91 protein-coding genes, 2 pseudogenes and 2 riboswitches are annotated in these 90,609 nt (G+C 72.8%); of the genes and pseudogenes, 50 read left to right on the forward strand and 43 right to left on the reverse strand.

Annotation, left to right across the window (positions count from 1 at the left end; all coding sequences use genetic code 11):
• The first annotated feature begins 148 nt into the window (after positions 1-148).
• From DFQ13_RS30935 to DFQ13_RS30950, 4 genes are read left to right on the forward strand one after another with little or no spacing between them, the layout of a single operon-like run.
• On the forward strand, positions 149-583 hold the full coding sequence (locus DFQ13_RS30935) for a helix-turn-helix domain-containing protein (RefSeq protein ID WP_035286345.1): 435 nt from the start codon (positions 149-151) through the stop codon (positions 581-583).
• A gap of 34 nt (positions 584-617) precedes the next feature.
• On the forward strand, positions 618-1,040 hold the full coding sequence (locus DFQ13_RS30940) for a VOC family protein (RefSeq protein ID WP_035286347.1): 423 nt from the start codon (positions 618-620) through the stop codon (positions 1,038-1,040).
• 31 nt (positions 1,041-1,071) lie between these two features.
• Positions 1,072-1,698 (forward strand): 5,6-dimethylbenzimidazole synthase, encoded by a 627-nt coding sequence (gene bluB / locus DFQ13_RS30945; RefSeq protein ID WP_110082374.1) that lies wholly within the window; start codon positions 1,072-1,074, stop codon positions 1,696-1,698.
• A gap of 51 nt (positions 1,699-1,749) precedes the next feature.
• The gene (locus DFQ13_RS30950; RefSeq protein ID WP_035286352.1) at positions 1,750-2,262 is read left to right on the forward strand and encodes a Rossmann-fold NAD(P)-binding domain-containing protein; all 513 of its coding nucleotides are present in this window, start codon (positions 1,750-1,752) and stop codon (positions 2,260-2,262) included.
• Here DFQ13_RS30950 and DFQ13_RS30955 read toward each other — a convergent pair.
• Positions 2,180-2,533: a hypothetical protein gene (locus tag DFQ13_RS30955; RefSeq protein ID WP_233438666.1), complete on the reverse strand. Its 354-nt coding sequence runs from the start codon at positions 2,531-2,533 to the stop codon at positions 2,180-2,182. The genes DFQ13_RS30950 and DFQ13_RS30955 overlap by 83 nt on opposite strands.
• Before the next feature lie 338 nt (positions 2,534-2,871).
• Entirely contained in the window at positions 2,872-3,465 is a 594-nt protein-coding gene (locus DFQ13_RS30965) for a TetR/AcrR family transcriptional regulator (protein ID WP_110082375.1), read from the reverse strand.
• A 100-nt stretch (positions 3,466-3,565) separates the two neighbouring features.
• Here DFQ13_RS30965 and DFQ13_RS30970 point away from each other — a divergent pair, with 100 nt between their 5' ends.
• Positions 3,566-4,315 (forward strand): SDR family NAD(P)-dependent oxidoreductase, encoded by a 750-nt coding sequence (locus DFQ13_RS30970; protein WP_035286357.1) that lies wholly within the window; start codon positions 3,566-3,568, stop codon positions 4,313-4,315.
• Positions 4,316-4,339: 24 nt separating this feature from the next.
• Here DFQ13_RS30970 and DFQ13_RS30975 read toward each other — a convergent pair whose 3' ends face one another.
• The 5 genes from DFQ13_RS30975 to DFQ13_RS30995 form a co-directional block, all read right to left on the reverse strand.
• Positions 4,340-4,933, reverse strand: coding sequence for a TetR/AcrR family transcriptional regulator (locus DFQ13_RS30975; RefSeq protein ID WP_035286360.1), 594 nt, complete (start codon positions 4,931-4,933; stop codon positions 4,340-4,342).
• The gene (locus DFQ13_RS30980; RefSeq protein WP_110082376.1) at positions 4,930-6,909 is read right to left on the reverse strand and encodes a YhgE/Pip domain-containing protein; all 1,980 of its coding nucleotides are present in this window, start codon (positions 6,907-6,909) and stop codon (positions 4,930-4,932) included. The genes DFQ13_RS30975 and DFQ13_RS30980 overlap by 4 nt, the downstream gene beginning before the upstream one ends.
• A complete protein-coding gene (locus DFQ13_RS30985) occupies positions 6,906-7,550 on the reverse strand; it encodes a hypothetical protein (RefSeq protein ID WP_110082377.1) in 645 nt (214 codons plus the stop codon). The genes DFQ13_RS30980 and DFQ13_RS30985 overlap by 4 nt, the downstream gene beginning before the upstream one ends.
• A 505-nt stretch (positions 7,551-8,055) precedes the next feature.
• A complete protein-coding gene (locus tag DFQ13_RS30990) occupies positions 8,056-8,973 on the reverse strand; it encodes a GNAT family N-acetyltransferase (RefSeq protein ID WP_110082378.1) in 918 nt (305 codons plus the stop codon).
• A complete protein-coding gene (locus DFQ13_RS30995; protein WP_110082379.1) occupies positions 8,970-9,794 on the reverse strand; it encodes a class I SAM-dependent methyltransferase in 825 nt (274 codons plus the stop codon). Before DFQ13_RS30995 ends, DFQ13_RS30990 begins: the two co-directional genes overlap by 4 nt.
• Before the next feature lie 289 nt (positions 9,795-10,083).
• Between DFQ13_RS30995 and rpsA the strand changes: the two genes are divergently transcribed.
• Positions 10,084-11,592, forward strand: a complete 1,509-nt coding sequence (rpsA, locus tag DFQ13_RS31000; RefSeq protein ID WP_035286368.1) for a 30S ribosomal protein S1 — start codon at positions 10,084-10,086, stop codon at positions 11,590-11,592.
• 116 nt (positions 11,593-11,708) lie between these two features.
• On the forward strand, positions 11,709-12,893 hold the full coding sequence (gene coaE, locus DFQ13_RS31005; RefSeq protein WP_035286370.1) for a dephospho-CoA kinase: 1,185 nt from the start codon (positions 11,709-11,711) through the stop codon (positions 12,891-12,893).
• Here the strand turns inward: coaE and DFQ13_RS31010 are convergent, their stop codons facing one another.
• Positions 12,894-13,583 (reverse strand): hypothetical protein, encoded by a 690-nt coding sequence (locus tag DFQ13_RS31010; protein ID WP_035286372.1) that lies wholly within the window; start codon positions 13,581-13,583, stop codon positions 12,894-12,896. It lies immediately after the preceding gene.
• A gap of 47 nt (positions 13,584-13,630) precedes the next feature.
• On the opposite strand from DFQ13_RS31010, the gene DFQ13_RS31015 reads away from it, so the two are divergent.
• Complete coding sequence (locus DFQ13_RS31015) at positions 13,631-14,434, forward strand: siderophore-interacting protein (RefSeq protein ID WP_181400234.1); 804 nt, start codon at positions 13,631-13,633, stop codon at positions 14,432-14,434.
• A 20-nt stretch (positions 14,435-14,454) separates the two neighbouring features.
• On the opposite strand, the gene DFQ13_RS31020 is transcribed toward DFQ13_RS31015, so the two are convergent.
• Positions 14,455-14,973, reverse strand: a complete 519-nt coding sequence (locus DFQ13_RS31020; RefSeq protein WP_035286377.1) for a DUF402 domain-containing protein — start codon at positions 14,971-14,973, stop codon at positions 14,455-14,457.
• Positions 14,974-15,116: 143 nt separating this feature from the next.
• Positions 15,117-15,692 carry a DUF402 domain-containing protein gene (locus DFQ13_RS31025; protein ID WP_035286380.1) on the reverse strand — a complete coding sequence of 192 codons (576 nt, stop codon included), beginning with the start codon at positions 15,690-15,692 and terminating at the stop codon, positions 15,117-15,119.
• A gap of 125 nt (positions 15,693-15,817) precedes the next feature.
• Between DFQ13_RS31025 and DFQ13_RS31030 the strand changes: the two genes are divergently transcribed.
• Positions 15,818-17,026 carry a DUF5685 family protein gene (locus DFQ13_RS31030; protein ID WP_110082380.1) on the forward strand — a complete coding sequence of 403 codons (1,209 nt, stop codon included), beginning with the start codon at positions 15,818-15,820 and terminating at the stop codon, positions 17,024-17,026.
• Between the two features lie 42 nt (positions 17,027-17,068).
• Entirely contained in the window at positions 17,069-19,231 is a 2,163-nt protein-coding gene (gene uvrB / locus DFQ13_RS31035) for an excinuclease ABC subunit UvrB (RefSeq protein ID WP_035286384.1), read from the forward strand.
• Between the two features lie 115 nt (positions 19,232-19,346).
• Here uvrB and DFQ13_RS31040 read toward each other — a convergent pair whose 3' ends face one another.
• From DFQ13_RS31040 to DFQ13_RS33385, 3 genes are all read right to left on the reverse strand, one after another.
• Entirely contained in the window at positions 19,347-20,573 is a 1,227-nt protein-coding gene (locus DFQ13_RS31040) for an MFS transporter (protein WP_110082382.1), read from the reverse strand.
• A 62-nt stretch (positions 20,574-20,635) separates the two neighbouring features.
• Positions 20,636-21,472 carry an alpha/beta fold hydrolase gene (locus DFQ13_RS31045; RefSeq protein ID WP_110082383.1) on the reverse strand — a complete coding sequence of 279 codons (837 nt, stop codon included), beginning with the start codon at positions 21,470-21,472 and terminating at the stop codon, positions 20,636-20,638.
• 45 nt (positions 21,473-21,517) lie between these two features.
• Positions 21,518-21,703 carry a hypothetical protein gene (locus DFQ13_RS33385; protein ID WP_146241419.1) on the reverse strand — a complete coding sequence of 62 codons (186 nt, stop codon included), beginning with the start codon at positions 21,701-21,703 and terminating at the stop codon, positions 21,518-21,520.
• A gap of 130 nt (positions 21,704-21,833) precedes the next feature.
• On the opposite strand from DFQ13_RS33385, the gene DFQ13_RS31050 reads away from it, so the two are divergent.
• From DFQ13_RS31050 to DFQ13_RS31095, 10 genes are all read left to right on the forward strand, one after another.
• Positions 21,834-22,658 (forward strand): crotonase/enoyl-CoA hydratase family protein, encoded by an 825-nt coding sequence (locus tag DFQ13_RS31050; RefSeq protein WP_181400235.1) that lies wholly within the window; start codon positions 21,834-21,836, stop codon positions 22,656-22,658.
• A gap of 75 nt (positions 22,659-22,733) precedes the next feature.
• Positions 22,734-24,443, forward strand: coding sequence for an AMP-binding protein (locus DFQ13_RS31055; protein WP_110082385.1), 1,710 nt, complete (start codon positions 22,734-22,736; stop codon positions 24,441-24,443).
• Positions 24,444-24,499: 56 nt separating this feature from the next.
• Positions 24,500-25,066 (forward strand): type 1 glutamine amidotransferase domain-containing protein, encoded by a 567-nt coding sequence (locus DFQ13_RS31060; protein WP_219994716.1) that lies wholly within the window; start codon positions 24,500-24,502, stop codon positions 25,064-25,066.
• 121 nt (positions 25,067-25,187) lie between these two features.
• Positions 25,188-25,430: a hypothetical protein gene (locus DFQ13_RS31065; protein ID WP_233438667.1), complete on the forward strand. Its 243-nt coding sequence runs from the start codon at positions 25,188-25,190 to the stop codon at positions 25,428-25,430.
• A gap of 54 nt (positions 25,431-25,484) precedes the next feature.
• On the forward strand, positions 25,485-26,105 hold the full coding sequence (locus DFQ13_RS31070; RefSeq protein WP_035286397.1) for a CDP-alcohol phosphatidyltransferase family protein: 621 nt from the start codon (positions 25,485-25,487) through the stop codon (positions 26,103-26,105).
• Between the two features lie 49 nt (positions 26,106-26,154).
• Positions 26,155-26,535 carry a glycine cleavage system protein GcvH gene (gene gcvH, locus DFQ13_RS31075; RefSeq protein ID WP_035286399.1) on the forward strand — a complete coding sequence of 127 codons (381 nt, stop codon included), beginning with the start codon at positions 26,155-26,157 and terminating at the stop codon, positions 26,533-26,535.
• A gap of 203 nt (positions 26,536-26,738) precedes the next feature.
• Positions 26,739-27,194, forward strand: coding sequence for a glycogen accumulation regulator GarA (gene garA, locus DFQ13_RS31080; protein ID WP_110082387.1), 456 nt, complete (start codon positions 26,739-26,741; stop codon positions 27,192-27,194).
• 10 nt (positions 27,195-27,204) lie between these two features.
• A complete protein-coding gene (gene ftsR / locus DFQ13_RS31085; RefSeq protein ID WP_110082388.1) occupies positions 27,205-27,888 on the forward strand; it encodes a transcriptional regulator FtsR in 684 nt (227 codons plus the stop codon).
• A 153-nt stretch (positions 27,889-28,041) separates the two neighbouring features.
• Positions 28,042-28,515, forward strand: coding sequence for a bifunctional nuclease family protein (locus tag DFQ13_RS31090; RefSeq protein ID WP_035286403.1), 474 nt, complete (start codon positions 28,042-28,044; stop codon positions 28,513-28,515).
• Between the two features lie 169 nt (positions 28,516-28,684).
• The gene (locus DFQ13_RS31095; protein ID WP_052021668.1) at positions 28,685-29,266 is read left to right on the forward strand and encodes a MerR family transcriptional regulator; all 582 of its coding nucleotides are present in this window, start codon (positions 28,685-28,687) and stop codon (positions 29,264-29,266) included.
• 28 nt (positions 29,267-29,294) lie between these two features.
• Here DFQ13_RS31095 and DFQ13_RS31100 read toward each other — a convergent pair whose 3' ends face one another.
• Positions 29,295-30,071 carry a GNAT family N-acetyltransferase gene (locus DFQ13_RS31100; protein WP_110082389.1) on the reverse strand — a complete coding sequence of 259 codons (777 nt, stop codon included), beginning with the start codon at positions 30,069-30,071 and terminating at the stop codon, positions 29,295-29,297.
• Positions 30,072-30,147: 76 nt separating this feature from the next.
• A riboswitch (glycine riboswitch) is annotated at positions 30,148-30,248 on the forward strand.
• Between the two features lie 178 nt (positions 30,249-30,426).
• Between DFQ13_RS31100 and gcvP the strand changes: the two genes are divergently transcribed.
• A complete protein-coding gene (gene gcvP, locus DFQ13_RS31105; RefSeq protein WP_110082390.1) occupies positions 30,427-33,300 on the forward strand; it encodes an aminomethyl-transferring glycine dehydrogenase in 2,874 nt (957 codons plus the stop codon).
• Between the two features lie 172 nt (positions 33,301-33,472).
• Here the strand turns inward: gcvP and DFQ13_RS31110 are convergent, their stop codons facing one another.
• The gene (locus tag DFQ13_RS31110) at positions 33,473-33,670 is read right to left on the reverse strand and encodes a hypothetical protein (protein WP_110082391.1); all 198 of its coding nucleotides are present in this window, start codon (positions 33,668-33,670) and stop codon (positions 33,473-33,475) included.
• A 230-nt stretch (positions 33,671-33,900) separates the two neighbouring features.
• Here DFQ13_RS31110 and DFQ13_RS31115 point away from each other — a divergent pair, with 230 nt between their 5' ends.
• Positions 33,901-34,728: an aldo/keto reductase gene (locus DFQ13_RS31115; protein WP_035286410.1), complete on the forward strand. Its 828-nt coding sequence runs from the start codon at positions 33,901-33,903 to the stop codon at positions 34,726-34,728.
• A gap of 913 nt (positions 34,729-35,641) precedes the next feature.
• Here DFQ13_RS31115 and rnhA read toward each other — a convergent pair.
• The 7 genes and pseudogenes from rnhA to DFQ13_RS31150 all read right to left on the reverse strand — a co-directional run.
• Positions 35,642-36,103, reverse strand: a pseudogene (gene rnhA, locus DFQ13_RS35415) (ribonuclease HI); the annotation flags it as partial.
• Between the two features lie 52 nt (positions 36,104-36,155).
• On the reverse strand, positions 36,156-37,019 hold the full coding sequence (locus DFQ13_RS31125; protein WP_110082392.1) for a 3-methyladenine DNA glycosylase: 864 nt from the start codon (positions 37,017-37,019) through the stop codon (positions 36,156-36,158).
• 1 nt (position 37,020) lies between these two features.
• On the reverse strand, positions 37,021-38,070 hold the full coding sequence (locus DFQ13_RS31130; RefSeq protein ID WP_110082393.1) for a hemolysin family protein: 1,050 nt from the start codon (positions 38,068-38,070) through the stop codon (positions 37,021-37,023).
• A 157-nt stretch (positions 38,071-38,227) separates the two neighbouring features.
• Positions 38,228-39,556 carry a hemolysin family protein gene (locus DFQ13_RS31135; RefSeq protein ID WP_052021005.1) on the reverse strand — a complete coding sequence of 443 codons (1,329 nt, stop codon included), beginning with the start codon at positions 39,554-39,556 and terminating at the stop codon, positions 38,228-38,230.
• A 199-nt stretch (positions 39,557-39,755) separates the two neighbouring features.
• A complete protein-coding gene (locus DFQ13_RS31140; RefSeq protein WP_110082394.1) occupies positions 39,756-40,310 on the reverse strand; it encodes a TIGR03086 family metal-binding protein in 555 nt (184 codons plus the stop codon).
• A gap of 4 nt (positions 40,311-40,314) precedes the next feature.
• Complete coding sequence (locus DFQ13_RS31145; protein ID WP_110082395.1) at positions 40,315-41,517, reverse strand: MFS transporter; 1,203 nt, start codon at positions 41,515-41,517, stop codon at positions 40,315-40,317.
• Positions 41,518-41,543: 26 nt separating this feature from the next.
• On the reverse strand, positions 41,544-42,137 hold the full coding sequence (locus DFQ13_RS31150; RefSeq protein ID WP_035281372.1) for a TetR/AcrR family transcriptional regulator: 594 nt from the start codon (positions 42,135-42,137) through the stop codon (positions 41,544-41,546).
• Positions 42,138-42,318: 181 nt separating this feature from the next.
• On the opposite strand from DFQ13_RS31150, the gene DFQ13_RS31155 reads away from it, so the two are divergent.
• From DFQ13_RS31155 to DFQ13_RS31185, 7 genes are all read left to right on the forward strand, one after another.
• Positions 42,319-43,539, forward strand: coding sequence for a glutamate-cysteine ligase family protein (locus DFQ13_RS31155; protein WP_233438668.1), 1,221 nt, complete (start codon positions 42,319-42,321; stop codon positions 43,537-43,539).
• Between the two features lie 4 nt (positions 43,540-43,543).
• Entirely contained in the window at positions 43,544-44,875 is a 1,332-nt protein-coding gene (egtB, locus tag DFQ13_RS31160) for an ergothioneine biosynthesis protein EgtB (RefSeq protein WP_110082396.1), read from the forward strand.
• A gap of 3 nt (positions 44,876-44,878) precedes the next feature.
• Positions 44,879-45,631: an ergothioneine biosynthesis protein EgtC gene (gene egtC / locus DFQ13_RS31165; protein WP_110082397.1), complete on the forward strand. Its 753-nt coding sequence runs from the start codon at positions 44,879-44,881 to the stop codon at positions 45,629-45,631.
• Between the two features lie 12 nt (positions 45,632-45,643).
• Positions 45,644-46,615: an L-histidine N(alpha)-methyltransferase gene (egtD, locus tag DFQ13_RS31170; RefSeq protein WP_110082398.1), complete on the forward strand. Its 972-nt coding sequence runs from the start codon at positions 45,644-45,646 to the stop codon at positions 46,613-46,615.
• 59 nt (positions 46,616-46,674) lie between these two features.
• Positions 46,675-47,319 carry a hypothetical protein gene (locus tag DFQ13_RS31175; protein ID WP_110082399.1) on the forward strand — a complete coding sequence of 215 codons (645 nt, stop codon included), beginning with the start codon at positions 46,675-46,677 and terminating at the stop codon, positions 47,317-47,319.
• 374 nt (positions 47,320-47,693) lie between these two features.
• Positions 47,694-48,566, forward strand: coding sequence for an aminoglycoside phosphotransferase family protein (locus tag DFQ13_RS31180; RefSeq protein WP_110082400.1), 873 nt, complete (start codon positions 47,694-47,696; stop codon positions 48,564-48,566).
• Positions 48,567-48,687: 121 nt separating this feature from the next.
• A riboswitch (guanidine-III (ykkC-III) riboswitch) is annotated at positions 48,688-48,756 on the forward strand.
• Positions 48,757-48,767: 11 nt separating this feature from the next.
• Positions 48,768-49,082: a DMT family transporter gene (locus DFQ13_RS31185; RefSeq protein WP_035281437.1), complete on the forward strand. Its 315-nt coding sequence runs from the start codon at positions 48,768-48,770 to the stop codon at positions 49,080-49,082.
• Between the two features lie 9 nt (positions 49,083-49,091).
• Here DFQ13_RS31185 and DFQ13_RS31190 read toward each other — a convergent pair whose 3' ends face one another.
• Together DFQ13_RS31190 and DFQ13_RS31195 are read right to left on the reverse strand one after the other, a co-directional pair.
• Positions 49,092-50,447 (reverse strand): VWA domain-containing protein, encoded by a 1,356-nt coding sequence (locus tag DFQ13_RS31190; RefSeq protein ID WP_110082401.1) that lies wholly within the window; start codon positions 50,445-50,447, stop codon positions 49,092-49,094.
• Complete coding sequence (locus DFQ13_RS31195) at positions 50,444-51,331, reverse strand: AAA family ATPase (RefSeq protein WP_110082421.1); 888 nt, start codon at positions 51,329-51,331, stop codon at positions 50,444-50,446. Before DFQ13_RS31195 ends, DFQ13_RS31190 begins: the two co-directional genes overlap by 4 nt.
• 80 nt (positions 51,332-51,411) lie before the next feature.
• Here DFQ13_RS31195 and DFQ13_RS31200 point away from each other — a divergent pair, with 80 nt between their 5' ends.
• Entirely contained in the window at positions 51,412-52,587 is a 1,176-nt protein-coding gene (locus DFQ13_RS31200) for a metallophosphoesterase (protein WP_110082402.1), read from the forward strand.
• Between the two features lie 46 nt (positions 52,588-52,633).
• On the opposite strand, the gene DFQ13_RS31205 is transcribed toward DFQ13_RS31200, so the two are convergent.
• The gene (locus DFQ13_RS31205; protein ID WP_110082403.1) at positions 52,634-53,440 is read right to left on the reverse strand and encodes a 3-keto-5-aminohexanoate cleavage protein; all 807 of its coding nucleotides are present in this window, start codon (positions 53,438-53,440) and stop codon (positions 52,634-52,636) included.
• A gap of 218 nt (positions 53,441-53,658) precedes the next feature.
• Here DFQ13_RS31205 and DFQ13_RS31210 point away from each other — a divergent pair, with 218 nt between their 5' ends.
• Positions 53,659-55,206, forward strand: coding sequence for an alpha/beta hydrolase (locus DFQ13_RS31210; protein ID WP_110082404.1), 1,548 nt, complete (start codon positions 53,659-53,661; stop codon positions 55,204-55,206).
• A gap of 36 nt (positions 55,207-55,242) precedes the next feature.
• On the opposite strand, the gene DFQ13_RS31215 is transcribed toward DFQ13_RS31210, so the two are convergent.
• Entirely contained in the window at positions 55,243-55,890 is a 648-nt protein-coding gene (locus DFQ13_RS31215) for a response regulator transcription factor (protein ID WP_407643237.1), read from the reverse strand.
• The gene (locus tag DFQ13_RS31220) at positions 55,887-57,014 is read right to left on the reverse strand and encodes a sensor histidine kinase (protein WP_233438669.1); all 1,128 of its coding nucleotides are present in this window, start codon (positions 57,012-57,014) and stop codon (positions 55,887-55,889) included. The genes DFQ13_RS31215 and DFQ13_RS31220 overlap by 4 nt, the downstream gene beginning before the upstream one ends.
• A gap of 411 nt (positions 57,015-57,425) precedes the next feature.
• On the opposite strand from DFQ13_RS31220, the gene DFQ13_RS31225 reads away from it, so the two are divergent.
• Positions 57,426-57,839, forward strand: a complete 414-nt coding sequence (locus DFQ13_RS31225; RefSeq protein ID WP_110082422.1) for an ArsR/SmtB family transcription factor — start codon at positions 57,426-57,428, stop codon at positions 57,837-57,839.
• Positions 57,836-58,480 (forward strand): SRPBCC family protein, encoded by a 645-nt coding sequence (locus DFQ13_RS31230; protein ID WP_181400236.1) that lies wholly within the window; start codon positions 57,836-57,838, stop codon positions 58,478-58,480. The genes DFQ13_RS31225 and DFQ13_RS31230 overlap by 4 nt, the downstream gene beginning before the upstream one ends.
• Positions 58,481-58,537: 57 nt before the next feature.
• Here the strand turns inward: DFQ13_RS31230 and DFQ13_RS31235 are convergent, their stop codons facing one another.
• The 8 genes from DFQ13_RS31235 to DFQ13_RS31270 all read right to left on the reverse strand — a co-directional run bounded on the left by DFQ13_RS31235 (position 58,538) and on the right by DFQ13_RS31270 (position 68,168).
• Positions 58,538-60,934 carry an ATP-binding protein gene (locus tag DFQ13_RS31235; protein ID WP_110082406.1) on the reverse strand — a complete coding sequence of 799 codons (2,397 nt, stop codon included), beginning with the start codon at positions 60,932-60,934 and terminating at the stop codon, positions 58,538-58,540.
• Positions 60,935-60,938: 4 nt separating this feature from the next.
• Positions 60,939-61,556 carry a DUF6879 family protein gene (locus tag DFQ13_RS33390; RefSeq protein ID WP_146241420.1) on the reverse strand — a complete coding sequence of 206 codons (618 nt, stop codon included), beginning with the start codon at positions 61,554-61,556 and terminating at the stop codon, positions 60,939-60,941.
• Positions 61,549-61,845, reverse strand: a complete 297-nt coding sequence (locus DFQ13_RS31245; RefSeq protein WP_035281400.1) for a hypothetical protein — start codon at positions 61,843-61,845, stop codon at positions 61,549-61,551. The genes DFQ13_RS33390 and DFQ13_RS31245 overlap by 8 nt, the downstream gene beginning before the upstream one ends.
• Positions 61,846-62,046: 201 nt before the next feature.
• Positions 62,047-62,202, reverse strand: coding sequence for a DUF397 domain-containing protein (locus DFQ13_RS31250; RefSeq protein ID WP_110082424.1), 156 nt, complete (start codon positions 62,200-62,202; stop codon positions 62,047-62,049).
• Positions 62,203-62,204: 2 nt separating this feature from the next.
• Positions 62,205-63,035 (reverse strand): helix-turn-helix domain-containing protein, encoded by an 831-nt coding sequence (locus DFQ13_RS31255; protein WP_110082408.1) that lies wholly within the window; start codon positions 63,033-63,035, stop codon positions 62,205-62,207.
• Positions 63,036-63,214: 179 nt separating this feature from the next.
• On the reverse strand, positions 63,215-66,055 hold the full coding sequence (locus DFQ13_RS31260; protein ID WP_110082409.1) for an aconitate hydratase: 2,841 nt from the start codon (positions 66,053-66,055) through the stop codon (positions 63,215-63,217).
• 224 nt (positions 66,056-66,279) lie between these two features.
• Entirely contained in the window at positions 66,280-67,716 is a 1,437-nt protein-coding gene (locus DFQ13_RS31265; protein ID WP_035281403.1) for a hypothetical protein, read from the reverse strand.
• Positions 67,713-68,168, reverse strand: coding sequence for a hypothetical protein (locus tag DFQ13_RS31270; RefSeq protein ID WP_035281405.1), 456 nt, complete (start codon positions 68,166-68,168; stop codon positions 67,713-67,715). Before DFQ13_RS31270 ends, DFQ13_RS31265 begins: the two co-directional genes overlap by 4 nt.
• Before the next feature lie 255 nt (positions 68,169-68,423).
• Between DFQ13_RS31270 and DFQ13_RS31275 the strand changes: the two genes are divergently transcribed.
• Both DFQ13_RS31275 and DFQ13_RS31280 read left to right on the forward strand, forming a co-directional pair.
• Complete coding sequence (locus DFQ13_RS31275) at positions 68,424-69,791, forward strand: NlpC/P60 family protein (protein ID WP_407643238.1); 1,368 nt, start codon at positions 68,424-68,426, stop codon at positions 69,789-69,791.
• A gap of 32 nt (positions 69,792-69,823) precedes the next feature.
• Positions 69,824-70,384 carry a hypothetical protein gene (locus DFQ13_RS31280; RefSeq protein WP_146241421.1) on the forward strand — a complete coding sequence of 187 codons (561 nt, stop codon included), beginning with the start codon at positions 69,824-69,826 and terminating at the stop codon, positions 70,382-70,384.
• Between the two features lie 84 nt (positions 70,385-70,468).
• Here DFQ13_RS31280 and DFQ13_RS31285 read toward each other — a convergent pair whose 3' ends face one another.
• Entirely contained in the window at positions 70,469-70,954 is a 486-nt protein-coding gene (locus DFQ13_RS31285) for a carboxymuconolactone decarboxylase family protein (RefSeq protein ID WP_035281449.1), read from the reverse strand.
• A 176-nt stretch (positions 70,955-71,130) separates the two neighbouring features.
• Between DFQ13_RS31285 and DFQ13_RS31290 the strand changes: the two genes are divergently transcribed.
• Entirely contained in the window at positions 71,131-72,036 is a 906-nt protein-coding gene (locus DFQ13_RS31290; protein ID WP_110082411.1) for an RNA polymerase sigma-70 factor, read from the forward strand.
• A gap of 7 nt (positions 72,037-72,043) precedes the next feature.
• Here DFQ13_RS31290 and DFQ13_RS31295 read toward each other — a convergent pair whose 3' ends face one another.
• Complete coding sequence (locus tag DFQ13_RS31295) at positions 72,044-72,847, reverse strand: alpha/beta fold hydrolase (RefSeq protein ID WP_219994717.1); 804 nt, start codon at positions 72,845-72,847, stop codon at positions 72,044-72,046.
• 98 nt (positions 72,848-72,945) lie between these two features.
• On the opposite strand from DFQ13_RS31295, the pseudogene DFQ13_RS31300 reads away from it, so the two are divergent.
• The 3 genes and pseudogenes from DFQ13_RS31300 to trxA form a co-directional block, all read left to right on the forward strand.
• Positions 72,946-73,293 (forward strand): annotated as a pseudogene (locus DFQ13_RS31300) (winged helix-turn-helix transcriptional regulator); the annotation flags it as partial.
• Between the two features lie 51 nt (positions 73,294-73,344).
• On the forward strand, positions 73,345-73,773 hold the full coding sequence (locus tag DFQ13_RS31305; RefSeq protein ID WP_110082426.1) for a MerR family transcriptional regulator: 429 nt from the start codon (positions 73,345-73,347) through the stop codon (positions 73,771-73,773).
• The gene (gene trxA, locus DFQ13_RS31310; protein WP_110082412.1) at positions 73,770-74,111 is read left to right on the forward strand and encodes a thioredoxin; all 342 of its coding nucleotides are present in this window, start codon (positions 73,770-73,772) and stop codon (positions 74,109-74,111) included. Before DFQ13_RS31305 ends, trxA begins: the two co-directional genes overlap by 4 nt.
• Here the strand turns inward: trxA and DFQ13_RS31315 are convergent.
• Positions 74,104-74,628 (reverse strand): TetR family transcriptional regulator, encoded by a 525-nt coding sequence (locus DFQ13_RS31315; protein ID WP_035281418.1) that lies wholly within the window; start codon positions 74,626-74,628, stop codon positions 74,104-74,106. The genes trxA and DFQ13_RS31315 overlap by 8 nt on opposite strands.
• A 40-nt stretch (positions 74,629-74,668) precedes the next feature.
• On the opposite strand from DFQ13_RS31315, the gene DFQ13_RS31320 reads away from it, so the two are divergent.
• Positions 74,669-75,007: a darcynin family protein gene (locus DFQ13_RS31320; protein WP_035281420.1), complete on the forward strand. Its 339-nt coding sequence runs from the start codon at positions 74,669-74,671 to the stop codon at positions 75,005-75,007.
• Complete coding sequence (locus DFQ13_RS31325) at positions 75,004-75,732, forward strand: SDR family NAD(P)-dependent oxidoreductase (protein WP_035281422.1); 729 nt, start codon at positions 75,004-75,006, stop codon at positions 75,730-75,732. The genes DFQ13_RS31320 and DFQ13_RS31325 overlap by 4 nt, the downstream gene beginning before the upstream one ends.
• A 444-nt stretch (positions 75,733-76,176) precedes the next feature.
• On the opposite strand, the gene DFQ13_RS31330 is transcribed toward DFQ13_RS31325, so the two are convergent.
• From DFQ13_RS31330 to DFQ13_RS31345, 4 genes are read right to left on the reverse strand one after another with little or no spacing between them, the layout of a single operon-like run.
• On the reverse strand, positions 76,177-77,064 hold the full coding sequence (locus DFQ13_RS31330; protein WP_110082413.1) for a CU044_5270 family protein: 888 nt from the start codon (positions 77,062-77,064) through the stop codon (positions 76,177-76,179).
• On the reverse strand, positions 77,057-77,650 hold the full coding sequence (locus DFQ13_RS31335; RefSeq protein WP_035277934.1) for an RNA polymerase sigma factor: 594 nt from the start codon (positions 77,648-77,650) through the stop codon (positions 77,057-77,059). The genes DFQ13_RS31330 and DFQ13_RS31335 overlap by 8 nt, the downstream gene beginning before the upstream one ends.
• A 31-nt stretch (positions 77,651-77,681) precedes the next feature.
• Positions 77,682-78,221 (reverse strand): AAA family ATPase, encoded by a 540-nt coding sequence (locus tag DFQ13_RS31340; RefSeq protein WP_110082414.1) that lies wholly within the window; start codon positions 78,219-78,221, stop codon positions 77,682-77,684.
• Between the two features lie 10 nt (positions 78,222-78,231).
• A complete protein-coding gene (locus tag DFQ13_RS31345; RefSeq protein ID WP_035277937.1) occupies positions 78,232-78,807 on the reverse strand; it encodes a dihydrofolate reductase family protein in 576 nt (191 codons plus the stop codon).
• An 89-nt stretch (positions 78,808-78,896) separates the two neighbouring features.
• On the opposite strand from DFQ13_RS31345, the gene DFQ13_RS31350 reads away from it, so the two are divergent.
• Positions 78,897-79,478, forward strand: a complete 582-nt coding sequence (locus tag DFQ13_RS31350) for a TetR/AcrR family transcriptional regulator (protein ID WP_110082415.1) — start codon at positions 78,897-78,899, stop codon at positions 79,476-79,478.
• A gap of 83 nt (positions 79,479-79,561) precedes the next feature.
• On the opposite strand, the gene DFQ13_RS31355 is transcribed toward DFQ13_RS31350, so the two are convergent.
• Complete coding sequence (locus DFQ13_RS31355) at positions 79,562-80,050, reverse strand: MarR family winged helix-turn-helix transcriptional regulator (RefSeq protein WP_035277940.1); 489 nt, start codon at positions 80,048-80,050, stop codon at positions 79,562-79,564.
• A 156-nt stretch (positions 80,051-80,206) separates the two neighbouring features.
• On the opposite strand from DFQ13_RS31355, the gene DFQ13_RS31360 reads away from it, so the two are divergent.
• The 8 genes from DFQ13_RS31360 to DFQ13_RS31395 all read left to right on the forward strand — a co-directional run bounded on the left by DFQ13_RS31360 (position 80,207) and on the right by DFQ13_RS31395 (position 90,097).
• Positions 80,207-81,289 carry an alkene reductase gene (locus tag DFQ13_RS31360; protein ID WP_110082416.1) on the forward strand — a complete coding sequence of 361 codons (1,083 nt, stop codon included), beginning with the start codon at positions 80,207-80,209 and terminating at the stop codon, positions 81,287-81,289.
• Between the two features lie 19 nt (positions 81,290-81,308).
• Positions 81,309-84,221 carry a PEP/pyruvate-binding domain-containing protein gene (locus tag DFQ13_RS31365; protein ID WP_181400238.1) on the forward strand — a complete coding sequence of 971 codons (2,913 nt, stop codon included), beginning with the start codon at positions 81,309-81,311 and terminating at the stop codon, positions 84,219-84,221.
• Positions 84,222-84,323: 102 nt separating this feature from the next.
• The gene (locus DFQ13_RS31370; protein WP_052020421.1) at positions 84,324-85,385 is read left to right on the forward strand and encodes an AAA family ATPase; all 1,062 of its coding nucleotides are present in this window, start codon (positions 84,324-84,326) and stop codon (positions 85,383-85,385) included.
• Positions 85,386-85,474: 89 nt separating this feature from the next.
• Positions 85,475-86,356 (forward strand): DUF58 domain-containing protein, encoded by an 882-nt coding sequence (locus tag DFQ13_RS31375; RefSeq protein WP_181400239.1) that lies wholly within the window; start codon positions 85,475-85,477, stop codon positions 86,354-86,356.
• A complete protein-coding gene (locus DFQ13_RS31380) occupies positions 86,353-87,336 on the forward strand; it encodes a VWA domain-containing protein (protein ID WP_110082417.1) in 984 nt (327 codons plus the stop codon). The genes DFQ13_RS31375 and DFQ13_RS31380 overlap by 4 nt, the downstream gene beginning before the upstream one ends.
• A gap of 143 nt (positions 87,337-87,479) precedes the next feature.
• Complete coding sequence (fabG, locus tag DFQ13_RS31385) at positions 87,480-88,205, forward strand: 3-oxoacyl-[acyl-carrier-protein] reductase (RefSeq protein ID WP_035277947.1); 726 nt, start codon at positions 87,480-87,482, stop codon at positions 88,203-88,205.
• A 44-nt stretch (positions 88,206-88,249) separates the two neighbouring features.
• Positions 88,250-89,017, forward strand: coding sequence for an enoyl-ACP reductase FabI (gene fabI / locus DFQ13_RS31390; RefSeq protein ID WP_035277948.1), 768 nt, complete (start codon positions 88,250-88,252; stop codon positions 89,015-89,017).
• Positions 89,018-89,032: 15 nt separating this feature from the next.
• On the forward strand, positions 89,033-90,097 hold the full coding sequence (locus DFQ13_RS31395) for a ferrochelatase (RefSeq protein ID WP_110082418.1): 1,065 nt from the start codon (positions 89,033-89,035) through the stop codon (positions 90,095-90,097).
• The last annotated feature ends 512 nt before the right edge of the window (positions 90,098-90,609 follow it).

Genomic DNA, 90,609 nt, shown 5'->3' on the forward strand with positions numbered 1-90,609 from the left:
ACCACCTGCCACTGCTCATCGGTCAACTCATGCCTGCGCACCACGGCACAAGATCAAAGCAGATCAACCCGACCGGCTTTGAGGACAGGCCCTAGGACGCAAGCGGGGAGGGCGAGGCCTTCGCCCTCCCCCTCGGACAGGGAGCCCCATGCCCACGCCCGCCACCGCGGTCCTGGTCCACCTGCGACGGGCCAGGGACCTCATGGACTCCCGCTACGCCGAGCCGCTGGACCTCACCGCCCTGGCGGCGGAAGCGGGTTTCTCCCGGTACCACTTCGCCCGCGAGTTCAAGGCCGCCTACGGCGAACCGCCGGGCACCTACCTCTCCCGCCGCCGGGTGGAGCGGGCGAAGGACCTGCTGGGCGCGGCGAACCTCACCGTCACCGAGATCTGCGCCCTCGTCGGCTTCTCCAGCCTCGGTTCGTTCTCCGCCCGGTTCACCGAACTGGTCGGCTGCCCGCCCACCGAGTACCGCAGGCGGGTCGTGGCCGAGGGCGGTCCGCCCATGGTCCCCGGCTGCTTCGTGATGGCCTGGTCGCGCCCAGCAATCCAGGAGAAGCCGAACCCGCCCCGCACCCCATAGCGTTCTCCTCGAACCCGATCCGAGGAGGAACACCATGGCCGTCAAGCTCTCGCACACCACCGTCTGGGTACTGGACCAGGACGCCGCGAAGGCCTTCTACACGGAAAAGCTCGGTTTCGAGGTCCGCTCCGACATCCGCCTCGGCGGCGAGGACGACACCTCGGGCGTGCGCTGGCTCACCGTCGGCCCGGTCGGGCAGCCGGACGCGGAACTGATCCTGGCCGACACCGGCATGGGCCACGACCCGGAGACCGCCGAGCAGGTCCGGGCGCTGGTCGCCAAGGGCGCGCTGGGCCCCGGTGCCATGTGGACCGACGACTGCCACAAGACCCACCGGGAGTGGTCCGAGCGCGGGGTGGTGTTCATGTCCGAGCCGACCGAGCGCCCCTACGGCATCGAGGCCCCGTTCCGCGACGACTCGGGCAACTGGTTCAGCCTCACCCAGCGCACCCGGTAGGTCCACCGACAGGTGAAATAAGCTCACCCTTGTGGACGTATACGAGGCCATCGGCAGGCGCAGGGACGTGCGCGCGGAGTTCACCGGCGCACCGCTGGACGAGGAGATCCTGCACCGGGTGCTCTCCGCAGCGCACGCCGCGCCCAGCGTCGGGATGACCCAGCCGTGGGACTTCGTGCTGGTGCGCGACCCCGGCACCAGGGCCGAGTTCCACCGGCACGTGCACACCGAGCGGGCCCGGTTCGCCGCCGGGCTCAGCGGGGAGCGCGCCGCGACCTTCGACCGGATCAAGATCGACGGCATCCTGGAGTCGACGCTGTCGGTGGTGGTGGGCTACGACCCGGAGCGCGGCTCACCGGCCGTGCTGGGCAGGCACGCCATCGCCGACGCCGGGCTGTACTCGGTGTGCCTGGCCATCCAGAACCTGTGGCTGGCCGCGACCGCCGAGGGCCTGGGCGTGGGCTGGGTCAGCTTCTACCGCGAGGACTTCCTGCGCGACCTGCTCGGCATGCCCGCGCACGTGCGCCCGGTGGCCTGGCTGTGCCTCGGCCCGGTCGCGGGCCTGCGGGAGGTCCCCGACCTGGAGCGGCACGGCTGGCGCTCACGGATGCCCCTCGCGGAGGTCATCCACGAGGAGAAGTACACCCCGAAGGATTGAGCACGCACCACGCTGGGTAACCCACCTGCACTCAACGTGGAGGAGGCAGTCATGCGGGCATTGGTGATCGGCGGAACCGGGCTGCTCAGCGGTACCGCGGCGGACCTGGCCGACCACGGTTGGCGGGTGGTCCTGGCCAGCCGCCGCACCGACCCGGTCACCACCCGCACCCGCGCGGCCCGGTGGGTACCCGCCGACTGGTCCGACCCGGACCCCCACCTGGGCGACCGCCTCACCACAGCCCTCGACGGCCCCGCCGACCTGCTCGTCGTCTGGGCCCACGGCGGCCTGCACGGGCAGATGGCCGCCACCGTCACCCCGCTGCTGGCCGAGGGTGCCCCGATCGTGGAAATCCACAGCGGCTCCTCCGCGCACACCGAAGACATCCCGGGCCACCCCACCCACCAGGTCCTGCTCGGCGTCGTCGACTACGCGGGCCGCACCCGCTGGCTCACCGCCCCGGAAATCACCGACGCCGTGGTCACCACCGTCGACCGGGCCACCGCGGGCAGGCTCCCGGGTGTCCACCAGGTCGGCCTGCCCCGCCTGCTCGCCGCCTCCTGACCCCGGGTGCTGACAGCAGCCGTTCCAGCTCCGCCCCCGCCTCGTCGCACCCGGCATCCGAGATCCGGTGCAGCTCGAGCAGGTCACCCGCCGCGACCGCGCGCCGGGTGAGCAGGTGCCCGGCGTGCACGCACCCCTCATCCAGCAGTTCGCTCAGCTCGTCGAGGTCCGCGCGGGCCTCGGCGAGGTCGGCCAGCCGATCCAGGGCGGTCTCGTTGCTCTCGTCGGCCAGGGCGCGCAGGGTTTCCCGGTCGAAGTTCGCAGTTGCCATGGCGCCATGCTGCACCCCTGCCCCCGGGGCAAGGTCAAGTGCGAACATGGTCGGGTGCTCACCATCGGACAGCTCGCCGGTCACATCGGGGTGTCGACGAAGACGATCCGCCCCGCATCGACACCCTCGCCCGCCGCATCGCCGACGCCACCCGCGACCGCTACGGAACCGACCTGTCCGCACCCGACTCCGGTTCCGAGATCCCGGTCTTGATCCAGGGAGCCGTCAACGCCTCCTCCCCGGCGTGGCACCGACTCGACACCCTGATCCGAGCGGAACTGGACGCCTGACGCCTGCTCGCAGGCGGTACGCGCCGGCTGAACGCAGGGCTGTCTGCGCTACCGGGGTGGGCGCGGGAGGTGGGCCAGGGCTGTCTCCGTGATGCCGCGCAGGGTGCTCCCGTCGGTCCCGGCCTTGCCGAGGGCTTCGATGCCGCGGTGGACGGTCAGCAGCAGGCCCGCGAGTCGCCGTGCGTCGGCGGCAGGGTCGATGTCGCCGTTGCGCTGGCAGGCTTCGAGGTCGGCGGTGATGGCCTGGTTGATGCTCTCGAAGGTCTTCCGCGCGCGGGCCGAGACCACCTCGTCGTGCTCGGACAGTTCCGCGGTGCCCTTGGCCAGCAGGCAGCCGCGGTGGCTGGGCTCGGCGCAGGCGGTGGCGTGGTCCAGCAGGTAGGCGGTGAGCCGCGCGAACGCCTGCCCGTCGTCACCGCCCAGGCGGTGGTTCGCCGAGTCGATCGCTGCGGTGCAGTGGTCGTTGAACACGCGGTGGAAGAGTTCGCGCTTGCCGCCGAACGCCCCGTACAGGCTGCCCTTGCCCAGGCCGGTGGCCGCCGCGATCGAGTCCATGCTGGTGCCCGCGAAGCCGGTCGTCCAGAACTGGTCGCGTGCCGCGTTGAGCACGCTCTGCTCGTCGAATTCCCTCGGCCTCGGCACCCCCGCAGCCTAGCCGTTCTTGACTGCATCGTCCATAAGTCGCTACGTTGTGGACGATTCATTCCAATATTGGGCTTCGACGAGAGTGGGCGATCGGGCGATGAGTGGACTCCTGGACGACAAGGTGGCCGTGGTCACCGGTGGGACGAGCGGGATCGGGCTGGCCATCGCCCGGCGGTTCATCGCCGAGGGCGCGCTGGTCTACATCACCGGCCGCAGGCAGGCCCAGATCGACGCGGCGGCCGCGGAGCTGGGGCCGCGGGCCGTCGCGGTGCGGTGCGACGTGGGGAACCTGGCCGAGCTCGACGCCCTCTACGAGGTCGTCATGCAGCGGTCGGGTCGGATCGACGTCCTGGTGGCCAACGCGGGTGGCGCGGTGCCCGCTGTCCTGGGGGACATCACCGAGGAGCAGTTCGACAGCATGTTCGCCACGAACGTGAAGGGCGCGGTGTTCGGGGTGCAGAAGGCGATGCCCCTCCTGTCGCGGGGGGCCTCGGTGATCCTCATCGGGTCGAGCACGTCCACGCGCCCCGACCGGGGCATGGAGGTCTACGGCGCGACCAAGGCGGCGCTGCGCAACTTCGCCCGTAGCTGGACGCTCAACGCGCGGGAGAATGGTTTCCGGGTCAACGTGCTGAGCCCGGGGCCGATCCGGACCCCCGGCCTGCTCGGCGTCGTCTCCGAGGACCAGCGGGACGACTTCGTCGCGATGTTCGAGGACGTGCTGCCCGCGGGCAGGCTCGGCGACCCCGACGAGGTCGCGTCAGCGGCCCTGCTCCTGGCCTCGGACACCGCCACCTACGTCAACGGTGCCGAGTGGTTCATCGACGGCGGGTACACGAGCGTCTGAGGGGCGCGGTCACCGGCGCGGCCGTCAGACCCTGCCGCGCAGGCCGCGCACCAGCAGCAACACCGACTCGCGGACCTCGTCGCGGCTCTGGTCGGGTTCGAAGACCTGCCAGTCCAGGGCGACGACCAGGACCGTGCCGAACAGCGATGCCGCCGCCGTGCGGACGCGGACGCCCTCGGGCAGGTCGCCCGCGTCCTCCAGGCGTTGGAGTTGGGCGCGGATGATGCTGGTGACCTCCTCGCGCAGCAGGGCCAGGGTCTGGTGCCACTGGCCGGGGGTGCGCCACAGTTCGCTCACCAGCAGTTGCGCGAACGTCGGGTACTCGGCGAAGAAGGCGAGCATCCCGTCGACGAGGTCGTGGACCGTGTCGAGGGGGCCGACGGCGGTCTCGGCGGTGCGCAGGCGCGCGGCGAGCAGGTCGACGCCGTAGCGGAGCAGGGCGTCGATGAGGCCGTCCTTGCTGCCGAAGTTGTAGTAGACCGTTCCCTTGGCCACGCCCGCCTCGGCCGCGATCTCGTCGACGGTGAGGCCGACCATGCCGCGGCTGCCCGCGAGGTTCAGCGTGGCGTCGAACAACTTCTGCTTGGTGGCGCCGGTCCGCGCCGGTCTCGCGCTCACAGCACCAACTCCGGTCGCAACCTGCCCGCCGTCCACACCCGCTGCCTGCGCGCCGCCACCGTCGTGATCACCAGCCCTCCGATCAGGTACACCGCGAGGACGCCCACGTCGACGCCGAGCCCGGACAGGGGACCACCGTAGAGCAGATGCCGCAGTCCGTCGACGACGTAACCCATCGGGAGCACTTTGTGTAGCGGCAGCAACGTTTCCGGCAGCGCCTGCCACGGAAATGTGCCCCCTGCACTGATGAGCTGGAGAATCAAGACCACGAGCGCCACGAACTTCCCGACCGGTCCGAGGAACGCGTTGAGCGCGTGCACCACCGACACGAACGCGAGCGAGGTCAGCACCAGGAATCCCAGTGTGGCCAACGGGTTCGCCGGGTGGATGCCGATGAGCGTGGTGACCACCGCGTACATCACCACGACCTGCGCCACGCCCAGCGCGGCCGGGGTGAGCCACCCGGCCAGGGCGGTGCGCACGGGGGAGTGGCCCGCGGCGAGGGCGCGCGCGGACAGCGGGCGCACCAACAGGAACAGCACGAACGCGCCGATCCACGTTGCCAGGCCGAGGAAGAACGGGGCCAGGCCCGCGCCGTAGCTGCCCGCGCTGTTCTCGCCCACCGTGCGCACGGAGACCGGGTCGCCGATGGTGCGGGCGGTGCTGTCGCGGGTGTTGTCATCCGGGTGCGGGATTTGGTCCAGACCGGCGGTGAGCCCGTCGCGCAACCGTGTCGCGCCGTCGGCGAGGGAACGCGTGCCCGAGGCCAGTTCCGCGGTGCCGTCGACCGCGGTTTGCTCACCGGAGCGCAGTTTCACCGCACCTTCGTGCAAGGTCGAGGTCCCGGTGGCGAGTTCCCGACTCCCGCTCGCCGCCCGCGCGATCCCGTCGGTGAGCGCGGGGGTGGCGGCGGCGAGCGCGCCCGCCCCGTCGGCGACCTGCTTGGCGCCGTCGGCCAGCGTGCGCAATTCGCCGGTGGCGCTTTGCACTCGGCCGTTCGCCTGGTCGATGGGAGTCCGCAGCCCGCGCAGGGTGGTGATGGTCTGCTGCACCTGCTCCTCGGGCAACCCGGCGGCGCGCAGCCGGGCGGCGATGTCCTGCTCCGCGCCGTCGAGCCGGTCCACCAGGCCCTGGGCGAGGGTGGCGACCTCCTCGCCGGTGGCGGCGACCTTCTCGTTGCCTGCGGCCACCTGCCGGGCGCCGTCGGCCAGTTTTGCTGTCTGCGCGGGCAATTCGCCCGTTTTGTCCTTGAGCGTGCCGAGCCCGTCGGCCAGGGTGCGCGCGCCGTCGGCGGCGGTGCCGGAGCCGTCGGCGAGCTGCTGGGCGCCGCTGAGCAGTTGGCGCTGCCCGGAATCCAGCTTGCCCACGCCGTCCACGGCCTTGGCCGCGCCGTCGCTGAGCTGCCCCGCGCCGTTCGCGGCCTCCAGGGTGCGCTGGTAGACCGTGCCGAAGCCGACCAGGAACTTCTCCGCCGCCTCGGTCCCGACCTCGCTGGCCACCGATTGGCGCACCTCGCTGACCACCCGGTCGGCGATCGTGCCGACCAGGTAGTTGTTGGCGTCGTTGGTGGTCACCGTGATCATCCCCTGCCGCGGGGTCAGCGCGGAGCTGGACGCCAGCGCGGCGGAGAAGTCCGCGGGCAGGGTCATCGAGAACGTGTACCGCCCGTCGCGCACCCCCGCCTCGGCGTCGGCGGCGCCCACCTCGTGCCACTGGAACGCCCCGGAGTCCTTGAGCTTGTCGGCCACCTTCCGGCCCGCGTCGAGCCGGGTGCCGTCGGCGGCGGTGGTACCGGTGTCGGCGACGACCAGGGCCGCCGGGATGTTGTCCAGCCGGTCGTACGGGTCGGCGTTGGCGTAGAGGTACAGCGACCCGTAGAGCAGCGGCACGAGCACCAGCGCCAGCACGGCCAGCCTGGGCAGGGTGCCGGAGGTGATGCGGCGCAGCTCGGTGCGGGCGAGGCGGAAGGTGCTCACGGTGTCGTCTCCAGGGGCGGCGCGGTGTCGAAGGGGGCGGGCTGGTCCGACGAGCCGAGCCGGGCGCAGGGGTGGGGCAGCTCGCGGGCGGTCCCCGCGCCGCAGAGCACGACCACGGCGAGCCCACCCCGTGCCAGGCTCAGCGCGGTCTCCCACCAGGTGCGATGGTCGCTGCTGTGCCGGTCGGGCGTGTCCAGGACCAGCAGCTCGACGCCGGGGCGTTCGGCGGCCAACCCGGCCAGCAGCGCGGTGCGGGCAGCGGGGGCGACGGCCTCGAAGCGGGTGTCGGCGTCCAGCCCGTACCGGCCCAGCACCCCGACCACGTCCGCCCGCCGGTCCCGGCGCCCCGCCAACGCCAACTCCTCGGCCACCACGTCGGCGACCCGCAGAGCCGGTTCCGGTTCACTCACCCCGGGGGCATCGACGAGCGCGGAGTGCGCGCGCAGCCGGGACGCGTCAGGCTCGACCGTGCCCGCCGAGGGGGCGAGCCTGCCGGTCAGCACCAGCCCGAACGCGGTGTGCCCGTCGTTCGGCTCACCCGCCACCACCGCCAACTGCCCCGGCCCGACCTCCAGCGAGGTCGCCGCCACCAGCGGCCCGTGCGCCCCGGTCACGGCCACCCGTTCGGCCCGCACCCGCATGTCGCCTCCATGTGAACTGACTGGTCAGTTCAAATAGTGCGCCGCGCGGCAGCCGGAGGCAAACCACGATGGGGTGATCCGGGATACGTCCGCCCGCGAGGTGCGCCAAGTCCACCCGCGAACCTGCGGTCAGCCACCCCGAACCCCGCTGGCGCAGCGGCCCAATCAGCCACCCCGAAAATCGCCGGCCTGGCTAAGCAGATGCGTGGGTGGGTGGGCGGATGGGTGGGTGGGCGGATGGGTGGATGGGTGGATGCGCTTACTCAGCCGACCACCCCGAGAACCGCCGGCCCGACCAAGCAACTGCCCGGGTGGGTGGATGTGTTTGGCCGGGGGTGGCGATCATGTGACAGCCTGCCTGGGCGGTGGGGCATCTTTTCAGCCCCACCTGACGCACTGGAGCACATGATCGCCATAGGGGCCCCGGCCAAACACATCCACCCAGCCGGGCACCCACGACAAACAACCGGGCTTTGAACAGCGGCACGGCCAAGAGCCGCGCGACCTAGCGCAGCGCCGTCGCGGGTCGCAGCTCCCACACCGTCCACAGCGGCCGGTACCCCTGCCGCGCCCAGAACACCGGCGACAACGGGTTCGGCGGGTTGTAGTACAGGAACATCCCCACCGCACCCCCCGACAGCAGATCGGCGTGCGCCGCGTCCGCCAGCGCCCGCCCGACCCCCGTCCCCCGCGCCGACGGCACCACCGACAGGCAGTTCAGGTACCCCCACCGCCCGTGCCGCACCCGGGTCTCCGCCCAGGACCCGGGCGCGGACACCGTCTGCCAGCCCTCCGCGTGCCCGACCGGTTCGCCGCCGCGCTCGGCCAGCCACACCGGGTCCTCCTGCGCCAGGTGCACCCGCAGCGCCGCCCGCTTGACCGCCCGCGTCCGCGGTCGCAGGACCGCCCCGCCGACCCGGGACGAGTACTCGACCTCCGCCACCGCGGAGTCCACCAGGAAGTCCAGGTCCGCCGCGCTCGCTCGGCGCACGGTGACCGCGGACGGCCGGGCCCCCGGTGCCGGGCCCACGCGCACCGCGAGCACCGACAGCGGCACGAAACCGTGTGCCAGCAACGCTTCCGCCGCCGACACGTCGCGGCTGGGCCAGGTCACCACGCACGAGGAGTCCGGTCCGGGCGCGGCCCGCGCCAGTACCGCCGCCCAGCGGCGCAGCAGCACGTCCAGCGCCGCCCCGGGCGCCGCGCCCAGCAGCGGGTGCAGTTCCCGCACGTCCAGCGCCGACCACAGCGCGGGTGCCGTGCCCGGCCCGTGTTCGGTCCTGGTCAGCACCGCCGCCACCCGCTCGCCGTCGGGCAGCGCCGCGACCAGCGCCTCGCCGTCCGGCGGTGCCACCGCGGCGGGCAGCAGCGGGTCCAGGCCCGCGAACCGGGTCGACTGGGCGGCCAGCAGCGGACCGGTCACCGGCGGCAGCGGAAGATCGCCGTGCCGGGGAAGCGCTCGCCGCGCAGCGGGCTCCACTGGCCCCACTCCTGGGTGTGCCCCTCCGGCCACTCCGGCTCCACCAGGTCGAACAGGGTGAACCCGGCGGCGGTCAGCGCGCGCACGTAGTCGCCGAGGGTGCGGTGGTGCTCGACGTAGGTGGGGGTGCCGTGCTCGTCGACCTCCACGTACGGGGTGCGGTCGAAGTAGGAGCCGGTCGCGGTGAGCCCGCCGGGGCCAGGGTCGTCCGGGAAGATCCACCGCATCGGGTGGGTGACCGCGAACGTCCACGTGCCGCCCGGCCGCAGCACCCTGGCCACCTCGGCGAACGTGCCCGCCACGTCGGCGACGAACGGCACCGCGCCGAACGCTGAGCAGGCCAGGTCGAACGAGCCGGTCCGGAACGGCAGCCGCTCGGCGTTGCCCCTGATCAGCGGAACATCGATGCCGGTGGCCTGGTTCGCTGCCCGGCCGTAGCGCAGCATCCCGGCCGACAGGTCGATGCCGACCACCCTGGCGCCGCGCTCGCGCAGCCAGCGCGCGCAGGGCGCCGAACCGCAGCCGACCTCCAGCACGTCGCGGTCCGCCACGTCGCCGAGGAGGTTCGCGTCCTCCTCGCGCAGCGACTCCGGGCACCACATGAAGTCGGCCACGCCCAGGAACTCGCCGTGCTCGGCGTGGTAGTCGTCGGCGTCGGCGTCCCACCAGGCGATGTTCGCCGCGACGGAGGCGGCGGAGCCCACCGCCACCCTGGCGACGCCGGTGGTGCCCAGGACCGCCTCGGCGCTGGTCTCACTCGTCACCGGGGCATGGTGGCAGCAGGGCGCTGACCACGGCCGTTCGAGGTACCCGGGTTTGCCCGTGCCCCGCCGGGCCGCGTAGGATACATCCACGCAGTGGTATCGCGCTTCCCACCAGGCTCGACCGGTCTTTCTCCAAGCCCGGAATGCACCGGCGGTGGCGTGTGTTGTCCGGAGTATGTCCTGCTCGTGGGGTGTAAGTCGGCGGCCGTGATCCGCTGCGCCACACGAGCTACACGACGAACAGCACCAAGCCCAGCGACCCCCAATCCGTACCGGAGCCACCTACCCAATGTCCACCGACACCACCATTGTCCCCGCCGCCTCCTCGTCGAGGCCGCAGGTCGCCATCAACGACTTCGCGTCCGAGGAGGAGTTCCTCGCCGCGATCGATGCGACGATCAAGTACTTCAACGACGGCGACATCGTTGAGGGCACGATCGTCAAGGTCGACCGGGACGAGGTCCTGCTCGACATCGGCTACAAGACCGAGGGCGTCATCCCCTCGCGCGAGCTGTCGATCAAGCACGATGTCGATCCCGCCGACGTGGTCAGTGTCGGTGACGAGGTCGAGGCCCTCGTTCTCCAGAAGGAGGACAAGGAGGGCCGTCTGATCCTGTCCAAGAAGCGCGCGCAGTACGAGCGCGCCTGGGGCACGATCGAGGCGCTCAAGGAGTCGGACGAGCCGGTCAAGGGCACGGTCATCGAGGTCGTCAAGGGTGGCCTCATCCTCGACATCGGCCTCCGCGGCTTCCTGCCCGCGTCGCTGGTCGAGATGCGCCGCGTGCGCGACCTGCAGCCCTACGTCGGCCGCGAGCTCGAAGCGAAGATCATCGAGCTGGACAAGAACCGCAACAACGTGGTCCTGTCCCGCCGCGCGTGGCTGGAGCAGACCCAGTCCGAGGTCCGCAGCGAGTTCCTCAACCAGCTCCAGAAGGGCCAGGTCCGCAAGGGCGTCGTGTCCTCGATCGTCAACTTCGGTGCCTTCGTGGACCTCGGTGGCGTCGACGGCCTGGTGCACGTCTCGGAGCTGTCCTGGAAGCACATCGACCACCCCTCCGAGGTCGTCGAGGTCGGCCAGGAGGTCACCGTCGAGGTCCTCGACGTCGACATGGAGCGCGAGCGCGTGTCGCTGTCGCTCAAGGCGACGCAGGAAGACCCGTGGCGCCAGTTCGCCCGCACCCACGCGATCGGCCAGATCGTGCCGGGCAAGGTCACCAAGCTCGTCCCGTTCGGCGCGTTCGTCCGGGTGGACGAGGGCATCGAGGGCCTGGTCCACATCTCCGAGCTGGCCGAGCGCCACGTGGAGATCCCGGAGCAGGTCGTGCAGGTCGGCAACGACGTCATGGTCAAGGTCATCGACATCGACCTCGAGCGCCGTCGCATCTCGCTGTCGCTCAAGCAGGCGAACGAGGGCTTCACCGCCGAGACCGAGTTCGACCCCACCCAGTACGGCATGGCCGCCGAGTACGACGCCGAGGGGAACTACATCTACCCCGAGGGCTTCGACCCGGACACCCAGGACTGGCAGGAAGGCTTCGAGAAGCAGCGCGAGGAGTGGGAGCGCCAGTACGCCGAGGCGCACGCCCGCTACGAGCAGCACATGAAGCAGATCGTCAAGGCCGCGGAGGCGGACGCCGCCGCCGAGGCCGAGGGTGTCATCGCCGCTGCCACCGGTGGCAGCGGGGGCGAGCAGAGCTACTCCTCGGCCGGTGCCGAGAAGCCCGCCCAGTCGGGCGGCACCCTCGCCAGTGACGAGCAGCTCGCGGCCCTCCGCGAGAAGCTGTCGGGCGGCGTGTGAGCTAGCTAGGCACTTTCTCTCCCCGGGAGCCCCCGAACCTGTCCAGGTTCGGGGGCTCCCGGCTTTCCTCGCCGTGTGGCGCGAGACCGCCGGACGGCCCCTGACACAATCGGCCCATGCTGCGCGTAGGCCTCACCGGGGGAATCGGTTCCGGCAAGTCCACCGTCGCCACCAGGCTCGCCGAGCACGGCGCCTTCGTGGTCGACGCCGACCGGATCGCCCGCGAGGTCGTCGAACCCGGCACCGACGGCCTGCGCGACCTCGTCGCGGCCTTCGGCGACGGAATCCTCACCGCCGACGGTGCCCTCGACCGGCCCGCGCTGGCCGCCATCGCCTTCACCGACGACGCCTCCCGGGCGAAGCTGAACGCCATCGTGCACCCGCGCGTCGGCGCCCGGACCGCCGAGCTGGTCGCCGCCGCCCCGGACACCGCCGTGGTCGTGCACGACGTGCCGCTGCTGGTGGAGAACCGGATGGGCGCGCTCTACCACCTGGTGATCGTGGTGGACGCCCCGGTCGAGGAGCGGGTGCACCGGCTGGTCCACTCCCGCGGCCTGCCCGAGGCCGACGCCCGCAACCGGATCGCCGCCCAGGCCACCGAGGCCGACCGCCGCGCCGCGGCCGACGTGTGGCTGGACAACTCCGGCCCGCAGGACGTCGTCCTCGCCGCGGTCGACGCGCTGTGGGCCGACCGGCTGGTCCGCTACGAGAGCAACGTCCGCCTGCACCGCCACGACAACCGCGGCGCCCCGCGCATCGTCGAGTACGACCCCACCTGGCCCGCGCAGGCCGAGCGGGTGCTGGCCCGGCTGCGGCTGGCCGCGGGGGAGCGGGCGGTGCGGGTCGATCACATCGGCTCCACCGCGGTCCCCGGCCTCGCCGCCAAGGACATCCTCGACTTCCAGATCACCGTTCCCGACCTCGACGCCGTCGACGGGTTGTCCGAAGCTTTGGCGGGCGCGGGCTTCCCCCTCGCGGAGGGGGTCCTGGAGGACAGTCCGTACGGTGACGACCCCGACCCCGCGCACTGGCGCAAGCGCGTCCACGTCGACACCGACCCCGGCCGCTGGGTCAACATCCACGTCCGGGAGGCGGGGCGGCCGAACCAGCGCTACGCCCTGCTGTTCCCGGCCTGGCTGCGCGCCGACGCGCGGGCGCGGGCCGAGTACGAGGCGCTCAAGCGCGAGCTGGCCGAGGAGGCCACCGAGATCCCGGCCTACGGGGACGCCAAGGTCCCCTGGTTCACCGAGGCGTACGTGCGCGCGGAGGAGTGGGCCGAGCGGACGGGGTGGACCCCCTGATCACCCGGGCAGCACCTCGCTGAGCGGGCGGCCCGGCGGCAGGGTGGCCAGCAGCCCGGCGACTGTCGCGGTCATCAGCAGGTGGAACTGCCGCTCCTCGGACGTGGGCGGAATCCGGGCGTGCGCGGCGGCCAGCACGAGCGAGGACGCCACCGCCGCGAGCGCGGCGTCGACCTCCGCCTCCACCGCTCCCGGGTTCGCCGCGGCCGCCGCCTCCCTGGCCTCCTGCGCGGCGGCGTGGCCGAGCGCGGTGCGGGCGACCGCGCTGCTGAGCACCACCGCCGCCTCGGGTGCGTAACCGCGGGCGCCCAGGGCCGCCACCTCGGCCTCCAGCAGGCGGACCCCGGACGCACCGCGCGGGAAGACCCGCTGGAAGTAGGCCGCCGCCCCGGGGCGGGCCAGGGTGAACGCGCGCAGTTCGGCGGCGAAGGTCACCAGGTGCTCGGCCGCCGACCGGGTCGGGTCGTCGGTGATCACCAGTTCGGCCAGCACCGCCTCACCGACCAGCCGCTCCAGCGCCTGCCTGCTCGGCACCCGCCGGTAGACGGCCGTGCTGGTGACCCCCAGCTCAGCCGCCACCGCCTGCACGGTGAGCCCGGCCAGCCCGACGCGCACGCCCGCGGCGACGATGCCGCCCGGGGAAACCTGCGCCGTGCGGCCGCCGGTCTTGGCGCGTTTCGGCAGTGACATCCAACTCGTCCCTTTCTAAGTTAGGCACCGTACTTTAGAGTCTGCGCATGGCGAGGACCAACATGGCCGCGAATCGGGTCAAGCCCGCGAACGCGGAGCCGCTGACCTTGGGCGTGCTGCGCAGCACCCGGATCTCACCCGGGTTCGTCCGGGTCACCTTCGGCGGCGCCGACCTCGCCCGCTTCACCCCGATGGGCTTCGACCAGTGGTTCCGCCTGTTCATCCCGGTGTCGGACGACTCGCTGTCGAAGGTCCCCGACCGGCTGACCGCCGCGTCGTACGTCCGGCTGCTGACCACCTCGAAGACCTCCCGGCCGATCGTGCGCAACTACACCGTCCGGGCCCACCGCGCCGAGGGGCCCGAACTGGACGTCGACTTCGTCGTGCACGGGGACGGGCCCGCCGGGACGTGGGCCGGGAACTGCGCGGTGGGCGACCGGGTGGCCATCATCGACGAGGGGATCAGCTTCACGCCGCCGCCGTCGACCCGGGAGTTCGTGCTGGTGGCCGACGAGTCCGGGCTGCCCGCGGTGGCGGGTGTCCTGGCGTCGCTGGATGCGGGCGCGACCGGTCGCGCGGTGATCGAGGTCGGGGCGGCCGAGGATCGGCAGGAGGTGACCGCACCCACCGGGGTCGAGGTCACCTGGGTCGTGCGCGCCGACCCGCACGCGGTCCCCGGGCGGGCCGCGCTCGCCGCCGCCGAGGCGCTGCCGGTGCCCACCGGCCGGTTCTACGGGTGGGTGGTGGGGGAATCGGGGCTGGCGACCGGGCTGCGGCGGCACTGGGTGCGGGCGGGCGTGCCGAAGGAGGACATCGTCTTCTGCGGTTACTGGCGCGCGCCCAAGCGCTGACCCGCCGCGCCCAGCCGGGCCTAGTACGGCGGCCAGACCTCGAAGATGTGCTTGTGGGCCAGCCACGACGACAGGTCGTGGCGGACGCGGCTCAGCTCCTCCAGCGTCTTGTGGACGGTGCACATCGCCAGGTCGGCGTCGCCGACGCGGAGGACCTGGCCCCCGACGGCGGCGGCGAACTCCTCCGAGCGGACGATGCGGGCCGTGGTGCCGCCGGGGGCGGCCAGGCCGAGCAGCAGGTCGGTGGTGCGCCAGTAGCGGCCGTCGCGCAGCACGCGGACGGCGGTGAGCACGCTCGGGCCGCCCTTGGCGTGCCGGGAGCGGGGTTTCTGCTGGGTGAGCCGGAGGTTGAGGTCCGGCAGCAGCCAGGTGATCTCGGTGTCGGAGAACGGGTCGTCCGGAGTGGTGTACTCCATCCGCAACCCCCACCGTTCGACCTGGCAGACGCGCAACCCGTGCGCCGTCCCCGACGAGAAGCTGCGTACCGCGGTGGCCGTGTCGACGATGTCGACAAGCTGCGGTGTGATGACCGTGCCCACGGGCCTGAGCGTAGCGGCGCGTTTCCGGGAGGCCATTGCCGGAATCATTTTGTTATGTCACGACTCGTACCCGCGAAGGTCTCTTTCGAGCCAATTTACGCGATTCGACGCCACTCTCTGTTGACTTTAACGGCGCCTGAACACTAACGAGTTCGATCGATCCAGGGAGGCGTGATACCCAGCGTGACCAGCCACGCATCCACATCATAACTCGAATGGGCTATACCGTCGACCGCGCGGTATGTGCGTTCCATTGCTCGTTGAACGGTGGACGAGTCAAGCAGCCCGGTGCGGAATGCGGCCAGCAGTTCATCGGTGTCCTCCACCCGCACATCCCGCCCGGTCCGCACGAGCACGTCCAGATAAAGATCGACAGTGCGCCAGGCCGACCGGTCGTCGACCGAGATGTCCACGACGTCGAGGTAGAAGTCGTGCCCCAGGTCGACCCCCGGCCGCGGTCGCCACTTCGACACCCGCAGGCCGAGTTCCGGCAGCAGCAGCGACTGGAAGTAGGCGATCCGGGGGTGCCCGTCGACCGGGCGGGCCATGAACAGCCCCTCCGGCGTCTCGCGGTAGGCGTCGACCGCCCGCACGAAACCCTTCGGGTCGGTGTTCGTCCGCGCCGCCGGGTCGAACAGCTCGACCTTGGGCGGGTGGACCTCGTGCTGGCGGTCGTCCCGGCGGGCGGCGGGGACGGGGACCGGGCGGGTGCGGGCCATACCGCCATCGTGCCCACGCGGCCAGGTCGAGGCCCAGTCTTTTTGGCTGGTTCCGTGCCGCCGAACGGGTGATCGCCGCTATGCTCCGGCGCCGTTCGGCAGCGACGAGGTGAGGGGTCACCAGCGTGTTCGGAATCCTCAGGCCGTGCAGGCACCGGCTCTCACCGGTGCTGCGCACCTCCTGGATGGCCCACCTGTGCGGGCTGTGCCTGGCGCTGCGCGACGACCACGGGCAACTGGCCCGCACCGTCACCAACTACGACGGCCTGGCGATCTCCGCCCTGGTCGAGGCCCAGTCGGCCGCGGTGGGCGGGCGGCGGGTGGCCGGGCCCTGCCCGCTGCGCGGGATGCGCTCGGCGCCGGTTGCCGAGGGTGCGGGCGCCAAGCTGGCCGCGGCGGTGTCGCTGGTGCTGGCCTCGGCGAAGGTCGACGACCACGTCGCCGACGGCGACGGGCCGTTCCGCCGCCGCCCGGTCGCCGGGGTGGCGCGGAAGGTGGCCGCGCGCTGGGCGCGCCAGGGCGAGCTGACCGGCGAGCGGATCGGCTTCGGCACCGCGGTCCTGCTCGACGCCGTCGGCCGCCAGGGCGAACTGGAGTCGAGCCTGCTGACCGGGTCGTCGGTGCTGCTGGCCACCGAGCCGACCGAGACCGCCACCGCCGCCGCGTTCGCCCACACCGCGGTGCTGACCGGCCGCCCCGGCAACGAGGCGCCGCTGCGCGAGGCGGGCAGGCTGTTCGGCCGGGTCGCGCACCTGCTCGACGCGGTCGAGGACCTCGACGCCGACGCCGCCGCGGGCGCCTGGAACCCGCTCGCCGCCACCGGCACCACCCTCGCCGAGGCCCGGCGGCTGTGCGACGACGCCGTGCTCGGCGTGCGGCTGGCGCTCAAGGAGGCCGAGTTCGATGACGGCAAGCTGGTGCACGCGCTGCTCGTGCACGAGCTGGGCGCCGCCGTGGTGCGCACCTTCGGTCACCTGGAGCTGGACCGGCAGGGGCTTGACCTGCACGGCCAGCCGCCGCCCGGGTGGCAGGCGCCGCAGGCCCCGCCGGGGTGGCAGCCGCCGCGCGACCCGAAGGCGCCCAAGCACGGCGGTGGGCGCAAGCACGGCGGCCACCAGTGGGGCAGGCAGCGCGGCACCCTCGCGGGCTGCGGCGTGGCGCTCGCGCTGTGCTGCACCTGCCAGATGTGCTGCGCGGACCCGTACCACGACCCGTGGACCGGGGAGCCCAAGGAGGGCTTCTGCCACCGCTGCGACTGCGACTGCTGCGATTGCGGCGACTGCGGTTGCGGTGACGGGTGTGACTGCTGCGGCTGCTGCGACTGCTCCTGCTGAGCGCCCCGGTTTCTGTCGGGGGTCCGGCGTAACCTCGTCGGCGTGGCATTCGCGACCGAGCACCCAGTCCTGGCCCACTCCGAGCACCGCCCCGTCGGCGACATCCCCCGCACCGACGGGAAGTTCCGCATGGTCGCCGACTACGCGCCCGCGGGCGACCAGCCCGCGGCCATCGACGCGCTGGAGAAGCGCATCCGGGCGGGCGAGCAGGACACGGTGCTGCTCGGCGCGACCGGCACCGGCAAGTCGGCGACGACGGCCTGGCTGATCGAGCGGGTGCAGCGGCCCACCCTGGTGATGGCGCCGAACAAGACGCTGGCCGCGCAGCTCGCCAACGAGCTGCGCGAGTTCTTCCCGGACAACGCGGTCGAGTACTTCGTCTCGTACTACGACTACTACCAGCCCGAGGCGTACATCGCGCAGACCGACACCTACATCGAGAAGGACTCCTCGGTCAACGACGACGTCGAGCGGCTGCGGCACTCGGCGACGATGAGCCTGCTGTCGCGGCGGGACGTGATCGTGGTGGCGTCGGTGTCGTGCATCTACGGCCTGGGCACCCCGCAGTCGTACCTGGACCGCTCGATCGGGCTGAGCGTCGGCGGCGAGGTGGAGCGCGACACGTTCCTGCGCGCCCTGGTCGACGTGCAGTACACGCGCAACGACATCGCCTTCGCCCGCGGCACCTTCCGGGTGCGCGGCGACACGGTGGAGATCATCCCGGCGTACGAGGAGCTGGCCATCCGGGTCGAGTTCTTCGGCGACGAGGTGGACAAGCTGTACTACCTGCACCCGCTCACCGGCGACATCGTCCGCGAGTGCGACGAGCTGCGCATCTTCCCGGCCACGCACTACGTCGCGGGCCCGGAGCGGATGGAGCGGGCGATCGGGGCGATCGAGGCCGAGCTGGAGGAGCGGCTCAAGGACCTGGAGGGCAAGGGCAAGCTGCTGGAGGCCCAGCGGCTGCGGATGCGCACCAGCTACGACGTGGAGATGATGCGCCAGGTCGGCTTCTGCTCGGGCATCGAGAACTACTCCCGCCACATCGACGGCCGCGCCGCGGGCACCGCCCCGGCCACCCTGATCGACTACTTCCCGGACGACTTCCTGCTGGTCATCGACGAGTCGCACGTGACGGTGCCGCAGATCGGCGGCATGTACGAGGGCGACATGTCCCGCAAGCGCAACCTGGTCGACTTCGGCTTCCGGCTGCCCAGCGCGGTGGACAACCGCCCGCTGACCTGGGAGGAGTTCGCCGAGCGGATCGGCCAGACGGTGTACCTGTCGGCCACCCCGGGCCCGTACGAGATGGGCCAGACCGGCGGCGAGTTCGTCGAGCAGGTCATCCGCCCCACCGGCCTGCTCGACCCGGAGGTCGTCGTCAAGCCCACCGAGGGCCAGATCGACGACCTGGTGCACGAGATCCGCGAGCGCGCCGAGCGCGACGAGCGGGTCCTGGTCACCACCCTGACCAAGAAGATGGCCGAGGACCTCACCGACTACCTGCTGGAGCTGGGCATCCGCGTCCGCTACCTGCACTCCGAGGTCGACACGCTGCGCCGCATCGAACTGCTCCGCCAACTGCGGCTGGGCGACTACGACGTGCTGATCGGCATCAACCTGCTCCGCGAGGGCCTCGACCTGCCCGAGGTCTCCCTGGTGGCGATCCTCGACGCGGACAAGGAGGGCTTCCTGCGCAGCGGCACCTCCCTGGTGCAGACGATCGGCCGCGCCGCCCGCAACGTCTCCGGCCAGGTCCACATGTACGCCGACAAGATCACCGACTCGATGCGCCACGCCATCGACGAGACCAACCGCCGCCGGGCCAAGCAGATCGCCTACAACACCGAGCGCGGCCTGGACCCCCAGCCGCTGCGCAAGAAGATCAACGACATCCTCGACCGAGTGTTCACCGAGGTCGAGGACGCCGACGAGCCGGTCCCGATCGGCGGCTCCGGCCGCAACACCTCCCGGGGCAAGCGCGCCGCGGGCGAGAAGGGCGGCACCCGCAGCGCGGGCATCGTCGGCGAGCGCGACGTCAAGTCCATGCCCAGGGCCGAACTCGCCGACCTCGTCCAGCAGCTCACCGACCAGATGATGGGCGCAGCCCGCGACCTCCAGTTCGAACTCGCGGGCCGCCTCCGCGACGAGATCCACGACCTCAAGCGCGAACTCCGCGGCATGGACGCGGCGGGCATCAAGTGACCCGGGGCGCCTGCCCGGCGGTCACCCGGGCAGGCGCCGAGCCGGGCACGTGGACGACCGGGAACCGGCCCGGCGAAGCCCATCGCGCCGCCGGTGTGCGCGCTGCCGGGCAGCGTCAGGGCACCGGCCGCGCGTCGCCCCGGGTCAGGGCGCGCAGGCTCGGTGAGCACAGGGCGCCGGCCACGGCGAGCACGACCAGGACCGCGAGCCCGCTCAGCGTCAGCGCCGTGCCGAAGCGGTGCGACAGCGGCCCGACCGCGATCTCCCCGATCGGGATGGCGACGAACGACCCCGCCGCGTCGTAGGAGTAGACCCGGGCCAGGTGGTCCTGCGGCACGTTCTCCTGCAGCGCCACGTCCCAGGCGATGCCGAACTGCTCCACGGCGAACCCGCCGACGAAGTTGGCCGCCAGCAGCGGCACCACCTGCGGCGCGTGCGCCAGGGTGAGCAGCGGCAGCGCCATCACCGCCACCAGCGCGGTGCCGAACACCAGCGCCCGCCGCGGCTGCCACCGGCTCGCCAGCACCCCGCCGACCAGCGCGCCGACGGTCTGCGCGCCCAGCACGAATCCCCAGGCGAGCCTGCCGACGGTGGTGTCGGCCACCGAGGGCCCGAGCACCTGCATCCCGCCGATCACCGCCGCGTTGATCACCATCATCGCCGCGACCACCGACCACACCCAGGACCGGGCGGTGAACTCCCGCCACCCGGCGCGCAGGTCCGCCCACGGCCGGGTCGGGGCGTCGTCGTCGATCTCCGGTGCCCGGACCCGCGCGTAGAACAGCGACGCGACCGCGAAGATCCCCGCCGCCACCGCCATCGCCCAGCCCGGCGAGGCCAGCGCCGCGAGCATCCCGCCCAGCGACGCCCCGGTGACCACGGCGGTGTTGATGCCCATCCGCACCAGCGCGTTCGCCTGCCGCACCAGCCCCGGCGGCACGGTCTGCGGGGTCAGCGCCGACGCGGCGGGCAGCGACGCCGCCGACACCGCGCCGTTGACCACGCTCAGCACCACCAGCAGCGGCACCGACGCGAACCCGAGCAGCACCGCCGCCGCGGTCAGCGCCTGCGACACCGCCGCGGCCGTGCTCGCGCCCTGCAGGATCACCGACCGGGGCAGCCGGTCGGCCAGCACCCCGCCGAGCAGCAGCAGCGCCACGTTGGCGATCGACCGCGCCCCCACCACGATCCCCAGCGCCACCACCGACCCGGTCAGGTCCAGCACGGCGAACGCCAGCGCCACCGGCGCGATCGCGTTGCCGACGAACGTGGTGACCCGGCCGATGGCCAGCCTGCGGAACATCCCCTCGCGCAGCGGCGCGAAGAACCCGTTTCCCCCCATGCGCGGAGTCTGGTGCAGCACCGGGGGGAGGTGTCAAATCCCGACCAACCGGATTCCCGGCCTCATTCCGCCCTGGCGGTGGCGGCGCCGGTCGCGGCGAAGCACTCGTCGAGGAACCCGGTGATCGCCGTGGTCAGCCGGTTCGGGGTGAACCGCAGCTCGACCGGGCTGCTCGCCTCGATGAACCGCGCGTCCGGCAGCTCGCCTGCCAGCATGTGCGCGTCGCCGAAGGGGTGGATCGGGTCGCGCTTGTGCCCGATCACCAGTGCGGGGACCGCGATCGCGGCGCGCAGCGTGGTGGGCGGGGCGATCCGCCCGAAGAAGATGCCGTGCACCGCCGCCGCCATCGCGGCGGGCTCCTGGCGCAGGGTCTCGGTCACGGTGTCCACCCACTGGTGCCCGCGCGGCACCCGGTCGGCCAGCCAGGCCACCGCGCGCACGGCGGGCGGCAGGAACCGGGCGGTGAACAGCAGCGGGGTGAAGGCCAGCAGCCCGGCCACGATCGCGTTGTCCAGCACCGGCATCTCCACGACCACGCCGAGCAGCCGCTCCGGCGCGGCCACCGCCACCTCCAGGGTGACGTTGGCGCCCAGCGAGGTGCCGCCGACGACCGCGCGCTCGACCCCCAGGTGGTCGAGCAGGCCGACGACCTGGGTGGCCCAGGTGCTCATGGAGTAGCGCCACGACTCGGTCGGGCGGTCGGACTCGCCGTGCCCCAGCAGGTCCAGGGTGACCACCCGGTACCCGGCGGCGGCCAGTGACCTGGCCAGCGGGGCGTGCATGGTCCTGGTCATGAGCTGGCCGTGGGTCAGCACGACCAGCCGGTCCCCGCTGCCGAACTCGGTGTAGCGCAGGGTGTGCCCGGTGAAGGTGAACGAGTGCGCGCGCTCCACGGTCATCCCCTCAGGTTACCCGCCGGTAGGGCTTCGTGGGACCGGTGGCGCTCAGTCCGAGTCGCGCCTGCGCCGACCGCCGGGCTGGGCCTGCGGCTGCGGCGGTTGCGCGGCGGGCCGGGGGGCGGCGGCGGTCTCCCCCTCGGGCTGCTCGGCCGCGTCCTCGGTGCCGCCCGCGCGCATCTCGCGCAGCAGTTCGTCGAAGATCGGCGTGGACATCACGCTCTGGCTTGCCATCCGGGCTCCCCTCGTTCTGGCTCGCGTGCGCAACTTACCGGCCGGGCCCGACGACCCACGGCCATTCGGGTCACTCGATCGGGTGCAAGGGGGGTTGGTCTGGATGTTACCGATGGGTAATACTGGTTCCATGACGGAGAACCTGGTCTCGCTCAAGGTCGACGTGGCCGACCACATCGCCGAAGTCACCCTGCTCGGCCCCGGCAAGGGCAACGCCATGGGCCCCGACTTCTGGCGGGAGCTGCCGCTGGTGTTCGGCGAACTCGACGCCGACCCGGAGGTCCGCGCGGTCGTGCTGACCGGCAGCGGCCCGCACTTCTCCTACGGCCTCGACCTGCCCGCGATGATGTCCTCCTGGGGCGGCCTGCTCGGCGCCGACTCGCTGGCGGGCCCGCGCACCGACTTCCTCACCCAGATCCGCGGCCTGCAGGACTCGGTCACCTCCATCGCCGCCTGCCGCAAGCCGGTGATCGCCGCGGTCAGCGGCTGGTGCATCGGCGGCGGGGTCGACGTCATCGCCGCCGCCGACATCCGCATCGCCAGCGCCGACGCCAAGTTCAGCGTCCGCGAGGTCAAGGTCGCCATCGTCGCCGACCTGGGCAGCCTGCAACGCCTCTCCGGCATCATCGGCGAGGGCCACCTGCGCGAACTCGCGCTCACCGGCAAGAACATCGACGCCGCCCGCGCCCAGCGCATCGGCCTGGTCAACGACGTCCACGACGACCAGGCCGCGGTCCTCGCCGCCGCCCGTGAACTCGCCGCCGAGATCGCCGCCAACCCGCCGCTGGTCGTGCAGGGCACCAAGGACGTCCTCGGCCAGGAGCGCGACCGCCGCGTCGCCGACGGGCTGCGCTACGTCGCCGCCTGGAACGCCGCCTTCCTCCCCAGCAAGGACCTCGGCGAAGCGGTGCAGGCCTTCCTGGAGCGCAGGCCGCCGGAGTTCAGGGGCGCCTGACGCCGGGGGAGTGGCGGGTGGCACGCCGGTAGGGCAGGCTCGATCGCGGTTGTCGAGTCAACGAGGAGCAGAACCGTGCGCCAGGCCACCGACGAGTTCCGTGCCGCCCGCGACTTCCTGCTGGAGCACGGCGACGACTACGACCGCGCTTACGCCGGGTTCGAGTGGCCCCGACCGTCGAGCTTCAACTGGGCGCTGGACTGGTTCGACGTCGTGGCCGCCGAGGAGCCCACCGCGAGCAGGCCCGCGCTGTGGATCGTCGAGGAGGACGGCACCGAGGGGAAGTGGACCTACGCGGAGCTGTCGCGCCGCTCGGACCAGGTGGCCAACTGGTTGCGCGGGCTCGGCGTGCGGCGGGGCGACCGGCTGGTGCTGATGCTGGGCAACCAGGGCGAGCTGTGGGAGGTCATCCTGGCCTCGATCAAGCTCGGGGCGGTGATCATCCCGGCCACCACCCTGCTCGCCGCCGCCGACCTGCGCGACCGGGTGGACCGCGGGCTGGCCAAGCACGTGGTGGTCCGGTCCGCCGACACCGCGAAGTTCGACGACGTGCCCGGCCACTACACCCGCATCGCCGTGGGGGAGCCGGTCGACGGGTGGGAGTCCTACGCCGATTCGACCGAGACCCCCGCGCGGTTCACCCCGGACGGGCCGACCGGGGCGGACGACACGCTGCTGCTCTACTTCACCTCCGGCACCACCGCCCGGCCCAAGCTGGTCGAGCACACGCACGTGTCCTACCCGGTGGGCCACCTGTCCACCATGTACTGGATCGGCCTGCGCCCCGGCGACGTGCACCTCAACATCTCCTCGCCCGGCTGGGCCAAGCACGCCTGGAGCAACGTCTTCGCGCCGTGGAACGCCGAGGCCACCGTGTTCATCCACAACTACAGCCGGTTCGACGCGACCGCGCTGATGTCGCAGATGGACCGGTGCGGGGTCACCAGCTTCTGCGCCCCGCCCACCGTCTGGCGGATGCTCATCCAGGCCGACCTCAGCCAGTTGCGGACCCCGCCGCAGAAGGTGGTCGGGGCCGGGGAGCCGCTCAACCCCGAGGTGATCGAGCAGGTGTCGAGGGCGTGGGGGGTGACCATCCGCGACGGGTTCGGCCAGACCGAGACCAGCGTGCAGGTCGCCAACACCCCCGGCCAGCCGGTGAAGGCGGGCTCGATGGGCCGCCCGCTGCCCGGGTTCCGCATCGCCCTGGTCGACCCGGCCACCGGCGACCTCGCCGACGAGGGCGAGATCTGCGTGGAGCTGGCCTCCCGGCCGGTCGGGCTGATGGTGGGCTACGCCGACGACAACGAGCGCACCGCCGAGTCCATGCGCGACGGCCACTACCACACCGGTGACGTCGGTTCCCGCGACGCGGACGGCTACATCACCTACGTCGGCCGCGCCGACGACGTGTTCAAGGCCTCCGACTACCGAATCTCCCCGTTCGAGCTGGAGAGCGCCCTGATCGAGCACCCCGCCGTGGCCGAGGCCGCCGTGGTGCCGTCCCCGGACCCGATCCGGCTGTCGGTGCCCAAGGCGTACGTGGTGCTGGCGGCCGGGTACGAGCCCGACGCCGACACCGCCCGGTCCATCCTGGCCTTCGCCCGCGAGCAGTTGGCCCCCTACAAGCGCATCCGCAGGCTGGAGTTCGGCGAGCTGCCCAAGACCATCTCCGGCAAGATCCGCCGCGTCGAGCTGCGCGGGCGCGAGCGCGACGCCCACTCGGGGACCGGCGCTCGGGTCGCGGGCGAGTTCACCGAGGACGACTTCCCCGACCTACGCGGATGATTGAGCGTCCCCCGGTCGGGAAACCCCTCTGGGACAACCCGACCGGAAGGAGCACCATGTCGCCCCTCACCGACTGCAAGGTCGCGTTCCTCGTGGCCCCCGAGGGCATCGAGCAGGTCGAGCTGACCGAGCCGTGGAAGGCGGTCGAGAACGCCGGGGGCACCCCCGTGCTGGTCTCCACCGACAGCGGCACCGTGCAGGCGTTCAACCACCTGGACAAGGCCGACACGTTCCCGGTGGACAAGACGACCGCCGACGCCGACCCGGCCGACTACGCCGCGCTCGTGCTGCCCGGCGGGGTGGCGAACCCGGACTTCCTGCGCACCGACCCCGGCGCGGTCCGCTTCACCAAGACGTTCTTCGACACCGGCAAGCCGGTCGCGGCGATCTGCCACGCGCCGTGGACGCTGATCGAGGCCGACGTCGTGCGCGGGCGCCGGGTCACCTCGTGGCCGAGCCTGCAAACCGACCTGCGCAACGCGGGCGCGGAGTGGGTGGACCAGGAGGTCGTCGTGGACACCTCCGACGGCTCCACCCTGGTGACCAGCCGCAAGCCCGACGACCTGCCCCGGTTCTGCGAAACCCTCCTGGAAGTCCTGGCGCAGGAGAAGGTTTCGCATTAACACCCCACACCCGGGACCTTAACAAGCGGTAACGCCTTTTGTGCGGACCGTTGCTAACACGGGGTGCTTGGCTTCCGACATGCCGGTCGGAAGCCGGCCCCCGTGGCAGTGAGGACACGTGATGAGCAAGACGACGCAGATCGACGCACCGACCGACGCACCCCCCGCGATACCCGGCGGCCCGCCCGCACCCGGCACCGCGCGGTCCCTGCCGACCGCCCCGTGCAGCGTGGTGTGGAGCAACGGCCGCGCCTTCGTCCTCGAACCGCCCGTCTGGGTGGGCCTCGACGGGTACGGCAGGCCCGCCCGCCTGACCCCCGCCGCGCTGGACCGGCAGGGTTGGACCCACCACCGGGCCTGCTGACCCGGACGAGCGACCACCCGCCGGGGCGGGGCCCCGCCCGAATACGCTGCGGTCATGTCCGACGCGGCCCCCGGCCCTCCCGACGACCCGGGGGAGCGACTCCCCGACCGGGTGCTCACCATCCCCAACGCACTCAGCGTGCTGCGGTTGGCGGGCGTGCCGGTCTTCCTGTACCTGCTGCTGGGTCCGCGGGCCGACGGGTGGGCGATCGCGCTGCTGATGTTCAGCGGCCTGTCGGACTACCTCGACGGCAAGATCGCCCGCTGGCTCGACCAGACCAGCAGGCTCGGCGCGCTGCTCGACCCCGCCGCCGACCGGCTCTACACCCTGGCCACGATCGTCGCCTTCGTCCTGCGCGACATCGTGCCGTGGTGGGTGGCGGCCGTGCTGGTGGCCAGGGACCTGCTGGTGGCGGGCTGCATCGGCCTCCTCCGGCGGGGCGGCTTCGCCCCGCCGGAGGTGACCTACATCGGCAAGGCGGCCACGTTCAACCTGATGTACGCCTTCCCGCTGCTGCTGCTCGCCCAGGGGGCCTCCACCGCCGCCACGATCGCCCGGCCGATCGCGTACGCGCTGGCCATCTGGGGCGCGGGCCTGTTCCTGTACTCAGGATTGCTCTACGTGGTGCAGACGCGCACGGCACTGCGCCACCACCCCGGACCGGTCTGCATCTAAGCTCTCCGGCACCCGGCCTGCGAGGCTCGTCGTGAGAGGGCGACCGAAGGTGATTCCCGAAGAACTGCGCTACACCGAAGAACACGAGTGGGTGGCGACCAAGACCGAGGTGCTGGTCCGGGTCGGCATCACCGAATACGCCCAGCAGCAGCTCGGCGACGTGGTGTTCGTCCAGCTGCCCGAGGTCGGCGACCGGGTCGAGCAGGGCTCCCCGATCGGCGAGGTCGAGTCGACCAAGAGCGTCTCCGAGCTGTACGCCCCGCTCACCGGCGAGGTCACGGCGGTCAACGACGAGGCGGTCGAGGCGCCCGACCTGCTCAACTCCGACCCCTACGGCGAGGGCTGGCTGGTGGAGATCACCATCGACGACCCCGACGCCGTCGAGGCCCTCCTCGACGCCGAGGGCTACCAGCCGCTGACCCGCGACTAGGCAGGCCCGGGACCGCCCTGATCAGGGGCCGGTTTCCCGGAACCCGGTCCGGCGCCGCGCCGCGTCCGGTGCCGCCCGCGGCGCCGCGGGCGTGAGACGATCTTCACCCTTTCCCCCGGCAGCGGGGGACCACCGTCCGGCCGGTTGATCGCGCACGGTACGTTGGCACTGTTCAGCGAAGTACCAGCAGGAGGAGAGCTCAGGTGAGCACGAACGACGGGCCCGGCGTCCCGCCGGAGCAGTCTCCGGAACGGACTTCGGTCTTCCGGGCCGACTTCCTCGCCGACCCCGAGGCCCGCACCGAGGCCCCCGCCCCCGAGCCCGCCGTCGCGGGCGTGGACGCCCTGCCCGCCGGGTCCGCCCTGCTGGTGGTCAAGCGCGGCCCGAACGCGGGCTCGCGCTTCCTGCTCGACCGCGACACCACCAGCGCGGGACGGCACCCCGACAGCGACATCTTCCTCGACGACGTCACCGTCTCCCGGCGGCACGCGGAGTTCCGCCGCGAGGGCGGCGAGTTCGTGGTGATCGACGTGGGCAGCCTCAACGGCACCTACGTCAACCGCGAGCCCGTCGACCAGGCCGTGCTGGCCGGTGGCGACGAGGTGCAGATCGGCAAGTTCCGCCTGGTGTTCCTCACCGGTCCGGGCGCGGGAGCCTAGGGGTCGCCGAGTGGCGGGCGCGGCGGCGCGGCCGGAACGGGACGGGGCGAGCATCGGCGCGGTGCTCGAGCGCCTGCGCCCCGAGTTCCCGGACGTGACCATCTCCAAGATCCGGTTCCTGGAATCGGAGGGGCTGGTCAGCCCGGAGCGCACGCCATCGGGGTACCGGCGGTTCACCGAGGCTGATGTGGCCAGGCTGCGCTTCGTGCTCGCCGCCCAGCGCGACCAGTACTTACCGCTGCGGGTCATCCGCGAGCAGCTCGACAACGGCCGCCCGCCCGTGCGGGCGGCCGAACCCGAGCCGGTGGACCCGCTGCCGGAGGGCGCCCGGTTGCCGCGCGCCGAGGTGCTGGCCAGGGCCGGGGTCGGCGACGACCTGCTCAGCGCCCTGGAGGAGTACGGCCTGCTGACCGCTGACCGCGACGGCCACTACGACGGCGGCGCGGTCTCCATCGCCCGCACGGCGGCCTCGCTCGCGGCCTACGGCATCGAGCCCAGGCACCTGCGCGCCTTCCGCGCCGCGGCCGAGCGCGAGGTGGGGCTGGTCGAGCAGGTGGTCGCCCCGCTGTACCGGCAGCGCGACCCGGCGGCCCGCGGTCGGGCCGACGAGGTGGCCCGCGACCTGGCCGACCTGTCGGTCGACCTGCACGCCCTGCTGGTCCGCGCGGGTCTGCGCAGGCTGACCGGGACCTGAGTTCACCGCCCCGGCCCTTCCCGGTGTGACCAGATCAGAAGTGGAATGGTTGCGCACAGGGTCCGGATGGCGGGTAGCGTCGAGGCCGGGGATCGGCGATCCTCAAGGGATACGGGACGCCGATGCCCCATCGAGCGGAGGGAGGCGAGCCCGATGAGCGAGATGCGCGTCGTGGGCGTCCGGGTGGAGTTGCCCCAGAACCAGCCCATCCTGTTGCTGCGCGAGGCCGAGGGGGAGCGGTACCTCCCGATCTGGATCGGGTCGGTCGAGGCCACCGCGATCGCCCTGGAGCAGCAGGGGGTGCGACCTGCCCGGCCGCTGACCCACGACCTGCTCAAGGACGTGATCGGGGCGCTCGGGCGCGAGCTGGAGCAGGTCCGGATCACCGACCTGAAGGAGGGCACCTTCTTCGCGGAGCTGGTCTTCGACGGCGACATCCGGGTCTCGGCCCGCCCCAGCGACTCGGTGGCCCTCGCCCTGCGGGTGGGGGTGCCCATCCACGCGGAGGACTCCGTCCTGCAGGAGGCCGGGCTGATCATCCCGGACGAGCAGGAGGACGAGGTGGAGAAGTTCCGCGAGTTCCTCGACTCGGTCTCGCCCGAGGACTTCCGCGGCGCCGACACCTGAGTCGCGCCGCGCCCCGCGCGTCGCGTTGACCTCCCCGCGCGCCCGATTTACCGTCAGGAACTGAGCGTCGTCTCCGGTGGGTGGGGCTCGACCGTGCGCCCCCCACCGCCGACGTGCTCGGCCGACGGTTCCCCACAGCGGAACGGGCGGTCTCGTTCGCCGGCCGCCGATGGCCGGACGAGGGGAGGCAGGCGTGTTCGAGCAGGGTACGGACTCCGGGGAACAGGGTGAGCTGTTCCCGGACGCCTCGCTGCCGGACGAGCTGGTCGGCTACCGCGGTCCCGCCGCGTGCCAGATCGCGGGCATCACCTACCGGCAGCTCGACTACTGGGCCCGGACCGGGCTGGTGGTCCCCACCGTCCGCAGCGCCGCCGGGTCCGGTTCGCAGCGGTTGTACTCGTTCAAGGACGTCCTGGTCCTCAAAGTGGTCAAGCGCCTCCTGGACACCGGTGTCTCGTTGCAGAACATCCGAGTGGCTGTGGAGCACCTGCGCAAGCGGGGAGTCCGGGATCTGGCCAGAATCACCCTGTTCAGCGACGGCACGACGGTGTACGAGTGCACCTCGCCGGAAGAGGTCGTCGACCTGCTCCAGGGCGGGCAGGGCGTGTTCGGCATCGCCGTCTCGGGGGCGATCCGCGAGATCAGCGGCACGATCCACGAGTTCCCGGCCGAGCGCGCCGACGGCCTGGAGTTGGACCAGCCCAACCAGGACGAGCTGACCCGCCGCCGCAACGCCCGCAACGCGGGCTGAGACCCGCACGCCCGTCGAGGGCGGGCCGTCACTCCGGCAGCGTGTACGGCGTGGTCGAGGTCAGCTCCACGAAGCCCAACCGCTCCAGGATCGGCCTGCTCGTCGGCAGCGCGTCCACGTGCAGGTACCGCACCCCCCGCGCCCGCGCCAGCTCCGCCCGGTGCGACACCAGCGCCCGGTAGACCCCGCGGCGGCGCCACCCGGGCAACGTCCCGCCGCCCCACAGGCCCGCGAACGCCGTCCCCGGGTAGTACTCGGTCCGCGCGGCGCTCACCGGCACCCCGTCGGCCACGGCGAGGAGCACGTCCAGCCGGGACGGTGACTCCACCAACTGCTCCAGCAGCCGCTCCCCGAGCCACCCGAACGGCGCCCCGAACGCCGCCTCGTGCACCCGCACCACCGCCTCGACCCCCGCCGCGTCGCGCACCGGCACCAGCGACACCCCGGCGGGCGGGGCCACCCCGGGCACGGCCGCGGCCTCCGCCACCATCACCGCCTCCACCTGCCCCGGCCGCAGCCCGGCCGCCACCAGGTGCACCGGCAGCGTCCGGAACCGGTCGTGGTGGTAGTGCTTCCACTCGCAGTCGCCCGGCAGCACCCGGAACCGGGCGACCTCCTCGGCGACCACCGCGTCCGCCGTCGTGGCGTCCAGGTCGGACCACACCACCCCGGACCAGCCGCGGGGGCGCTCGTCCACGTGCCGGGTGACGTGCGGGGTGCGCTCGACCACCGCGTGGTCGTCCAGGGCGGGCAGGTCGCGGCGCAGGTCGTGGTCCAGGGCGGCGAGGGCGGCGGATGTGTCCATCCCCGCATCCGACCACGTCCCGGGCGGCGACGCGAGGTTTCGGCGCGTCCGCGGGTTAGACTCGTCGGGACGTCGACGAACCCGCGCGGGAGAGTCCGGACGGCCCACCGGCCGCACCGGCGCCGAAGGAGCAAATCCTCCCCGGAACCTCTCAGGCAAACGGACCGCGTGGGTGAGGCGCCTCTGGAAAGCGGGTCGCCCGGGCATCGCCGGGTGACCCCGCCGAAGGTGCAAGTCCGCCCACTGGCCGGACGAAGCTCTCAGGCGCCCGGGTGATCGGGCACGGACAGAGGGGGAGGGCCCAGGGCAGCGCAGCCCGCCCCGGCCCGACCCCGAAACCCGGAGGTAGCCCCGCATGACCAGTGACCGCATCCCCCTCGCCGCCCTGGAGCACGGGACCCCGTTCGCCGACCGGCACGTCGGGCCGCGCCCGGCGGAACTGGCCCGCATCCTCGACGTCATCGGCGTCGGGTCGCTGGAGGAGCTGGCGCACCGCGCGGTCCCCGAGTCGATCCGCGAGGGCGACCTGACCCTGTCGCTGCCCGAGCCCGCCACCGAGCACGGGGCGCTGGCCGAGCTGCGCGCGCTCGCCGCCCGCAACACCACGCTGACCCAGATGATCGGCCTGGGCTACCACGGCACCCAGACCCCGCCGGTGATCCGGCGCAACGTGCTGGAGAGCCCCGCCTGGTACACCGCCTACACCCCGTACCAGCCGGAGATCTCCCAGGGCAGGTTGGAAGCGCTGCTGAACTTCCAGACCATGGTCGCCGACCTGGCCGGGCTGCCCACCGCGAACGCCTCGATGCTCGACGAGTCGACCGCCGCGGCCGAGGCGATGACCCTGCTGCGCCGCGGCGGCCGGTCGAAGTCCCCCCGGTTCGTCGTCGACGCCGACACCTACCCGCAGACCATCGCGGTGATCGAGACCAGGGCCGAGCCGCTGGGCATCGACCTGGTCGTCGCCGACCTGGCCGACGGGCTGCCCGAGGGCGAGTTCTACGGCGTCCTGCTGTCCTACCCGGGCGCGTCCGGCGCCGTCCGCGACCACGCCGCGCTGATCGCCGAGGCGCACGAGCGCGGCGCCAAGGTCGCCGTCGCCGCCGACCTGCTGGCGCTGACCCTGCTGCGCCCGCCGGGGGAGATCGGCGCGGACGTCGTCGTGGGCACCACCCAGCGCTTCGGCGTGCCGATGGGCTTCGGCGGCCCGCACGCCGGGTACATGGCCGTCGCCAAGGGCCTGGAGCGCCAGTTGCCCGGGCGGTTGGTCGGGGTGAGCACCGACGCCGACGGCGCGCTGGCCTACCGGCTGGCGTTGCAGACCCGCGAGCAGCACATCCGCCGGGAGAAGGCCACCTCCAACATCTGCACCGCGCAGGTGCTGCTCGCCGTGGTCGCCTCGATGTACGCGGTCTACCACGGCCCCGACGGGCTGCGCGCGATCGCCACCCGCACCCACCGGATGGCCGCCGTCCTGGCCGAGGGCCTGCGCGCGGGCGGCGTCGAGGTCGTGGCCGACGGGTTCTTCGACACCGTGACCCTGCGGGTCCCCGGCCGCGCCGCCGACGTGGTGGTCGCCGCCCGCGACCTGGGCGTCAACCTGCGGCTGACCGACGCCGACCACGTGGGCGTCACCACCGACGAGACCACCACCCGCGCCCACTTGGAGCTGGTTTGGCGGGCCTTCGGCGTGTCCGGCGACGTGGACGCCCTGGACCTGCGGACCGCCGACGCGCTGCCCGCCGCGCTGCTGCGCGAGTCGGCGTACCTGACGCACCCGGTGTTCTCCGCGCACCGCTCCGAGACCGCCCTGCTGCGCTACCTGCGCGCGCTGTCGGACAAGGACGTGGCGCTGGACCGGAGCATGATCCCGCTGGGGTCGTGCACGATGAAGCTCAACGCCACCGCGGAGATGGAGCCGATCACCTGGCCCGCCTTCGCCGACCTGCACCCGTTCGCCCCCGCCGACCAAGCCGAGGGCATCCTGCGGGTGGTGGCGGACCTGGAGCGCTGGCTGGCCGAGCTGACCGGCTACGACGCGGTGAGCCTGCAGCCGAACGCGGGCAGCCAGGGCGAGTTCGCGGGCCTGCTGGCCATCCGCGCCTACCACCGCTCCCAGGGCCACGGGGAGCGCGACGTCTGCCTGATCCCGTCGAGCGCGCACGGCACCAACGCCGCCAGCGCGGTCATGGCCGGGATGCGCGTCGCCGTGGTCAAGTGCGACGACTCCGGCAACGTCGACCTGGACCACTTGCGGCTGATGGTCGAGGAGCACAAGGCGGACCTCGCCGCCATCATGATCACCTACCCGTCCACGCACGGGGTGTACGAGGACACCGTCCGCGAGGTGTGCGGGCTGGTGCACGACGCGGGCGGCCAGGTCTACGTCGACGGCGCCAACCTCAACGCGCTGATCGGCCTCGCCCGCTACGGCAAGTTCGGCTCCGACGTGTCGCACCTGAACCTGCACAAGACCTTCTGCATCCCGCACGGCGGCGGCGGCCCCGGCGTCGGCCCGATCGGCGTCCGGGAGCACCTGGCGCCGTTCCTGCCCAACCACCCCCTCCAGCCCACCGCGGGCCCGGAGACCGGTGTCGGCCCGATCAGCGCCGCCCCCTGGGGTTCGGCGTCGATCCTGCCGATCTCCTGGGCCTACGTCCGCATGATGGGCGCCGACGGCCTGCGCCGCGCCACCCTGACCGCGGTCGCCGCGGCCAACTACGTCGCCAGGGTCCTCGACGAGCACTACCCGGTCCTCTACACCGGCGAGGGCGGCCACGTCGCCCACGAGTGCATCCTCGACCTGCGCCCCATCACCAAGGCCACGGGCATCACGGTCGACGACGTCGCCAAGCGCCTCGCCGACTACGGCCTGCACGCCCCCACGATGTCGTTCCCGGTCGCGGGCACCCTCATGGTCGAGCCGACGGAGAGCGAGGACCTCGCCGAGATCGACCGCTTCTGCGACGCCATGATCGCCATCCGCCGCGAGATCGACCAGGTCGCGGCGGGCGACTGGCCCCGCGACGACAACCCGCTGGTCAACGCCCCGCACACGGCGGCGTCGGTCACCGGCAAGTGGGACCACCCGTACAGCCGCGAGGAAGCGGTCTTCCCCGCGGGCACGGCCGCCCCCAAGGTCTGGCCCCCCGTCCGCCGCATCGACGGCGCCAAGGGCGACCGCAACCTGGTCTGCTCCTGCCCGCCGATCGAGGCGTTCAGCGGCTGAGGACGCGGCTCGGGTCCGCGGTGCGCACCGCGGACCCGAGCCGACCCCCGGAGTTCTCGTGTGGAACCGACCCGCGGCGGCGCCTGCCGCGGGCCGCCCTCAGCGCGCGCACCGGTTGATCAGGCGGTGCGCGCGGTCAGTGCTGCTCAGTGCTGCTCGGTGCTGGTTGCTGCTACGCCCTGGCCAGGCTGTAGCGCTGCTTGACGGGGTCCGAGTGCAGGACCCGGACGTCGAGGGTCGTGCCGACCTCGACGGTCTCGCCGTACAGCAGGCCGTGGGTGCCGTCCGGGTGCTCGACGAACGAACCGAACGGCGCCACGTCCACAACCGTGCCGGTGAAGGTCTCGTCGACCTGGGGGAACATGCGCATCTCACCTCCTCTCCCGCGCGAGTCCACTCAGGACTTTCAACGCGGGGGGAGGGCCCCGGATCACGTCAGTGCCGGGCGACCGTTCTGTGTGCGGCGCGAGGCCGACCCGGCAGTCATGCCACCACCCTATCGGGGGACATCTCACAAGGGGAAGCCCACGGGGAAGTTTCGGTCGCGGGCCGTCGTTGGCAACCCGCAGAGACCAACGCGATCCGGAGGTTGCACACTCGATGTCCACAGTCCCCAACGTCACGCTCAACGACGGCACCACCATCCCGCAGCTCGGCTACGGCGTGTGGCAGGTCCCCAAGGACGAGGTGACCGCCGCGGTGACCACTGCCCTGGAGGCCGGCTACCGCGGCATCGACACCGCGGCGATCTACGGCAACGAGGAGGGCACCGGCGCCGCCATCGCCGCCTCGGGCATCCCCCGCGAGGACCTGCACGTCACCACCAAGCTGTGGAACTCCGAACAGGGCTACGACTCCACCCTCCGCGCCTTCGACGAGAGCATGGCCAAGCTCGGCCTGGACTACCTCGACCTGTACCTGATCCACTGGGCCGCCCCCCGGCAGGACAAGTACGTCGACACCTTCAAGGCCTTCGAGAAGCTGCGCGCCGACGGCCGGGTCCGCTCCATCGGCGTCTCCAACTTCCACGTCCCACACCTGGAGCGCCTGCTCGCCGAGACGGACGTGGTCCCCTCGGTCAACCAGATCGAACTGCACCCCAACCTCCAGCAGGCCGAACTGCGCGCCTTCCACGAGAAGCACGGCATCGCCACCGAGGCCTGGAGCCCCTTGGCCTCCGGCCAGCTCCTCAAGGACAAGACCATCGCCGCGATCGGCGAGAAGCACGGCAAGTCCACCGCCCAGGTGATCCTGCGCTGGCACCTCGACCTGGGCAACATCGTCATCCCCAAGTCGGTCACCCCCGCCCGAATCCAAGCCAACATCGACGTCTTCGACTTCACCCTCGACGACGACGACCGCAAGACCCTGGCGGCCCTGGACAACGGCACCCGCACCGGCCCCAACCCGGACACCTTCGAGGGCTGACCAAATCCCACCGCGCCGGGCAGGCCACCAGCCTGCCCGGCGCGGCGCGCTCAACCGCCGCCCGGCCACCAGCCACCCGAAACCCCACCGGGCGCAGCTACCAGCCACCCCCGAAACCGTCAGCCCGGCCAAGCAGAGGCCGGGTGGGTGGAGGTGTCTGGCCAGCCGACCATCCCGAAAACCGGCGGCCCGGCCAAGCAAATGCCCGTGTGGGTGGACGTGTTTGGTCAGCCGACCACCCCGAAAACCACCAGCCCGGCGAGCCAACCGCCCGGGTGGGTGGATGTGCTGCTTGGTCAGCCGACCACCCCGAGAACCACCAGCCCGGTGACCGACTGCCCAGGTGGGTGGAGGTCCGAACGCAGGCCGACCACCCCGAGAACCGCCGCCCCGGCTACGCAGAGGCCCGGGTGGGTGGATGTGTTTGGCCGGGGGTGGCGATCATGTGACAGCCTGCCTGGGCGGTGGGGCATCTTTTCAGCCCCACCTGACGCACTGGAGCACATGATCGCCATAGGGGCCCCGGCCAAACACATCCACCCAGCCGGGCACCACCAACCAACAACCGGGCTTTAAACAGGGCACACCCACCAAACGACCGGGCTCTAAACAGGGCACCACCAAACCCCGGGACTCCGAGGCCCGATGGACGCTCAAAAGCGGCCCCAGCGCGAATCCCCACGACTCAACGGTGGTAATCACACCTCCCGCCCCCGGTGGCGATCGCACACGGCTCCCCATTCCGCTTGGTCACTCCACACTGGACCGCCGGATCATGCACGTGGCACAACCCGGAAGGCCGAGGCGTGACCGGGCACGGCGTCCCCTTCTTCGTCACCGCCCGACAGGCCCCCTCCCCGATCGGCCCGGGCTCCCGCTTCTTCCGCTCCACAGCGGCAGGCCGCTCCTCCGCCACCGGCAGCCCAGCCGCCCGCATGGCACCCTGCAACCCCTTGAGCGCCAACCGGTCCGCGCGCTCGTTCTCCGGGTGTCCACTGTGCCCCTTCACCCAGTGCCACTCGACCTCGTGCTCGCCCACCAGTTCGTCCAGCCGCTGCCACAGGTCGACGTTCTTCACCGGTGTGTTGGTCGAGGTCATCCACCCGCGCTTGCGCCACCCCGCCACCCACTGCGTGATCCCGTTCCGCACGTAGGTGCTGTCGGTGTAGATGGCCACCGGGACCTTCCGGGTCAGGCTCTCCAGCGCCCGGATCGGCGCGGTCAGCTCCATCCGGTTGTTGGTGGTCGTCGTCGCCTCGCCCCCGCACAGTTCCCGTTCGTGCCCGCCGAAGCGCAGCACGGCGCCCCACCCGCCCGGTCCGGGGTTCGGGATGCACGCGCCGTCGGTGTAGATCTCCACGTTGCTCTCAACCACACCGGCACCGTACCGGCAGCCCGGGACGCCCGGGGGAAATCCATCCACAGGCTCAGCCGAGCAGCCTGTCGCAGACCTCGATGAGGCGGGTGCGCAGCGGCGCCGCGCGGCGGGCGAAGCCGGCCTGGAGGGCGGCGTAGTCCTTGCGGCCCTCGGCGGTCTCGATGCGCACGGGGGAGTAGCCCAGCTCGGACAGGTCGTACGGGCTGGCCCGCATGTCCAGCGCCCGCACCTCCAGCGCCAGTTCGAAGCAGTCCGCCACCAGTTCCGACGGCGTGTACGGGTCCAACTTGTAGGCCCACTTGAACAAATCCATGGTCGCGTGCAGGCAACCGGGCTGCTCCATCGCCAGTTGGCCCTCCCGCGACGGCGACAGGGTGTTCAGCGGCCGGGCCGGCTCGGTGAAGAACCGGAAGGCGTCGTAGTGCCCGCAGACGACCTTCTGGGACTCCACCACCGCGTCCGTGCCCTGTGGGCCCAGCCGCAGCGGCCAGCCCACGTGCCGAACCTGCTCCTCGGGCTGGCGGTAGACCATGGCCCACTCGTGCAGGCCGAAGCAGGCCAACCGGGGCGGTCGGGACGCCGTGGCCCGCAGCAGGCCGCGGACGAACTCGGCGGTGCGCACCCGCGACTCCGGCAGTTCGGTGCTGACCGCGACCCCCTGCGGTGTGCGCCGGTAGGCCTTCCACCGCAGGTACTCCTCGGCGCGTGGCCCGGCCAACGCGACGCCGACGCCCGGGTGCCAGCGCTCCAGGTGGGCGGGCCGGTGCGAGTAGTAGGTGAAGAGAAAATCCAGCACCGGGTGCTTCTCGCCGAGCGCGCGGCGGCGCACGTGCGGTTCGGTCCACCGCCGGACCCGCCGCTCGTGCGCCGCCCTGTGCTCCAGCCAGTCGGCTTCCGCCAGCACCTCGGGCACCTCAGGTGCCGTTGCTGATGTGCGTCCCGTCCCGTACGACACCCACGTACTCCTCGAGCAGGTCCTCCAGTGCCACGACACCGAGCACCGTACGGTCCGCCGACACGGCCTTCGCCAGGTGGCTCTGCGCCCGGCGCAGGGCGGCCAGCGCCTCGTCGAGGTGGGAGTCGGTGGGCAGCTCGGGCAGGCCGCGGACCCGGGCCCAGGGCAGGCGGGTGTCCGGGGCGGCGTCGACCAGGTCCAGCAGGTCCTTGACGTGCACGTAGCCGTTGAGCGTGCCGTCGGGCATCCGCACCGGGAACCGGGAGAAACCGGTCTCGGCCACCGCCGCCTCCACCTCGCCGACGGTGGGCGGGTGCGGGACCGTCTTGATCTCGTCCATCGGCACCAGCACCTCGGCCACCGTGCGCTCGGCCGAGTTCAGGGTGTTGGTCAGCCTGCGGTGCTCGGAGTCGTCGAGCAGGCCCTCGGCGCGCGACTCGGCGATGAGGGTGGCCAGTTCGTCGGAGGTGTAGGCGTTCTCCAGCTCGTCCCTGGGAACCACCTTGAACAGCCGCAGCACCGCCGTGGACGCCTTGGTGAACAGCGACAGCAGCGGGCGGACCAGCTTGCAGAAGGCGAAGTGGACCGGCACCAGGGCCATCGCCGCCCGCTCCGGTCCGGCGATGGCCAGGTTCTTCGGCACCATCTCGCCGAGCACGGTGTGCAGGGTGACCACCACGCCCAGGGCGATCGCGAACGACACCCCGTGCACCACCGCCTCCGGCAGCCCGAGGGCGCCGAACGGGCCCTCCAGCAGGCTGGCGATGGTCGGCTCGGCGAGCGCGCCCAACCCCAGCGAGCACACGGTGATGCCCAGTTGCGCCCCGGCGATGAGCAGCGGCAGCTCCCGGCTGGCCTCGACGGCGACCCCGGCGCGGGTGGCGCCCTCGCGGGCCAGCGCTTCCAGCCGGTCGCGGCGCGCGGTGATGATGGCGAATTCGGCACCGACGAAGAACGCGTTGCCCAGCAGCAACACGAGGGTGGCGAAGAGGGCGAGGAAGTCGCTCATGCCTGGGCCTCCACCCGGTCGAGGCGCGCGGTGATGATGGCGGCTGTGACACAGCCGACGAAGAACGCGTTGCCCAACAGGACGGACAGGGCGGGGAAGTCGCTCATGCGCGGGCCTCCACCCGGTCGCGGTGCGCGGTCGGGGAGGGGCGCGGCGGTCACGCGGTCACCCCCTGGCGGGGGAGCCGGGCCACGCGCAGCTCGGCGATCCGGTGCCGGTCCATCCGCATGACCGTGATCCGCCAGCCGTCCAGCCGGATCTCGTCGTTGACCTCGGGGATGCGGCCCAGCCTGCTCAGCACCAGGCCCGCGACCGTCTCGTACTCGCCCTCGGGCATCCGGAACCCGGTGGCGTCGGCCAGCTCGTCGTCGCGCAGCAGGCCCGAGACCATCCAGCTCTCCCGGCCCAGCGGGCGCACCGGGTTGACCTCGCCGCGGTCGTGCTCGTCGCGGACGTCGCCGATGATCTCCTCGACCAGGTCCTCCAGGGTGACCAGGCCCGCGGTGCCGCCGTACTCGTCGACGACCACCGCCACCTGCAGGCCCGACCCGCGCAGCCGCTCCAGCAGCACGTCGCCGTCGAGGGTTTCCGGGACGGTCGGCACCGGCCGGGCCAGCGACGCCACCCGGGTGGTCGCGCGCACCGCGGACGGCACGTTGAACACCTGCTTGACGTGCACGACGCCGCGGATCTCGTCCAGGTCGCCGCCGTGCACCGGGAAGCGGGAGTGCCCGGTCGCCCTGGCCAGCTCGACCAGGTCGAGCACGGTGGCGTCCGCGCGCAGCGCCTGCACCTGCACGCGCGGGGTCATCAGCTCATCGGCGGTGCGGTCGCCGAAGCGCAGCGACCGGCTCAGCAGCGTCGCCGTGCCGGTGTCGATGGTGCCGGAGGCGGCGCTGGAGCGGACCAGGCCGCCCAGCTCCTGCGCCGAGCGGGCCGAGCGCAGCTCCTCCTGCGGCTCCACGCCGAGCCTGCGCACGACCCAGTTCGCCGACCCGTTCAGGCCGTTGATCAGCCAGCGGAACACCGAGGAGAACACCGCCTGCATCCCGGCCACGGCGCGCGCGGTGGGCAGCGGCCTGGCGATGGCCAGGTTCTTCGGCACCAGCTCGCCGAAGACCATCGACAGCGCGGTGGCCACCAGCAGCGCGATGACGATCGCGACCGCCTCGACCGCGCCCTCCGGCAGGCCGGTCCACGCCAGCGGCGGTTCGATCAGGTTGGCGATGGCGGGTTCGGCGACGTACCCGGTGACCAGGGTGGTGATGGTGATGCCCAGTTGGGCGCCGGAGAGCTGGAACGACAGCGTCCGGTGCGCCTTGGCGATGGCCACCGCGCGCCGGTCGCCGACCTGCTCGACGTGGGAGTCGACCTGGCTGCGCTCGAGGGTGGTCAGGGAGAACTCGGCGGCGACGAACAGCGCGGTGCCGAGGGTGAGGGCGACGACGGCCAGCAGGCCGAGGACGCTGATCAGGAAGCCGATCACCGAGCACCCCGCTCGGTTCCCGGGTCGGTATGGTCGCCGGGCCCGTCGCCCGGCCCGCTACTGCGACCGGGTGATGCGGACTCGCGTGCGGACGACTTGCGCACGGAAGAGGTGCTCCTCGTGTCGGGTTGTTCTGAACCCACCCAGTCTACGGCCAATTTGTGAAGATCCGTTCACCACAGCGGCCCGCCCGGGGGGCTCATCGGCGCCACCCCGGGTCGCGGCCGAGCAGGGCGACCAGGTGATCGGCGGGCGGGGCGCCGTCGGCAACGTCGACCTCGGTGTCGAAGATCTGCCCCCGCCACTGCTCGACCTGCCCGCTGAACTCCTCGACCAGCGCCTCGGCCAGCCCGTCGTCGACCCCGGGGTCGACACCGGCCGCGCGGGCCAGGTCCCAGCCGTGCACGGCCAGGTCCAGGGTCATCTGCCAGCGGTACTCGGCGGCGGGGGAGTCGCCGGAGGACAGGTGCACGGTCCGGTCGTCCGGGACGCCCCGCCAGGCCCGCGCCGCTCCCGCGTTCGCCCGCTCCCAGGTCGCGACCGGGTCGGCGCCCAAGACGTCGCCGTCGTAGCGGTCGCCGACGTCGTCGACGGTTTCGCCGCGCAGCAGGTGCGGCACCCAAAGCTGTTCGGCGGTCAGGTGGTTGAGCAGTTCCCGGGTCGTCCAGTCCGCGCAGGGCGTCGGGGCGTCCCAGTCCACCACCTGGTGGACGGCGCGGTCGGCGATCTCCCTGGCGGTGTCGAGGTGGGTCACCCCCTCAGTCCAGCGCAGCGCGACTCCGCCCGCCACTCCGCCCAGGCCCCTGCCCGCGGGTCCGCGCGGCCAGGACGCCCGCGCCCGCCGCCGCGAGCTGACCGGCGGCGACCAGCGCGATGGCCGTGCCCGCGCCGGTCGCGGGCACCAGCCCGCCGCCCACCGCCGCACCCACCGCGAAGCAGGCGATCTTGGCGCTGGCGCCGGTGACCGACACCTGGGCCAGCAGCCCGGCGGGGGTGTGCCGCTGCCGGGTCGCCATGATCGCCGGGAGGCCGACGCCGGTCGCCACGCCCGCGAGGGCGACCACCGCGAGCGTGGCCACCAGGTTCGGCGCCAGCGGGACGGCGAGCATGACCAGGCCGTAGCAGGCCGCGGTGCCGAAGACGACGCGCTCGGGCCGGTCGCCCGCGAGCAGCCTGCGGGCCAGCAGCGCCACCGCCAGCAGCGAGCCGACCTCCAGCGCCGTCCACAGGTACCCGCCCGCCGCCTCGCCCGCGCCGATCTCGGCGGCGCGCAGCGGGAACGCGGTGCTGAGCACCCCCGCCGCCACCGAAGCCAGTGCGGTGGTCAGCGTCGCCCCGCGCAGCGGTGGGGTGGTGGCCAGGTGGACCAGGCCGTCGCGGACCGCGCGGAGCAGGTGCGGCCGGTCCTCGGCGGCGCGGGCGACCCGGGGCAGCGCCAGCGTCACCGCCGCGCCGACCGCGGCCAGCACCGCGACCCCGTACATCGCCTCGGTCGGGCCGAGGGTGGCCGCGATCGTGCCCGCGAGTGCGGGGCCGAGCAGGGCGGCGCCGCCGAAGGACGCCGCGTCCCACGAGTTCGCCCTGGCCAGCCCGTCGGCGGGGACCAGCAGCGGCACCAGGCTGGAGTAGCCGCCGCTGGTCAGCGGCAGCGCCACCCCGGTGATCGCGGCTAACCCGAGCGGCAGCGCGTCCGGCGCCCGGCCCAGCGCCGCGGTGATCCCCAGGCAGGTCACCGCCAGCAGGACCCCGTTGCCCGCCAGCACGATGGTGCGCCGAGGCGACCGGTCGAGCAGCGCGCCCAGCACCGGTCCGGAGGCGACGGAGGGGAACGCGTACGCGGTGACCATCAGCCCGGCCAGCACCGGGTCGCCGGTCCGGGCCAGGGCCAGCAGCACCAGCGCGACGCCGACCATCTCGTCGGCCACCCTGGCGGCCGTCGCCGCGAGCACGTACCGGCTCATCCCCACGCGGTGGTCCTGCCGGGGCGCTACAGGCCGCGGTGGCGGCGGACGGTCTCCTCGACCACGTCGAGAACCGGGTCCATGTCGTCCGCGGGCAGGCCCATGGCCAGGTGCGACACCAGGCCCTCCAGCACCAGCTCCAGGAACGACGTCAGCACCGACACGTCGACGTCGTCGCGCAGGTTTCCCGCCTCGCGCTGGCGCAGCAGCCGCTCGCGGGTGGCGACGGTGAGCTGGGAGGAGCGCTCGGCCCAGCGGGCGCGGAACTCGGGGTCGGTGCGCAGCCGCCGCGACACCTCCAACCGGGTGCCCAGCCAGTCCGCCGGGCGTTCGCCCGCGGCGGTGCTGCCGGGGGGCGCGATCAGCTCGCGCATCACCTGCACCAAACCCTGTTCGGCGACGACGTCGGTCATCCGCAGCACGTCGTCCTCGGCCAGCGCGAGGAACAGCGACTCCTTGTCCCGGAAGTGGTGGAAGATCGCCCCCCGGGAAAGTCCGGTAGCCTCCTCCAACCTGCGCACGGTCGCGCCCTCGTAGCCGAAGCGCGCGAAGCACGAGCGCGCGCCGTCGAGGATCTGGCGCCTGCGCGCGTCGAGATGGTCCTGGCTCACCCGGGGCACCCGACGATCGTGACATTTCCCCCGGGCCCAAGCAATCCGTACGTACGTTTTGCGATCGAGGCCACCCGGTCGGCCCAGTCGGACCACTGCGGCTGTCGGTGCCCGCGTGTAGCGTCGATCGCGCCGGTCCCCGACCGGGGGGCCGCACCGGAACCCGTGCGGTGAAAGGGGATGATCGTTCTTGACCACCACCCAGGAAGCGGGTGTCGTGGAGCCGGACCGCCGTCGGCTGCGCGCCCGCGTGGAGGCCGAGGCCTACGTCGCCTCGGTCTGCTTCAAGCACGGGCCGCCGAGACTGCTCGGCGTCGAGCTCGAGTGGACCGTCCACGACCGCGACGATCCCGGGCGCAGGCTCGACCCCGACCGCCTCGCCGCCGCCCTCGGCCCGCACGCGCCGCGCACGCTGCGCGCCGACAGCCCCCAGTTCCCCCTCCCGGCCGGTTCACCGCTCACCATCGAGCCCGGCGGCCAAGTGGAGATCTCCTCCCTCCCCGCACCCTCCCTCGGGCTCCTGCTCGAAGCGGTCAACGCGGACACTTCCCACCTCACCTCCCTCCTCGCCGACGTCGGCCTGGTCCTGGGCACCCGGGGCCTGGACCGGCACCGGTCACCGCGCCGCGTCCTGGACACCCCGAGGTACGCGGCCATGGAGCGGGCCTTCGACCCGATCGGCCCGGACGGGCTCACGATGATGTGCGCCACCGCGGGCCTCCAGGTCTGCGTGGACGTCGGTGAGCAGTCCGCGGTGGCCGCCCGGTTCGCCGCGGTCAGCTCGCTCGGCCCGGTGTGCGTGGCCCTGTTCGGCAACTCGCCCGCCCCGGGGTGGCACTCGGCGCGCACCCGCACCGTCCTCGGCGTGGACCCGTGCCGGTCACTGCCCCTGCCGGTCAGCGACGACCCGGCCGCGGACTGGGCCCGGCACGTGCTGGACACCGAGCTGCTGTTCCTCCGCAGACCGGGCTCGGACTGGGGCGCCCCACCGGGCGTCACGTTCGCCGACTGGATCGCGGGCGCCCTGCCCGAACCGCCCACCCGGGACGACCTGGACTACCACCTGTCCAGCCTGTTCCCGCCGGTCCGCCCGCACGGGTACCTCGAGGTGCGCTACCTCGACGCCCAGGACGGCGCGGACTGGGTCGCGCCCGCGGCGCTGCTCACCGCGCTGCTGGCCGACCCCGGCACCGTCGACGCGGTCGTCGACGCCTGCGCGCCCGCCGCCGACCGGTGGCTGCCCGCCGCCCGGCTCGGCCTCGCCGACCGGCCGACCGCCGCCGCCGCGCGCCGGGTGCTGGAACTGGGCCTGCCCGCGCTCGACCGGCTCGACCTGGGCCCGGCCGACCACGCGGACGTGGTCGCCCGGCTGAGCGGGCTCCTCGACCGCACAGCCACGAACGGGAGGTAGAGACGTGACCACCACCGAGAACCTGACCGCCGAGCAGGTCCGCGAGCGCGTCGCCGAGCAGCTCCGCCGCTCGCGTGCGCGCAGCACGGCCCTGACCGACGCCGTGGACGAGGACGACCTCGTCCGCCAGCACTCCAGGCTGATGTCCCCGCTGGTGTGGGACCTGGCCCACATCGGCAACCAGGAAGAACTCTGGCTCGTCCGCGACGTCGGCGGCCGCGACCCGGTGCGCAGCGACATCGACGAGCTCTACGACGCGTTCCAGCACGCCCGCGCCGACCGCCCCGCGCTGCCGCTGCTCAAGCCGCGCGAGGCCCGCACCTACGTCCGCGAGGTGCGGGAGAAGGTGTTCGACGTGCTGGAGCGCACCCCGCTGGAGGGGCGCAAGCTGGTCCAGGACGGGTTCGCCTTCGGCATGATCGTGCAGCACGAGCAGCAGCACGACGAGACCATGCTCGCCACCCACCAGTTGCGCACCGGAACCCCGGTGCTGCACGCGGAGGACCCGCCCCGGGCGGCCGAACCGCTGCCCGCGCGCGAGGTCCTGGTGCCCGGCGGGGAGTTCACCATGGGCACCTCCACCGAGCCGTGGGCGCTGGACAACGAGCGGCCCGCGCACGCCGCGCACGTCGACGCGTTCTTCATCGACACCGTGCCGGTGAGCAATGGCGAGTACCTGGCGTTCATCGACGCGGGCGGCTACGACGACCCGCGCTGGTGGAGCGAGGTCGGCTGGGTGCACCGGCAGAAGGCGAACCTGGTGGCGCCGCGCTTCTGGGAGCGCGGTCCGGCGGGCTGGCACCGAACCCGATTCGGTGTGGTGGAACAGGTCCCGCTCGACGAGCCGGTGGTGCACGTGTGCTTCCACGAGGCGCAGGCGTACGCGAACTGGGCGGGCAAGCGGCTGCCGACCGAGGTGGAGTGGGAGAAGGCGGCCCGCTTCGACCCGGCCACCGGCCGCTCCCGCCGGTGGCCGTGGGGCGACGAGGACCCCGGCCCCGAGCACGCCAACCTCGGGCAGCGCCACCTGCGCCCGGCCCCGGTCGGCTCGTACCCGGCGGGCGCCTCCGCGCTGGGGGTGCGCCAGCTCATGGGTGACGTGTGGGAGTGGTGCGACTCGGACCTGCGGCCGTACCCGGGCTTCGCCGCGTTCCCGTACCGGGAGTACTCCGAGGTGTTCTTCGGCGGGGACTACAAGATGCTGCGCGGCGGCTCCTTCGGCACGGACGCCTCGGCGGTGCGCGGCACGTTCCGCAACTGGGACCACCCCATCCGGCGGCAGATCTTCGCCGGGTTCCGGCTCGCCCGCGACGCGCGACCGGACGAGGTCCGCTGAGCGATGTGCCGCCACCTGGGGTACCTGGGCCCCGCCGTGCCCGTTTCCAGCCTGCTGGGCGGCCCGCGCGGGCTGCTCACGCAAACCTGGGCCCCCGCCGACATGCGCGGCGGGGGCGCGGTGAACGCCGACGGCTTCGGCGTCGGCTGGTACACCGGGTCCGGTGACCCGGTGCGCTACCGGCGGGCTGTTCCGATGTGGACGGACACCTCGTTCGCCGCGCTGGCCGCCTCGGTCAGCAGCGGGGCGGTCCTGGCCGCCGCCCGCTCGGCGACGGTGGGCATGCCGGTCGTGGAGACCGCGTGCGCGCCGTTCGCCGAGGGGCGCTGGCTGTTCAGCCACAACGGGGTGGTGCGCGGCTGGCCGGGCAGCGTCGCCGACCTCGCCGCCACCCTGCCCACCACCGACCTGATGACCCTCGACGCGCCGACCGACAGCGCCGTGCTGTGGGCCCTGGTGCGCAACCGCTTGCGTGCGGGCGCCCCACCGGGGGACGCCCTCGCCGAGGTGGTGCTCGCGGTCGCCGACCGCGCCCCCGACTCCCGCCTCAACCTGCTGCTCACCGACGGCACGACGCTCGCCGCCACCACCTGGTGGCACTCGCTGTCGGTGCACACGACCGCGGACCACGTCGTCCTGGCCTCCGAGCCGTGGGACGACGACCCCCGGTGGACCCCGGTCGACGACCGGCAGCTCGTCCTCGCCGACCTCGGTCCCACCCCCCGCGTGCGGGTCAGCGCGCTGGGCACCCGATAAGGAGACCCACCCATGCCACAGCCGTCCTTCGACGTCCACCTCCCCGAGGACCACGCCGCCCGCTCCCTGGCCGCCGACGCCCGCGCGGGCCTCACCGCGAACCCGAAGACCCTGCCCCCCAAGTGGTTCTACGACGCGCGCGGCAGCGAACTGTTCGAGGAGATCACCCGCCTGCCCGAGTACTACCCGACCAGGGCCGAGCGCGCCATCCTCGCCGAGCGCGCCGCCGACATCGCCGGGGTGACCGGCGCCAACACCCTCGTCGAACTGGGCTCCGGCTCCTCGGAGAAGACCCGCCTCCTCCTCGACGCCCTGCGCGACGGGGGTTCCCTGGGCCAGATCGTCACCCTCGACGTCTCCGAGACCGCCCTGCGCGAGGCCGCCGCCGACCTGGCCACCGAGTACCCCGACACCCCCGTCCACGGCGTCGTCGGCGACTTCACCGAACACCTGTCACTGCTCCCCGGCGACCCCACCCGCCTGGTCGCGTTCCTCGGCGGCACCATCGGCAACTTCCTGCCCGCCGAACGCGCCCACTTCCTGACCGCCGTGCGCGACACCCTCAAACCGGGCGAGTGGCTGCTGCTGGGCACCGACCTGGTGAAGGACCGCGAAACCCTGGAGGCCGCCTACGACGACGCCCAGGGCGTCACAGCGGAGTTCAACCGCAACGTCCTGCACGTGCTCAACCGCGAACTGGGCGCGGACTTCGACGTGACCGCCTTCGACCACCTCTCCCGGTGGAACGCCGAGGACGAGTGGATCGAGATGCGCCTGCGGGCCCGCACCGCCCAGTCGGTGGCGATCCCGGCCCTGGACCTGACCGTCGAGTTCACCGAGGGGGAGGAGGTCCGCACGGAGATCTCCGCCAAGTTCCGCCGCGAAGGCGTCGCCACCGAACTCGGCGCGGCCGGTTTCGCCCTCGCCGAGTGGTGGACCGACCCCGAAGCCCGCTTCGCGCTCTCCCTCGCCCAAGCCGACTGACCCCTCCCGCCCCGCCGTCCCCGGTGCCCCTATCCTGGGCACCGGGGACGGGGGAATCCATGGAATTCGACAGCAGGCGCGCGTGGTCGCGCATGCCCGGCATCAACGCCACCAACCGCGCCAGGGCCGAACTGGCCCGAGCCCACGGCTGGCAGTTCGCCGACCGGGCCCCGTGGCTCCTCGACCGCTGGCCCGTCCTCCCCTTCACCCAGCGCGGCGACATGCGCCTGGCGTACGGGTCGGTGGCCGGCGCCTTCCACGGCATCCCGTTCACGGCCTTCGAGTTCTTCCGCCGCAGCACGGTCCTGGAGAAGCAGGCCCTCGGCATCACCCTCAACGAACACGACCGCTTCGCCACCGACACGGTGTGGGTGCTGACCCTGCCCGCCCCCATGCCCTTCTTCCACATCACCTCCCGGGACCAGGTCTACTTCGACACCGGCCAATACCCACACCCCGTCACCGCCGACCGCAAGTTCAACCGGCGGCACCGGTTGGTGGCGACTGATCCCCGGGTGGCGGGGTACGTGCTGACGCCGCAGGTGGTGTCGTTGGTGCGGGAGGCGCGGTTGGGCACGTGGGCGTTGGTGGGGAGGGATCTGGTGCACGCGGAGAACGCTTACCTGGGGGGTGCGAACTCGCAGAAGGTGTTGGAGGTGCTGAGGTCCTTGGCCACGCTCATCTCCTGCCTGCCTCGGGGGTAGGGGATATTGGCTTGAAGGCCCGGGATTTTGTCACTGGGGCGCCTGGCTGGATGCGCTTGGCCGTGTGCTTCGAGGGTTTTGTCGTTGGTGCCCGGCTGGGTGGATGTGTTTGGTCGGGGCCCCTACGGCGATCATGTGGCCCAGCGTGACAGGGTGGGGCTGAAGGGATGCCCACCGCCCAGACAGGCTTGCACATGATCGCCACCCCCGACCAAACACATCCACCCACCCGGGCAGTTGGGTTGCCGGGCCGGCGGTTGGCGGGGTGGTCGGCGGCTGCGCCGGTGGGGTTCGGGGTGGGCGGTGGTCGTCGTGCGGGGCTGGGTGGGCGGAATTCGCGGGACGGGTGCGGTGGGTCCGGATAGCGTTCGGGCATGACTGACGCGATCACCGCCAAGTTGGTGCGGCGGTTCGGGCCCGGTGCCGCCGAGTGGGTGGCCGCATTGCCCGCGCTGGTGGCGGACTGCGCGCGGCGGTGGCGGCTGGAGGTCGGTGAGCCGTTCGACAGCGGGGCCTCCTCGGTCGCGATCCGCGCCACCGTGGGCGGTCGGGCCGCTGTGCTCAAGCTCAGTCCCGATGGGCCTTTCCTTGCGGCGCAAGCAGAGATGTTGCGGCTGTTCGAGCCCAGTGGCCGGATGCCCGTCCTGTTGGCGGAGGCGCCGGGGGCGTTGCTGCTGGAGGCCGTGCGGCCGGGGACCGAGGTCGCGGACCTGCGGCGGCAGCCCGCGCCGGAGGAGTACGCCGCGCTGCTGCTCGACCTGCACGCCGTTGAGCCGCCGGATGGGGTTCCGGATGACGTGCGCCTGCGGACGGAGCAGTTCCTGCGGCACGGCATCGGCCGGCTCGGGGAACCGGCGCTCGCCGCGTCGGGGTTGCGGCGGGAGGACTTCGAGCGGGCGCTGGACGGGCTGGACGACCTGTTCGCCCCGCCGTGGCCTTCGGCGCTGCTGCACGGCGATCTGCACCTGGGCAACGTGCTCGACGGTGGTCCGCGCGGCCTGGTGGCCATCGACCCGAAGGTGTGCGTCGGCGATCGGTGCTGGGACGCGGTCGACTACGTGTTGGGTGGGGCGGGCAGGAGTGACGGCATCGAGTACCGCCTGCACGCGCTCTCCACCGCCGCCCGGATCGACGTCGACCGGCTGTACACCTGGTGCAGGCTGGTCGCGGCGGCGACCGCCGTTTCCGTGCTGCTCCGGGGCGGATCGGGGCGGGCGGTGGACGAACTGCTCGCGCTGGCTCGCTGACCGCCCCGGGCGGGGGCACCGTCCTGACAGGTGTTGGTGCGGAGCCGGGCCGGTTGTCGATCGATCCGGTGAGCTTCGTCAAGCGGTGGGCTGCCGGTGTTCGCGGTGTGCCACGATGGGGGTGGTACCCCGTCGACGGGGTCCCCGGACGAGTGGGTGCCGTACCCGGTCAGCGACAAGACGGCGCTCGGGGAGCGGATCGTGTCCTGGCTTGTTCTAGTTGTGTCCGGTGTCCTGGAAGCCGTGTGGGCCACGGCGTTGGGCAAGTCCGAGGGGTTCACCCGGCTGACGCCCTCGCTGGTGTTCGGGGTGGCGATCGTGGCGAGCATGGGCGGGTTGGCCTTCGCCATGCGGGAGTTGCCGGTGGGGACCGCCTACGCGGTGTGGGTGGGCATCGGGGCGTCGCTCACCGTCGCCTACGGGATGTGGTCGGGGTCGGAGGCCGTGTCACTGGCCAAGGTCCTCCTGCTGGTGGGGATCGTGGGCTGTGTCATCGGGTTGAAGGTGCTGCACTGAGCCCCGGGGTCAGGTGGGGAGGAGGCGGCCGACCAGGGTGGTGAGTTGGCGGGTGTTGCGGCACTCGTGCATGGGGACCACCTCCGCGTACCGGTCCGCCTCCGAGTCGCCGCCCGCCCAGAGGGCTCGGCGTTCCGGGTTGAGCCAGTGGGCGTGGCGGGCGGGGGAGACCATGGCGCGCAGGGCTTCCAGGTTCGGGTCGCCGCCGTTGGTGCGGCCGTCACCCAGGATGAGCAGGGAGGTCTTGGCGGTGATGGCTTCCGCGTGGCGTTCGGTGAAGTGGCGGAAGGCCCGGCCGTAGTCGCTGTGGCCGTCCCAGGTGGACAGGGTGGCCTCGGCGTGGATGCGGGCGCTGAGGCCCTCCGGGTCGGCGGCTCCGGTGTGGACCAGGTGGGTGATCTCGTCCACCGTGTCGATGAAGCCGAACACGCGGACCCTGCTGAACTGGTCGCGCAGGGCCTGGACCAGGAGCATGGTGAAGTCGGCGAAGCCCGCCACCGAGCCGGACATGTCGCACACGAGCACGATCTCCGGGCGGCCCGGCCTGCGCCGCCGGTACGCCGGGCGCAGGGGGACGCCGCCGGTGGACAGGGAGCGGCGCAGCGTGCGGCGGATGTCGATGTGGCCCCGGTTGGCGCGGCGCCTGCGGGCGGCGAGGCGGGTGGCCAGCCTGCGCGAGAGCGGGCGGATGGTGCGGCGCAGCTCGGCGAGCTGTTCGCGGTTGGCGACCAGGAAGTCCACCCCGTCCGCCGACGGGGCCACGGCGTGCTCCAGCACCCGCTGCCTGCCGCGCGCCTCCGCCGTGCGCCGCCGGGCCTCGGTGCGGACCGCCGTGCGGAACGCCTCGATCCGGCGGCGCACCTCGTCGCGTTCGAGGCGGTCGGTGAAGTCGCCGTGCCCGCCGCCGGTTTCGGCGAGGACGCGCACCAGCAGGGTCTGCGGGCGGACCTTCTCCAGGGCCTCGTAGGCGGAGAAGCCGCCGCCCGAGCCGCTGCCGTACCGGCCGAACGCCTCGACCGCGATGCCCGCGAGCCTGGCCAGGCCGCCCGCGTCCTCGGCGGCGAGGGCGGCGACGAGTTCGGCGCGCAGGTCGTCGAGGTCCCGGTCCCGGTCGCGGGCGCCCTCCGGCACGCCGACGCCCAGGGGGAAGCACACGTCGAACACCGCGTCGAAGACCGGGCGCTGCCCGGCGCGGCGCAGCAGGGCCGCCGCCAGGCCCTCGCGCAGGCGTTCCCGGTCGGCCAGGCCCAGGACCTCGGCGACCGCCGCCGCGTCGACGGTCTCGCTGGGGCCCGCCGTGACGCCGTGCCCGCGCAAGGCGGTGACCAGCTCCACCAGCCGCTCCGGCAGGCCCGCGCCGGTCATGACGCCGCGCCGTCCAGGGCCTCGTCCAGGCGGAGGCGGTCGCGGACGCGGGTGATGTCGTCCTGGTGCTTGACGATCACCCCGAGGCTGGCCCGCACCACCTCCTCGTCGAGGGTGTCGGCGCCCAGGGCGAGCAGGGTGCGGGCCCAGTCGACCGCTTCGGCGACCGAGGGGGCCTTGCGCAGGTCCATCGCCCGCAGCGCGCCGACCACGGCCACCACCGACGCGGTCAGCGCCTCGTCGATGCCGGGCACCTTGGCCCGCACGATCCGCCGTTCCAGCTCGGGCTCGGGGAAGTCGATGTGCAGGAACAGGCAGCGCCGCCGCAGCGCGTCGGACAGGTCGCGGGTGGCGTTGGAGGTCAGCACGGTGAACGGGCGGCGCTTGGCCACGATGGTGCCCAGTTCCGGGACCGTCACCTGGAAGTCGCCCAGCACCTCCAGCAGCAGGCCCTCGATCTCCACGTCGGCCTTGTCCACCTCGTCCACCAGCAGCACCGTGGGCTCGTCGCCGGAGATGGCGGTCAGCAGGGGGCGGGAGAGCAGGTACTCCTCGGTGAAGATGTCCGCCCGCGCCCGGTCCCAGCCCTCGTCGCGGCCCGCGGTGATGCGCAGCAGTTGCTTGGCGTGGTTCCACTCGTACAGGGCCCGCGACTCGTCGACGCCCTCGTAGCACTGGAGGCGGACCAGCCGCGAGCCCGTCGCCGCCGACACCGCCCTGGCCAGCTCGGTCTTGCCGACGCCCGCCGGGCCCTCGACCAGCAGCGGTCGCCCCAGCCGGTCGGCGAGGAACACCGTGGTGGCGACCGGGGCCGAGGCCAGGTAGCCCTGCTCGGCCAGCCGCTCGACCACCTCGTCGACCGAGGCGAAGTATCCGGTTCCGATCACCCGGTCACGGTACTGCGCCGACGGCGGGCGCGGTGCGGGCGCGGGTATCGTTCCGGGGTCAGGAGAGGAGCGGCCCGATGTCGCAGACCGAACAGCGCGAGCAGGCCGTCCGGGCCCGGCGCCGCCTGCGGTTCCTGGTGGTCGCGCTGGTCGTGGCCGCCCTGTTGTTCGGCGTGCCGTGGTGGGTGCTGGTCGCCGGTGGCCAGGACTGGCCGGGGTGGGTCGTGGCGCTCGGCTCGGCCGTCTTCCTCGCCGGTGCCGTCGCCCTGCCGTACTCGATGACCAAGGGCCGCCGCAGCGACCGCGCCGCGGTGGTCGGCGACGTGCTGTTGGGTGTCACCTGGGTGCTGTTCGTGTGGAGCATCCTCGGTGCGCTCGCCGAGCTGGTCCTGGTGCTGGCCGGGGTGGACGACCCCACCCGCTCCCGCGTCGTCGCGGCGGCGGTCGTGGTGGTCGCCGCGGTGCTGCTGGCCCACGGCCACCACGAGGCGATGCGCGTGCCCCGGGTCCGCCGCACCGAGGTGCACCTGCCGCGCCTGGGCCCCGGCCTCGACGGCGTGAAGCTGGTCCTGCTCGCCGACACCCACTACGGCCCGATCGACCGATCCCGCTGGTCGGCCCGCACCACGGCCGCGGTCAACGCCCTCGACCCCGACATCGTCGCCCACGCGGGCGACATCGCCGACGGCACGCCCGCGCAGCGGCTCACCCAGTCCGCCCCGCTCGGCGACGTGCGCGCCACCCTCGCCCGGGTCTACGTCACCGGCAACCACGAGTACTTCAACGAGGCCCAGGGCTGGCTCGACCGCATGTCCGAACTGGGCTGGGAGGCCCTGCACAACCGCCACGTCGTCGTCGAGCGCGGCGGCTCCCGGCTGGTCGTGGCGGGCATCGACGACCGCACCGCCCCGTCGTCGGGCCTGCCCGGCCACCAGCCCGACATCGCCACCGCCCTGGCGGGCACCGACCCGGACCTGCCGGTGCTGCTGCTGGCCCACCAGCCCAAGCAGATCACCACCGCCGTGGAGGCGGGTGTGGACCTCCAGGTGTCCGGTCACACCCACGGCGGCCAGATCTGGCCGTTCCACCTGCTGGTGCGGCTGGACCAGCCGTGGTTGCAGGGGTTGACCAGGCTGAACGAGCGCACGCACCTGTACACGAGCCGGGGCGCGGGCTTCTGGGGTCCGCCGTTCCGGGTGTTCGCGCCGAGCGAGATCAGCCTGCTGGTCCTGCGCTCGACCCCGGTGGGCTGACGGGCGGTCCCACGCCGGTCGACCCCCGTTCGACCCGTGCGGGTGATCACCCCGGTGGCCCCGCCCCGGCGGGGCCACCGGCCCACACGCCCAGGGCCAGCCGCACCAGTTCGGCGTTGCCGCTGACGGGTTCGCCGCCCGGACCGAGCAGCGTGTCCTCCAGACCGATCCGGGTCGGCAGGCCCAGTCGTCCGGCGTGGGCGACGAGCGGCCAGCACGCGGCACCCTCGCCGTGCAGCAACCGCGGGCCCCGGACGCCGAGCCCGGCCAGCCTGGCGAGGACCGCGTCGGCCTGGCCCACCGGGTCCGCGCCGCCCGTGATCTCCACCAGGACCCGGGTGAACGGTCCGCGCCCGACGACCTCGGCGTCCCGGACCGACCACACCCCGGCCTCCACGCCGATCCCGGCGTCGCGCAGCACCCCCACCAGGTCGGCGAACCCGGGTTCGGCGGCGTTGACCGAGGCGAAGTCCGGCCGCTGCTCCGCCGCCAGGTCCGCCCACCCGCGCACCGCCGCCCGCCGCCGCGCGACGTCGCCGCCGGTGATCCACAACCCGGTGGACACCCCGACCGCGACCCCGGCGCCGCGGGCCGCGCGCACGCCCGCGCCGACGTCCTCGGCCGCGAGCGATTCCACCCCACCCGCGTCGCGCGGGTGGACGTGCACGGCCTCGGCCCCGGCCGCCACCGCCTCGACCGCGGCGGCCCCGACCTCGGCGGCCGTGACCGGTACGGCGGGGTGCTCGTCCCGCCGCCGCTCGCCGTTGAGGCACACCTTGAGCCGCTTCACCCCGGTGTCCAACGCTTCCTCCCCGCTGTCCGCGCCGTTGCCTGCTCCGCAGGTGGCGCCCATCAGTCTGCCGTCACCCGCGTCCCCGCCACCGCGCCTGGCCGGAGCCGGTCGACCGGCCCGGGCCCGGATCGGCGTGGTGCACGGCGGCATCGCCTCCAACCGGCCCCGGACGGCGGACGAAGTCGGAGCGGGCGCGGTTTCACCCGGTGTCACGGTGACGGCCGGGCGCGATCGTGCCAGGGTGTGGGGCGGATCGGGGGGGATCGACGGAGGGTTCGATGCGAGTGGGACGGCTGGTCGCCGTGGCGCTGCTGGTGGTCGGGGCGGTGGCGGGGGTGGCGCCGCGGGCCCTCGCGGTGCCGGACGTGCTCTGGCACGAGTGCGCGGAACCGGGTGGCGTGCCCGAGGCGGACCGGGGGCGGTTCGACTGCGCCGAGTACGCGGTGCCGCTGGACCACGACCACCCGGGGGCGGAGACCATCACCATCGCGATGATGCGCCGGGCCGCCGACGACCGGGACGCCAGGATCGGGTCGTTGTTCCTCAACCCCGGCGGACCGGGTGCCAGCGGGTACCTGATGGCGGCCGCCGCGCCGGTGTTCCTGGAACCGGAGGTGCTGCGGCGGTTCGACGTGATCGGCTTCGACCCGCGCGGGGTGGGCCGCAGCACGCCGCTGCGGTGCTTCACCACCCAGGAGGAAGCCGACGGGGTGTTCGCCAACGTGGTGTCGGTTCCGGTCACCCCGGAGCAGGTGCGCGAGGCGATCACCGCGAACCGCACCTACGAGCGGTCCTGCGGGCGCAACGGCGGCACGCTCCTCGACCACATGTCGACGGCGGACGTGGCCCGCGACCTCGACCTGCTGCGCGCCGCGGTGGGGGACCCGGCGCTGAACTACCTGGGCTTCTCCTACGGCACGCTGCTCGGCGCCACCTACGCGGCCATGTTCCCCGACCGCACCCGCGCGGTCGTCCTGGACGGCAACGTCGACCCGGCCCTGCGCACCACCGACGGCCTCGAACACGACCGCCGCCGCACCGCGGGCTTCGAGCTGGCCCTGGACGCCTACCTGCGCACCTGCGACGAGGTCGGCTGCCCGCTGGCCCCCGACTCCCGGGCCAAGTTCGACGCCACCCGCGACGCTCTGGAGCAGTCCGGCCCGGTCACCCTGCCCAGCGGTTACATCATCAGCCGCGACGACCTGGTGACCACCACGGCGGGCGCGCTGTACCGGCCCGCGCTGTTCACCAAGCTGGCCATCTTCTTCGCCGCCACCTACGCCGCCGCCCACCCCGAACGCTCCACCCCCGCGCCGCTCACCGCCGACACCATGCGCGACCTCACCGCCGCCCGCATCGACCCCCGCCGCGACAGCCCCTACACCGACGACGACGCCTACGCCGCGGTCAACTGCGCCGACAAGCCCTTCCCGGTGCCCCTGTCGCTGGTCCCGCGCATCGCCGAGTGGTGGGACGCGGAGATGCCCACGTTCGGCCGCGGCCTGAGCTGGGGGGACCCGGCCACCTGCGCCGACTGGCCCGGCCGCAGCACCGACCGGTTCACCGGCCCGTGGACCGCCCGCACGCCCAACCCGGCCCTGGTCGTCGGCAACCGCCACGACCCGGCCACCCGCCACCTGTTCGCCGAGGCGATGACCGCTGAACTCGGCAACGCGCACCTGCTGACGGTCGACGCCTTCGGCCACTGCATCCTCGGCTCCAGCGCCTGCGTCGACCGCGCGGTGGCCGAGTACCTGGTCGACCTCCGGCTGCCGGAACCGGGCCGGGTGTGCGAACCGGACGTGGCGCCGTTCGCGGTGGGCTGAGCGTGGTCGGAGGGCGTCCACAGCGGACGGGTCCGCTCAGGGCAGGTCCGCGTCGTGGACCAGCAGGGCGATCTGGGTGCGGTTGCCCAGGGCGAGCTTGCCCAGGACACGGGTGAGGTGGGCCTTCACCGTGGCCGTGCTGACGCCCAGCTCCGCGGCGATCTCCGCGTTCGACAGGCCCCGCCCCACGCCGACCGCCACCTCGTGCTCGCGGGCGGTCAGGGTGGACAGCGCCGCGCGGGCGCGGTCGAGGGCGCCCGCCTCCACCGCCACCCGGTCCATCAGGCGCCGGGTGATCCTGGGGGAGAGCACCGGTTCCCCCTCCGCCACCCGGTGCACGGCGGCGACGATGTCGGCGGGCGGCGCGTCCTTGAGCAGGAAGCCGCTGGCCCCGGCGCGCAGGGCGCGGAGCACGTTCTCGTCGGCGTCGAAGGTGGTCAGGACGACGACCTCGGGCGGGCCGGGGCGGGCGCGGACCCGGCGGGTGGCCTCGATGCCGTTGACCCGGGGCATCCGGATGTCCATCAGCACCACGTCGACCGGGTGGGCGTCCAGCGCGGCGGGCACCTCGGCGCCGTCGCCCGCCTCGGCGACCACCGCGATGCCCTCGGCGCCGTCGAGCATCGTGGTCAGCCCGGCGCGGACCAGCGGGTCGTCGTCGACGACCAGGACCCGGACGCTCACGCGGGCCACGGCAGCCACGCCCGCAGCCGGAACTCCCCGCCCGCGCGCTCGTGGTCGAGTTCGCCGCCCGCCAGCCGCACCCGCTCGGTGAGCCCGACCAGGCCGCTGCCGGTGCCGGGGACCCCGCTGCCGCGCGGGGACAGCGGGTTCGTCACCGCGATGAGCAGCCGGTCACCGCTGCTGCCCGCCAGGTCCACCCGGACCGGGGCGCCGGGGGCGTGCTTGCGGGCGTTGGTCAGCGCCTCCTGCACCACCCGGTAGGCGCAGCGGCCGGTGGTGCCGGGCAGCGCGGCCGGGTCGGCGACGGTGTCGCGCACCCGGACCGGCGTCCCGCCCGCCCGGGTCTCCTCGACCAGCGCGGGCACGTCGGCCAGGGCGGGCTGCGGGCGCTCGGCGTCGTCGCCGTCCTCGTCGCGGAGCAGGGTGATGACCTCGCGCAACTCCTCCAGGGCCTGGTGGGCGGTGGCGCGGATGACCGCCGCCCCCTGCGCCAGCCGCTCCGGCGGGGCGTCCGGGCGGTACTCCAGGGCACCCGCGTAGGTGGTCAGCAGCGACAGCCGGTGTGCCAGCACGTCGTGCATCTCCCTGGCGATCGCGGTCCGCTCGGCCACCCTGGCCTCGGCGACCAGCCTGCCCTGCTCGGCCTCCGCCCGCCGCGCCCGCTCCCGCAGCGAGCCGATCACCAGTGCCCGCGCCTTGGCCAGCGCCCCCCACCCGAGCAGCCCGGCGTGCACGATCACCGTCAGCACCAGGTACCACCCGAACGACAGACCCGGCACCGGCCACCACAGCCCGCGCACCGCGTGCCCGCAGACCTGCACCAGCGCCACCAGCCCCGCCAGCGGCATCGGCCGGGTGCGCGCGACCTGCACCAGCGCCACGTTCGCGGGCAGCGTGACCGGCGACGTCAGCGCGGCCAGGCACCCCAGCACCACCGCCACGGGCACCGGCCTGCGCAGCATCACCGGCACCGCGGCGACGCCCACCAGGCCCACCGCCAGGTTGAACAGCAGCAGGCCGGTCTCCACCCCGGAGACGTATTCGCCGTAGGTGGCGGCGAACACGCCCACCGCGACCAGCGGCAGCGCGATCCGCCGCGCCCGACACCGCTCCCCGTCGTCCACGGTGCCCAGCGTATGGCGGGTCAGTGGGGTCGGACAGCGACCAAAGTCGACCCCGCCCCCTCCGGTGGGCGGGTGCCCGGTGACCGTCCGGCCGATGTGCGCGCGGGCCGCGCCCGGGAGGCTGATCGCCATGACGGCCATCCTCCCGGCCCCGCCCGGTCCGCCGCGCGCCGGAACCGGAAACCGGTGGCTGTCTGCTCGACCCCGTGCCGCCGCACCGCTGTGCGCCGTCGAGGGCCCTGGGGGGTGTCCTCGCCGATCCGCACCGCGTGCTGCGGCCGGGCGGGTGGTGCGCGTCCGTCGGGCAACCGGCGCCGCCCGCGCGGCGGCGCCGGTTCGGCGGGCCGAGCCGACGCGGCGCCCAAGGGGCAGGATTGACTTATATAAGCAGAGGCCGGTATGGTCTCCGTCATGCACGCGTTCGACATCCTCGGCGATCCCGTGCGCAGGCGCATCCTGGAACTGCTGGCCGATGGTGAGCAGACCTCCGGTGCGATCACGGATGTCATCCGGGCCGAGTTCGCGATCTCCCAACCGGCCGTCTCCCAGCACCTGCGAGTGCTGCGCGACAGCGGGTTCACGTCGGTGCGGGCTCAGGGCACCCGCCGGTTCTACGCCATCGAACCCGCGCCGCTGAGCGAGGTCGACGCGTGGCTGGACCGGTTCCGCCTGCTCTGGGAACAACGCCTCGACGCCCTGGGAACCGAACTGGCCCGGGGCAGGCGTGCCCGCAGGACCCCGACCGGTGCGGCGCCCACCCGACCGACCGGGTCCGGCACCGATGCGGGCGAGACCGATCCACCACCGAAGGGGCAGGACAGATGAAAGACGTGTTGGAGGAGCTGGCCGCCGCGCACCGGGCGATGGGCAAGGGCAACCTGCCCGCGGGCGAGGCGTACACCGTGGAGCTGCGGCGACGGTACGACGCGCAGATCGACGACGTCTGGGACGCCATCACCAGCCCCGAGCGGCTGCACCGCTGGTTGAAACCGGTCACCGGCGACCTGCGCCTCGGCGGGAAGTTCGAGTTGGACGGTGGCGAGCACGGCGAAATCCTCCGGTGCGAGCCGCCGCGCCTGCTCAGGGTGTCCTGGCTCTACGGACCGGACGCCGACGCCTGGCCCGGCACGAGCGAGGTGGAAGTGCGCCTGACCCCGGGCCCGACCGGCGACACCGAGTTCGAGCTGATCCACGCGGCAGCCGTCGGGGAGCCCTCCTTCCCGACCTACGGCCCCGGCGCGGGCGGCGTCGGCTGGGACCTGGGGCTGCTCGCCCTGGGCCGGTTCCTGGCCGGTGGCGAGATCGCAGGCCACGAGGCGTTCGAGAAGTCGCCCGAGGGGCGCGAGTTCAGCAGGCGCAGCGCCGCGGCCTGGGGCCAAGCCCACCTGGCAGCCGGTGGCGAACCGGAGCACGTCGCGGCCGCAGTCGAAGCCACCACCAAGTTCTACGCACCCGACCCGACCTGACACCCCTGCCGCGGTGACCCAACCGCAGATCGCGAGCTTGCCCCCGCACGGATCTCGCTACTCGTCCGCGAGATTGGCCAGGTTCGAGGTGACCCGGTCTCGCACCCGCACCGCCTGCGGGTCGTCGAACGTCGACAGGATCGACAACGCCGCGACCCACTGGGGCCGTGCCTGTTCGGGCTGGTCGGATTCGCGCAGGGCGGTCGCCAGCCGGTCGAGTGCGAGGGCGAACTGCCACTGGTCGCCGAGATCGCGGTGGGTGGAGACGGCAATGCGGTGGAACGGGATGGCCTCGTCCGGCCTGCCGAGCCGCTGGTAGGCCATCCCCGCGCTGTCCAGGGCTATCGCCTCACGGCTCCGGTCTCCCAGCCTCCGCTGCATGGATGCCGCGTGCTGGAACAACGGCAGCGCCTCCGCCGGATCGCCCTCGGCGAGGCGGAGGTACCCCGATTCCAGCAGGCTGACCGCCTCGCAGACGGGGTAGCTGTCGGCCAGGGCGATTTCCAGAGCGGCCCGCAGGGCCGAGTCGGCGTCCCGGAGGTGCCCGGATCGCCGGTGCGCGATGGCCAGGCAGATCAACGCGTTGCTCTCGGCGAGCCGGTCGCCGACCTCGCGGCTGATGGACAGCGATTCCCGGATGGTCTCGATGCCCGCCGCGTGCTGGTCCAGATCGCTCTGGAGCACACCCAGGTTGCTCAGCAGGTAGGCCTCGTTGGCCCGGTCACCCACTTCCCGGAAGGCCGCCAGTGCCTGCTCGAAGTGGGTTCGAGCCGCGAACAGGCGGTGCCGTCGGTTGGCCAGCAGGCCGAGGTCGTTGGTCGACTGGGCGATGCCGCTGCTGTCGTTGAGGTCCTCGCGGACCGCCAAGGCCGCCAAGTGGAACTCCTCGGCTTTTTCCAACTGGTGAGATTGCAGGTGGGCCATCCCCAGGCTGGCCAGCAACTGCGCTTCGCCGAACCGGTCCCGGATCGCCCTGGCCGAAGCCAATCCGGTGGTCGTGGTGAGAACCCAGTCCTCGATGGGGTTCTGGATGGCGTAGACGCTCCACAGCACCGCGGGCAACTGCCACGCAAGCCGGTGCAGACCCGCATCGGCCGCTGCCCGGGTGGCCCCGACGAAGTTCGCCTGCTCTTCCTCATACCAGCGGAAAGCGGCGTCGTACCCGTCGAACGCCAGCGCGGTGACCTCTGCCTCGGGCGCGTCCAACAGGACGTCCGGGTCCAGCGGGCAGAGAATGGAGACGGCGGATCGCGCGGACAGCACGTACCAGGCGACCACCCGTTCCACCGCTGCCCGGCGATCCTCCTCTGCTTCCTGCGTGACCACTTGGTCGATGGCGTAGGCCCGCAGCAGGTCGTGGAATTCGTAGCGCGCAGGCGACCGCTGTTCGAGCACGTGGCAGCCGACGAGTACGTCCAGCAGCGACCGGGCCCGGGCGGTGCCCGCCCCGATCAGCGCCGCGGCCGCTTGGGCGCTGAACTCCGGCCCGGGGTGCAGGCCCAGGAGCCGGAACGCCCTGGCGGCGTCGGCGGGCAGAGCCCGGTAGGACCAGGCGAACACCGTTCGCACGGCGTCGGACTCCTCCTCGTCGGATGTCAGCGCGTCCCACAACCCCGACTCGTCGCGCAACTCGCTGATCAGTTCGTGCAGCAGCATCAGCGGCCTGCTCGACGCGCGCTCGGCCGCGATCCGCAAGGCGAGCGGCAACCGCGCGCACAGCGCCGCCAGCTCGACCAGGTCAGCCGGGTCGTCCGGGTTCCGGTAGGCCGCGGTGACCGTCTTGAGCAACTCGACCGCTTCCGCCTCGGACAGCGTGTCCAGCACCAATCGGCGAGCGCCATCCCTGACCACCAGCCCGGAGAGGCGGTTGCGACTGGTCACGACGACGAGGCAGTCCGCGTTGCCGGGCAGCAGGGGTCTGACCTGCCCGACGCTCGCGGCGTTGTCCAGCACGACGAGCACCCGCTGCTCGGCGAGGATGGTGCGGTAGAGCGCCGACTTGTCCTCCAATTCCACCGGGATGCCGTCCGGCGGCACGCCCAGTGAGCGCAGGAAGCGGTCGAGGGCCTGCTCAGGCGTCACCGGCAGCCCCGGGTCGTGGCCGCGCAGGTTCACGTACAGCTGACCGTCGGGGAAGTTGTGCCGAGCGGCGTGCGCCCAGTGCAGCGCCAGGGCGGTCTTCCCGACTCCGGCGGTGCCGGTGAGGACGTAGATCCCGACGACCAGGGGTTCGTGCCGCTCGGTGAGGGCGGTGCTGAGCGCGGTCAACTCCTTCGACCGGTTGACGAACCCGCTCACATCGCCCGGCAACTGGCGTGGAACCCGCCGGGTCGGGCTGTTCGCCTGACCGTGGATGTGAACGCCGCCGTGGACCGTTCCCGCCTGGACGACGTCGGAGGCCGAGCCGCCGATCTCGGCGCTGTTCTCCCGCGCGGGGTGGTCGTCCTGCCGCATCGGGTCACTGGCCTCGCGGCGGTTCCAGGTGGGCGACCTCGCGCTGGTAGAAGCTCTCGAAGTCCTCGCCCATCTCGTGCAGGTCCGCCATGAGTCGACGACAGCGGGCGACCGTCGACCGGTCCTCGGTGCGAATGGCGCCGGTGTGCTCACCGTTGTCGGTGTACAGGACCTCGTACATGACATCGGTGCCCAGGGTGACCACCTCGGGCAGGGGTGCGTCGCGCTCGAACCGCGCCACCTTCTCCGCCTCCACCACCCGCATGTCCTCACCGGATTGAGCCCGCACCCGCAGCGGGTGGAACGCCCACTGGATGAACGGGGTCATCGGCAGCTCCACGACCTTCGTCCACCGCGTGCGGATGCCCCGGGCGGCATCCTCGCGGTACTCCTGTTCGAGGTCGGGTCGTAATTCTTCGGCAAGTCGAAGGGCCTCTTCCCAGTCGCCGCTGAGGTAGGCGTGCCAACTGGGCATCCCCGGCTCCTGGAAGAGTTGTCTTCGTTCCAGTTTCCAGAACTCGCCGCCGTGTCGGCCGAGCTTCTCGTAGTCTTCGGTGAACTTCTTGTCATAGGCTTCGGGTTCGAGTGGTTCGCCGTTGGCCCGCAGTGACAGTTCATGCATCCGGGATGTCTTTCTTCGCCGCTCTGAGCATCGGCCCGGGGATGACGACCAGTCGTTCACCGTCGCCGACGCTCATGTCGTCGGGCAACTGGGGCCGGTAGACGTCCGTCAGGTCCCGGCCTATCACCGCGATGTCCCCATTGGACAGTTCCCAGATGTCCGGGCAGGTCTTCTTGGTGGTGGTGCTGGCGGCGTCGTCATCGCCCCCACTGCCTGGTTCCCTCGGCGAGATCCCCAGTCGTCTGCTCAAAGTTGCCGACGGGTCCGGTTGCCAGCTTTTCGTGGCCATGGCTGCTTCCCCTCGCGCATTCAGCCCGAATGGTGAAGCGTACCAGCGGAATGGCAGTTTCAACCCGTGCGCCAAATGTGCGATCGGGTGATAGGGGTTTTCGGAATCGGTCAAGCCTTGCGATCGGTGGGGTTGAGCTGACGAGCCGGTCCGGGGGGTGGGCAGGGGTGTGCCCGGCCCACCCCCCGGCTTGTGGTCTCGTCAGCGGCCGAGCTTGGTGATCAGCTCTCGGATGGCGGTGCGGGTCACCGGAAGGGTGACGCCGGGTCGCTTGCTGTCGCGCACGGCCGTGAGGTCCTGCCGCAGCTCAACACAGTTGCTGGTGCTGGTCGAGCGGGACGACTTGCGCCACTCCATGATCACAACCTTTCTCGTAGTCGCTCGATCATACTGCGGCTTTCCGCACTGGAAAGGGCCAAGCGATCGAGGATCAAGCGCATGTTCTCATAGCCGTGCACCTCGGAGTCATGCAGATAGATGCTGCTTCCGTGCAGCTCGACATGGAGCACAGGGGCGGCTTCTGGGAAGTCCAACAGCATCCATGAATGCATCAGCACGCGGTGTGGCACGGGCTCTCGAACGATGCGAACGCTGTAGCCCCGAGAGACGGCATCCATCAGGTGGCCCAGTTGCTCCCTGAGGGCATCGGCGCCACCGAATGCCCTTCGGAGCGCGCTCTCGTGGATGAACGCCACGTACTCGACCTTGGGCAACACCTGTTGCCGACGTAGGCGCGCGATCCAGAGCATCTCGATGCTCTCCGGCGCAGCGCCGTCGTCCACCATGATGCCCTTGGCGTATCGCTCGGTTTGCAGCAGTCCGGGAACGATGGTGAGCGACCAGTCGGTGATCGCTCTGGCCGATGCTTCGTAGCTGGCCAGGGTGCCCACGTCGGGCAGCACTCCTGGGAGGGGGCGGGACCACCAGCCCGCCTGGGTGCCCACGCGGGCGCTCTCGATCAGCTCCTCGCGCTGGGCGATCGGCACGCCGTAGATGGCGAGGACCGTGGCCACGTCCTCGCTGGTGATGTGGCGCTTGCCGTTCTCCGTGCGGCTGAGCGTGGCCGTCGACCAGCCGATCGCCTTGGCGGCGGCCTCCAGGTTCAGCGACGTCTGTTCCACCCGGACGGCCTTGAGTTGGGCGCCGATCGTCCGGTCGCGCGCCTGCGGGTTCTTCCGTTGTCCTGACACGGTTTCCTTTCCACCCCTGCAAGGACACGCGCCGTCCGGTGCGGGGAATCTACAGTCTGGGGCACCCCTGCCGCGCTGTAGATGTCGAGCGTATCGCGAGTTGCGACCGGAACGGCCGAGGGGCGGGTCTCGTCCACTGTGGACGAGACCCGCCCCTCGGCGGGTGGAGAGGACAGAGCCTAGCTGTTGACCATCTTGCGCAGCACGTACTGCATGATGCCGCCGTTGCGGTAGTAGTCCGCCTCGCCGGGGGTGTCGATGCGGACGTCGGCGTCGAAGGTGACCTCCGTGCCGTCCTCCTTGGCCGCCGTCACCTTGACCGTGCGGGGGGTGGTGCCGTCGTTCAGCTCCGTGACGCCCTCGAACGCGTAGGTCTCGGTGCCGTCGAGGCCCAGGGACTCCGCCGTCTTGCCCTGCGGGAACTGGAGCGGGAGGACGCCCATGCCGATCAGGTTGGAGCGGTGGATGCGCTCGAAGCTCTCGGCGATGACCGCGCGGACGCCCAGCAGCGACGTGCCCTTCGCCGCCCAGTCGCGCGACGAGCCGGAGCCGTACTCCTTGCCCGCCAGGATGACCAGGGGGGTGCCCGCCTCGGCGTAGTTCTGCGCGGCGTCGTAGATGAACGCCTGCTCGCCGCCCTTGGTGAAGTCGCGGGTGTAGCCGCCCTGGACGCCCTGGCCGCCGTTCTCGTCCGCCAGCAGGAGGTTGCGCAGGCGGATGTTGGCGAAGGTGCCCCGGATCATGACCTCGTGGTTGCCGCGCCGCGAGCCGTAGGAGTTGAAGTCCCGCCGCTCGACGCCGTGCTCGGTGAGGTACTTGCCCGCCGGGGTGTCGGCCTTGATCGCACCCGCGGGGGAGATGTGGTCGGTGGTGACCGAATCGCCCAGCAGGGCCAGCACGCGGGCACCGGAGATGTCGGTGACCGGGGCGGGCCGCATCTCCATGCCCTCGAAGTACGGGGGCTTGCGGACGTAGGTGGACTCGCCGTCCCACTCGAACGTCTTGCCGGTGGGCGTGGGCAGCGACTTCCAGCGCTCGTCGCCCGCGAACACGTCCTTGTAGCTGCTGGAGAAGCTCTCCGCCGACAGCGCCGAGGCGATGACGTCGTTGATCTCCTGCGGCGACGGCCAGATGTCGGCCAGGTGCACCGGCTGCCCGTCGGACCCGGTGCCCAGCGGCTCGGTGGTGATGTCGATGTCCATCGACCCGGCCAGCGCGTAGGCCACCACCAGCGGCGGGGAGGCCAGGTAGTTCATCTTGATGTCCGGGTTGATCCGGCCCTCGAAGTTGCGGTTGCCCGACAGCACCGACACCACCGCCAGGTCGGCCTCCTGCACCCCGGCGGAGATCTCCTCCTGGAGCGGGCCGGAGTTGCCGATGCAGGTGGTGCAGCCGTACCCGACCAGGTTGAAGCCCAGCTTGTCCAGGTACGGGGTCAGGCCCGCGCGGTCGAAGTAGTCCGAGACGACCTTCGAGCCCGGCGCCAGGGTGGTCTTCACCCAGGGCTTGCGCTCCAGGCCGCGCTCGACGGCCTTCTTCGCCAGCAGCGCCGCGCCGATCATCACCGACGGGTTCGAGGTGTTGGTGCACGAGGTGATCGCGGCGATCGCGACCGCGCCGTGGTCGATCTCGAAGGTGTTGCCGTCCAGGGTGATCGTGGTCGGCTTGCTGGTGCGGCCGGTGGCGTTGACGGCCGCGGAGTGCGTGACCTGCGGCGGGACCTCGTCACCGGCGGGCGGGGTGGGGGAGTCGCTGGCCGGGAAGCTCTCCTCGACCGCCTCGTCCACCGCCGTCTTGGGCTCGTCGACGGCGTAGCTGCCCAGCGCGTCGCGGAAGGACTGCTTCGCCGCCGCCAGCTCGATGCGGTCCTGCGGGCGCTTCGGGCCCGCGATGGACGGCACGACGCTGGCCAGGTCCAGCTCCAGCACCTCGGAGAACACCGGCTCGACCGACGGGTCGTGCCAGAGGCCCTGCTCCTTGGCGTAGGCCTCGACCAGCGCCACCTGCTCGGCGGAGCGGCCGGTGAACCTCAGGTACTCGATGGTCTCGGCGTCGACCGGGAACATCGCCGCGGTCGAGCCGAACTCCGGGCTCATGTTGCCGATGGTGGCGCGGTTGGCCAGCGGCACCGCGGACACGCCCGAGCCGTAGAACTCGACGAACTTGCCGACGACGCCCTGCTTGCGCAGCATCTCGGTGATGGTCAGCACCAGGTCGGTGGCGGTGGCGCCCGCGGGCAGCTCGCCGTGCAGCTTGAAGCCGACGACCTTCGGGATCAGCATCGACACCGGCTGGCCCAGCATCGCGGCCTCGGCCTCGATGCCGCCCACGCCCCAGCCCAGCACGCCCAGGCCGTTGACCATGGTGGTGTGCGAGTCGGTGCCGACCAGGGTGTCGGGGTACGCCTGCCCGTTGCGGACCATGACCACGCGGGCCAGGTGCTCGATGTTGACCTGGTGGACGATGCCGGTGCCCGGGGGGACGACCTTGAACTCGTCGAACGCGGTCTGGCCCCAGCGCAGGAACTGGTAGCGCTCCTTGTTGCGCTCGTACTCCAGGTCCACGTTGCGCTCGAAGGCGTCCGGGCGGCCGAAGACGTCGGCGATGACCGAGTGGTCGATGACCATCTCGGCCGGGGCCAGCGGGTTCACCTTCGCCGGGTCGCCGCCCAAGGCGGTGACCGCCTCGCGCATGGTGGCCAGGTCGACGATGCAGGGCACGCCGGTGAAGTCCTGCATGACCACGCGGCCCGGCGTGAACTGGATCTCCGTCGACGGCTCGGCCTTCGGGTCCCAGGCGGCGAGGGCGCGCACGTGGTCGGCGGTGATGTTCGCACCGTCCTCGGTGCGCAGCAGGTTCTCCAGCAGGATCTTGAGGCTGTAGGGCAGGCGCTCGGACCCCTCGACCGCGTCCAATCGGAACACCTCGTAAGAGGCGTCGCCGACGGTCAGCGTGGCTCGGGCGCCGAAGCTGTCGAGGTTGCCCTCGGTGCCTTCGGGTGCGGAACTCGGTGTGGTCACGTCCAACTCCAGTGGCGGCGCATGTCAGTTCGGCTGTGAGTCTGTCGCACCCGGGGCGGGTGTGCGCGACTGCCTCACGGTTCAAACAGTACGCTTGTCCTGTATTTCGGTTCAAGGGGTGGCGTCCGACCCGTGGGATGTGATCCATCACGCCCGGGCCCCGGCAGCGGCGGACCCCCGGTGCCTGGAGAGGCGCCGGGGGTCCGGTGGAGTGCTGCTCCGGGTCAGTCCGCGAGCCGGAGCAGGGCCTTGATGTCCTCCGGCTGGAGGCTCTTGAGGGCCGTGACCTGCACGTCGGTCAGCGAGCGCAAGGGGCTGACGTACCACTTGCCGTCGACCTCGGTGGTGACCACGCCGGTGTTGGCCATCATGCCCTTGACCAGGTTGGTCAGCGCCTGCTTGGCCTCGGGGGCCATCCGCTTGCCGCCGATGCGGGTGGCCAGGTCGTCGGCGCAGGCCTGGTCGGACTCGCCCTCGGCCTCGACGGCGTAGCACTCGCCGTCCTTGCTCACGCGCAGCCGCTCGCCGTCCTCGTTCTCCAGGACGACCTCCTTGAGCAGGACCTTCGTCGCGCCCTCGACGGCCTGGGTCTCGGTGGACAGGTCCACCAGCCGGACGCCGGACTCGGTCTTGCCCGCGCCCTCGACGATCGCCGGGCCCACGTCGTGCAGGACGGCCATCTCGTCCGGCGGGAGGAGTTCGATCGCCCTGGTCAGGTTGCCCGCCAGGCCCGCCTCGGCCAGGCCGCGCACCGCGTCCTCGGGGGAGGAGCCGCCGTTGGCCGCGATCGACTGCTTCGGCCAGGACATCTTCTCCTCGGCCAGCGCGTAGTCGGCGATCGTGTAGAACAGGCTCGGGTACCACTCGCCGTCGACCTGCACGGTCGCGATGCGGATGGGCTCGCCGCGGTTCTCCTTCGCGACCACCTCCGCCACGTCGACGGTCTCGGTCTCCTTGCCGCCGGGCAGGCCCTCCGGGAACGCGGCGTCGATGAACTCCTTGGTCAGCGGGAGCCGACTGGCGTCGGAGGAGACGGTGATCTTGCCGCCGACCAGCTTGGTGATCGTCAGGTGGTCGTTGACCCGCTCGGCGCCCGCCTCGTCGAACTGCAGGTTCTCGCTGGTCAGCTCGAAGCCCTGGACCTTGTTCGGGTCGACGTCGGACTTGTAGACCTCCAGCCGCTGCAACTCCTTGGTCGTCTCGGAGTTCAGCGTGGTCATCAGGTCCCGCTCGGCCGGGGCGAGGCCGGTCAGCAGACCAGCCACGTCACCCTGGCCGATGGCGTTGACCAGGCTGGTCGCCGCCGCCGTCGGCGACTCCGCGCCCGCCTGCGCCTCGCCGCGGTTGAGCGCCCACACGGTCACCCCCGCGCCCGCGGCGACCGCGACCACCGCCGCGACCACGCCGATGACCAGGCCCTTGCGGCCCTTGCGCGCGGGCTGCTCCGGCGGCAGCGGGTAGCCGAAGCCACCGCCGTACTGCTGCTGCGGGTAGCCGCCCTGCTGGGCGGGCTGCTGGAAGCCGCCCGACTGCGGGTGGCCGCCCTGCGGCTGCCCCTGCTGGGGGTAACCGCCCTGCCCCTGCTGGCCGTAGCCCTGCGGCTGCCCCTGGTACGGGTCGTTCTGCGGCCACTGGCCGCCCTGCCCCGGCGGATACGTCACTGTTCCCCTCCTGCTTCCCGGCGAGCGCTCCTGCGCTCGCCCACGAGGACGCCCACGGCGCCCACCACCGCGATCACCGCACCGACCGCGGTGGTCGTCGGCCCGGTCCCCGCGATGCCCAGCGAGCTGTCCCCGCTGCCCTGTCCGACGGCCGCACCCCCCGCGACGGTTCCACTGAGAATCGTCACGACCAGGCAAAGCGTTGCCGACGTGCGCCGGAGACCGAGCGCGTACGCCGCGACGCAGAGCGTCACCACCGGCACCAGGGAGAACCACGCCGTCGGCAGCCAGGCCCACCCGGTGCCGCGCAGGAACCCCAGGGTGCGGATCACCCCGACCGACTCGAAGCTGTCGCGCAGCACCGCCCCCGACCGGAACCAGGGCAGGAACAGGCCGACGACGAGGGTGGCGAGCCCGGCCGCGGCGGCGGCCGCGGGCAGTCGGGCGGACATGGCGCCATGCTCCCAGCACCGACCACGGGTCGTCACAGCGACCTCGTCCGGGTGAGCGGTCGAGGTCCTGTTCCGACACGTCAGGGCGGTTGTCGCGACCCAGAGTGTTGTGGTTGGCGGAAGTTATCCCCGGTACGGAAGTTTCGCCTGTTACCGGTGGTGCGGGCGGGACGCCAATGGCACAGTCGGGGCCGGTCCGGTGTGGACCGTGTCCGGGGTCGTCGGGGGCCGCCGGGATCGGTGAGGAGGTGCGTCGTGCGCTCACGGCGGTCGGTGTCGCTCGGACTGTTCGCCACCTCGGTGGTCCTGCTGTCGGTGGTCGCGCTGTCCTCGGTGTCCGCGGTGGGCACCGCGGTCGCCGTGCCGCCCCCGCCCCCCAACCCCAGCGACTCGCAGCTCGACGCGGGCCGCGCCGAGGCCGACCGCAGGGCGGGCAAGGTGGGGGAGCTGACCAACCAGCTCGCCCAGGCCGAGTCGCGGCTGATGCGGTTGCAGGCCGAGGTCGAGGCGAAGCTGGAGGACGCCAACAAGGCCCTGGTCGACATGCAGACCGCCCAGGACGTCGCCGCCCAGGCCGCCGCAGACGCCGAGTCCGCCCGCCGCGAGTCCGAGGGCGCGGGCAAGGCCATCGACGACGCCAGGGACCTCCTCGACGACTTCGCCGCGGGCAGCTACAAGCAGGGCAGCACCGTCGGCTCCATCTCCGCCTACCTGGGCGCCAAGAGCCCCGAGGACCTGCTCGCCCGCGCCGAAATGCTCAACGCGATCAGCGGCACCGAACTCGACGCCCTCGACCGGTTGCAGCGCGCCCGCACCGAGAAGGCCAACAGGGACTCCCGCGCCCGCGCCGCCCTGGAGTTGGCCGACCGCAAGCGGTCCGAGGCCGAGCAGGCCAAGCGCGAGGCCGACACCGCGACCGCCACCGCCCAGCGCGCCCGCGCCGACCAGGCGGGCCAGTCCCAGGAGTTGCAGGCGGCGAAGGCCGACTACGAGCGGCAGCTCACCGAGGCCCAGGCGGCGGTCGGCGGCCTGGAGAACCAGCGGCAGCGCTACCAGGAGTGGCTGGCGGCCAAGCAGCGCGAGGACGAGGCCAACGCCGCCGCCGCGGCAGCCGCGCAGAACACCGGCGGCGGAGGCGGCAGTGGAGGCGGCGGTGGCGGCGGTGGAGGCAGCGCCGACGACTCCGCGGGCCCGCGCCCGATCGGCAGCGCCCGCACGGTGATCAACCGAGCCCTGTCCCAACTCGGCGTCCAGTACGCCTGGGGCGGCGGCAACGCCCACGGCCCCACCCGGGGCATCCGCGACGGCGGCGTGGCCGACGCCTTCGGCGACTACGCCAAGATCGGCTTCGACTGCTCCGGCCTGATGATCTACGCCTTCGCAGGCGCGGGCATCCGGCTCCCGCACTACAGCGGCTACCAGGCCACCGCGGGCCGCCGGGTCCCCCTCAGCCAGAAGGCCCCCGGCGACATGCTCTTCTGGACCACCGGTGGCCGCATCCACCACGTGGCGCTCTACCTCGGCAACGGGCAGATGGTCGAGGCGCCGTACTCCGGCTCCCGGGTCCGCATCGCCCCGGTCCGCTACGGCGGCATCGTCCCCTACGCCACCCGCGTTCTCTGACCGGTCGTCGAACACCCGACAGGGAGGTATCGGTGAAGAGGTTCCCCGCTGTACTCGCCGCCACTGTTCTCCTGGTGGCCACACTCGCCACACCCGCGTCGGCAGCACTGCCGACCCCCGCGTTCGAGCCCGAGATCGACGCCTATGCCGACTACGAAGGCCAGTCGACGTGCGACCCGAGCCCCAAACCGGGCGCGGAAGCGTTCCGCGACGTCCTCAAGGCCGAGTACAAGCGCGGCGGGGACATCATCAGCCGCGACTGCGGCGCGGGCGGGCAGAGCGAGCACAAGGAAGGCCGCGCACTCGACTACTGGTTCAAGGCGAACGACTCGGCGCAGAAGAAGCAGGCCACCGAACTGCTCGACTGGCTGCTCGCCACCGACGAACACGGCAACGCCCACGCCCGCGCCCGCCGCCTGGGGATCATGTACATCATCTGGAACCGCGAGATCTGGCAGTCCTACGCGGCGTCCGAGGGCTGGCAGCCCTACACCGGCGCCAGCCCGCACACCGACCACATCCACTTCAGCTTCAGCTGGGCGGGCGCCCGCAAGCAGACCACCTGGTGGACGTCCGCGCAGCCGGTCCGCTGAGAGCGCCGAACACGACCCCGGCTGAGGACCGTTGCGGGCTGACCCGGCCGGGACCGGGTGGCCCCGGCCGGGTCAGCCCGCCGATCAGGCGAGGGCGGCGGCGAACATGCCGGGCTCGTAGGAGCCGCCCCGCTGGTGCGCGATCACAGCGAGCCGGTTCGCCGCGTTGATCAAGGCCACCAGCGCGACCAGCGCGGCGATCTGGTCGTCGTCGTAGTGCTCGCGGACCTGCGCCCAGGTTTCGTCGGAGACGCCGGGGTGGGCGTCGGCGAGGCGGGTGCCTTCTTCGGCGAGGGCCAGGGCGGCTTGCTCGGCCTCGGTGAAGACGGTGGCCTCGCGCCAGGCGGCGACCAGGTTGAGCCGGACCGGCGACTCCCCGTCGGCCGTGGCTTCCTTGGTGTGCATGTCGATGCACCAGCCGCAGCCGTTGATCTGGCTGGCGCGCAGGGACACCAGCTCCTGGGTGGACTTCGGGAGGGTGGAGGAGTGGATCACCTGGCCCGCGTTGGCGAACCGCTTGGCGAACCTGAGGGCGAGCTCGTTGCCGAACATGTCGAATCGGGTGTCCATGGGGGTGTCCTCGCTCGTGGTGTCGGGTCGGTCGGGCACAAGATGTCCGCGAGCCGGTTCCTGTGACAGCGTGGGTGTGTGACGCACGCCATGGCCGGGTCGGCGTCCGGGTGTCACACAACGGGCGGGCGCGGCATCTGATGGGAGACGCAGTCGAGCGCGAAGAGGAGTCCCCCATGGCAGGTGCCCCATCCGATGACCGGCCCGACCTCGCCACGGAGGTGTTCCTCGCCCACCGCAACCTGCTCTTCACCGTCGCCTACGAGATGTTGGGGGTGGCGGCGGACGCGGAGGACGTGTTGCAGGAGACCTGGTTGCGGTGGGTGGGGGTCGACCTCGACGCGGTGCGGGACCGGCGGGCCTACCTGGTGCGGATCACCACCCGGCAGGCGCTCGCCCGGTTGCGCGTGCTCGGGCGCCGCAAGGAGTCCTACGTCGGGTCCTGGTTGCCCGAGCCGCTGCTGACCGCGCCCGACGTGGCCGAGGACGTCGAGCTGGCCGACAGCGTGTCGATGGCGGTGCTGCTGGTGCTGGAGACGCTGGCGCCGACCGAGCGGGCGGTGTTCGTGCTGCGCGAGGTGTTCGGCCTGGCCTACGACGAGATCGCCGAGGCGGTCGACAAGAACCCGGCCGCCGTGCGGCAGATCGCGCACCGGGCGCGGGCGCACGTGGCGGCGCGCAGGCCGCGCGGGGTCGTGTCCGCGGCCGAGACGCGGGAGGCGCTGGAGGCGTTCCGGCGGGCGGCGGAAACCGGTGACCTGCAACGCCTGCTCGACGTCTTGGCGCCGGACGTCGTCCTCCTCGGCGACGGTGGCGGGGTCAAGCAAGCGATTGCGCGGCCCGTGGTGGGGGCGGACAAGGTGGCCCGCCTGCTGATCGGTGGCCTCGGCAGGCTCGCCGACGCCGTGTCGCTGCGGCAGGCGCAGGTCAACGGGTACCCGGCGCTGGTCTTCCGGCTCGACGGGGAGATCGACACCGTGGTGGCGGTGCGCGTGGAGGGTGGCCTCATCACCGGGCTCTACGCCGTGCGCAACCCCGACAAGCTCTCGCACATGGAGCGGGAGACCACCCTGAGCCGGTGAACCAGGCTCACGCCAGGAAGTCGGCCAGCAGGGGGCCGAGGACGTCCGGGCGGTCCAGCGGGACGATGTGGCCGCAGTCGGGGATGACGTGGGCGGTCAGGTCGTCGGTGATGGGGCGCAGTTGGCGTTCGAGGGCGTCGCCGACCGGGTGGGCGCCGACCGCCAGGGTGGGCACGGTGAGCCTGCCCGCGGTGGCGATCTGGCGGGCGGTGGTGGGCATGGCCCGGTAGTGCTCGAAGGCGCAGCGCAGGGACTCCCGACCGGTGTGGGCGTCGACGAACTCGTCGCGGATGGCCCGGGGGACGCCCCGGCCCCGGGTGCCCGCGGTGAGGAACCAGTCCAGGTAGTCGGCTTCGTGTCCGATGAGGACGGTCTCGGCCAGGTCGGGGACCGCGTGGAAGCCGAACCACCACGGTGGGCCGCCCGCGAGGAAGTCCTCCGCGCCGGGGAGGGTGCCCAGCAGCGACTCCACCAGGACCAGCCCGCGCACCCGGTGCGGGCGCCGGGCGGCCAGCAGGAACGCGGGCGGGGCGCCCGCGTCGATGCCGACCACCGCCGCGTCCGGTTCGCCCAGCGCGTCGAGCAGGGCCTCGGCGTCGGCGGCGAGGGTGCCCCCGTCGTAGCCGCCCGGGGCCCGGGTGGTGGCACCCAGGCCGCGCAGGTCCGGGGCGATGACCCGGTGGTCGCGGGCCAGGTGCGGGATGACCTCCGACCACACCCGCGCGGTGTGCGGGAAGCCGTGCAGCAGCAGGACGGCCGGGCCGCTGCCGGTGACGGTCGCGTTGACCTCGATGCCGTTGACCGCGAACACGGGACTCCTCCAGGGGTTACCATTGGTTACCAGCCCACCGTAGGAAACGGTGGTCGACGTGCCAAGAAGGCACTTCCGCGACAGGTGGTGAGGCCGAGGTGACCGCCCGGCGTGGTGACCTGTTCGACCCCGCGTGCCCCACCCGGCGGCTGCTCGACCGGATCGGCACCAAGTGGACGTCGATGGTGGTGAAGGTGCTCGCCGAGGCCGACCCGGACGAGGTGCGCTTCGCCGACCTGCGGCGCCGGGTGCCGGGGGTGTCGCAGAAGATGCTGTCGGTGACCCTGCGCGAGCTGGTCGGCGACGGGCTGGTCGCGCGGCGGGTGGAGCCGACGGTGCCGCCCCGGGTGCACTACCGGCTGACGCCGCTGGGGCTCTCGCTCGACGTGCCGCTGGCCGCGCTGCGGGAGTGGGCCGAGGCGCACATGCCCGAGGTCGACCGGGCCGGCGGGAGAACGCTTGCCTTGACGTGGGCGGCAAGGTTTAGCGTTCCCGGCATGCGCATCGGGGAGTTGGCGAAGCGGACCGGGACGACGACGCGGGCCCTGCGGTTCTACGAGTCGCAGGGGTTGTTGGGCCGGGCCCGGCGCACGGCCAACGGCTACCGCGACTACGACGAGGACGACCAACGCCTGGTCAGCGAGATCCTGGCGTTGCAGGCGGCCGGGCTCAGCCTGGACGACACGCGCCCGTTCGTCGCCTGCCTGCGGGCCGGGCACGGGGCGGGGGACGACTGCGCCGACTCGGTCGAGGTCTACCGCCGCCGCCTCGCCGAGGTCGACGACTGCCTGGAGCGGCTCGGCGCCGTGCGGGCGGGTCTGGTGGCCAAGCTCGCCGACGCGCTGGCGCGGGAACCGGGCCCCTGCCGCGTCACCACCGGGTACGCCGCGAGCGTGCCACCCCACCACTTCGAGGAGAACCCATGATCACCGCGAACGCGGTCACGGCCGTGACCGACTCGACCTTCGCCGAGGAGGTCCTGCACCGCGACGGGCCGGTCCTGGTCGAGTTCTGGGCGCAGTGGTGCGGGCCGTGCCACATGATGGCCCCGGTGCTGGCCGAGATCGCCGCGACCCGCCCCGACCTGACCATCCGCAAGATCAACGCTGATGAGAACCCCACCACGGCCCGCGACCACCGGGTGATGTCCCTGCCGACCCTGCTGCTGTTCGCGGGCGGCGAGCCGGTCCGGGCGATCGTCGGCGCGCGCCCGAAGGCCAGGCTGCTGGCCGAGGTCGACGCGGCGCTGGCCGACCTCAGCTGAGCAGGCGGTCGATCAGCAGGGCCGCCGCGGCGTCGCAGCGGGCGTGGTCGCCGGTGACCATGCGGTCGAGCAGGAGTCCTTTGAGGCCGGAGGCCAGGGCGGTGGCGGTGGCCGGGTCGTGGTCGGGCAGGAGGGCCGCCGCGTAGTCGACCCAGGCGGTCACGGCGGTCCGGGCGGCCGGGTGGTCCTCGGTGAGGGCGGCGGTCAGGAGTTGGTACATCACCGTGAAGTGCGCGCGGTCGGTGGTCATCGCCGACCAGGCCGCCGCGGCGGCTGACCGCGGGTCCTGCTCGGCGGCGCCGTCGAGCTGGGCGAGCACCCGGCTGCGGTGCTCGGCGAAGGCGGCGGCCAGCAGCCGGTCGCGGCTGCCGAAGTAGTGCACCAGCATCCGGGCGCTGGTGCCCAGGCGCTCGGCGAGGCCGCGCAGGGTGAACTCGGCGAGGCCGTGCGCGGCCAGGTCGTCGAGGGTGGCGGCGATCAGCTCGGCGCGGCGGGCGGTGTCTGGGGGGCGGGCCACACCCTTGACTGTAGCAGTTGTTACATCTACCGTCGCCGCCATGGATGTAACAACTGCTACGGAAACCGAGTACACGGCGTTCATGCTGATCACCGCACTGCCCGCATGGCTGCGGCTGAGCAGGCCGGAACGCGCGGCGGTCGCCGACAAGACGCTGGGCGCCGCGCTGCGCGGGCACCCCAGGACCACCGCGCGGTTCTTCGACGCCGAGGCGTTCAGCGCGCGGTGCAGCGACGTCCTCCTGTTCACCACCACCGACCTCGCCGACTACTACCTGGTCGTCGAGGAACTGCGCGACTCGCCGCTGTTCACCGTGCCCTACTTCCACCTCGACGAACTGGTCCTCGCCGTCGAGGACGGGCACCAGGCCGCCGGATGAGCGCCGCCCTGATCACCGGCGGCAGCACCGGCGTCGGCCTCGCCCTGGCCGAACGACTCGTGGCCGACGGCACCACCGTCCTGGTCTGCGGTCGCGACGCCGACCGGCTCGCCCAAGCCGAGCGGATGCTGCCCGGCCTGCGCACCACCGTCGCCGACCTCGCCGACCCGGCCGCCGTCGACCGGCTCGCCACCACCGCCCTCGCCCTCCCGGGGCTCGACCTGCTGGTCAACAACGCCGCCGTGCAGCTCGACCGCTCCTGGGCGACCGCCGACCGCGACGCCCTCGCCGCCGACATCGCCGCCGAACTGGGCGCCGACCTGGCCGGGCCGCTGCGCCTCACCGCCCGGCTGCTGCCCGCCCTCGCCGCCGCCTCCTCGGCGACGATCGTCAACGTCACCTCGGCGCTGGGCGTGGTCCCGAAGCGGTCGGCGCCGGTCTACTGCGCGGCCAAGGCCGGGCTGATCGCGTTCAGCGCGGGACTGCGCCACCAGCTCGCCGTGGACGCCCCGCACGTGCGGGTGGTCGACGCGATGCTCCCGTTGGTCGACACCGCGATGACCGAGGGGCGCGGCTCCCGCAAGATCAGTGCGGGGGCGGCGGCCGACGGGATTCTGGGCGGGGTGCGGCGCGGCCGGGCGGTGGTCCGGGTGGGCGGGGTCGGCGCGCTGCTGGCCGTGCACCGCCTCGCCCCCGGCCTCGCCGCCCGGCTCGTGGCCGACTGAGCGCCCGCCTGAACAGGTTGCCGTGGCTCTGGTTTCAGAACCCGGTTGTTTGTGGGTGGTGCCCGGGTGGGTGGATGTGCTCAGCTTTCGAGCCCGGCCTTTGTGTGGGTGGTGCCCGGCTGGGTGGATGTGTTTGGCCGGGGCCCCTATGGCGATCATGTGCTCCAGTGCGTCAGGTGGGGCTGAAAAGATGCCCCACCGCCCAGGCAGGCTGTCACATGATCGCCACCCCCGGCCAAACACATCCACCCACCCGGGCATATCCGTAGCCGGGGCGGCGGTTCTCAGGGTGGCCGGCCTGCGTTGAGGACATCCACCCACCCGGGCGTTTGCTTGGTTGGCTGGCGGTTGTCGGGGTGGCCGGCCTGCGTTGAAGACATCCACCCACCCGGGCCTCTGCGTAGCCGGGCCGGCGGTTCGTGGGGGCTGGCTTTGAGGACGGCCCTAAGGGGTCTCGCCCACCGCGTCCACAATGGTCTGGGTCGACCGGGACACCTCGGTGTTCCCGGTCCGGAAACCGAGGTATTCGTTGCTGGCCGCGTCGAAGAGCAGTTGGCCGTTGTGACCGCTGTCGGTCGACCAGCCGATCGCGACCGCAGGGTGGCCGTCGACCGGGGGGGAGTCGGCCAGGGTGAGGCCGGGCAGGGTCGCCGCCGCCTCGAACAGGGCCGCGCGGGCGGGGGGGCGCAGGTAGGTGGACTCGAAGAGCGACAGGACGTCCTTGCCCACCGAGTTGGGGTTGCCGGGGTCGTTGAACACCTCGGCGTTGAGGTGGGCGACCATCGCCTCCCCGGTCGTGGGCATGTCCGGGTCGTAGGCGGGGCGCGGCTCGCACGGCTCGGTGCCGATCGCGGTGTTGCCCTTGTGCACCACCGCCACCCCGTCGCGGCAGCCCGGAGCGGGGACGGGGTGGCCGTCGCCGGTGTCGATCAGGCCGTCGTGGGTGCCGTCGATCGACAACCAGGCGCGGTAGGCGCCGTTGTGGAGGTGGAGGAACTGGTCGGGGCGGGGGACGACGTCGGGCTGGGTGCGCTCGTACGCCGCCGCGAGGACCAGGACCGAGGCGGGGTCCGCGTCGGCGGGTGCGCCCGCGACGGGGGGTGCGCCGACCCCGGGTGGGGTCGGCGCGGGAGCGGTGGGGAGCAGGCTCACCACCGCGGCGACCGCCGCTGCCGTCGTGACGGCGGTGCCCCCGATCCAGGGGACCAGGCGGCGGGTGCGGCGGGGGTGGGCCGCCTCGGTGAGCAGGCGCTCGCGGGCGGCGGCGAGGGTCGCCCGGTCGGCGGGCGGGGCGTCGCCCGCGAAGTCGCGGATCAGGGTCAGGTCATCCACGGGAGGCCTCCTGGAGGGTGGTGTCGGGGGCGCCGAACGCGGCCCGCACCTTGCGGCGGGCGCGGTTGAGCCGGGACCGGACGGTCCCGACCGGGATGGCGAGGGCGGCGGCGATCTCCTCGTACCCCAACTGCTCCCAGGCGAAGAGCAGCAGCACGTCCCGGTCGCCGGGGGACAGCGCCCGCAGGGCGTCGCCGACGCCGACGACCTCGGCGCGCGCGGTGACCCCGGCGGCGACCCGGTCGGCCGGGCCGGGGTCGTGCGGTTCCGGGTGCAGCGCCTGGCGCAGCCGGAACTCCCTGGCCTCGGCCCTGGTGTGCCGGTTCGCCACGTTGGTGGCGATCCCGTACAGCCACGGGCGGGCGTCGGGCCGGTCGCGGTCGAACCGCGCCCTGACCCCGAACGCGGTCAGGAACGTCTCGCCGACCAGGTCGTCGGCGGCCTGGGCACCCAGGCGCCGGGCCAGGTAGCGGTGGATGGCCGGGGCGTGCCGGTCGAAGACCAGCGCGAACCGGGACGGCTCGGTCAGCGACGCGCCGATCACCGCCCCGTCGGGTGGGTCCGGGTGCTGCGGGGGTGCTGTCATGGGCGGCCTCTCGTGGACGCGGTGTCCCCCGCTATTCGCCCCGGGCCCCGATCGGGTTCACGGTCGCCAGCCAGGCGGTCGCCTCGGCCGGGGTGCGCAGGTGGACCACGTCCAGGTGGGCGTGCCGGTCCTCGGCGATCCTGGCCGCCAGGTACGTGCGCCTGGCGGGGTGGCCGGACCAGGCCGAGCGGGCGGGGTGGTCCGGGCTCAGCCACTCCCGCCAGCGCTCGACGTTGCCGTTGAAGATCCGTTCGCGGCGCAGGCTGCGGCGCAGCGAACGGGTGAACGCCCGGCGGGTGACCAGCCCGCGTGCGTAGTCCAACCACACGACCGTGTCGGCCCGTGACCACAGCAGGTCGCGGACCGGTGGGGTGCCGTGGGAGTCGACGACCCACCCCCCGGTGCGGGCGAGCCGTTCCACGTCGGTCCGGTACGCCGCGCGCTCGACCCAGTCCGGTTCGAAGGCGAGGGTGTCCAGCTCGGTGAACGGCAGACCGAGGCGGTGCGCGAGGGCGGTCGCCAGTGTCGTCTTGCCCGCACCGGTCATGCCGGTCACGATCACCCTGCGCACCCCCGGGACCCTAGGCAGGCCGGTAGGTGGTGATGGTCCCGCCGTGGCTGAAGGTCAGCGCTTCCACGGGGGCGAACGGGCGGGGTCGGAACGGTCCGGTGAACATCGGCTTCCCGTCGCCCGCGACGACCGGGTACCGCTTGATGACCAGTTCATCGATCTCCGGCAGGAGTTGGCCCGCCAGGTCGGCGCCGCCGCACAACCAGATGTCGCCTGCCGTGGTCTCGGCCTTGAGCCCGCGCACGAGGCCGATCGGGTCGCCGGGGACCAGGTCGACGGTGGGGTCGGCGATCTCCGGCAGGGATCGGGACACCACGTGCTGGCGCAGGTGCGCGTACGGGCTGGTGATCCCCGCGTCCAGCGCGGGCCGGTAGGTGCCGCGCCCCATCACCACGGAGCTGAACCGCTGGTTGGCCGCCCCGTCGATGCCGAGGGGTTCGCGCAGGTGGGTCGGCATGGTCTCCGGGAACCGGGTGCGGAGGTGGTCGACCATGTCCGGTGCCTCGGGGTAGAAGTCGGTCTCGCCACCGGGGCCCTCGATGAAGCCGTCGATGGACACGGCGATGAAGTAGACGAGCTCGCGCACGGGGCCTCGAATCCTCCGGAACAACTCCGGCTGTAGTACTTTGGCTGTAGTGGTTTGAAAGTTAGCACTACGGATGGAGTGGTTTCAAGGTGCGACGCAACCCGGACCGGAGGGCGGCGCTGCTCGACGCCGCGATCGAGGTGTTGGCGGACGAGGGCGCGCGGGGCCTGACGTTCCGGTCGGTTGACCGGCGGGCGCAGGTGCCCGCGGGCACGGCGTCCAACTACTTCGCCAACCGCGACGACATCCTCACCCAGGCGGGGGAGCGCGTGTACGAACGGCTGACCCCCGACGAGGCGGTGCTCGCCGCGGGGCTGGCCGGGCCGCGCGACCGGGCGAAGCTCGCCGAGCTCATGCACGAACTGGTGGATCGGGTGGCCGCGTTCCCGGCCGGCTTCCTGGCCCTGCTGGAACTGCGCCTGGAGGCGACCCGTCGACCCGGACTGCGGGAGGTGCTGACCCGCCGCATCCGGGCCGACCTCGACGCGAACACCGGCTACCACGAGCAGTCCGGTCTCCCCGGTGACTCAGCCGCGGTGGTGTCGCTGTGGCTGGCCCTGAACTGGTTGATCATGGAACGGCTCACGCTCCCCGACCTGTTCACGCCGGAACAGCGCCACGACCTGGTCACCGCGCTGGTCGACCGCCTGACCCGCCCGCCGCGAACATGAACCGGGCCGAGCCTGCGACCGGGCACCCGCGGCCACGCCCCATCGTCGACCTGGTCGTGCACGGCCAAGTGGAGACCGGGCATTCAGCGGCGGTTCTCCGGGCACTCCGCGAGCAGGTTCTCCTCCAGGCGGGTCAGCACCGACAGCGCCGTGTCCCGCTCGGCCCCGTCCATGCCCGCGACGGTGATCTGCTCCAGTTCCCGCCAGCTTTCCTCCACCCGCGCGCGCAGCGCGTTGCCCGCCGGGGTGGACTCGACCAGGGTGGCCCGGCGGTCGCCGGGCCACGGGCCGCGGCGGACGAAACCGGCCTGCTCCAGCCGCTGCACGGTGCGGGTGACCGTGGCCGAGTCCGAGCCCAGCACCGCCATCAGGTCGGTCTGCCGCTGCGGGCCGGACTCCCACAGGTGCATCAGCAGGGTTTCCTGGCCGGGGTGCAGGCCGACCTGGCGCAGCAGCCGCCCGGCCAGCAGCCGGTGCAACCGGGCGACGCGGAAGACGGCGTGGCTGATCGGGCCGCCGCGGGCCGCGCCGGGCAGCGGCGCGGTCGCCGGGCCGGGCGGGTCCTGGGCCATGGATCGACTTTAGCTGTTCGGACAGGGATCTGCCACATGGTGGAACGGTTTGTCAACAGCCGGTGAGGTGGCTCATAAATGACCGGGGGCGGGAAGAGGTCCGGGCATTTGCCTGTTCGGTCAGGTAAATCCTGAGCGCAGCGTGGAGGAGCCACCATGAGCACCGCCTTCGACCCCATCGACCTCGCGGGCCGCACCCTCGCCAACCGGGTCGCCATGGCCCCGATGACCCGCAGCCGCGCCCACGGCCCCGGCAACACCCCGACCGCCGCCACCGTCGAGTACTACGCGCAGCGGGCGAGCGCGGGCCTGATCATCACCGAGGGCATCCAGCCCACCGCCGTCGGCCAGGGCTACCCCGACACCCCGGGCCTGCACTCCGAGCAGCAGGTCGAAGCCTGGCGCGCGGTCACCGACGCGGTGCACGCCCGCGGCGGGGTGATCTTCGCCCAGCTCATGCACAGCGGCCGGATCGGCCACGCCAGCCTGCTGCCCGACGGCCTGCGCCCGGTCGGCGCGTCCCCGGTCGCCGCCGCCGGGCAGGTCTACACCGCGGCGGGGCCGCAGACGTTCGAGGCGCCGGTCGAGCTGGACGGCGACGGCATCGCCGAGACCATCGCCGGGTTCGCCGACGCGGCCCGCAACGCCGTCGCCGCGGGCTTCGACGGTGTGGAGCTGCACGGCGCCAACGGCTACCTGCTGCACCAGTTCCTCTCCACCAACGCCAACGCGCGCACCGACGAGTGGGGCGGCTCGGTCGAGGGGCGGACCAGGCTCGTGGTCGAGGTCGCGCGGGCGGTCACCGCCGCGATCGGCGCCGACCGGGTGGGCCTGCGGATCTCCCCGACCAACCCGTTCAACGACATCGTCGAGGACGGCCACGTCGAGACCTACACCGCGCTGGTCGACGCCCTGGTCCCGCTGGGCCTGGCGTACCTGCACGTGGCGGAGGCCCCCGGGCAGCGCGACCTGACCCTGGACCTGCGCGAGCGCTTCGGCGGCACGCTGCTGCTCAACCCGGCCACCCCCGGCGGTGCCACCGGTCCCGACGCGCTGGCGCTGGTCGAGGAAGGCGTGGCCGACGTCATCACCTTCGGGCAGCTCTTCCTGGCCAACCCGGACCTGCCCGCCCGACTGGCCGCGGGCGGCCCGTTCAACCCCGCCGACACGGCCACCTTCTACGGCGGCGACGAGCGCGGCTACACCGACTACCCGGCCCTGGTGGTCGAGAACGCCTGATCCCGGGACACTGGGCGGTATGGGGGAAGCACTCGTCACACCGCTGTCGGAGGAAGTCGGGTCGGCTGGGGTCGGGGGGAAGGCGCGGGCGCTGACGGCACTGGTGCGGGCCGGGGTCCCGGTCCCCGCCGGGTTCGTCGTCACCACCGCCGCCTTCCGCCGCCGGGCCGACCCGGCCGCGATCGCGGAGGTCCGGGACGCGGTCGCCGCCGCGTACGCGGGGCTCGGGGCGCCCGCCGTGGCCGTGCGCTCGTCGGCGACCGCGGAGGACCTGCCGGGGCTGTCGTTCGCCGGTCAGCACGACACGTTCCTGGGGATCGAGGGGGCCGGGGAGGTGTTCGCGGCGGTCGAGCGGTGCTGGGCGTCGCTGGACTCCGCGCGGGCCGCGGTCTACCGGGAGCGGGCCGGGATCGACCACGCCGAAATGGCCGTGGTGGTCCAGGAACTCGTCGACGCCGAGTCGGCCGGGGTGCTGTTCACCGTCGACCCGGTGACCGGCGCGGACGGGGTGGTCGTGAACGCGGGCTGGGGGCTGGGCGAGTCGGTGGTCGACGGCTCGACCACCCCGGACACCTACGTCGTCGGCGGGCCGCAGCCGCGTCGGGTCATCGGCGACAAAGCGCTGCGCACGGTGCGCGTCCCCGGCGGGACCGCGGTGGAGCCGGTGCCGGACCGGTTGCGCCGCGCCCCGGTGCTGACCGAGGCGCAGACCGCCGAGCTGGCCGCCCTCGGTGCCCTGATCCACGAGCGGTTCGGCCCGTCCGACGTCGAGTGGGCGCGGCACCGCGACGGCTTCGCGATCCTGCAGGCCCGGCCGGTCACCGGCGCCGCCGCCGAGGCCCGCGAGTGGAACGACACCACCCGCGGCGACTACCTGTGGACCTGCGCCAACCTGGGCGAGGCCGTGCCCGGGGTGATGACCCCGGCCACCTGGTCGGTGGTGCGCACCCTGGCCCCGCCCCCGGTCGGCGGGCACCCGGTGAACGGCATCGTCGGCGGCCGGTTCTACCTCAACCTCAGCGCCGCCCTGGCTGTCGCGGGCGCGCTCGGCCTCGGCCGGTTCGCCCGCAAGGCCATGGCGCAGACCCTGGGGCCGATCCCCGCCGACGTCCCGCCGCTGCCGATGGCGCGACCGGCGCTGCTGCGCGCCGCGCTGCGGACGGCGATCGTGGCGGGCGTCGAATCGGTCCGCTACCGGCGTCGGTTGCCCGCACTGGTGGCCGAGAACCCCGCCCGCTGCGCCCGGCTCCGCGAACGGATCACCGCCGCCCCAACCCCGGCCGACCTGGTCGGGCTGTGGCAGGCCGAAGGCCACGACCTGCTGTTCCGCACCTGCCGCACCTTCGACGCGGGTGCCCGGCAGGGCGGACCCGGCGCGGTGCACGCCAGGCTGCGCGCCCGGGTCGGCGACGATGACGCCGCGGTCCTCGCCACCGGCCTGCACACCGACTCCGACGAACTGGTCAGCCTCGGCCCGGCACTGGGCCTGGCCCGGCTGCGCGCGGGTCGCCTCGACCGCACCGCTTACCTCGACGCCTGGGGCCACCGCTGCGCCGACGAGTTCGAGCTGTCCGCGCCGCGCCCGGCCGAGGACCCGGACTGGCTCGACCGCGCCCTGGCCACCGCCGAGGGCGACCCGGAGGAACGCCTGCGCGCCCAGGCCGAAGCCCGCGCCAAGGTGTGGGCCCGGCACCCCGGCGCGGAGCGGAAACTGCGGCGCCCCTTGGCGAAGGCAGCGGAGGCGGCGCGCGGGCGGGAGCTGGCGCGGTCGGAGATGGTGCGGGTGTTCTCGGTGCTGCGCGCCTTCTGGGTGCGGGCGGGGGAACTGACCGGGCGCGGCCACGACGTGTTCTTCCTCCCCCTGCCGGAACTGCTGACCGTCCTCGACGGCGACCCGACACCGTTCGCAGCCGTGCCGGGGCGGCGCGTGGCGTACGACCGCTACCGCGCGCTCCCGCCCTACCCGACGGTGCTGCGCGGCCGGTTCGACCCGGTTTCGTGGGCGGCACAACGGGATTCGGCGCGACAGGACCCGATTCCGGGCGGCCCGGACGTCACCGGGCTCCCCGGTTCCGGCGGGGTCGCCGAGGGACCGGTGCGCGTGTTGTCCACTGTGGAGGAAGGGGCGGCGCTGCGGCCGGGGGAGGTGCTGGTGACGTCGGTGACCAACATCGGCTGGACCCCGCTGTTCTCCCGGGCGGCGGCGGTCGTCACCGACGTCGGCGCCCCGCTGTCGCACGCCGCGATCGTCGCCAGGGAACTGGGCATCCCCGCCGTGGTCGGCTGCGGCGACGCCACGACCCGGCTGGTGACCGGCACCCGGGTCCGGGTGGACGGCGCCGCGGGCACGGTCACCGCGCTGGGCGGGTCGTCCTCTGCGGACACCCGCGCGGCGGTCGTGCTGGCGGGCGGGTCCGGCAGCAGGCTCGGCGGGGTCGACAAACCGGGGCTGGTCGTGGCCGGGCGGTCGCTGCTGGAACGGGCCGTGTCCGCCGTCGACGGCGCGCGGACCGTGGTCGTCGGACCGGAGCGCGAGCTGCCCCGGGCGGTCGAGTGGACGCGGGAGGACCCGCCCGGCGGTGGACCGGTGGCCGCGCTGCGGGCCGCCCTCGACGTGCTGGCCGACCTGCCCGAGCGCACCGTCACCGTGCTCCTCGCCGCCGACCTGCCCGCGGTGGACCACACGATCGTGGCGCGGCTGGTGGGCGAGGTGGGGGAGTGCGGGGCGGTGCTCGTGGACGGTGTCGGGCGCGAGCAGTGGCTGCTCAGCGCGTGGCGGCTCGGGGTGTTGCGCGCCGCCGTCCCCGCCGGTGGTGCCGGGATGTCGCTGCGCCGGGTCCTCGGCGGCCTCCCCGCCGCGCGGGTGCCCGACCCCGGCGGCGCCGCGGCCGACATCGACACCCCGGAGGACCTGCGCCGGTTCGGGGGCTGAGGTCCCCGTCCGGGGGGACGGGGTTCGCGGGATGGAGTTCACAGCGCTCTCACCGCTCGTCGGGTTTGCTGGACCTCGGTGGAATGACCGTCCATAAGGAGGATGCCGGTGACCGAGCCCGGTCAGGCCGAGTTCACGAGCGAGTCGTCCGCGGCGACGCCCGCGCGGGACGCCCAGCTTCTCGAGCGGACCGTGTTCGAGGTCAAGCGCGTCATCGTCGGGCAGGACCGGCTGGTCGAGCGGATGCTCGTCGGACTGCTGGCCAAGGGGCACCTGCTGCTGGAGGGCGTGCCCGGCGTGGCCAAGACCCTCGCGGTGGAGACCTTCGCCAAGGTCGTCGGCGGCTCGTTCTCCCGCGTGCAGTTCACCCCCGACCTGGTGCCCGCCGACATCCTCGGCACCCGCATCTACCGGCAGGGCCAGGAGCGCTTCGACGTCGAGCTGGGCCCGGTCGTGGCCAACTTCGTGCTCGCCGACGAGATCAACCGCGCCCCCGCCAAGGTCCAGTCGGCGATGCTGGAGGTGATGGCCGAGCGGCACGTGTCCATCGGCGGCCAGACCTTCCCCATGCCCGACCCGTTCCTGGTGCTCGCCACCCAGAACCCGATCGAGAACGAGGGCGTCTACCCGCTGCCCGAGGCGCAGCGCGACCGCTTCCTGTTCAAGATCCTGGTGGAGTACCCGACGGTCGAGGAGGAGCGCGAGATCGTCTACCGGATGGGCGTCGCGCCGCCGCAGCCGCAGCAGGTGCTCACCCCCGAGGAGCTCAAGCGCCTGCAGGGCGTGGCCTCGTCGGTGTTCGTCCACCACGCGCTCGTCGACTACACCGTGCGCCTGGTCCTGGCCACCCGCACCCCGGCCGAGCACGGCCTCACCGACGTCGCGGGCTGGATCGCCTACGGCGCCTCCCCGCGCGCCAGCCTGGGCATCGTCGCCGCCGCGCGCGCCCTGGCCCTGGTCCGCGGCCGCGACTACGTGCTGCCCCAGGACGTGGTCGACGTGGTGCCCGACGTGCTGCGCCACCGCCTGGTCCTGTCCTACGACGCGCTCGCCGACGGCGTGCCGATCGAGCACATGATCTCCCGGGTGTTGCAGACCGTGCCGCTGCCGCAGGTCTCGGCCCGGCCGCAGAACGGCGCGCCCGCCGGGGTGGCGGGTAGGTAGTGGCTTCCTCTGGGAACCGCGGGGCAGGCCCCGAGGACTCCGGGACCCCCCGGCCGGACTGGGCGCCGCCGGTGCTGCGCGGCGACCGGATGGAAGCGGGCCTGCGCCTGCTGGAGATCGACGTCCGGCGCAGGCTCGACGGCCTGCTCCAGGGCAACCACCTCGGCCTGGTCCCCGGACCAGGTTCCGAACCCGGCGAGGCCCGCCCGTACGCCCCCGGCGACGACGTGCGCCGGATGGACTGGGCGGTCACCGCGCGCACCACGACCCCGCACATCCGCGAGACCGTGGCCGACCGCGAGCTGGAGACCTGGCTGGTGGTCGACCTGTCCGCCAGCCTGGACTTCGGCACCGCCGCCTGCGAGAAGCGCGACCTGGCCGTGGCCACCGTCGCCGCCATCGCCCACCTGACCCGCGGCGGCGGCAACCGCATCGGCGCGCTCATCTCCACCGGCGCCGAACTGGTCCGCGTCCCCGCCCGGGGCGGCCTCGCCCACGCCCGCGGCCTGGTCCGCAAGGTCGCCCAGGTCCAGCGCGCCCCCGAGGGCGTGCGCGGCGACCTGGCGAGCGCGGTCGAGCAGTTGCGCAGGCCCCCGCGCAGGCGCGGCCTGGCCGTGGTGGTCTCCGACTTCCTCGGCGACACCGACTGGCAGCGACCGCTGCGCGCGCTGTCGCTGCGCCACGAGCTGATCTCGGTGGAGATCGTCGACCCGCGCGACGTCGAACTGCCGGACGTGGGCACCGTCGTGCTCGCCGACCCGGAGACCGGGCGCCAGCGCGAGGTGACCGCCTCGCCGCTGCTGCGCAAGGAGTTCGCCGCCGCCGCCGCCGAGCACCGCGCCGAGGTGGCCTCCGGCATCCGCCGGGCGGGCAGCGGGCACCTGGTGCTGCGCACCGACTCGGACTGGATCGCCGACACCGTGCGCTTCGTCGTCTCCCGCAAGCGCCGCTGGTCGGGGGGTGCGGCATGAGCCTGAGCGGGTTCACCTCCCCCTGGTGGTTCCTGGTGCTGCTCGCGGTGGCCGCGCTGGCCGCCGGGTACGTGCTGGTGCAGAAGACCCTGCGCAGGCGCACCCTGCGCTTCACCAACCTGGAACTGCTCGAACGCGTCGCCCCCAAGCGGCAGGGCCTCACCCGGCACCTGCCCGCGGTGGTGCTGATCCTGGCGCTGGTGCTGCTCACCGTGGCGATGGCCGGGCCGACCGCCGAGCAGAAGGTGCCGCGCAACCGGGCCACCGTGGTGCTGGTCATCGACGTGTCGCTGTCGATGGAGGCCACCGACGTCGCCCCGACCCGGCTGGAGGCTGCCAAGGTCGCCGCGAAGTCCTTCGCCGAGGGCCTGACCCCCGGGGTGAACCTGGGGTTGATCACCTTCGCGGGCACCGCCACCGTGCTGGTCGCCCCGACCACCGACCGGGCCGGGGTGGCCAGGTCGATCGACAACCTCAAGCTGGCCCAGTCCACCGCCACCGGTGAGGCGATCTTCGCCGCGCTCCAGTCGATCGAGGGCTTCTCCTCGGTCGTCGGCGGACCGGAGGGCCCACCGCCCGCCCGCATCGTGCTGATGTCCGACGGCAAGCAGACCATCCCCACCGAGTCCGAGGACGACTCGCGCGGCTCCTTCACCGCGGCCAGGGCGGCGGCCGACAAGAAGATCCCGATCACCACCATCTCCTTCGGCACCGCCGACGGCACGGTCGAGATCGAGGGCCGCCCCCAGTCGGTCGCCGTGGACGACGAGGCCATGGAGGAGATCGCCCAACTGTCCGGCGGCGACTTCTACCGGGCCGCCACCGCCGACCAGTTGCGCAAGGTCTACGACACCCTCGGCGAGCAGATCGGCTACGAGGTCAAGCAGGCCGACGCGAGCAGGCCGTGGCTCATCCTCGGCACCCTGCTGGCCCTGCTGTCCGCGGCGGGCTCCCTGGTCATCGGCCAACGCCTGCCCTGACCGACGACCACCTGGGACGACCGCGGCTCAGGCGCCGCTTCGGCGCCGGAGGCCGCGTGGCCTCAGCGGGGTCACCGGTCATACGTCAGCGAAGGCCGCTAGCCTCACGGCGGATGATGTCGAGGGGCGCAAGGGGAAGACTGATGGACGGTTCCAACAATTCCGGCGGTCGCTCGGTGCTGGTCACCGGCGGCAACCGCGGCATCGGACTGGCCATCGCCAGGGCCTTCGCCGCCCAGGGCGACCGGGTGGCCATCACCCACCGCGGCTCGGGCGCCCCGGAGGGGCTGTTCGGCGTGAAGTGCGACGTCACCGACTCCACCGCGGTCGACGCGGCGTTCACCGAGGTCGAGGCGGAGCACGGGCCGGTCGAGGTGCTGGTGGCCAACGCGGGCATCACCGACGACACGCTGCTCATGCGGATGGACGAGGAGCAGTTCACCCGCGTCCTCGACGCCAACCTGACCGGCGCGTTCCGGGTGACCAAGCGCGCCACCCGCAACATGCTCCGGGCCCGCGCGGGGCGCATCGTCTACATCTCCTCGGTGGTGGGCCTGATGGGCTCGCCCGGTCAGGTCAACTACGCGGCCAGCAAGGCGGGCATGGTCGGCATGGCCCGCTCCATCTCCCGGGAACTGGGCTCGCGCAACATCACCGCCAACGTCGTGGCCCCCGGCTTCGTGGCCACCGACATGACCGAGACGCTCACCGAGGACCGGCGCAAGCAGATCCTCGCCTCGGTCCCGGCCGGGCGCTACGCCCAGCCCGAGGAGGTCGCCGCCGCGGTGACCTTCCTCGCCTCGCCCGCCGCGGGCTACATCACCGGCGCGGTGCTGCCGGTCGACGGCGGCCTCGGCATGGGCCACTGACCACCACCCCGTCCCGTAACACCGTTCCAGGAGGACTCCCGGCCATGACCGGTCTGCTCGAAGGCAAGCGGCTGCTGATCACCGGTGTGATCACCGACGCGTCGATCGCGTTCCACGTCGCCAAGGCGGCCCAGGAGCAGGGCGCCGAGGTCGTGCTCACCGGCTTCGGCCGGATGAGCCTGGTGCAGCGGATCGCCACCCGCCTGCCCAAGCCCGCCCCGGTCATCGAACTCGACGTGCAGAACGACGAGCAGCTCGCCGGCCTCGCCGACGCGGTGCGCGAGCACGTCGACGGCCTCGACGGGGTGGTGCACGCCATCGGGTTCGCCCCGCAGTCCTGCCTGGGCGCGCCGTTCCTGGACGCCCCGTGGAAGGACGTCGCGGTCGCGCTGGAGGTCTCGGCGTACTCGCTCAAGTCGCTGGCGGTGGCCGCGCTGCCGCTGCTGGGCCCCGGCTCGTCCATCGTCGGCCTGGACTTCGACGCCCGCGTCGCCTGGCCCGCCTACAACTGGATGGGCGTGGCGAAGGCCGCTTTCGAGTCCACCAACCGCTACCTGGCCCGCGAGCTGGGCCCCAAGGGCGTCCGGGTGAACCTGGTCGCCGCCGGTCCGGTGCGCACCATGGCCGCCAAGTCCATCCCCGGCTTCAAGGAGCTCGAGGACGCCTGGGGCGAGCGCGCCCCGCTGGGCTGGGACGTCAACGACGCCACCCCGGTCGCCAAGTCGGTCTGCGCGCTGCTGTCGGACTGGCTGCCCGCCACCACCGGCTCCATGGTGTGGGTCGACGGCGGCGTGCACGCGCTGGGCATGTGAGCTAGAACTGCGCACATGACCGACGCGTTGCTGTGGCTGTCCTTCGGCGGCCCCGAGTCCCCGGCCGACGTCCGCCCGTTCCTGGAGAACGTCACCCGGGGGCGCGGGGTCCCGCCGGAACGCCTCGACGAGGTGGAGCAGCACTACCAGCACTTCGGCGGCGTGTCGCCGATCAACCGGCTCAACCGGGAGGCGATGGACGCCGTCCGCGCCGCACTGGCCGCCGCCGGGATCGACCTGCCGGTGTACTTCGGCAACCGCAACTGGCACCCCATGGCCGAGGACACCGTCGCGGAGATGGCCGCCGACGGCGTCCGCTCCGCGCTGGTGTTCCCCACCAGCGCCTACGGCGGCTACTCGGCCTGCCGCCAGTACGACGAGGACATCGCCCGCGCCCGCGAGTCGGTCGGCGACGACGCGCCCGACCTGGTGAAGCTGCGCCACTTCTTCGACCACCCGCTGTTCGTCTCCGCCTTCGCCGACGCCGTGCGCGCCGCCGCCGCCGACCTGCCCGAGGGGTACCGGCTGGTCTTCACCGCGCACTCGGTGCCCGACTCCGCCGACCGCGCCGCGGGCCCGCCGGAGGAAGGTGGCCGCCGCTACTCCCGGCAGGTCGCCGAAGCCGCCCGGCTGGTGGCCGCCGAGGTGGGCGCCGACGGGTTCGACGTGGTGTGGCAGTCGCGGTCGGGTCCGCCGCGCATCCCGTGGCTGGAGCCCGACGTGGTCGACCACATCGAGGCGCTGCACGCCGACGGGGTGCGCGCGGTGCTGGTGTGCCCGGTCGGGTTCGTCAGCGACCACCTGGAGGTCGTCTGGGACCTCGACACCGAGGCCAAGGAGAAGGCCGAGGAACTGGGCATGGCCTTCGCCCGCGCCGCCACCCCGAACGGCGACCCCCGGTTCGCCGAACTGGTGGTGGAACTCGTCCGCGAACACCTGGCCGGGGCCGAGGCGCGCAAGCTGTCGGACTTCCCGGTCGGCGGCTGCACGCTCAACGGCGCCCCGTGCGCGGTCGCCTGCTGCGAACCGGTCCGCCGCCCGGCTCCCGCGCAGGCGGGTCAGGGCCGCCCCGCGAGCTGACCTCCGGGTGTGCCCTGCTGGGTTTGGGTGTGCCCGGGTGAATGCGCTCTGCCTTCGTCGCCGGTTGTTTGTTGGTGGTGCCCGGCTGGGTGGATGTGTTTGGCCGGGGCCCCTATGGCGATCATGTGCTCCAGTGTGACCGGGTGGGGCTGAAAAGATGCCCCACCGCCCAGGCAGGCTGTCACATGATCGCCACCCCCGGCCAAACACATCCACCCACCCGGGCAGTTGCTTGGTCGGGCCGGCGGTTCTCGGGGCGGTCGGCTGACCAAGCACCTCCACCCAACCGGGCATTCGCTCGCCGGGCTGGCGGGTTTCGGGGTGGTCGGCTGGGTAAGCACCTCCACCCACCCGGGCGTTTGCTCGGCCGGGCCGCCGGTTTTCGGGGTGGCCGGCTGGACAAGCACCTCCACCAGCTAGGGCGTGTCCTGCGGATCTTTCCCATGATCGTGTGCAGATGATGGGGTGTGGTCGGACGTGGTGAGCTGACGGACAAGGCCTGGGCTGCGATC

The organism is Actinokineospora spheciospongiae (assembly GCF_003182415.1).
Taxonomy (GTDB): domain Bacteria; phylum Actinomycetota; class Actinomycetes; order Mycobacteriales; family Pseudonocardiaceae; genus Actinokineospora; species Actinokineospora spheciospongiae.

What these genes read in the sequence shown, in the direction of transcription:
- DFQ13_RS30935 (WP_035286345.1), top strand. Translation starts at nt 149, where the DNA reads ATGCCCACGCCCGCCACCGCGGTCCTGGTCCACCTGCGACGGGCCAGG.
- DFQ13_RS30940 (WP_035286347.1), top strand. Translation starts at nt 618, where the DNA reads ATGGCCGTCAAGCTCTCGCACACCACCGTCTGGGTACTGGACCAGGAC.
- DFQ13_RS30950 (WP_035286352.1), top strand. Translation starts at nt 1,750, where the DNA reads ATGCGGGCATTGGTGATCGGCGGAACCGGGCTGCTCAGCGGTACCGCG.
- DFQ13_RS30955 (WP_233438666.1), bottom strand. Translation starts at nt 2,533, where the DNA reads ATGGCAACTGCGAACTTCGACCGGGAAACCCTGCGCGCCCTGGCCGAC.
- DFQ13_RS30970 (WP_035286357.1), top strand. Translation starts at nt 3,566, where the DNA reads ATGAGTGGACTCCTGGACGACAAGGTGGCCGTGGTCACCGGTGGGACG.
- DFQ13_RS30985 (WP_110082377.1), bottom strand. Translation starts at nt 7,550, where the DNA reads ATGCGGGTGCGGGCCGAACGGGTGGCCGTGACCGGGGCGCACGGGCCG.
- rpsA (WP_035286368.1), top strand. Translation starts at nt 10,084, where the DNA reads ATGTCCACCGACACCACCATTGTCCCCGCCGCCTCCTCGTCGAGGCCG.
- coaE (WP_035286370.1), top strand. Translation starts at nt 11,709, where the DNA reads ATGCTGCGCGTAGGCCTCACCGGGGGAATCGGTTCCGGCAAGTCCACC.
- DFQ13_RS31010 (WP_035286372.1), bottom strand. Translation starts at nt 13,583, where the DNA reads ATGTCACTGCCGAAACGCGCCAAGACCGGCGGCCGCACGGCGCAGGTT.
- DFQ13_RS31015 (WP_181400234.1), top strand. Translation starts at nt 13,631, where the DNA reads ATGGCGAGGACCAACATGGCCGCGAATCGGGTCAAGCCCGCGAACGCG.
- DFQ13_RS31025 (WP_035286380.1), bottom strand. Translation starts at nt 15,692, where the DNA reads ATGGCCCGCACCCGCCCGGTCCCCGTCCCCGCCGCCCGCCGGGACGAC.
- DFQ13_RS31040 (WP_110082382.1), bottom strand. Translation starts at nt 20,573, where the DNA reads ATGGGGGGAAACGGGTTCTTCGCGCCGCTGCGCGAGGGGATGTTCCGC.
- DFQ13_RS31045 (WP_110082383.1), bottom strand. Translation starts at nt 21,472, where the DNA reads ATGACCGTGGAGCGCGCGCACTCGTTCACCTTCACCGGGCACACCCTG.
- DFQ13_RS33385 (WP_146241419.1), bottom strand. Translation starts at nt 21,703, where the DNA reads ATGGCAAGCCAGAGCGTGATGTCCACGCCGATCTTCGACGAACTGCTG.
- DFQ13_RS31050 (WP_181400235.1), top strand. Translation starts at nt 21,834, where the DNA reads ATGACGGAGAACCTGGTCTCGCTCAAGGTCGACGTGGCCGACCACATC.
- DFQ13_RS31060 (WP_219994716.1), top strand. Translation starts at nt 24,500, where the DNA reads ATGTCGCCCCTCACCGACTGCAAGGTCGCGTTCCTCGTGGCCCCCGAG.
- DFQ13_RS31065 (WP_233438667.1), top strand. Translation starts at nt 25,188, where the DNA reads ATGAGCAAGACGACGCAGATCGACGCACCGACCGACGCACCCCCCGCG.
- DFQ13_RS31070 (WP_035286397.1), top strand. Translation starts at nt 25,485, where the DNA reads ATGTCCGACGCGGCCCCCGGCCCTCCCGACGACCCGGGGGAGCGACTC.
- DFQ13_RS31090 (WP_035286403.1), top strand. Translation starts at nt 28,042, where the DNA reads ATGAGCGAGATGCGCGTCGTGGGCGTCCGGGTGGAGTTGCCCCAGAAC.
- DFQ13_RS31095 (WP_052021668.1), top strand. Translation starts at nt 28,685, where the DNA reads ATGGCCGGACGAGGGGAGGCAGGCGTGTTCGAGCAGGGTACGGACTCC.
- DFQ13_RS31100 (WP_110082389.1), bottom strand. Translation starts at nt 30,071, where the DNA reads ATGGACACATCCGCCGCCCTCGCCGCCCTGGACCACGACCTGCGCCGC.
- gcvP (WP_110082390.1), top strand. Translation starts at nt 30,427, where the DNA reads ATGACCAGTGACCGCATCCCCCTCGCCGCCCTGGAGCACGGGACCCCG.
- DFQ13_RS31110 (WP_110082391.1), bottom strand. Translation starts at nt 33,670, where the DNA reads ATGCGCATGTTCCCCCAGGTCGACGAGACCTTCACCGGCACGGTTGTG.
- DFQ13_RS31115 (WP_035286410.1), top strand. Translation starts at nt 33,901, where the DNA reads ATGTCCACAGTCCCCAACGTCACGCTCAACGACGGCACCACCATCCCG.
- DFQ13_RS31130 (WP_110082393.1), bottom strand. Translation starts at nt 38,070, where the DNA reads ATGAGCGACTTCCTCGCCCTCTTCGCCACCCTCGTGTTGCTGCTGGGC.
- DFQ13_RS31145 (WP_110082395.1), bottom strand. Translation starts at nt 41,517, where the DNA reads ATGAGCCGGTACGTGCTCGCGGCGACGGCCGCCAGGGTGGCCGACGAG.
- egtC (WP_110082397.1), top strand. Translation starts at nt 44,879, where the DNA reads ATGTGCCGCCACCTGGGGTACCTGGGCCCCGCCGTGCCCGTTTCCAGC.
- egtD (WP_110082398.1), top strand. Translation starts at nt 45,644, where the DNA reads ATGCCACAGCCGTCCTTCGACGTCCACCTCCCCGAGGACCACGCCGCC.
- DFQ13_RS31175 (WP_110082399.1), top strand. Translation starts at nt 46,675, where the DNA reads ATGGAATTCGACAGCAGGCGCGCGTGGTCGCGCATGCCCGGCATCAAC.
- DFQ13_RS31180 (WP_110082400.1), top strand. Translation starts at nt 47,694, where the DNA reads ATGACTGACGCGATCACCGCCAAGTTGGTGCGGCGGTTCGGGCCCGGT.
- DFQ13_RS31190 (WP_110082401.1), bottom strand. Translation starts at nt 50,447, where the DNA reads ATGACCGGCGCGGGCCTGCCGGAGCGGCTGGTGGAGCTGGTCACCGCC.
- DFQ13_RS31200 (WP_110082402.1), top strand. Translation starts at nt 51,412, where the DNA reads ATGTCGCAGACCGAACAGCGCGAGCAGGCCGTCCGGGCCCGGCGCCGC.
- DFQ13_RS31205 (WP_110082403.1), bottom strand. Translation starts at nt 53,440, where the DNA reads ATGGGCGCCACCTGCGGAGCAGGCAACGGCGCGGACAGCGGGGAGGAA.
- DFQ13_RS31210 (WP_110082404.1), top strand. Translation starts at nt 53,659, where the DNA reads ATGCGAGTGGGACGGCTGGTCGCCGTGGCGCTGCTGGTGGTCGGGGCG.
- DFQ13_RS31225 (WP_110082422.1), top strand. Translation starts at nt 57,426, where the DNA reads ATGCACGCGTTCGACATCCTCGGCGATCCCGTGCGCAGGCGCATCCTG.
- DFQ13_RS31230 (WP_181400236.1), top strand. Translation starts at nt 57,836, where the DNA reads ATGAAAGACGTGTTGGAGGAGCTGGCCGCCGCGCACCGGGCGATGGGC.
- DFQ13_RS31235 (WP_110082406.1), bottom strand. Translation starts at nt 60,934, where the DNA reads ATGCGGCAGGACGACCACCCCGCGCGGGAGAACAGCGCCGAGATCGGC.
- DFQ13_RS33390 (WP_146241420.1), bottom strand. Translation starts at nt 61,556, where the DNA reads ATGCATGAACTGTCACTGCGGGCCAACGGCGAACCACTCGAACCCGAA.
- DFQ13_RS31245 (WP_035281400.1), bottom strand. Translation starts at nt 61,845, where the DNA reads ATGGCCACGAAAAGCTGGCAACCGGACCCGTCGGCAACTTTGAGCAGA.
- DFQ13_RS31250 (WP_110082424.1), bottom strand. Translation starts at nt 62,202, where the DNA reads ATGGAGTGGCGCAAGTCGTCCCGCTCGACCAGCACCAGCAACTGTGTT.
- DFQ13_RS31270 (WP_035281405.1), bottom strand. Translation starts at nt 68,168, where the DNA reads ATGTCCGCCCGACTGCCCGCGGCCGCCGCCGCGGCCGGGCTCGCCACC.
- DFQ13_RS31285 (WP_035281449.1), bottom strand. Translation starts at nt 70,954, where the DNA reads ATGGACACCCGATTCGACATGTTCGGCAACGAGCTCGCCCTCAGGTTC.
- DFQ13_RS31290 (WP_110082411.1), top strand. Translation starts at nt 71,131, where the DNA reads ATGGCAGGTGCCCCATCCGATGACCGGCCCGACCTCGCCACGGAGGTG.
- DFQ13_RS31305 (WP_110082426.1), top strand. Translation starts at nt 73,345, where the DNA reads ATGCGCATCGGGGAGTTGGCGAAGCGGACCGGGACGACGACGCGGGCC.
- trxA (WP_110082412.1), top strand. Translation starts at nt 73,770, where the DNA reads ATGATCACCGCGAACGCGGTCACGGCCGTGACCGACTCGACCTTCGCC.
- DFQ13_RS31320 (WP_035281420.1), top strand. Translation starts at nt 74,669, where the DNA reads ATGGATGTAACAACTGCTACGGAAACCGAGTACACGGCGTTCATGCTG.
- DFQ13_RS31325 (WP_035281422.1), top strand. Translation starts at nt 75,004, where the DNA reads ATGAGCGCCGCCCTGATCACCGGCGGCAGCACCGGCGTCGGCCTCGCC.
- DFQ13_RS31335 (WP_035277934.1), bottom strand. Translation starts at nt 77,650, where the DNA reads ATGACAGCACCCCCGCAGCACCCGGACCCACCCGACGGGGCGGTGATC.
- DFQ13_RS31355 (WP_035277940.1), bottom strand. Translation starts at nt 80,050, where the DNA reads ATGGCCCAGGACCCGCCCGGCCCGGCGACCGCGCCGCTGCCCGGCGCG.
- DFQ13_RS31360 (WP_110082416.1), top strand. Translation starts at nt 80,207, where the DNA reads ATGAGCACCGCCTTCGACCCCATCGACCTCGCGGGCCGCACCCTCGCC.
- DFQ13_RS31365 (WP_181400238.1), top strand. Translation starts at nt 81,309, where the DNA reads ATGGGGGAAGCACTCGTCACACCGCTGTCGGAGGAAGTCGGGTCGGCT.
- DFQ13_RS31370 (WP_052020421.1), top strand. Translation starts at nt 84,324, where the DNA reads ATGCCGGTGACCGAGCCCGGTCAGGCCGAGTTCACGAGCGAGTCGTCC.
- DFQ13_RS31375 (WP_181400239.1), top strand. Translation starts at nt 85,475, where the DNA reads ATGGAAGCGGGCCTGCGCCTGCTGGAGATCGACGTCCGGCGCAGGCTC.
- DFQ13_RS31380 (WP_110082417.1), top strand. Translation starts at nt 86,353, where the DNA reads ATGAGCCTGAGCGGGTTCACCTCCCCCTGGTGGTTCCTGGTGCTGCTC.
- fabG (WP_035277947.1), top strand. Translation starts at nt 87,480, where the DNA reads ATGGACGGTTCCAACAATTCCGGCGGTCGCTCGGTGCTGGTCACCGGC.
- fabI (WP_035277948.1), top strand. Translation starts at nt 88,250, where the DNA reads ATGACCGGTCTGCTCGAAGGCAAGCGGCTGCTGATCACCGGTGTGATC.
- DFQ13_RS31395 (WP_110082418.1), top strand. Translation starts at nt 89,033, where the DNA reads ATGACCGACGCGTTGCTGTGGCTGTCCTTCGGCGGCCCCGAGTCCCCG.